The sequence below is a fragment of the Streptomyces sp. NPDC059740 genome (assembly GCF_042733155.1).
Taxonomy (GTDB): Bacteria; Actinomycetota; Actinomycetes; order Streptomycetales; family Streptomycetaceae; genus Streptomyces.
Genome location: NZ_JBHWGP010000001.1, coordinates 597569 through 709587, shown reverse-complemented (window position 1 = coordinate 709587; position 112019 = coordinate 597569). Strand labels below are relative to the sequence as shown.

Sequence of the window (112019 nt, the reverse complement as noted above, 5' to 3'; positions counted from 1 at the left end):
GACTTAGTCACTCGTCTCGCCCCTGTCCACGACTGGACTGCACCCACGCCGCTGTGCTGTCTCCTGGCGCGGTCGAAGAGGCCGAGGACACGACGGGCCCTCGGGCAGAAGGGGCCGGGGCGGCAACGAAGTCTTCCCAACGCAGATGCGCCTGCCGTCTCCGGAGTCAGGTCACGCGCCAGTGGCATCAGAAGACGTCCGACGCAGTGGACTTGCCCCCGCAAACGTGTCATGCGGCGGCACGAGTTACCGGCCCACGGGGCACCGTCAAACGACGATGTCGCAGTTGCTGGCGGCGTTTTGATGGGGCGTGCCCCATCCGTGCCCTGCAGACCGGGCAACACCGGTCCCCAGGGGTGCGACGAGACACCAAAGTACACTCCAGGAGAAGAGCGTTTCCGCAGGTCAAGCGGCCTAGAACGCCCCAGCCCTCGTTGATTCCCAAGCTCAGAGCGCGAGTTCGATTCTCGTCACCCGCTCCATAGCGAAGGCCCAGGTCGGCGACCTGGGCCTTGTTTGTTGTCTGGGCCTCTTCGGGTGCTGCGTGCCCTCCGCGTGCCCCAAGTGGCCCCCAGAGGGCCACTGAAGGCCGCCCATCAGCAACAAGAGGCGCCCCCGGCGACGGAACATCCCACATGGCGAGATCGACCTCCAGTGACCTGCATCACCTGACCGTGCGGCCTGCGCCGATCGCGTCTGCAACCCGCCGGCGCATGCGTGTCACCGGACGACGGGGCTGCGACGTTCGACGAGCACCACGTCGCGCCAGCGGTCATGCTGACGGCCGATGCGTTCGCGGGTACCGATGACGCGGAAGCCGACCCTTGCGTGCAGGGTGAGGCTGGCGGTGTTCTCGGGGAAGATGCCGGACTGGACCGTCCAGATACCGGCGGCGTCGGTCGAGGCGAGCAGCGCCCGAAGGAGGGCGGTGGCGACTCCGCGCCCGCGGGCGTCGGGGTGGACGTAGACCGAGTGCTCGACGACGCCGGTATAGGCGCAGCGGTCGGAGACGGCAGAGACGGCGGTCCAGCCCAGCACGCGGCCTGCGGGGTCGTGCGCGACCAAGCGGTGCTCGGGCAGCTTCGCCGCGTCGAATTGCGCCCAGGTGGGGGCGGTGGTCTCGAAGGTGGCGTCGCCCTCGTCGATGCCGAACCGGTAGATGGCCAGCACCTCCTCGGCGTGCTGTGGCCGCATCGCCGTGACGGAGAAGGGCGCCCGTCCGGTCACCTCTGGATCCCGAGTTCCACGAGCAGGGCGCGCACCCGCTGTTCGATCCGGTCGCGAATGGGCCGGACGGCGTCGAGGCCGCGACCGGCGGGGTCGGGGAGGGCCCAGTCCAGGTAGCGCTTGCCCGGGAAGACGGGGCAGGCGTCGCCGCAGCCCATGGTGATGACGAGGTCCGAGGAGCGAACGGCGTCGGCGGTCAGCATCTTGGGTGCCTCCGCGGAGATGTCGATGCCGGCCTCAGCCATCGCCGCCACGACGGTCGGGTTCACGCTCCCGGCGGGGTCGGAGCCCGCAGAACGGACCTCGACCTGGGCGCCGGCGAGATGGGTGAGGAAGGCAGCCGCCATCTGGGAGCGGCCGGCGTTGTGCACACAGACGAACAGCACCGAGGGCCCGGCGGGCGAAGTCTCAGGCACGAGCGCGTCCTTCCTGTACGGCGGTGGGGCCGTCCTCCGTTGCGGGCTGGGGAAAGTGGCGGCGGACGGCGAGGCCCACGTAGACGAGCCCGATGAGGACGGGCACCTCGATGAGGGGGCCGACGACGCCGGCGAGGGCCTGGCCGCTGGTGGCTCCGAAGGTGGCGATGGCGACCGCGATGGCCAGCTCGAAGTTGTTGCCGGCGGCGGTGAAGGCCAGCGTGGTGGTGCGCGGGTAGTCCAGTCCGAGGGCGCGGCCGAGTGCCATGGAGCCGGCCCACATCAGGGCGAAGTACACCAGCAGCGGCAGGGCGATGCGGACGACGTCCAGCGGCTGGGAGGTGATGGCCCGGCCCTGGAGCGCGAAGAGCACGACGATGGTGAACAGCAGTCCGTACAGGGCGAACGGTCCCACCCGGGGCAGGATACGTTCCTCGTACCAGGTGCGCCCCTTGGCCCGCTCTCCGAGTCGGCGGGTGAGGAAGCCCGCGACCAGGGGGATGCCGAGGAAGATCAGGACGCTGCGGGCGATCGCCCACACCGACACGTTCAGAGCCGTCTGCGGCAGACCCAGCCAGCCGGGCAGGACCGAGAGGTAGAACCAGCCCAGCACGGAGAACGCGAACACCTGGAAGACGCTGTTGAGAGCGACGAGGACCGCGGCGGCCTCCCGGCTGCCGCAGGCGAGGTCGTTCCAGATGACGACCATGGCGATACAGCGGGCGAGGCCGACGATGACCAGTCCGGTGCGGTACTCGGGCAGATCCGGCAGGAGCAGCCAGGCCAGCGCGAACATCACGGCGGGCCCCACGATCCAGTTCAGGACCAGCGAGGGGATCAGGAGGCGGCGGTCCCGGGTGACCGCGTCGAGGCGGTCGTAGCGGACCTTGGCGAGCACCGGGTACATCATCACCAGCAGGCCCAGCGCGATCGGCAGCGAGACGCCGGTGACGGTGACCTTCGCGAGCGCGTCGCCGAGGCCGGGCACCAATCGGCCCAGGCCCAGGCCGACGGCCATCGCAGCGAGGATCCACACCGCGAGGAACCTGTCGACGAAGGAGAGCCGCGCGGCCACCGGCTGCTCGACGGCGGCCGGCGCGGTCACGAGGCGGCCCCGGAGCGCTCGGACAGCGCCTCATCAGCAGGACGGGTGAGGATGCTCGCCAACCGATCGGTCATCTGCGGCAACGACCAGTAGTACACCCACGTCCCACGCCGCTCGCAGTCGATCAGCCCCGCCTGCCGGAGCAGCTTCAGGTGGTGGGAGATCGTCGGCTGGGAGAGGTCGAAGGCAGGGGTGAGGTCGCACACGCACACCTCGCCGCCGGCACGCGAGGCGATCATCGACAGCAACCGCAGGCGCACCGGATCCCCGAGCGCCTTGAACACCGCTGCCAGCTCCACCGCCTGCTCCTGATCCAGAGGTGCGCTCAACAGCCCCGGACAGCAGCCGCCGACCTCTTGGCCGAGGACCTCAAGCTTCTGATTCGACATGCTTCTATGTTGACGTCCTTCGATCCAAGGTGCAAGCTCGGAATTGAAGAACATCGATACAGCCTCTTAGGGAGCGCGTCATGGCACGTGTACAGCTCGCGCTGAACGTGGCCGACCTGGAAGGGTCCGTGGCCTTCTACTCCAAGCTGTTCGGCGTGGAGCCGGCCAAGCGCCGGCCCGGATACGCCAACTTCGCCGTCACCGAGCCGCCACTCAAGCTCGTGCTCATCGAAGGCGAGGAGGGCCAGGAGACGCGCCTGGACCACCTCGGCGTGGAGGTGGAAGCGACCGGTCAGGTCACGGCGGCCACCGAACGTCTCAAGGAAGCGGGCCTGGCCACCTTCGAGGAGAACGACACCTCCTGCTGCTACGCGCTGCAGGACAAGGTCTGGGTCCACGGCCCCGGCAAGGAACCGTGGGAGGTCTACGTCGTCAAGGCGGATGCCGACCAGCTCGGCAAGGGAACGGCCCCCGAGGCGACCGGGAAGGCTTCTGCGCCACTGCGGAGCCGGGGGCAAGCGCCTGCTGTTGAGCTTCGGCGCGGAGGCGGCTCGCAGCGACCGCGAAGACCGGGGGAGGAGCGGCTCCGCGCCCCGCCCCTACGCCGGTCATGCTTGGCGTCGCACCGGCTTCACCTGTTGCACCTCCCGCCGCCGGCGGCGCACGCTCGCGTCGATGGCCTCCGCCACCACCCGCTGCCGCTCGTCGTTCGAGTGCTGGTAGATCAGCGCAGCTCGCTCCGAGGACTGCCCGGCCCGCACCATCGTGTCCTTCAGCGTCGCTCCCGACTGGGTCGACAGCGTGTGGCCGGTGTGGCGGGTGTCGTAGAACCGGAAGTCGTCCGGCAGGCCGACAGCCTCACGGGCACGCCGCCAGCGGCGGCTGAAGGTGGAGCGACGGAAGGGGGCGCCCTTCTCCCCGACGAACAGCAGGCCGTCGAGCCCCTTCTTCGCGAACCAGTCGAGGTGACACTTGACCTCCATGTGCAGGAAGTCGGGGAGCTGGATGGTCCGCGTCCCGGCGAGTGACTTGGTTTCGCCCTCGACGCGCTGGCCGGCGGTCAGTTCGGGGGCGGCCCCGCGCACGCGTATCGCCAGGGGTTCGAGGGTGACGTCAGACCGCCGCAGAGCCGCCTGCTCGTCCGGACGCATCGGTCCGTAGGCACCCAGGTAGACCATCAGGCGTCACCGCGGTCCGACGGCTTCCACCAGTGCGTCGATCTGCTCGACCGTGGCGATGGGCCGCTCGCGTGCCCGCTCGGTGCCGGCACCCCGGATACGGCAGGGGTTCCGGCGGATCAGTTCGTCGCGCAGCGGAGGGCTCGCGTCCGCCCACCGTATTACGCCATCTCAAGGACTGGCGGAAAGCGGAGGCGCTCCTTCACATTGCGCCGTACTGCAGTGTCGCCAGCATCATGGCGTTCGGTGCACTCTTGAGCGTTTCCGCTGGCACCGCCACAGCCGTCACACCTGCCCCACCGAAAGACGGAAGCCTGAGCTTCACTGCGAAGGTCGCCAAGGTCGGCCCCAAGTCCGGCGCCAAGCTCAGCGCCTACACCATTCTCTGCGAACTCAATGCCGAGTGGAACTGGGACGCAGAAGTCGTCGCCACGGTCACCGGTACGACCAGTTCTACTGCTCAGCCGCCGGCCCCGACGGCCCGTCGATCACCGGGGAATCACGGGCACGCCTCATGGCCGAAGACGGCACGTCCATCGTCGACGGCGAGCGCACGGTCATCCAGCCGCTGGACCCGGCTCCCACCATCTCAGAGGTGTCGGCCAAGGTGGAACGCCCCTCGGAGCATGCACGTACAGCACGACATCTGGGTCGACCTGCTCACCCCTGAGTGGATCTGGCTGTCAGCCCCTGACGGCTGCAACGGCGCCGGCAGTCAGCTGCAACATCGAATACGAATCCTTCACGATCTCAGTAAGAGCCTTGGTTCGGGAGTCTTACGCGGGTGCGCTTATCTCGCACCGACTTCCGGCCTTCGGTCACCGGTAGGGGAAAAATGGCCTGGTCAGGTCGACACGACAGCTATCTGAAGCAAGCCGTGTTAGCGGTCGCCGAAGAAGTGCAGCGCAAGAGATCCAGAGAGCGCGCCAAAGCGGCCGAAATCAGCAAGAAACTCGTACGTGAGAGTCGCGAGATCGCTCACGAAACTGAGTTCGCAGAACTGGAGCGCCTCGCAGTACTCGGACAGGTCCCCCAATCGGAATACAAGGCTCGCATGGCAGCACTGCATGCGAAGGATGACGAGTAAGGCGGGGACTACGAATTCGTCATCCAGAAGCCCTTCCCCGTAACCCAGCCTGGTGGTTCGCCGATGGCGTGCCGGCGTCCCCAGTACGGGGTGCGGGGCGGCAGGGCACGGCCGGTGAGGCCCACAGCAGTCGTCCGCAGGGACCAGCGAGGACCTGCACGTTCATGCCGTGTTTCTTGTGCTTGCCCGAATGGAAGGGGCGGTCCGCGGCGACACGGTTGATCGACAGCAGTGTGCTGTCCAGCAGCACGAAAGCCTTCCCGACGCGGTGCGGGCTGATTCGGCCAGGGTCGGCGCCAGGGAGGCGAGGACATCGACGACCTCCGCGGTTTTGCGCATACTCCAGTATGCTCTCTCTGTGCCCTCAACGACTCGCATCACCGTCACGCTGCCCAGCGACCAGGTGGCGGAGCTCCGCAAGCTCACGGACAACGTCTCCGGCTACGTGGCGGAAGCCGTAGCGCGCCAGATCCGGCACCAGCTTCTGGGCGACGACCTTCGCCGGCATGAAGAAGAACACGGAGGCTTCAGCGACGAGGAGCTCGCCGAGGCCCACTCGAAGATCTTCGGCGCCACCGGCTCTTCCAAGGACGCGGACGCCGCGTGAGCGAGCGCATCGAAACCGTTGTCCTGGACTCAGAAGGGCTCTCCGCCTGGATCGCGCAGGACCGCAAGCTCCTCGCGATGCTGCAGGTCTTCCACGACATGGGAGCCGACCTGGTGATCGGGGCGAACACCATCGTCGAAGTCACCCACTCCCGCACCAACATGTCTCGCCTGAACTGGGCCCTGTCCCGGATCAAGGTGGAGCCCGTCACTGAGCAGGCGGCGAAAGCGGCGGCGCTGCTCAAAGGCGCCGGACTGCACGGGCACAAGTACGCCATCGACGCCACCGTCGCCGAGATCGCCCTGCGCCAGCCGAAACCGGTCGCGCTCCTGACGTCCGACACCGACGACATGACCAAGCTCTGCGGCAACCAGGTCCGCATCATCCCTCTCTGACCCGCCTGCCCACCCTGGGCACGACCCTCGGCGGGGTCCGTCGCGCTGCCGGTTCTCGTGCCCCGTCCGTGCCCAGCAGAGCGGACGACAGCGGTCGGATGCGGCCCCCGGAGCCCACAGCTGCACACCCCACCCAGCGGGAAATCACAGGTCAGGCGGTCTCTACCAACCCAGGCAGCGCTGATTCCCAAGCTCAGAGCGCGAGTTCGATTCTCGTCACCCGCTCTTGTGAACCCCCAGGTCGATGATCTTGGGGTTGTTTGCTGTCCGGGCCCCTCCAGGCGTCGCGTACGCGCGCCCCAAGTCCTGCCCGGGCGGGCCCACACGACAGCCCTGACAGCACCGCGCAGCGCGCCCGCGGGGGGCTCTCCGCCCGGCAACCCTGCACTGACGGTCACCGCCGATACCAGCCGACCCGATTGACCAATGGGCCCCGTCCAGCCACTTCGTACCCTCTAGACGCGGAGAGGGAGCTCCGCCAGGCGCCGCCGTCCGCCAGAGTCCCCAGTCGGGGCGAGCCGCCCCCATGCCCGTTCCAGCAGGGTTCCCGACTCCTCGGCGCAGAGGTGCACTTCGCCTCCTCGCCGCCTTGAGGAGGGATACCCACGGGACTTGTCGCCTTAAGACACGTGTGCCGATCCCCTGGACTAGGGTTGCGCCCACAGATGAGCATCGAGCAATGGGGGGCCTGGCTCATGGAAACCGGGAAGGCTTTCGTCTACCGTCGCGCGGCCGCCATGCACCGGAGGGGGCGCCGGCGTGGCATCTGAATACTCGCGACTACTGCGACAGGACTTCTCTGACATCCAGGCTGCGGCCAAAGCCTGGCGTGATCTGTCAAGGAGCGCAGATCACCTCACCGATCGCCACCGCCGCGAGGTGACCGGTCCGCTCCACCACTCCTGGAAAGGGGACGACGCCGACGCAGCACTCTTCTACCTGGAAGATGTCGCGTCGCGACTGGGAGTAGTCGAGACAGAGGCGATGGCTGTCGCGTCCGTGCTCGACAGGACCAGGTCTTCGATGGAGGCAGCCCAGAAGGAACTGCGCGATACGGTGCGCACCGCGGAAGCGGACGGTTACAAGGTCGATGACGACGGATGGGTCAGCGACCCCACGACGGAAGGCCTCCCGCACAACGACCCCGACACACAGGGCGTCATAGCCGACCGTAGCGGGCCGCTGGGCGAGTACCGGGCACGGATCGATGAGGCTTTAGCCAAGGCGCACAGGGCAAGCAACGACGGCGCGAAAGCGCTCACGGACCTGAACGGCGACATTCTCACCGACCCCACCAAGCACGATGCGGCCACCGAATCCAGCCAGGACGCCAAGGCCGCGATGAAGGCGGTGGGCCTGCAACCTCCCCGAATCCCCGATGACCCGAAGGACGCCGCCGACTGGTGGGAATCCCTCAGCAGTAACGAGCGGGAGACCTACGCCGCACTATATCCGAAACAGATCGGTTCGACCGACGGCCTTCCCTCGGATGTCCGTGACGACGCCAACCGCACCGCAATCGCCCAAGAGCTGAATGCTCTCCAAGAGGGCAACTACGCCGAAAACTTCCCCGGCGAGAGCGAAGAAACCATCAACCAGAGGTTGAGTAATCTCGAGTTGCTCAACGAGCGGCTCGAGGCCTCGGACAGCGCACCCAAGGGGAAGGAGCTGTACGTCCTCGGTTACGACTCGAAGGACGACGGCCGGGCCATCATCGCCATGGGCAATCCGGACACCGCCGCGCACACAGGAATCATGGTCCCGGGCACCAACACAGAAATGGGAGGAGTGCCAGGGCAGCTTGAGCGGATCGACCAACTCCAGAACGCTGCGGAGAAGCGGTCCGACGGCGAGAGCGTTTCCATGATCACGTGGCTCGGTTACGACACCCCGGAAGCAAGCGCGACCGACTTCAACAGCGTCGCCGGGACCGGTCGGGCCGAGGACGCCGCCCCGGACCTGCGGAGCTTCGTCCAGGGCACGAAAGCCTCACACGACGATTCCCCGAGCCACACCACCGTGATGGGGCACAGTTATGGGTCCACCGTAGTAGGCGCAGCGGCGGCCGGCGGCTCCGGTCTCGGAGCCGACGACATCGTGGTGGCCGGCAGTCCCGGCATGACCGTCGCCAACGCTCGGCAGTTGCACATCGACCCGGAGCACGTGTGGGTCGGCGGAGCCTCGGACGACCCCATCAGCAACCACGCATCCGGCTACACCCTCGGCCCCGACCCCATGAACGTCAATTTCGGCGGCAACAACTTCGAAGTGGACACTCACGGGCACAGCGGATACTGGGACAAAGGTAGTGAATCCCTCGACAACCAGGGGCGCATCATCGCTGGAAGGCAGCCTACCGAGTCGCCGAAAGAAGGGAATTATGTACCACCGGACGGCCTCGTGCCGGGTTAAATCAGGCCTCCTTGCCGCGCTCGCCACCTCAACCGCTCTGCTTTTAATCGGAGGGTGTATGTCCCAGAGTGAAGACGACCCAAACACCCCGTTGCCGCGCGTGGCCAAGGACTCCGCACTGAACTGGGCCAGGGACTATACCGTGTACATGGCCCGACTCACTGACGTCGACCTCGACGCCTCTACAGAGAAGGTGAACTGGGAAGCGTGCGTGGGCGAGAACAACGAGGTGGCGAAGGACGGCCGCTACAGCCTCTTTTACTATATCTACTCCCCAGCCCCCACCACTGAGCACACACATGTCGTTCGTACGCTCCGTCACACCTTGTCCAGGCACGGATACAGGATCACGGGCTATCGGGAATTCAAAGACTCCTACACCACCGCGGTTTTCGACGCCCGCAACGAGAAGAGTTCCTACCTGGTCTCGGCAGAAACAGTCGGTTCTGGCAAGAACAAGCCACAACGCCTCTCTTTCTCCGTCCGCACCCCCTGCATGCTTCCCCCGGGGGTAGAGCAACAGCGTTTCTGACCTCCCACCCACACACACAGAGGAAACAGACGTGTCACGAGGCACCCAGGTCGACCCCGCCGAACTACGCGCCTCCGCTCGCGCGTGTGACGGCATAGCCGACGACCTGAAAGGCCCCTGCGACAAGGCAGTCAAGGGGGCGGACACCGCAGGTGACTCCCTCAACGGCTGGTCCGTAGGGCCGGCCCTGAGGGAGCTCTCCGCCAGCTGGAAGCCGGCTTTGGAAGGCCTGCACGCCCGTCTCGAAGCAGGTGGCGACAACCTCAGGTCCTCAGCGGACGGCCACGAGTGGAACGACCAGCGCACCTCCCAGGACTTCGAGAAGACCGGAACGGGCACTGCCACGCAATCCGCGTTCATCAAGATGCCGGGCAGCCTGGCGAACAGTGGACCGCCCCTGAGCTCGGGCGCTCCGTACGTCAGCTCCAACTTGCCGACGTACGGCGCTGTCCCGGACCAGCGGCCATCCCCTGGTGGGACGGTCTTCGGCTGACGCGCAGGAGGTTCACAGAGGCTCGAGCCGGCGTCCGGGCCTGTCCAGCCCTTTCGCCGGCTCGGGTGCCTTTCCCCAGAGGCTGGCGAAGGGGCCTCCACCCGGCGTCCCCATGGCTCTTGTCCGGAGGGACGCGTCTTCGCCGGTGCAGGCTGTGTGCACCTCCCGGTCAGCCTGCCCCGCCTCTGGCCGGCGCGCTCGATGTGACCAGGCGGGGCGGGGCGAGCGGCTGCGTAAGGGTGAGCACGGCCAGGTCCGGCCAACGGGGCCGGGGCCGTGCCCTCGCGTGTCCGCGGGCCCGCCGGCTCCACAGCCGGTTCTCGGCGCGCAGGAGGCAGTGCCGCATGTGCTGCTCCAGGCTCGGCACTCGTCACATGTGCTCCCGCGCCGACGGCGGTGGTCCACCGCACCCTGTCCGTGCCACTGGCAGCCGGGCCATCGAACTGCGCGTGGTATTCGGTGTGTTCGTCACTCGTCGGTGCCGTTCATGTTCGCGCCGCCCAGACCCAGCGCCGGGCCCCGCACCCCTCGGTCAGCCCAGTGCGGCGGCGATGGCCTCTGCCGGGGGTGTGGTGGGGCGTCCGAGCAGGTGCCGCAGGTCGCCGGAGTCGGTGAAGAGTTCGTCGTGGCTCATGGCACGGTCGGCGTCGGCGAGGACGCGCGCGAGTTCGGCGGGGACGCCGGCTTCGGCCAGGACCCGGGTGAACCCGTCGGCGGTGAGGTCGTTGTACGTGATGCGCTTCCCGGTGGCGGCCGAGATCGCGGCGGCCAGTTCGGCCAGGGTGAAGGCCTGGTCTCCTCCGAGCTCGTACACCTTGCCGGCGTGGCCGTCGGTGGTCAGCACGACCGCGGCCGCCTCGGCGTAGTCGGCGCGGGCGGCAGCGCTGATCCTTCCCTGGCCGGCCGCCCCGAGGACGGCTCCACCGCGCAGTATCTGCGGGAGTTGGGCGGTGTAGTTCTCCAGGTACCAGCCGTTGCGCAGCATCACGCTGGGGACGCGCTCGCGCAGGTACTCCTCGGTGGCGTGGTGGCTGACGGCGAGGACCGTGCTGGAGGTGTCCGCGCGCAGGATGCTCGTGTACGCGACCAGCGAGGCGCCCGCCGTCACTGCGGCGTCGACGGCGTGGCGGTGGTTGGCCAGGCGCTCGTCCACGCTCGTGGTGGAGATCAGCAGGAGCCGGTCCGCACCCTCGAAGGCTGCGGGGAGGCTGTCCGGCTCTGCGAAGTCGGCCCGGCGCACGACGACACCTCGGTCGGCGAAGTCCTTGATCCTGGTGACGTCACGGCTGGTCGCGACGATGTCGGAGGCCGGCACTCCGCGGGCCAGCAGCGCTTCGACGGTGAGCCTGCCCAGCTGTCCGGAGGCAGCGGTGACAACGGTCGACATGGGTTCGCCTCTTTCTGCCGCGGACCTTCCGCGGGTGAAACCCATGGTGACCTGGTCGCTCTCTTTTGGTAAGTACGCACTCCGAGGTAAGGTGGCCACCCCGGCGAAAGCATCGAGGTGAGGTCTGTGGCGAGCGTCGACGATGTGATCGAACCCATACCGGCCTGGGACCCGTACGCGCGGGGATGCCCTTCGCGTGACCTGCTCGACCAGATCGGCAGCAAGTGGGCGGTGCTCGTGCTGGGCGAGCTCGGCAGGCACGGCGCGTCCCGGTTCACCCGGCTGCGGCAGCGGCTCGCGGGGGTGAGCGAGAAGATGCTCACTCAGACGCTGCGCACGCTCGAACGCGACGGGCTGGTCCGGCGGACGGTGTATCCGGAGATGCCGGTCCGCGTGGAGTACGAGTTGACGTCACTGGGTCAGACGCTGCGCGACCCCCTGAAGGCGCTCACGGAGTGGTCGGTGCAGCACATCGAGGAAGTCCTCACCGCCCGCGAGGAGTACGACGACCGCGCCGGAAAGCGCTAGGTCACGCGAGCCGGGGCCAGGCCGAGCCAGGGCAAGCCGGCACCCCACCGTCCCGTTGGCGCCGTCCCACCGTCCCGTTGGCGCCGTCCCCACCGGCACCGGTCCGTCGTCACCGGCGCGGCCGAAGGCTCAGCGGCACATCTCCGCGACGGCAGTGGCGGCGAGCAGGACGCCCACCAGGCCAGGCCCCCCGACGGCCAGGGTCCGCTGCGAGGCCAGGGCGATGCGGGCGCTCGCCGGTTCGCCGGGGAGGTAGACCACCGGGACCCGGTCACCGACGGGCAGGCTGCCGGCGCGGAAGAACCTGATCAGGAACTCGTGTCCCCTGCGCTGCTCGTCGACGAAACGCACCACGGGGTGGTGCGTCTGGGACGTCAGCACGTGGCTGACCACTCCCGTGGTGCGGACCCCTGCCCGTCGGAGGTGCCGTTGGCGTATCGCCTGGCGGACGGCGTATCCGAACAGCAGCAGGGACAGCAGTACGAGCGGCAGCTGCACGGGCGGTTCTTCCTCTCCTTCGGCGTCCAGGGGCGGTCAGTCACACCTTCGACGTCCAGGGACGGTCAGTCGCACGGTCACGCCGCTCCTGCGCGGTTCCGTACACCGTGTTGAGCGCCCGGCTCTGTCCGAAAACGATCTGTGAACGGGCCGGGTTGGCCGCCGGTAGCGCCGTGCCGTGGCGCGGGGTCAGCGGACCAGGTGTCCGTCGATCCGCTGTCTCAAGGCGGGCAACGCGACGGCTGCGCAGGGTGACCACCGGCCACGGGTGCGGCCGGCGGCCGGACACGGGGCAGGGCGTCCGCAGGAAGGTGGGCTCCGCGAGCGTCTCGACGGGCTGCCCCTCCGCGGGCGCCGGCCGTGTCGCCGCGCTCGGCGCCGAACACCTCTGCCGCGTCCGCAAGCGGGACGGCATGTCCCTGTCCCCCAGCGGGCCCCGGGCCGCGGGGCCCGGGGTTCGCACTTGCCCGGGAGGAGGCCTGCTTCCTCCGAGGCCCCGTCACGGCGCTGCGACCCGCGTGTCACAGGCGCGTCTTGATGCGCTTCCTGCTGCAACGAGGCAACCCGCAGGTGCTGTCCTACGGAACGACAACGCCCGCTTCCAGCCGGAGCGCGCGAGACGACACCGCTTTCCAGGAGTACCGATGCGCGTCAAGAAGGTCCCCGCCCTCGCCCTCATCGTCGCCGCTGCCGGCCTCTCGCTGACTGCCTGCAACAGCAACGGCGGAGCGAACGCCTCCGCGGACACCGGCTCGTCCACCGCGGCGAGCAGCTCCGCCGGCGGCCAGGGCGCGGCCTCGGGCTCCTCCGCCGAGGGCAAGGACGCAGCCTCGGGCTCCACCTCGTCCGACTCCGGCACGGGCGGCGAGGTCACCGCCAAGACCCAGTCCGCGACCTCGGCCGCCGGCTGCAAGACCGACGACCTCGGCTTCAGCGCCACCTCCGCGGGGGTCAAGAACGAGATCGTCGTCAACATGAAGAACAACGGTTCGCGCACGTGCAGCATGCACGGCTTCCCGGGCGTCCAGCTCATCGGCCCCGACGGTCTGGGCGACACCGGCCCGGACGCCGCCCGCACCGATGCCTCGGGGTCCACCGTCACCATCGCGCCGAGCGAGGAGACCCGCTTCCTGCTGCACTACAGCCCGGAGTCCACCGGCTCCACCAAGACCTACACCAGGCTCTCCGTCACCCCGCCCAACGAGAGGGTCTCGGAGATCGTGAACCTGGGGAAGCTCTCCATCACCCTCCCCACCCCCAGCGGCCAGTCCCCCGACGTCTTCGTCGACCCCGTGGGCTACCACACCGGCTCCGGCAAGTGAGCCCGGCGGCGACGCCCTCGCACTGACCGATGCCGCGTCCGCCGACATCGCAGGCGTCTCGCCCCCTCGGTGCCTCCTCCACACCCCTGTCGACCTCGCAGCCGTCCCGAACGCAGGAGCCTGCGTTCCGCGTACCCGGCGCCCCGCCCCCAGCGGGACAGCGCTGAGCAAGGGACGGCTCCGCCGCGGGAGCGGACGACCCTGATGTCGCGCCCCGCCACGGCACGCGCCGTGGCGGGGCATCGCTGTGCCCGCTTCCGGGAGCCGGGCAGGGGGCGAACAGGCTGCGGATGCCGCCGCACCGCTGCTGCCCGGCGGCTCGACTCCCCACCGAGTGGTGACCTGTGATGGCGCCATGCCATGGCACCACACCATGGCACCATTTGGCGCCACCGTCTGGCGCCACTGATGGCACCAGAGAGGCCAGGGCGTATGTCGGCGCCATCCTGGCGCCAGCGATCTCGCCCCCATACGCCCAGTTCAGCGGGCCTTTCCTTGAGCGCCCGCACATTCGCCTACCGCTGCGGCTTGCGCATGGCGCCATAGTGGTGCCACTATTGCGCCATGGACCTCACGCCGTATGTCGACAACCTCCGCCACGACCTCGCGGTGGCCGCCGAAGCCGGTGGCGAGGACGCCCGCGAGCTGGCGGAGCGGCTCACCGCTCCGCTGGAGTCGGCGACCCGCCTGGCCATGCTCAACGTGCTCTCCGCCGCGATGGACGAGATCACCCGTGAACTCGCCCCGGGCTCGGTGGACGTACGGCTGCGCGGGCTCGACCCCGACTTCGTGGTGACGCGGCCGGCGGGCGAGGAGGCGTACGAGGGCGGGGGCGGACCGGCCGAGCCGCTCAGGGCACCGGCCCCGGCGCCCGCCGACAGCGAGGAGGGCGGCACCGCCCGCGTCAACCTGCGGCTGCCCGCCCACCTCAAGGCGCGTGCCGAGGAGGCCGCGAGCCGTGAGGGCCTGTCGGTCAACGCGTGGCTGGTGCGGGCCGTCTCGGCCGCGGTCGACGGCGGCGGCACCACTGCTCGCGCCGTGGACAAGCCCCGCACCGCCCGCACCGTCGGACAGAGCTTCACGGGCTGGGTGCGCTGACCGCACCCCGTCCGACCCACTTCACCCACACCACGTCTCACCAGCAGGGACGCCCGGAAGACCCAGGAGGACGGGACAGCCATGCCTTCTTTCGACGCTCCTTTCGACACCCCCGAACCTTTCGACACCCCCGAACCGATCTCGGCCACCACCCACGTGGACGCCGGCTCCATCCGGTTCATCGCCACCGACCGCCTCGACACCCGCGTCGAGGTCCGGCCCCGCGATCCGAAGAAGGACCAGGACGTGCGGGCGGCCGAGCAGACCGAAGTGGACTACGCCGGCGGCCTGCTGACGGTCCGGACGCCGAAGGGACGCCGCCTCTTCGGTCCCTCCGGCGCCGTCGACGTGGCGGTCGAACTGCCCACCGGGTCGCAGGTGGAGGTGACCGGCGCGTGGGTCCAGGTCTCCGGCGAGGGCCGGCTCGGCCAGGTCCGCGTGAAGACGTCGGTCGGCGACGTCCGCCTCGACACCACCGGCCCGCTGACGCTGACCGCCTCGCACGGCTCGATCAGCGTGGACCGGGTCGAGGGCGCGGCCGAGATCACCAGCAACTCCGGCAACGTGCGTGTCGGCCTCATCGACGGCCCCGCCGTCCTGAAGAACACCAACGGCGCCACGACGGTCGGTGCCGTCACCGGCGAGTTGCGGATGAGCGGCACCAACGGCCCCCTGGACATCGCGCGCGCCGAGGCCTCGGTCACCGGCACCTCGACCAACGGCTCCCTGCGCGTCGGCGAGGTCGCCCGGGGCGAGGTCCGGCTGGAGACCTCCAACGGACTGATCGAGGTCGGTGTGCGCGACTCCACCGCCGCCTGGCTCGACGTCAGCTCCCGCCGCGGGCAGGTGCGCAACATGCTCGCCGCCTCCGAGGCGCCGGAGGAGACCGAGGAGACCGTCGCGGTCCGCGCGCGGACCAACTGGGGCAACATCGACATCCTCCGCGCCAAGTCCTGAGCGTTCCGCACCACCGCACCACCGCACCACCGCCTCTTCCGGCTCCCCCATCACCTCACCCTTCGAACGGGAGGGCTCCATGGATTCTTCTGTCATGCCCACGACACGCCACGACGACGGCCGGCAGCCGCCCGCCGCCGTCTCCACCCTCGGGCTGCGCAAGTCCTACGGCGACAAGACCGTCCTGGACGGCATCGACCTGCGCATCCCGGCCGGTTCCGTCTTCGCGCTGCTCGGGCCGAACGGCGCCGGCAAGACCACCACCGTGCAGATCCTCTCCACGCTCGTCTCCGCCGACGGCGGCCGGGCGCAGGTCGCGGGCCACGACGTCGCCACGGCACCGGACGGGGTGCGCGCCGCGATCGGTGTCACCGGCCAGTTCGCCGCACTGGACGACCTGCTCACCGCCGAGGAGAACCTGCTCCTCATGGCCGACCTGCTGCACCTCGGCAAGCGCGAGGGGCGTCGGCGGGCCGCGGAGCTGCTGGAGCGGTTCGGCATCGCGGACGTCGCCCGGAAGCGGGCTGCCACCTTCTCGGGTGGCATGCGGCGCCGGCTCGACATCGCCATGACGCTGGTCGGCGACCCGCAGGTGATCTTCCTCGACGAGCCGACGACCGGACTCGACCCGCGCAGCCGCCGGACCATGTGGTCGACCGTGCGCACCCTGGTCGCCGGCGGCGTCACCGTCTTCCTCACCACCCAGTACCTGGAGGAGGCCGACCAGCTGGCCGACCGGATCGCCGTGCTCGACGGCGGCCGGATCGTCGCGGAGGGCTCCGCGGACGAGCTCAAGGCGCAGATCCCCGGCAGCCACGTACGGCTCGGCTTCACCGACCCCGCCGAGTACGCGCACGCGGCCACCGCCCTCCCCGGCGCGACCCGGGACGAGGAGAACCTCGCCCTGCGGGTCGCGGGCGACGGCGGCCTCGACGCGTTGCGCGCCCTGCTCGACCGGCTCGACGAAGCCGGCATCCGCGCCGCCGACCTCTCCGTGCACACCCCCGACCTCGACGACGTGTTCCTCGCCCTGACCGGCGACGGCAGCACCGGCACCGCACTCCCCGCGAAGGAGACCCTGCGATGAGCACCCTCACCTACGCCCTGCACGACTCGACGACGATGCTGCGGCGGAACCTGAAGCACGCGATCCGCTACCCGTCCGTGGGGCTCGGCAGCGCCATGACGCCGATCCTGATGCTGCTGCTCTTCGTGTACGCCTTCGGCGACTCGATCGGCGCCGGCATGGGCGGCGGCCGGGACGCGTACCTGAACTACCTGACGCCCGGCATCATCGTCATGGGCGTGGCCGCCGGTTCGATGTCGACCTCGATCGCGATCTGCACCGACATGACCGAGGGCATCATCAACCGCTTCCGCACCATGAACATCACCCGCTCCTCGTTCATGACGGGACACGTCGTCGGCAGCGTCATCCAGACGATGGTGAGCGCCGTGCTGGTTGTCGGCGTCGCGCTCGCCGTCGGCTTCCGGTCCGGGGCGACCCCGCTGGAGTGGCTGGCCGCGGCCGGCCTCCTCACGGCCATCGCCTTCGCGGTGACCTGGCTGTCCGCAGCGCTCGGCCTGGTCTCCAAGACCGTCGAGTCGGCGAGCAACAAGCCGCTGCTCGTCCAGTTCCTGCCGTTCCTCGGCTCGGCCTTCGTGCCGGCCCAGTCGATGTCGCCGGGCCTGCGCTGGTTCGCCGAGTACCAGCCGTTCACCCCCATGACCGAGACCCTGCGCGGCCTGCTCTCCGGCTCGGAGATCGGCGACAACGGCTGGATCTCGCTCGCCTGGTGCGCCGGGATCGCCCTGGTCGGTTACGGCTGGTCGCGCTCGCTCTTCAACAGCAACACCAAGCGCTGAGCAGCGGGGGCGGCGGGGCGGGGCGTTCACTCACCGGTATCGCCGGCGGTGGGCGCCCCGCCCTTTTCGCGCACCGCATTTCCGGCGGGCTTATCATCAGATGATGACATCACCTGATGACATGATTGGACGGGTTCATGCAGCCTCCCGGCACCTCCTCCGGACCCCGGACCGAGCGGGCCCTGGTCCCCGTCCTGGTCTCCCTCGGGATGCTGGTCGCCATAGTCAGCAGCCTCGGGGCGCCACTGGTACCGACGATCGCCGCCGCGGACCACGTCTCGGTCACCAGCGCGCAGTGGTCGCTCACCGTCACGATGCTGATGGGCGCCGTCGCCACCCCGGCGATGGGACGCCTGGGCGACGGGCCGCACCGGCGGAAGGTGATCTTCACCGGTCTGGTGCTGGTGCTGGCCGGAAGCCTGCTGGCCGCGCTGCCGCTCGGCTTCGGACCGCTCATCGCGGGCCGGGCGCTCCAGGGGTTCGGCATGGGGCTCGTCCCCCTCGCCATCGCCACCGCCCGTGACTCGCTGCCCCCGGAGCGCGCCAAATCCGCCGTGGCGACGCTCTCGCTGACCACCGTCGCCGGTGTCGGGCTCGGCTACCCGATCACCGGTGTGTTCGCCGAGTACCTCGGCATGTACGCGGGGTTCTGGTTCGCGGCGATCGCCACCGCGGTGGCGCTGGTCGGCGCCGTCCTCGTCCTTCCCCCGGCGCCGGACCGTCCGGCGCACCCGATGGACCTGCCGGGTGCCGCACTGCTCACCCTCGGCATGGCCGGGCTGCTGTTCGCCATCACCCAGGGCGAGGAGTGGGGCTGGGGCTCGGCCCGGCTGCTCGTGCTGGCGCTGGTCGCGGTGGTGCTGCTGGTGGGGTGGGGCTGCCACGAACTGCGCACCGCGCACCCGCTGGTGGACCTGCGCCTGGTCCGCGACCGGACGGTCCTGGCGGCCGACCTCACCACCATGATCGGCGGGATCGGGACCTACCTGCTGATCTCGCTGGTCACCCGCTACGTGCAGACCCCCGCGTCCGCCGGCTACGGGTTCGGGGCCACGGTCGTCGTCACCGGCCTGATCCTGGTGCCCTTCTCGGTGGGCAGCCTGGTCGCCGGGCGGCTGGTGCAGCTCCTGACCCGGAGCAGTTCACCCGCCCGCCTGCTGCCGGTGGGCTGCCTGATCAGTCTCGCGGCGATGGCGCTCTTCGTGTTCGCCCGCGACGGCCTGTGGGAGGTGTTCCTCGTCATGGGGGTGGCCGGACTCGGCATCGGCTTCAACTTCGCGGTGACCCCCGCGCTCATCATCCGGGGCGTGCCCGCGCACGAGACGGGCAGCGCCATGAGTTTCAATCAGGTGGTGAAGTACATCGGATACTCGGCGGGCAGCGCGCTCAGCGCCGTCATCCTGGAGGCTGCCACCGCCCCCGGCCGGGCGCTCCCCCCGGACGGTGGTTACCGCACCGCGGGCCTGCTGGGGTGTGCTGTGTGGCTGGTCACGGCGGCGGTGAGCTTCGTCCTGCTCCGGCGGGCCGGGGTCGTCAGGACGGTGGCCGCGGGCCGCACCGTCCCGGTGCCGGCCGCGGGGGCGGTGGACGGCGCACCGGCGGCGGTCGCGCCGGCCGGCGAGGAGCCGGAGCACTTCGGGGCCGCACGGTGAGCGGCGCTCCCCCCGCCCGGCGCCGAGACTCGGCCCGCAGCCGCGAACTGCTGTTGCAGGCGGCGACGGAGCTGTTCGCCGAGCGCAGCTTCGAGGGCACGACGACCCGTGAGATCGGGGAGCGGGCGGGTGTCGACCCGGCGCTGATCGCCCGCTATTTCGGCAGCAAGACCCTGCTGTACATCGCGGCCCTCCGCGCCGAGCAGGGCGGCACGCCACCGGCCGACCTGACGCATCCGGACCGGCTGCGCGAGGTCGTCGAACGCACCGACCGGCGCGGCCCGACCCCCCTGGTCCGCGTCGCCGTCCAGGCGCTCAGCGACCGGGCGGCGCAGGAGGCGACGCGCGCGGCCCTGCACGAGCGGCTGGTCGAGCCGCTGCGCGAACACCTTGAGCAGGAGGGTGCCGACCGGCCGGGCCTACGCGCCGAGATCACGGTCGCGGCGGTGATCGGCATCCTGCTCGGACGCCACTCGGGGGCCTTCGACGAGCTGAGCGAGGTCTCCCCCGCCGAGCTCGTCGCCCTGCTGGGGGAAGCGCTCGACGGGCAGGGCTGAACGCGCGGCCGCCTCCGGGCCGGGCACGCGGGGCACCGGAGGGACCACGCCCCGGGTGACGGGCTCGCCTGCGCCGACACCTCTCCCCCGTCTGGTATGACATGTCCTACTTGAGCGGCTTTGGCCTCGCCGGGAAGTGCTGCCTGCCCGGTCACGGGTGACGGGGACACCGCCGCGCACACCCCCGCGCCAGAACGGCGCACGACGTGACAGCCGAGGGAGACCATGGGTCGGGCACGCAGGCGCAGGACAGTGGTGTCGGTGGCTCTCGCCGGGATGTTCGCCCTCACCTCGGCGGTGTTGTCGCCCGGCGGCACCACGACGAGGGCCGAGGCCGCGTCCGCGCCGCGGACCGGCGCGGCGACGGCGCCCGGCGCGCACACCCCACGACCGCCCCGGCTCCCGGAGGACTTCCGGGGGCGGGGCCGGTGGATCGTCCGGGACCTGGGCATCACGGTCCCGTTCACCTGGGAGGGGAAGGACGGCGACAGCCAGATGGTGGCCGGCGGCCCGCAGTACCCCATCTGGTTCACCAACCTGATCCACCACGGGACGCTGTACACGCTCACCTACAAGTGGCCCGGCCTGAAAGAGCACCCCTGCTCCGCGATCCCCGGCTTCACCCTGGACTCGTTGAACCAGGCCTTCCGCGGCGCGCGGTTCGTCGGGCCGGAGGTCCTGCAGGGGCGCCCGCACCGGCGCGTGAACCACTGGCGGGTCGGTGTCGTGGCGCCGAAGCTGCCGCCGGGCAAGCACCTGCGGTTCCCGCTCGCCCTCGGGGACGTCTACGTCGACCAGCGCGACCGGAGCACGTTCTGGCAGGTGCTCCAGTTCGGGGTGCAGAACCTCTACGACCCCGAGTTGGACGAGTGGCTGGTGATGGACACCTTCGCGCACAGGCCCGGCAGGGTCACGCTCCCCCGACGGTGCGCGGCCCGGGCCTGAGGGACGGCCCGCCGCGCCGGCCTGCTGCCGGCCGGCTGACCCGGTGGCCCGCGGGTGACGGGCCGGCCCGTCACCCGCGGGCGACCGTGCCGGCCCGGTACGCGCCGGTCGGACCGGACCCCGCACGCGGCGCTCGGACCGGACACCGTACGCGGCGCTCGGCTCAGCGGCCGTGCGCGCCGGTCGGCTCAGCGGCCGTGCGCGCCGGTCGGCTCAGGACCCGTACGTGCTGGTCGGCATGGACTGGCCGAAGTACTGGTACGGCTCCTGTGACAGGCCCGCGGTGGCCGCCGAGAAGCTGACCGCCTTCCCGGCGGACACACCGCCGGAGGAGCCGTGCAGGCTCCACAGCGCGCCGTTGCTGGTGTTCTCGGTGGGTGCGGCGGCGGCCAGGTCGTCGTAGCCGTCACGGTCGGTGTCGGTCAGGCGGACGGTGGCCCCGAAGCGGTCGTAGGTCTCGTTCGCGCCCGGCACGCCCTCGGTGCCCTGGTGCACGACCTGCGCGCCGGTGCCGGTGAGCCCGGCGGCCGAGCCGTGCAGGACGACGACCTCGCCGGCGTTCTGCACCGTTCCGATGGCCTCGAAGTCGTCGCCGACCACCACGTCGGCGTATCCGTCCCGGTTCACGTCGCCCACCGCGACGGCGTCGCCGAAGGAGTCCTCCTGCTCGGTGACGCCGGGCACGCCGGGGCTGTCCTGGGTCAGGGTGGTGCGTGAGGACGCCGCCAGTCCCTGGGCGCCGCCCCGGTAGGCGGTGATCGAGTTGTCGTCGGGGGAGCCGGTGACCAGGTCGTCCCGGCCGTCGCCGTCGAAGTCGCCGGCGGCGGCCACGTGGGCCTCGTCGGGCAGGACGGTGTAGGCGCCGGCAGCGCCCGGGTAGACGAGGGCGGCGCCGTCGAAGCTGTTGTCCTCGTCGTAGCGACCGCCGACCACGAGGTCGTCGGTGCCGTCGCCGTCGAAGTCCCCGGCCGCCAGGGAGCGGTAGTAGTCCGGGCCGTCGGCGGCGACGGCGGTGTCCAGCCTGCGCTTGCCCGTGGCGCCCGCCGACGAGACCCCCTCGAAGATCCACACGTCGTTGCTGTCGGTGCCGACGGCGAGTTCGGGCTGCCCGTCGCCGTTGAAGTCGCCGACGGCGAGCCGGTCGCCGAAGCGGTCGTGCGCGGAGGGTGCCGGGTCGGGGAGCGTGGTGCCGCTGCCGAGCCCGGACTTCGTGCCCCACAGGACGGCGACGGTGCCGCCGTCCACGTCACCGTCGACGTCCTCCGCCGGGGTGCCGGCCACCACGTCGGTGTAGCCGTCGTCGTTCAGGTCGGCGGTGGCCAGTACCGAGCCGAACAGGTCGCCCTTCTCCGCGGCACCCGGCACGCCGGCGGAGTTCTGCGTGACGATCTGGACCCGCTTGGCCGATATCCCGTCGGCGGAACCGGTGTTCACCACGATCGCCCCGGCGTGGGCAAGGCCCGCCACGGTGGCCTCCGAGGCGGTGACCAGGTCGCCGTACCCGTCGCCGTTGACGTCGCTGCGCCCGTGCGGGGAGGCCGAGGGAGCGGCATGGGCCGGTACCGCGGCGAACAGCCCGGCGGCGAGGGCCGCCGCGAGGACGGGAGCGGTGCGCGAGCGCTGATGCATGGTGACTTCATTCCCCTGTGTGTGAGCCCGGTTCCGCGCGCCGGGCAAGGCCCGGACGGCCCTTGCGCGCGCGGAGCCGACCCCGGGCCGCCGGGCACCGCACGGCGGGTGCAGGCCCGGGCGTACCTCGCGGTCGGCTAAGGGGTCCTTGCCATATGCCCGCCCGGGCCGCGTGGTCTGGCACCGCACCTCGCGGCGTTGCCGAAAAGCCCTGGTAGCTCCGCTACGAGGACTCTCCGGCGCCTTGCGATGCACGGCACCAGACCACGCGACCTCATCGGACGCTCATATGGCAAGGACCCCTCAGAGGAGACGCCTGGTGGGGCCGGAGAGTTGTACGGGGCGGCAGGGGAATCCGTGGGCGGCTCCTCACCGCCGTCGACGCTGCCTGGCCGTGGCGCCCGCCCGAGGTCTCCCGCCGTGCTGTCCGCCGCCGGCCTACCCCGCCCACCGCCCCGACAGGTAGGCCACCGCGAGCAGGACCGTCAGCGGGACGCTGAGGGTGAGGTAGAGGGCGCCGAGCTTGGGGGTGCGGGTGCTGCGGACGGCGAGGTGGACCCAGAGCGGCCACCACAGCAGGGTGGCGCGGGGCACGGACATGAACCAGTACGAGGTGCCCAGGGCCCACAGCGTCAGGGCGATGTAGAGCGCCTCCGGCCAGCTGCGGCGCCGGATCAGGAACACCAGCAGGACCAGGCCGACGACCATGGCCGCCAGCTCCGCCTGGAACATGACGGCGTATCCGGTGGTCTGGTGGTGGCCGAAGGCGCTGTGCCAGGTGTTGCGCCAGGCCTCCCACGGCGGGTGGAAGGTGCGGTACCAGCCGCGCTCCTCGGCGTGTTTCCAGGCCATCCAGTCACCGGTGTGGGCGTGCAGGTAGGCGCTGTGGAGGACGGCGGGCAGGGCGGGCAGCGCGAGCCAGGGAGCCCGGCGCCACTGGGAGCGGGTACGGGCGGTGAGGACGAAGTGCAGGGCGAGCGCGGCAGCGAGGAAGAGGCCGCTGACGCGCACGCAGGTGGCCAGGGCCGTCAGGGCGGTGGCCAACGGCCAGTGGCGGTTGTGGGCGGCGAGCCAGGCGGGGAGGGCCAGGGCGAGGAAGAGTGCTTCGGTGTAGCCGAGGGCCAGGAAGATCGCGCAGGGGGACAGCAGGAGGAAGAGGACCGCCCGGCGTCCCACGTCCGCCCTGCGGCTGCCGTCGAGGGAGGCGTCGCGGGATGCGTCGGCAACGGGCAGGTGGAGACGGGCGATACGGGCCAGGGCCACCACGGCCACGGCTCCGGCGGCGAAGGAGACGGTCAGCCCGGCCACCGTCCAGTCCGGCAGGACGGTGTGGACGGCCCGCAGGGCGAGCGGGAATCCGGGGAAGAAGGCCTCCCGGTTGTCCCAGCCCGGCGTCCAGGGACCGTTGCCGCCGGGGAAGTAGCCGTCCCGGGCGATGTTGAGGTAGTGGTTCCAGTCCCAGTGCTGGAACGGGGCGAGGAAGGGACCGGGGTCGCGGGCGCCCGGGTCGGAGGGGAAGAGCCAGGGCGTGCAGTAGGCCGTGGTGGCGACGGCCACCCGGGTGAGCAGGTACCACCACAGCACCTCGCGGTCGGCCGCGCCGAGGAACCGGGCCAGGAAGCGGACCACGGCACGCCCCGGCGCCCGGGCCGCGCCGCCCTCCCCCGCCCCCCGGGCCGGACCGTCCACCACCGCCGGAGCGGACGCGACGACTCCGGCCCCCGCCACGCCCCGGCCCCCTGCCACGACCGCCCCGTCCGGCCCGTCCGGCCCGTGCACCCTGTCCGGACCGTGCGGTCCGTGCCTCCCGTGCGGTCCGTGGGTGCCGAAGGTCGCCTCCGGCAGGTCCGCGTCCGACGATCCCGGCCGGGGGCGGCGTCCTCCGCCGGACCACGTGACGGCGGCGGCGGGCACGGGCCGGCGTATGCCGGGTGGGGGCATCGGTACTCCTCCGGGTGGGCGCGGGCGGGGCGGGGTCGCCCGGGGGCGGCCCACCGAGCGCTCGGGGGCGGGGCGGGGGCGGGGGTTGGCGTCGGCTTCAGGGAGCGGAGGTGGTGGGGCCCCCGTGGGTCGTGGCCGTCCCGGACGGGTCGCGGGTCGCCCCCGCCCCGGGCAGCTGCGTGGAGGTGGCGGACGACGTGGCGGAGGTGGTGGCGGAGGGCGGCAGGCTGGTGGTCGCCGTCCCGGGGCCACCGGACGGAGCACCGTGGGACGGGGTACCGGACGACGGTGTACCGCTCGGCGGGCTGGTGGGCGGCGGGCTCGTCGGAGCGGGGCCGCTCGGAGCCGGGCTGGTCGCCGGGACGGTCGAGGTGGCGGGGGCCGGGGGCAGCAGATGGACCGCGGTCGCCAGGCCGCAACCGGCCACCAGGCAGGCCGCCGCGCCGGTCAGGGCGAGACGGTGGCGCCGCGCCCGCCGGCCGCGCTCGGTGATGTACGAGGCGGGAGCGGGGACGGCACGGGCCCGGCCGGTCTCGGCGGCCTGCCGGAAGAGGGACCGCAGCGGGTCCTGGGACTCAGGCACCGTGGGCCTCCTCCATGTGCGGGTCCTGCAGGCGGTGTGCGAGGGCGGTTCTGCCGCGGCTCAGGTGCGTCTTGACCGTGCTCGTCGTCAGCGCCGTCTCCTGGGCTATCTGCTCGACGGTGAGGTCGCACAGGTAGTGCAGCGCCAGCGTCCGCCGCTGCTGGGGGGCGATCCCCCGCAACGCCGCCACCAGCGCCACCTGTTCCGGACCCGGGCCCTCGACGTGCGGTGGCTCGCCCCGGCGCCGCCAGGCGTCCGCCGACCGCCGGCCGAACCGCCACCGGCTGACCGCCAGGCGCCACGCCACGGTGCGTATCCACGCCTCGGGCCGCCCCTCACGGTCCAGCTGCCGCCGCCGGCTCCAACCGCGGACGAACGCCTCCTGCACCACGTCCTGCGCCTCGTGGAGGTCACCGAGCATCACGTACAACTGCCCCGTGAGCCGGGTGACCGTCCGGGCGTAGAACTCTTCGAACTCCTCGACGGTCAACTGCCGCTCCCGGATCTCTCGCTTCGTCCGGCATACGCCTGGCGCAGGGCGGTTGGTTGACACGGACCGGGAGACGGGGCGGTGACGTGCGTCACAGGAGGCCCGTGGCCCTCGTCCGGGAGCGGTCGTACCCGGTCGGCGGCCCCGAGGCGGCGCGGCCGAACCGTGACCGGTCCCTCATGTTCCTCTCATCGGTTTCACAGGGTTCCCCTAACCAACCGCCCTAGGTTCCGGCCATGTTCTTCACCTACCTCCGGCGTGAGCTGCGCCGTCGAAGAAAGGCGTCACTCGTCGTGGCAGTCGGCCTCGGGCTCGGCATCGCGCTGGTGATCGTCGTCGCCTCGGTCTCCACCGGGATGCAGAAGGCCCAGGGCTCGGTGCTGCAGTCCCTCTACGGGCTCGGCACCGACATGACCGTCACCAAGGCCGCCACCGCGCCGGACTCGGGCTCCGGGAACGACCGGCGGCGGTTCAACTTCAAGGCGCGCGATGAGGGGGACGACAGCCGGCAGTCCAGCGACCGGGTGATGGTGCAGGGCTTCCAGACCCTCTCCGAGGCCACCGTCGCCAAGGTCGCGGACCAGAAGGGCGTCGCCCAGGCGGTGGGCGGCCTCCGGCTCCAGGTGTTGAAGATCGACGGCCAGTTCCAGCGCGGCCAGTGGCAGCAGCGCAGCGGCGGGCAGCAGGGCGGGGGCTACGGCGGCCGGACGGGCGGGCAGGGCGGCGCCCCGCAGGGTGAGGTCACCGGCGGCGGCGCCCAGTTCGACGTGAACAACTACTCGCTCTACGGCGTGGACACCGAGCACCTCGGTCTCGGCCCGATGACCACCTCGAAGATCACCTCGGGCAAGGGCTTCACCACGAAGGACGCCGACGCCAAGAAGGTGGTGGTGGACAGCTCCTACGCCAAGCAGCAGAAGCTGAAGGTGGGCTCCTCCCTCACCGTCTCGGGCACGAAGTTCGCGGTGGTGGGCATCGCCACCGCCGACAGCGGGGACGCCTCGGCCGACGTCTACATGCCGCTGGCCCCCGCCCAGAAGCTGGCGGACAGCGCCAGGAAGGTCACCACCGTCTACGTCCGGGCGACCGACTCGCAGTCGATCGACGCGGTCAAGAGCGCCGTCCAGAAGCATGTCTCCGGGACCACCGTCACCACCTCCGCCGACCTGGCGGACACCGTCTCCGGCTCGCTGTCCACGGCGGCGAGCCTGGCCACCAACGTCGGCAAGTGGCTGTCGATCGCCGTGCTGGTCGCCGCCTTCCTGGTGGCCGGTCTGCTGACCTCCTCGGCCGTCAGCCGCCGGGTCCGCGAGTTCGGCACGCTCAAGGCGCTGGGCTGGCGCAGCAGCCGGGTCACCGGACAGGTCGTCGGTGAGGCCGTCGTCAACGGCCTGCTCGGCGGGGTCCTGGGCATTGTCCTCGGCATCGCGGCGGCGTACGTGGTGACGGCGATCGGCCCCACCCTGTCGGCCTCGCTCGGTGGCACGGCCCAGGCGGGTGGCGGCCCGGGCGGCCCCGGCGGCGGCATGGGACGCGGCGGGGCAGGCGGTGGGTTCGGCGGCGCCGGCCGGGCCGCGCAGCACACGCTCGACGTGGTGCTCAGCGCCCCGGTCAGCGTCTCGGTGGTCCTCCTCGCCGTCGGTCTCGCCGTCGCGGGCGGGCTGGTGGCCGGCGGCTTCGGCGCCTGGCGCGCCTCCCGGCTGCGTCCCGCGGACGCCCTCGCCCGCGTCGCGTAGGGGCGGGCGGCCCCGCCCTCGGGTGCGGGCCGCCCGCTCCGCGCCCCTCCCCTCCCTCCCCACCTCTGCAACACACCAGGAGGAAGCCGATGTACCGGCTCACCGGCGTCACCAAGCGCTACCCGCGCGGCAAGCAGGCCGTGCTCGCCCTCAACGAAGTGGACCTCACCATCGAGGCCGGCTCCCAGCTCGTCATCCAGGGCCCCACCGGCGGCGGCAAGTCCACGCTGCTGCAACTCCTCGGCGGCCTGGACCGGGCCACGTCCGGCGTCGTGGAGCTGGACGGCACCGACCTGACGAGCCTGCCGGAGGCGCGTCTGACGCGGCTGCGGGCCGAACGCATCGGGTTCGTGTTCCAGAGCTTCAACCTCATCCCGACGCTGACCGCCCAGGAGAACGTCGAGTCGGCGCTGGTCCCGCTGGCCACGAAGGGATCGGTCCGTCGTGAACGGGCCGTCGCAGCGCTGGAGTCGGTCGGGCTGGGCGACCGCCGGAGCCACCTGCCCGGTGAGCTCTCCGGGGGCCAGCAGCAACGGGTGGCCATCGCCCGGGCCCTGGTCAAGGAGCCCAGCGTCCTGCTCGCCGACGAGCCCACCGGCAACCTCGACGAGGCGATGCGCGACGAGGTCATGGAGGTCCTGGAGCAGCGGTGGAAGGAGCTGGGGCTGACGCTCGTCATGGTCACCCACGACTCGGCGCTGGCCGACCGCGCCGAACGGCTCGCCACCATCCGCAAGGGCAAGGTGACCCTCTCGGCGGGGAAGGGCGCCCGGCCGGCGAAGGCGACCCGCCCGTCGCGCCCCGGGAGTCCCACCCCGACCGACGCCCCCGCCCCTTCCACCGAACCCCCGGCGGCCCAGAAGTCCCCGGCAGCCGGCGAGGGGAGCGGGGCTGGGGCTGCGGCTGCGGCTGCGGGGAAGGACGTGCCGGGGGCCTGAGCGGGGACGGACCTTCCGTGGCCGGGGCGCTGGGCGGGAGCTTCTGGGTAGAGCTCCCCGGGAGGCTCCGGCGGCGTCCCGGGCGCGCACGGTGGGGAGCACGGCGTGCGCGCCGGGTGAGGCGACCCGGTCGGGCGGCCGGGATGCGGGCCGGTCGGCCGGCTCAACTGTCGGTACTCAAAGCCTCTCTGGCGGCCTGGCGGAAGGCGGCGCGCGGCGCCTGAAGCCCGGCGAGGGCCGCGTCGAACCGGTCCGCGCAGCGTCCCAGCTCTAGCTGCCGACCGGCCCGAAGGGCGTCCCGCCAGTCGGTGCCGACCTCATCCAGGTTGCTCACCGCGTCAAGCAGCGGTTCCAGCACCTGTGTGACCTCTCGGGGACCGGCAACGGAGACTGCGCCTACGGCAGCGGTCAGCTCCGTCCACAATTCGTGGGCGCGGGAGTACCGCTCCTCGCGCAGCTCGGCGGCGCCGGGATCGGTTCGCATGAGGTCCGCGGTCGTCCACCACTGCGCGCTGAGGCGTTCCAGACAGTCCAGAAACTTGGTGTAGGCCTCCCGGCGGGCATCATCGCGCCAGCGCGCCCGGTCGGCCCTCGCCTGCGCGCGCTGTTGCAAGCGCTGGCCGATCAGCGCCAGCAGACTGCCGCCCAGACCGCTCACGCCACCCACCAGGGCGCCCACCACCGCCGCCGTCCCCCCGTCCATGACATGCCATCCAACCCGCACGGACGCGCCTGCCACAAGGCTTCTTCGCCCGTCCCCGCGGACCCCTCTCCGCCGCGGCCCGGACGCCGAAGTCTCCACCGAACGCGCCTGCACCCCGCCATCGCCCTGCTGCACACCCCGTGGCCTGGGCCCTTGTCCTCGCGCGGTGGACGCAGGACCGTGGAAGGTACGGCACGGTGGCACGCTGACCGAGGAGGCCGTGATGCGTACGCTCACCCTGGGTTTCGACGGCACGCCGGAGAGCGAGGCGGCAGGCGAGTGGGCCGCCCGGGAGGCGGTGCGGAGCGAAGCGCGGCTCCGGGTGGTCTACGCCTGGGAGTGGCAGCCCTACTCGCTCACGCTGATGGACGCCGGCACCGAACGCCGCTGGGTGGAGAGCCTGCCCCGGACCGAGGCCGCCACCCTCGCCTCGCACCATCCCGACCTTGACGTGGTGGGGGAACGGGTCAGCGGCCCACCGGTCAGCGTGCTGCTGCCGGTGGCGGACGACTCCGAGACGCTGGTCCTCGGCTCACGCGCACTGGGCGGCCTGCACGGCTTCGTCATCGGCTCGGTGGCCCAGTCCGTGGTGGCCCACGCGACCCTGCCCGTGGTGCTGGTCCGCGCACCCGAGGCCGGGTCGGACGCCGACCCCAACGGCGCCGAGGAGACCGGTGAGGTCCTCGTCGGCGTCGACCTGGAACACCCGGACGACGACCTGCTCGCCCCGGCCTTCACCGCGGCCGAACGGCGCGGCGTGCGGCTGCACGTGCTCCACTGCGGCCGGCTGCCGCGGGGCGCACGTGGGGCCCCGACCGGCAGCGCCGAGCGCAGCGGTGCCGGGACGGAGCCCACCGCGGAGGAACACGCCGAGGAGGACGCCCGGCTGACGGCGGCGCTGGAACCGTGGCGCCGCGACCACCCCGAGGTCGAGGTGGTCGCCGAGACCTGCGCGGGCAGGCCCGCCGAACGGCTCGTGCACGCCTCGGAGAACGCTTCCTTGCTGGTCGTCGGCCGGCGCTCGCACCGCCACACCCCGTGGGGCCCGCGCATCGGTCACGTCACGCACGCGGCGATGCACCACGCGCGCTCGCCCGTCCTGGTCGTTCCGCGGGCCTGAGACCAGCCCGGCTGTCGCGCTCACAGGTCGATCCGCCATACTGCCCGCCGTGGAGCAGCGCACCGGTCCCAACACCCCGCCCCTGCACGCCGCCGGCCTCGACCCGGCCGCCATCCCCGGCCTCACCGTGCCGGCGCCCGCCGCGGCGCCGGAGGACGGTGACGGTGCCGAGAAGGCGCGGGCGGAGGAAGCCCGCGACGCCGGCGAGGCAGGCACCGAACCGGCCACCGAGGCCCCGGCGGAGGACGGTGACGGCTCCTCCGGGAAGACCGCTGCGGCCGTCCCCGCGCCTGCGGACGAGGGGGCCGCCGAGGAGGCCGCCGACGACGAGGCCGGAGCCACGGGTGCCGCCGACGACTCCGCGAGCGGGGAGACGCCCGGCGGGGAGGCGTCCAAGGTCTCCGCGCGGGGCGAGGGTCCCGTCTTCGAGGTGTCGGACCGGCGCGCCTCGATCCTGGTCAACGCCGAGGGCGTGACCTTCCGGCTGGACGAGGAGGTCGCCGAGTTCGACTGGGCCGAGATCGGCGCCGTCGAGATCAGCACCCCGCGCTTCGGCCGCCGCTTCACCGTCACCCTCTACACCGGCCCCCGCCGCTGGTACGAGGGCGAGGTCGAGGCCCCCGGCCGCAGCCGGCTCAAGCAGTGGGCCGCCGACCTCGACGCCGCCCTTGACGCCTGGTTCGACGACGGCAGCACGGACGAGAAACACCAGGACGGCGAGAAGGCCCAGGACGGGCGGGACCTCGCCTCCGAGGACACGGACGCCGAGCAGCCGACCGAGGACGAGGCCGCCCGGCCCGCCGACAAGGCCGAGGACACCGGGACCACCGAGGCCAACACCACCGGGGCCGGGACCACAAGCGCCACCGAAAGCGCCAATCCCTCCAGCGCCACCGAGGACGCCGAGCCCACCAAGAACGCCAAGGACACCAAGAACGCCAAGGACGCCAAGGACACCAAGGGCACCAAGGACGCCGACTGATCGTTTCCGGGTGAGGCGGGGGGTGCGCTGCAAGCCGGTGGCCCGACCTGCCTCACTTCGGACGGCGCCTGACAGCGCCGGGGCGTCCCCGTCCCGCCCCGCTCCGGTCCCGCTCCGTCCCCGTTCCTCCGCCTCGCTCAGACCTCTCTCGTGCCGCTGGTCCGAGCCGTGCTCCGACCGGGGGTCCACCGGACGGCCCTCTCCGGTGGACCCGCAGTGACCATTGGGTTCAAGTGGGTACGGGCGGCCCCTCCCGGCGGGCCGCTGTCGACGAGGTGACGTACCGGAGGGACCCGAGCATGAGTAAGAAGTACGCGAACGTGACCGCTGCGGCGGCGCTCGCACTGTTCGCCGTCACGGTTACCGGGTGCGGCCAGAGCGGCGGGAACGCGCACTCCCAGGCGTCGACCTCGGCAGCCGGTGTGGAGGCTGCCACGTCCTCGCCCAGCCCAGCGGTGGCCTCCGAGATCAAGGCGGAGCGGGTCGACGGTCTCGGCCGGATCCTCGTCGACGGCAAGGGCCGGACCCTCTACCTCTTCGACGCCGACAAGTCCTCGAAGTCCACCTGCACCGGCGAGTGCGCCCGCGACTGGCCGCCGGCGGTGACCGGTTCGGGTTCCTCCGGCAGCCCCTCCGCGAGCTCCACCGAGAGCCCGTCGGGCAGCGCGAGCGCCAGCCCGTCCGGCAGCCAGAGCGCCAGCCCGTCGGGCAGCAGCAGCTCCCCCGCCGGCTCCTCCGCCAGCCCCTCGATCCTGCCGTCGGCCGGCACGGGTGTGCAGGCCGGTCTGCTCGGCACCACCAAGCGCAGCGACGGCACCACCCAGATCACCTACAAGGACCACCCCCTCTACTACTTCGAGGGGGACAAGAAGGCCGGGGACGTCAAGGGCCAGGGCCGTGAGGCCTTCGGCGGCAAGTGGTGGGTGGTCGACCCCAACGGTGACAAGGTGACGACGATCCCGCCGGGGGCCGGCAGCGCCTCGCCGAGCGGCAGCGCCTCCGGGAGCGGCAGCCCCAGCGCGTCGGGCAGCAGCTCCGCGAGCCCCACCAGCAGCCCCAGCTGACCCACCCATCGGGCCACCCGGAGCGGCTCCGCACACCATGCCCGGTGCGCCCACGCCCGGTGCACCGCACCGGTACGCAACGCCCCGTGCCCCCGTCCTCCTGCACGACGCCCCGCGCGACGCGAGCCCCTGGAGCCGCCGCGCGGGGCGTCGGCCGTCCGGGACCAGTGGGGCGGGTGGGGGCAGTCGGGCTGGCCGGGGCAGTCGGGGTGGTCCGGTCGGCCGGGGTGGCGGGGCCGGACTCGGCGGTCCGCGTAGTGGTCGAGGCCGGCCGCCCCGTGCCGCCTGGTCGAGACCGGCGTGGCCGAAACCGGCGGGACGGAGATGACCGGAGCTCGTCGCCGGGCTGGTGGGCGGTGGCGGTGGCCGGCCTGGTCAGTGGGCGGCGGGGCCGGCTGCGGGCGGGTGGGGCCGACCGGTGGGATCCGGACGAACCTCGCCGGGTGGCGTCCGGGCCCGCGGCGGACTGCCTACCGTTTGAGGGGAAAGGGGCGGCCGTCCGTCGACTCGGTCCGGGGCCGCTCACGGGGGACAACAGAACAAGGGGTGGACTCATGTCCGCATCTCACGGCATGCCGTCGCGCGCCGCCGCGAACGGCACCAGCGGCGCGTTCGGCCGCATGTTTCCGCAGTTGGCGCCGCGGCGCGCCACCGGGCTGGAGCGCGCACTGGAGTTCGGCGCGCCCGGTGGGCTCATGGACGGGGGCCAGACCGGCGAGGACCAGCTCGCCCCGGACTTCCCGGCCGGCTTCACCTTCCTCGGCCAGTTCATCGACCACGACCTGACCCTGGACGTGCTCTCCCAGCTCGGTGGACGGGACGAACCGTCCGCGACCACCGACTTCCGCACGCCCCGCCTGGACCTGGACAACCTCTACGGCGCCGGGCCGGTGGTCAGCCCGCACCTCTACGACGGCTCCCGCGAGGGCAGGCTGGCCCACACCCCGGACGGCGTGGACCTGGCGCGCACCCTCTCGGGGCTCGCCCTGATCGGTGACCCGCGCAACGACGAGAACCTGCTCCTCAGCCAGTTCCACCTGGTCATGGCCAAGTTCCACAACGCGGTCGTCGACCGGTTGGCGGGCGGCGAGATCACCGACGCGTTCAGCAGGCCCTTCCCGGAAGCGCCCGGGGACGAACCGAGGACCCAGCAGCACGGGGTGCCGCTGGAGCAGCTCCTCGACGTGGCCAACCACTTCGACTCCCTGTTCGCCTCCGCCCGCCAGCTGGTGCGCTGGCACTACCAGTGGATCGTGCTGCACGAGTTCCTGCCGATGGTCGGGGATGCCAAGGTGGTGGCGGACGTCGTGGAGAACGGGCCCCGGTACTTCCGGCCGGAGGGCGCGCCCTTCATCCCCGTCGAGTTCGCCGCCGCGGCCTTCCGCTTCGGGCACTCCACGGTCCGCTCCGGCTACCAGGTCAACCGGGACTTCTTCGGCAAGATCTTCCCCGACGACCCGGACGCCTCCCCCTCGCCCCGTACCGACCTGCGCGGCGGCCGCCCGGTCCTGCCGGAGCACACCGTCGACTGGCGGCTGTTCTTCGAGGTGTCCCGGGAGGTCGAGCCGCAGCCGGCGCGGCACCTCGCCGCCTCCCTGAACACCCGGTTGCTGGACCTGCCGGTGAGCGCGGTGCCCGGTGCGGTGAGCGGCGCCCTCGCCCGGCCGGTCGCCTCGCTCGCCGTCCGCAACCTGCTGCGCAGCGAGACGCTGGGGCTGCCCGCGGGGCAGGACGTGGCGCGGGCGATCGGCGAGATCCCGCTCACCGACGAGGAGTTGGGGACCACCGGACCGGTCTACCTCTGGTACTACGTGCTCAAGGAGGCCGAGGTCGTGGCGCGCGGCCACCACCTGGGGCCGGTGGGCACCCGCATCGTCACCGAGGTGCTGGTGGCGCTGCTGGACGCCGACCCCGCCTCCTTCCGTTCGGTCTTCCCCCGGTGGCGGCCGACGCTGGGGGAGAAGCCCGGCCGGTTCGAGGTGGCGGACCTGCTGTACGTGGCGGGCGCCGTCGGCTGACCCTCCCGTTCCCCCGGCCGTGCCTCCCCCTGCCCGGAGGCACGGCCGGGCCCCCTCGCCCGTCCCGGGGCTCTGCCCGCACCCGGCAAGGGAGCGCGGGCAGTCTCCGCCCAGCGTGCGCCCGTGGTGGCCCCCGGGGGCGCGCCACCGCGCGCCCTGGCGCTGCGCCCGACACCGCCCCTCACACTCGTTTCCGGCACGCGCACGGCCCCGCGTCGGCGCCGGTGCCGCCGGCCGGGGACGGACAGCCGGGGACGGCTCGCGCCGCGCCCGTCACGGTCCCGCGTGCGGTGTCGCAGCCGTGTAAGGGTCTGTCGCAGGCGGGTAACAGGGCGCCGGTATGACGTTCAGACCGGCGAGGATCGAGCAGATGAGAGACATGTCCAAACCAGCAGCAGTACCCACGTCCTCCGCTTCCCACACCTCGGCACCGGGCTCCGGCGCAGGTCGCTCGCGTATCGGGCCGCGTCGCGTGGCGCTGGCCGCTGCCGGCGTCCTCGCCCTGGCCCTGGCCACTACCGCCTGCGCGGGCGGCCAGTCCACCGGCGCCCAGGGTGACTCCTCCACCACCGCGGCCTCCGCACCGAGCGGGACGCCGGGCGGCGGCAGCGGCCGGCCCCCCGGCGGTTCCTCCTCGGCCGGGTCGAGCACCGGCTCGTCCTCGGTGGGGGCCAGCACGACCTCGTCGAGCAAGGCCACCGGGCACGAGAACGCCGCGCTGGGCACGCGGTGTTCCGCCGACGACCTGTCGGTGACGCTGGGCTCCTCCGACGTCGGGGCGGGCCAGGTCCACTACACCCTCACCTTCCACAACAAGGGCGCCAAGAGCTGCACGCTGCAGGGGTTCCCGGGCGTCTCGCTCATCAAGCGCGACGGCACCACCATCGGCAAGCCCGCGTCGCGGGAGGGCTCCTCCCACGGTGCGGTGACCCTCGCCGGCGGCGGCACGGCCGACGTCACCCTGCACACCCTCAACCAGGGCGTGAAGGGCGACTCGTGCTGGGCCAAGCCCGCCTACCTCAAGGTCTACCCGCCGGGCTCGAAGGAGTCCGTCACCCTCGGGACCTCCCAGCCCGAGGTGTGCGGCGACAGCTTCACCACGACCGCACTCGCCCGCTGACGCCTCCCTCCCGGGACGGCGAGCCCGGGCCGGCGCCCACGACCACCGTCCGCACCCCCACGCCGGACGGCGGCGCAGTGGACCGGCGCGAGCCCCCCGTCCCGGTTCCCGCCCGGCAGCAGGCCCACCGGTGCCCGCCGGTGGGCTGAGCCGTGATCCGCGGCCGGCCACCGCACGCCCCGGCCGGGCGCCACCGCACGGTCCCGGCCCACGGCCGGCGCACCGTCAGTCCACAGCCCCCGCGTCGCCCGGCCCCCGGTCCGGCGACCCGGCCGCGCCGCGCGTCAGCGCCTCGGCGACCACCGCCGCGGCGGGGGACACCCAGCGCCGCCGGTGACGTGCCAGCAGGACCGGGGCGGGTTCGGCAGGCGGTCCGGCCACCTCCGCCAACAGCCCCGCGCGCAGGTCCCGCTCGACGGTGGCGCGCGGCAGGACGGTCAGCCCCAGCCCGGCCACCACGCAGGCGCGGGTCGCCTCGATGCCGCCGAAGCGGGTGAGCCGCGGGGGCGGCACCGGCAGCGAGAGCAGGGCGCGCACCAGCCGGTCGCTGTACACACAGCCGGCCTCGTGGACGAAGAACTCCTCCCGCGCCAGTTCCTCCCACCCCACCGGCCGGCCCGCGAGCGGATGGCCGGCCGCCGCCAGGTAGACCACCGGCTCCTCCCCGATGCGCCGCGCCACCAGGTCTCCCTCACTCACCTCCGGCTCCATCAGCAGCGCCAGGTCCACCCGGCCGGCCCGCACCGCCTCGACGGCGGCCCGGGTGCCCAGTTGGAGGAGGTGCACGTCGATGCCGGGGTGACTGCGCCGCAGGGCGGCCAGGACCCCGGGCAGCCGGGTGGCGCACAGCGACTCGCCGGCGCCCACCGTCACCTCCCCGGACACCGCCGCACCGGCGGGCTCGCCGCTCGCCGCAGCCGTGGCCCGCAGCCGGGCCTCCGCGTCCAGCAGCGCTGCGGCCTCGGTCAGCAGCCGGCGTCCGGCCGAGGTCAGCACGGCACCGGAGGGCAGCCGGTCGAAGAGGCGGGAGCCGAGGTCCTTCTCCAGGGAGCGGATGTGCACCGTGACGGTGGACTGCGCCAGGTGCAGTTCGTCCGCCGCGGCGGTGAAGGACCGGGTGGCGGCGAGGGTGACGAAGGTACGCAGGATGCGGGTGTCCACCGCGCCACCCTACGGAGCAGGTGAGACACCTGCAATCGAGGTTCTCGATCGCGTGGAGCGAAACTCATCGTTGGACGCGATGGGGGCGCGGTGGAACGGTGGTCCCATGACCTTCCAGCCCGGCCGGCCGGCCGCCACCGAAGCAGCCTCGTCCACGCCCGACGTCCTGCGGTACGCCGCCTTCACCGACACCCCCGGCGGCGGCAACCCCGCCGGGGTCGTCCTGGACGCCTCCGGCCTCGACGAGGTGCGGATGCTCGCCCTCGCCGCCGAGGTCGGCTACTCCGAGACCGCGTTCGTCACCGCCTCCGACCCGGCCGCCCGCCGCTACCGGCTGCGCTTCTTCAGCCCCCGCGCCGAGGTCGACTTCTGCGGCCACGCCACCGTCGCCACAGCCGGTGCGCTCGCCGCCCGCACCGGACCCGGCCCGCTGGTCTTCGACACCCCGGCGGGCGAGATCCGGGTGACCACCACCACCGGCGACGGCCCGCCGGCGGTCACGCTCACCAGCGTCCCCACCCGCTCGCGACCCGCCACCGCCGACGAGCTGACCGCGACCCTCACCGCACTGCGCTGGGACACCGCCGACCTCGACCCGGAGCTGCCGCCGCACGTCGCCTTCGGCGGCAACGACCACCTGGTCCTCGCCGCCGGCTCCCGGCAGCGCCTCGCCGACCTCGACTACGACGTCCCGCGGCTGACGGCGGTGATGCGCGAGTACGGCTGGACCACCCTGCAACTGCTGTGGCGGGAGGAGGTGACGGAGACGGCCGGCGACCCCGCGGGCACCACCACGCTCCGCTTCCACTCCCGCAACCCCTTCCCCGTCGGCGGTGTGTACGAGGACCCGGCGACCGGCGCCGCGGCGGCGGCACTCGGCGGCTACCTGCGGGCGCTGGGCGCGGTCGACGGGCCGACCCGGGTCCGCATCCGGCAGGGCGAGGACATGGGGCGCCCCGGCGAGCTGACCCTGGACCTCGCGCCCGACGAGAACAGGTCCCGGGTCACCGGCCGGGTGGTCCCCCTGGCCGCCGGCACCACCACGGCACCGAAGGAGCACCAGGCCCGATGACGCAGCGCCCCACGCCCACCGCACCGCTCCCGGGGTCCGTCCCCGACCGCGCCGCCCACTACCACCTGCCGGTCTTCCAGGGCATCGACTCGCTGCGTCGGGACGACCGCGCGGTCACCCCGCCAGGTCCGCGGCAGGTCCTGGTCCGGATGCGCGCCTGGTCCCTCAACCACCGTGATCTGCTGGTCGCCTCCGACACCTACGGCCGCGCCCTCGTCCCCGACCTGACGCCGCTGTCCGACGGTGCCGGCGAGGTGGTGCTCACCGGCCCGGAGGTGACCCGCTGGACCCCCGGCGACCGGGTGGTGAGCGTCTTCATGCCGCACTGGCAGGCCGGCCCCGCCAACGCCACCCGGACCGCCGGGGCCCTGGGCGGGCCCGCGCAGGGGGTGCTGGCCCGGTACGTGCTCTTCGAGGAGGACGCCGTCGTCCGCGCGCCCTCCCACCTCAGCCACGCCGAGGCCGCCACCCTGCCGTGCGCGGGGGTGACCGCCTGGCACGCCCTGGTAGCGGCCGGCGGCCTCAGCGCGGGCCGGTCGGTGCTGACGCTCGGCAGCGGTGGGGTCTCCGTCTTCGCCCTGCAGTTCGCGGCGGTGAGCGGGGCACGCGTCCTGGCGACCTCCGGCAGCGACACCAAACTGGAGCGGCTGCGGGCCCTGGGCGCGGCCGAAGGGGTCAACCACGCCCGGACGCCGGACTGGGGGCCCCTCGTCGCCCGGCTGAGCGGCGGGGGCGTCGACCACGTCGTGGAGATCGGCGGCGGTGGCACCCTGCCGCAGTCGCTCGCCGCGGTGCGGGCCGGCGGCCGGATCAGCCTCGTCGGCTTCCTCGCGGGCGGCGGTGGCGCCGACCTCGGTCAGGCCATCCGCAAGGGCGTCACCCTCCAGGGCATGTTCGTCGGCAGCCGCCAGATGTTCCAGGAGATGAACCGCGCCCTGGAACTGCACCGCCTGCACCCGGTCGTGGACTCGGTCTTCCCCTTCGAGGAGGCCCCGGCGGCCTACCGCCATCTCGCCTCCGGCAACCACTTCGGGAAGGTCGTCATCGTCGACGAGTGAGGAGTCCGTCCTCGACGGGGGTGGGCCCCCGCGCCCCGCTCCCCGGCGGGCCCGGGCCCGCGGTGCACGGCTAGAGTTCCACCGGACGTCCCCAGCGCCCTCGCCGCCCGGCCCGCGGTGCGCGTTGCCGGACCGCCCCGCCGAAGCCCCACCACCCCGAGGACCGCCGTGAACTCCGTCCCCGCCGCGACCGGGCCGGACCGCCCCGGGCCGTCCGAGGGCCCCGACCGCCTGCCGCTGACCGTCGTCGGCATCGGCGCCGACGGCTGGGCGGGCCTGACCGCACACTCCCGCCAGGCGCTGTGCGCGGCCGAGGCCGTCGTCGGCGGCGCACGACAGCTCGCGCTGCTGCCGCCTCAGGTGACGGCCGAGCGGATCACCTGGCCCACCCCGCTGCGGGCCGCCGTCCCCGGCCTGGTCGCGGAACTGGCGGGACGCCGGGTGGCGGTGCTGGCCAGCGGCGACCCCTCGTTCCACGGCATCGCCAGGACCCTTACCGAGGTACTCGGCCCCGGCCGCCTGCACGTGCTCCCGCACCCCTCCTCGCTCTCCTACGCCTGCGCCCGGCTGGGGTGGCCGCTGGAGGCCGTGGAGGTGGTCAACCTGGTGGGGCGGCCCGTCGAACGGCTGGCCGCCGCCCTGTACGAGGGGCGCCGCGTGCTGGTGCTCGCCGCGGGGCCCGCGACCCCGGGCGAGGTGGCCGCGGTGCTGTGCGGGCGGGGGTTCGGCGCCACCCGGGTACGGGTGCTGGAGCAGCTGGGCGGCGCCGCGGAGCACGTCCACGAGGAGACCACCGCCGCACGCCTGGCCGCAGGCGCCGGCGGGCCCTTCGACCCCCTCAACGTCGTCGCGCTGGAGTGCCGCCGCGACACCGGGGAGCGGGGTGCCCCCGACCGGCCGGACTCCGCCGACGCACGGCCGCTGCCCCGCCTCGGACTCACTGCGGGGCTGCCCGACACCGCCTACGAGCACGACGGCCAGCTCACCAAGCGCCACGTCCGCGCCGCCACCCTCGCCGCCCTGGCGCCCGCCCCCGGTGAACTGCTGTGGGACGTCGGCGGCGGCTCCGGGTCGATCGGCGTGGAGTGGATGCGCGCCCACCCCGCCTGCCGGGCCGTGGCCGTGGAACGGGACGCCGCGCGGGCCGGGCGGATCGTCCGCAACGCCCGCCACCTGGGCGTCCCCGACCTCCGCGTGGTCACCGGCGCCGCGCCCGGGGCGTTGGCCGGGCTGCCTACGCCCGACGCGGTGTTCGTCGGCGGCGGCCTGACCGCGCCCGGCCTGCTGGAGGCGTGCTGGGCCGCGCTGCCCGCCGGCGGCCGGCTCGTCGCCAACACCGTCACGCTGGAGTCCGAGGCGCTGCTCGCCCAGTGGTACCGGCGCCACGGCGGCGAGCTGGTGCGGCTCGCGGTCGCCTCGGCCGTCCCGGTCGGCGGCTTCACCGGCTGGCGGCAGGCCATGCCGGTGACGCAGTGGACGGTGGTCAAACCGCACCCCGGGCCCGCCGGCCCGCCTCCCGTCGCCCCGTCCCCCTCCGCCCCGACCTCCCAGGAGCCGCAGTGACCGTGTACTTCATCGGGGCCGGTCCCGGTGCCGCCGACCTGATCACGGTGCGCGGCGCCCGCCTGCTGGCGTCCTGCGAGGTCTGCCTGTACGCCGGCAGCCTCGTCCCCGCCGAGCTGCTGGCGCAGTGCCCGCCGGGCGCCCACCTCGTCGACACCGCCGCCCTGGATCTGGACCGGATCACCGCGGAACTGGTCGCCGCCCACGAGGCGGGCAAGGACGTGGCGCGCCTGCACTCCGGCGACCCCTCGGTCTTCAGCGCCGTGGCCGAGCAGATGCGCCGGCTGGACGCGGCGGGCGTGCCCCACGAGATGGTGCCGGGGGTGCCCGCCTTCGCCGCGGCCGCCGCCGCGCTGGGGCGGGAGCTGACGGTCCCCACCGTCGGGCAGACCGTCATCCTCACCCGCGTCGCCCGGCAGGCCACCCCCATGCCGCAGGGCGAGGACCTGGCCACCCTGGGCCGCAGCGGCGCCCTGCTGGTGCTGCACCTGGCGACCCGCTACGTCGAGGAGGTGGTGGCCGAGCTGCTGCCGCACTACGGCGCGGACTGCCCCGCCGCGGTGGTCGCCCTCGCCTCCCGCCCCGACGAGCTGGTGCTGCGCGGCACCCTCGCCGACATCGCCGGGCAGGTGACGGCGGCCGGTGTGCTGCGCACCGCCGTCATCCTCGTCGGCCGGACGCTGGCCGCCGAGCAGTTCCGCGACAGCCACCTGTACTCCTGCGAACGGCAGCGGTAGGGCCCGCGAGGGGGCCTCACGCCCCGCGTGGCCCGGCCCTGCCGACCACCGTGCCGGCCCGGTCCACGCAGACCACGTCGACGGCGACCGGCGCTCCGCGCAGCACCCGCAGCGCCTCGTCGCGGGCGGCGGCGGCCACCAGGTCGCCCAGCGGCACGTCCCGGGCGGTGCAGAGCTGGAGCGCGGCGAGCCCCGTGTTGGCCCCGGCGACCCGGTCCGCCAGCTCCGTGCTCGCGCCGCCGCGCCGGGCCAGGTCGGCCAGGAAGCCCTTGTCCACCTGGGAGCGGCCGGAGTGCAGGTCGAGGTGGCCGGCGGCGAGCTTGGAGAGCTTGGCGAAGCCGCCGCACACCGTCAGGCGCGGCACCGGGTGGCGGCGCAGGTACTTCAGGACCGCACCGGCGAAGTCGCCCATGTCCAGCAGCGCGTCCTCAGGCAGTCCGTGCAGGGCGACGGCGACCCGCTCGGAGGTGGAGCCGGTGCAGGCGGCCACATGGGTGCGGCCCGCAGCCCGCGCCACATCGACGCCGCGGCGGATGGAGTCGATCCACGCCGAGCAGGAGTAGGGCACGACCACGCCGGTGGTGCCGAGGACCGACAGGCCGCCGAGGATGCCCAGGCGTCCGTTCCAGGTGGAGCGGGCGATCTCCTCACCGTGGTCGACGCTGACGCAGACCCGCACGTCGGGGGTGGTGCGGCCGTGCCGGGCCGCGACCGCGGCCAGGTGTTCGCGGAGCAGGCGGCGCGGCACCGGGTTGATCGCCGGCTCCCCCACCTCCAGCGGCAGTCCGGGCCGGGTGACGGTGCCCACGCCGGGGCCGGCGGCGAACACCACGCCGCTGCCCGGCGGCAGCGGCCGGACGGTGACCCGCACCAGCGCCCCGTGAGTGACGTCCGGGTCGTCGCCGGCGTCCTTGACGACGCCCGCCATCGCCCAGGGCGCCCCGGGGCCGGCGGGCCCCGGGCCCTCGCGGGGCGGCTCCCAGGGCAGGCCGTCGCCGCCCGCCCCGCTCGCCTGGGCGGCCAGCGCGAACGCCGGGGTGTGCCCCTTGGGCAGGGTGACGGTGACCGGGTCGGGGAAGTCCCCGGTCAGCAGCGCGGTGTACGCGGCGGTGGCGGCGGCCGTGGCGCAGGCCCCGGTGGTCCAGCCCGACCGCAGCCCGGTGTGCGCCAGTTGGGCCGCGCGCCCGCCGGCGGCCGGTGGCGTGGCGCCGCTGCGGCCGCCGGTGCCCCGGGGTGCCGCGGCGGGCCCGCCGCCGTCCCCGGCTCCGGCTCCGGCTCCGCCCGCCGGTCCGCGGGTCTCGCCCGGTGTCGTACCGTCTGTCATCCGTTGTCCGTCCCCTCGGCCCGGAGGCCCCGTATGTCCCGTCCCGCACCGCACGTCCTGCTGCTCGGCGGGACCACCGAGGCCCGGGAGCTGGCGGCGGCGGTGCACGCGGCGGACGGGAGTGCCGGTGCCTGGCGGGTGACGTCCTCGCTGGCGGGGCGGGTGGCCCGGCCCCGGCTGCCGGCCGGCGAGGTCCGCGTCGGCGGGTTCGGCGGGGCGAGCGGCCTGGCGCTCTGGCTGCGCGAGCACGCGGTGGACGCGGTCATCGACGCGACCCATCCCTTCGCCGAGACGATCAGTGGCAACGCGGCGCGGGCCGCCGCGGCCTCCCATGTTCCCCTGCTGGTGCTGCGCCGGCCCGGCTGGGTGCCGGTGCCCGGCGACCGTTGGCATCCGGTCGACTCCCTCGCCGAGGCCGCCGCGCAGCTGCCCGCACTGGGCCGCCGCGTCTTCCTCACCACGGGACGGACGGGCCTCGCCACCTTCGCGGACCTCACCGACACCTGGTTCCTGGTCCGCTCCGTCGATCCCCCCGAACCGCCGCACCCGCCCCGCATGACGGTCCTCCTGGAGCGCGGGCCGTTCACCGTCGACGGGGAGCGCGAGCTGCTGCGCCGGCACCGCGTCGACGTCCTCGTCACCAAGGACAGCGGGGCGCGCGCCACCGCCGCCAAGCTGACGGCGGCGCGCGAGGAGGGCGTGCCGGTGGTCGTGGTGCGCCGGCCACCGGTGCCCGCCGGTGTGCCGCAGGTCGCCGACGTGGCCGGCGCGCTGGCCTGGCTGGCCGGACGCGCCACGGCCGCGGACACCGGAGGGCCGACGGCGGACACCGGAGGGCCGACGGCGGACGGCTGACCGGCCGCGGAACGCGGACGGCCGCCGGCTCGCCGTCCCGCCTGCTCCCGTCAGCCCTCCGGGTACCGCCGCGGCGTCCACACGCAGTGCTCACCGGTGCCACGGCGCACCGCCTGGGTCTGCGTGGAGCCGATCAGCAGGAGGGTGCGCATGTCGACCTCGGCGGGGTCGAGTTCGGCCAGCGGGACGACGCGCACCCGCTCGCCGGGGCCGCCGACGTCGCGGGCCAGCACCACCGGGGTGTCGGGCGCCCGGTGCTCCAGGAGCAGTTCGCGGGCCTTGCCGACCTGCCAGGTGCGACTGCGCGACCCGGGGTTGTACAGCGCCAGGACCAGGTCGGCACGGGCGGCGGCGTGCAGCCGCTCGGCGATGACCTCCCACGGCTTGAGGCGGTCGGAGAGGGAGACCACGGCGTAGTCGTGGCCGAGCGGCGCACCGACGCGGGAGGCGGCGGCGTGGGCTGCCGTCATGCCGGGGACGACCCGGACGGCCACGTCGGTGTAGGCGTCCTGGCAGGCGACCTCCAGCACGGCGGTGGCCATCGCGAAGACGCCCGGGTCGCCGGAGGAGACCACCGCGACGCGCCGCCCCCGGCGGGCCAGGTCCAGGGCGAACTCGGCGCGTTCCGACTCGACCCGGTTGTCGGAGGCGTGCCGCTGCTGCCCCGGCCGGACCGGGACCCGGTAGAGGTAGGTGGTGTAGCCCACCAGGTCGTCGGCGGCGGCCAGTTCACCGCGGGCCTCGGGGGTGAGCCAGCGCGGCCCGGCGGGGCCCAGGCCCACGACCACGACCTCCCCGCTGCCGGCGGCGGGCCCGGCCGGGGCCGCGTCCGCCCCGGGCAGCCGGACGCGGCTGGGCAGGACCGCGACGGAGAAGTAGGGGACCTGCTCGGCGTCGGCCTCGGCGAGCATCCCGGTGCGCTCCCCCGCCATCGTGGCGCGCTCGACATAGCGCGCCTCGTCCAGCCGTCCGGCGCTCGCCATGGCGCGGCGCACGGTGGGGAAGGTGCGGCCGAGCTTCATCACGACGGCCGAGTCGGTGGCGGCGAGGCGCGCGGCGAGCTCCTCCTCGGGGAGGGTGCCGGGCAGGACGGTGAGGATCTCCTCGCCCTCCACCAGCGGCTCACCCAGCCGGGCCGCCGCCGCGCTAACCGAGGTGACGCCGGGCACGACCTCGGTGGGGTAGCGGTCGGCGAGCCGCTTGTGCATGTGCATGTAGGAGCCGTAGAAGAGCGGGTCGCCCTCGGCCAGGACGGCGACCGTGCGTCCGGCGTCCAGGTGGGCGGCGAGCCGGGCGGCGGCCTCGGCGTAGAACTCCTCCATGGCGCCGCGGTAGCCGCCGGGGTGGTCGGTGCCCTCGGTGGTGACCGGGTAGACCAGCGCCTCCTCGACGTGGTCGGGCCGGATGTGCCGCTCGGCGATGGCGCGGGCGATGGACCGGCCGTGACGGGCGCTGTGGTACGCCACGACGTCGGCCTCGGCGATGACCTCGACGGCCCGCACCGTCATCAGCGCGGGGTCGCCGGGGCCGAGGCCCACGCCGTAGAGGCGGCCGGGGCCGGTGGTCTGCGGGGGCTGCTGGGTGGTCACTCTTCCTCGCTCGCGATGGCGTTGAGCGCGGCCACGGCCAGGGCGCTGCCGCCCCGCCGGCCCCGCACGATCAGGTGGTCCAGGCCGCTGGGGTGGGCGGCCAGCGCCTCCTTGGACTCCACGGCGCCGACGAAGCCGACCGGCACACCGATGACGGCCGCCGGGCGGGGCGCGCCCTCCTCGACCATCTCCAGGAGCCGGAACAGCGCGGTGGGCGCGTTGCCGACGGCGACGACCGCGCCCGCCATCCGGTCCCGCCACAGCTCCATGGCGGCGGCGGTCCGGGTGGTGCCCATCCGCGCGGCCAGCTCGGGGACGGCCGGGTCGGACAGGGTGCAGACCACCTCGTTGTCGGCGGGCAGCCGGCGGCGGGTCACGCCGGAGGCGACCATCGCGACGTCGCAGAGGATGGGCGCGCCGCCGCGCAGCGCGGCGCGGGCGCGGGTGACGACCCCGGGCGTCCAGCCGAGGTCGGCGACGAGGTCGACCATGCCGCAGGCGTGGATCATCCGCACCGCGACCTGGCTGACGTCGGCGGGCAGCGCGCCGAGGTCGGCCTCGGCGCGGATGGTGGCAAAGGACTGGCGGTAGATGGCCGCGCCGTCCTTCTCGTAGTCGAACACTGCTGTCCTCGGGGGCGATGTCGCGGATCGGGGGCGGTGGGCCCGGAGCGGCCCGCGGGCCGGCGGTGGCCGGCGTGCGGGGCGGTACCCGGGTGTTCTCGGGGCGGGGGTGCCTCAGGCGGCTTGCACGGGGTGTCCTGGGGCGGGGGTGCGGCGCGGGGCCGGCAGGCGGTGGCGGGTCACGGTCGGCCGCCCGGGGCCGGTCGGCTGCCGTCCGGTCCGTGCACGGCGACGCGGTAGGACCCGGGTCCGCCGGCCGGGCCCGGCGCGTGCGCCAGCACGTCCACCCACGCGCCGCGGGGGTGGCCGCACCGCCGCTCGCAGCCCGACCAGTGGACGGGCAGCGGCCCACCCGCCGCGGCGGCGCGGGCCGCGGCCACCTCGCGGCCCGGCCCGGCGGCCGGCGGTGGGGCGGCGACCACGGCGGCGGCGTCGGCCCGTACGTCGGCCAGCGACTTGGCGCAGCCGGGCCGCCCGGTGCAGGCGGTGACCCCGGCCCAGGGCGAGTCGGCCGAGGCGACGAGGCCGGCCCCGACGGCTTCCGCCAGAGCCTGCGGTGCGCCCGCCGCGGTGAAGCCGGGCAGCACCAGCCCGCGCCACGGCGTCACCCGCACCTGCCCGGCACCCCCGCGGGCCGCGAGCTCGGCCACGGCCCGCCAGGTCCCGGTGGCGACCCGGCCCAGCGGCACCAGCAGCGACAGCGCGGTGAGCCCGTCGGGACCGGCGACGGGTCCCAGGGCGGGCGACCGGGGCAGCGGGGGGCGGGCGGGCCGCGGCGGCTCGGGGGCGGCGTCGCGCACGGTGATGCCGGCGGCGGTGAGCAGCGCCCGCACCCGGTCGGTGTCCAGCGCGCGGTCGGCGGGCAGTTCGCCCACCCGCCAGGCCCGGGCCCCCCGGGGGACGGCGGCGAGGAAACCGGCGGCCACCGCGGTGGCCGCGCGGGGCGCGTCGGCGTGGGCGAGGCGCAGTTCCGCGGCGCCCGGCACCCGCAGCCCGGCCTCGCCGCCGCCCAGGTCGACGAGGGTCACGTCGGCGTCCAGCGCGGCGACGTCACCGCGGCCGTCGTCGCAGGCGAACAGGAAGCGGCCGGAGAGCCGGGCGAACTCCGGGGCGCCGCACAGCAGGGCGTCCAGTTCCGCCACCCACGGCCGCAGGTCGCCGTGGCCGAGGCCGTCGAGTCCGGCCAGCGGCGAGGCAAGGACGTTGCGGACCCGCTCGTGCACGGCCGAGGGCAGCAGTCCCGCGCCGCCCAGCGCGGCGGCGAGCGCGGCGCCGGCGTCGGCGGGCAGGCCGCGGAGCTGGAGGTTGCCGCGGGAGGTGAGGTCGAGGTGGCCGTCGCCCAGTCCGTCGGCGAGGTCGGCGACCAGCGCGGCCTCCGGGGCCGTCAGGAGGCCGCCGGGCAGGCGCAGCCGGGCCAGGTGCCCGTCGTCCGCCGCGTGCAGCCGCAGTGCGCCGGGGCAGGCGTCACCGGGGTCCGGCGCGGACCTGCCGCCTGCCGGGGCCGCGACGGCTCGGGGAGCCGGTGCGTCCGGTTCGGGGGCTATCGCGGGGTTCGCGTCGGGCCGGGACATGGCCGCCACCCTACCGACGAGGGGGCGCCGGGGGTCCGGGCGGCCGGACCGCGGGGCCGCCCGGCCGGTCCCGCGGCCCCGACCGTCGCCACCGCACCGGGCACCGCGGGCGTGCCCCCCGGCGCCCCACGTGCGCCCACCGGTGGCCGGGCGACAGCCCGTAGACTCGCCGGGCGGTCCGAGCGGACCGCACACCCGCCAGCGACGGCGCCGGGAACGCGGCCAGTCCGCGTCCCCGAGGGAGGAAGCCGGTGAGATTCCGGCGCGGTCCCGCCACTGTGAGTCCCGGGAGACCGGGGCGAGTCAGGAACTCCCGCCGTCACTCCACCAGCCCGGGGCGCGGACCCCGAGGAAGGCTCGACGCCGCATGCAGCTTCCGTCCGGGGAGAACTCCCCGCAGTCCCGCATCCTGCTCCTGTCGACGTCCGACACCGACCTGCTGAGCGCCCGCGCGGCCGAGGGCCCGGTCTCCTACCGGCTGGCCAACCCGGCCCGCCTCGACCTGGACCGGCTGCCCGACCTGCTGGCCGGTACCGACCTCGTGGTGGTCCGGCTGCTCGGCGGCGTCCGCGCCTGGGAGGAGGGGCTGGCGGCGCTGCTGGCCCAGGAGCGGCCCGTGGTGGTGCTCACCGGCGAGCAGGCACCCGACGCCCAGCTGATGGAGAACTCCACCGTCCCGGTGGGCATCGCGGCGGAGGCGCACGCCTACCTCGCGCACGGCGGCCCGGCCAACCTCGAACAGCTCGCCCGCTTCCTGTCCGACACGGTGCTCCTGACCGGCCACGGCTTCGAGCCGCCGGCCGCCGCCCCGAGCTGGGGCCCGCTGGCGTACACGCCGACGGCGCAGGCCCCGGGCCAGGACGCACCGGTGGTGGCCGTCCTCTACTACCGGGCCCACCACATGAGCGGCAACACCGGCTTCGTCACCGCGCTGTGCGAGCGGATCGAGGCGGCGGGCGGCCGGCCGCTGCCCCTCTACGTCGCCTCGCTGCGCGCCCCCGAGCCCGAACTCCTCGCGGAGCTGCGGGGTGTCGACGCCATCGTCACCACCGTGCTGGCCGCCGGCGGGACCCGGCCCGCCGAGGCCTCCGCGGGCGGCGACGAGGAGGCCTGGGACGCCGGGGCGCTGGCCGCGCTCGACGTACCGATCCTCCAGGCGCTCTGCCTGACCAGCTCGCGCGCCGAGTGGGAGCGCAACGACGAGGGGCTCTCGCCGCTGGACGCCGCCTCGCAGGTCGCGGTGCCGGAGTTCGACGGCCGCCTCATCACCGTCCCCTTCTCCTTCAAGGAGATCGACGCCGACGGGCTGCCCTCCTACGTCGCCGACCCCGAGCGCGCCGCCCGCGTCGCCGGGATCGTGGTGCGCCACGCCCGGCTGCGCCACACCCCCAACGCCGACAAGCGCCTGGCGCTGGTCCTCTCGGCCTACCCCACCAAGCACTCCCGCATCGGCAACGCCGTCGGCCTCGACACCCCCGCCAGCGCCGTGGCGCTGCTGCGGCGGCTGCGCGAGGAGGGCTACGACTACGGTGACGAGCCGGTTCCGGGCCTGGCCTCCGGTGACGGCGACGAGCTGATACGTGCGCTCATCGAGGCCGGCGGCCACGACCAGGAGTGGCTGACGGAGGAGCAGCTCGCCCGCAACCCGGTCCGCATCCCCGCCGCCGACTACCGCCGCTGGTACGCCACGCTCCCCGGCGAGCTGCGCGAGTCGGTGGAGGAGCACTGGGGCCCGCCGCCCGGCGAGATGTTCGTCGACACCTCCCGCAACCCCGAGGGCGACATCGTGCTGGCCGCCCTGCGCCGCGGCAACCTGCTCATCCTCATCCAGCCGCCGCGCGGCTTCGGCGAGAACCCGATCGCGATCTACCACGACCCGGACCTGCCGCCCTCGCACCACTACCTCGCCGCCTACCGGTGGATCGCCGCCTCCCGCGAGGACGGCGGCTTCGGCGCCGACGCCATGGTCCACCTGGGCAAACACGGCAACCTGGAGTGGCTGCCGGGGAAGAACGCCGGCCTCTCCGCCGCCTGCGCCCCCGACGCCGCCCTGGGCGACCTGCCGCTGGTCTACCCCTTCCTGGTCAACGACCCGGGCGAGGGCACCCAGGCCAAGCGCCGCGTCCACGCCACCCTCGTCGACCACCTGGTCCCGCCGATGGCGCGCGCCGACTCCTACGGCGACATCGCCCGCCTGGAGCAGCTGCTGGACGAGCACGCCTCCATCGCCGCGATGGACCCGGCCAAGCTCCCCGCGATCCGCGCGCAGATCTGGACGCTGATCCAGGCCGCCAAGCTCCACCACGACCTCGGCCTGGAGGAGCGCCCCGACGACGACGGCTTCGACGACTTCCTGCTGCACGTCGACGGCTGGCTCTGCGAGGTCAAGGACGCGCAGATCCGCGACGGGCTGCACGTGCTGGGCAACGCACCCGCCGGCGAGGCCCGCGTCAACCTGGTCCTGGCGGTGCTGCGGGCCCGGCAGATCTGGGGCGGCACCGCCTCGCTGCCCGGCCTGCGCGAGGCGCTCGGCCTGGACGAGGCCGCCGCCACCCGCACCACCGCCGACGCCGCCGAGGAGCAGGCCCGCGCCCTGGTGCAGGCCATGGAGGACGCCGACTGGGACGTGGCCGCCGTCGAGCGCGTCACCGCCGGACTGCCCGCCGAGCGCCGCGAGGCCGTGGCGACCGTCCTCTCCTTCGCCGCCCGGGAGGTCGCGCCCCGGCTGGCCGGCACCACCGACGAGCTCGACCACGCGGTGCACGCCCTGGCCGGCGGCTTCGTGCCGGCCGGGCCCTCCGGGTCGCCGCTGCGCGGCCTGGTCAACGTCCTGCCGACGGGCCGCAACTTCTACTCCGTCGACCCCAAGGCGGTGCCCTCGCGGCTGGCCTGGGAGACGGGCCAGGCGCTGGCCGAGTCGCTGCTGACCCGCTACCGCGACGACAACGGCGACTGGCCGCACTCGGTGGGCCTCTCGCTGTGGGGCACCAGCGCCATGCGCACCGCCGGCGACGACATCGCCGAGGCGCTGGCGCTGCTGGGCGTCCGCCCGGTCTGGGACGACGCCTCCCGCCGCGTCACCGGCCTGGAACCGGTGCCGGTCGCCGAACTCGGCCGTCCCCGCGTCGACGTGACGCTGCGCATCAGCGGCTTCTTCCGCGACGCCTTCCCGCACGTGGTGGGCCTGCTGGACGACGCGGTGCGGCTGGTGGCCGCGCTGGAGGAGAGCGCCGAGGACAACTACGTGCGGGCCCACGCCCAGGCCGACCTCGCCGTCCACGGCGACGAACGCCGGGCCACCACCCGCATCTTCGGCTCCCGCCCCGGGACCTACGGCGCCGGGCTGCTCCAGCTCATCGACTCCCGCGACTGGCGCACCGACGCCGACCTCGCCGAGGTCTACACGGTGTGGGGCGGCTACGCCTACGGCCGGGGCCTGGCAGGGCGCCCGGCGCGCGAGGAGATGGAGAGCGCCTACCGGCGCATCGCGGTGGCGGCGAAGAACACCGACACCCGCGAGCACGACATCGCCGACTCCGACGACTACTTCCAGTACCACGGCGGCATGGTCGCCACCGTCCGCGCGCTGCGCGGCACCGCGCCCGAGGCGTACATCGGCGACTCCACCCGCCCCGAGACGGTCCGCACCCGCACCCTGGTGGAGGAGACCTCCCGCGTCTTCCGCGCCCGGGTGGTCAACCCGCGCTGGATCGAGGCGATGCGCCGGCACGGCTACAAGGGCGCCTTCGAGCTCGCGGCCACCGTCGACTACCTCTTCGGCTACGACGCCACCACCGGCGTGGTCGCGGACTGGATGTACGACAAGCTCGCCCAGACCTACGTCCTCGACCCCGAGAACCGTGCCTTCCTCCAGGAGGCCAACCCCTGGGCGCTGCACGGCATCGCCGAGCGGCTGCTGGAGGCCGAGTCGCGCGGGATGTGGGAGAAGCCCGACCCGCAGACGCTGGCGGAGCTGCGCCGGGCGTTCCTGGAGACCGAGGGCGAACTGGAGGGTGACGACGAGTAGGGCGGTCCGGCGGCCGTAGCGGCCGGTACGTCGTGTCGGGGTCCGCGCCCACCGGGTGGGAGCGGACCCCGACGTGACGCCGCACCCGAAAAATGCGGACGCTCGGCTTCCGCCCGGTTCCGGAGAGTGACGCCCCGACGAGGGCCCGCACCGGCCGCACAGGCGTCAACTGGCGTTTTGCATAGTCGACCTGATGGGAGCACAGTTAGCCGCAACTGCGCCGGGTAACGACCGAGAAAATCACCCGATCGTGGCTTCCTGTCGTGCTCGCCGCCGCGTCGCCTCGCGGCCCGATGTGAAATGACTGTGAAGGGACCGCCTGTGATCTCCGTCGGCTCCAACTTTGTGGGGTAGGCGTCGCGTTGCTCCGCACGCCCGAAGAGATAGTCTTCGGCACTGATCACGGCGTGTCCGCACGCCGCACGGACCGCCTGCCGTACCCCGTTCCTGAGGACTCCCGATGTCAGCACTGATATCCGCCCGCGCTCAGGCGGAGCGCCCGCCACTGGCGCCCGTGGTAAGTGCGACGGCCGTCGCCGTCGTGATCACCGCGGCCCTGTGCTGCTGGGCCGTGCTCACGGCTCCCGCCAGCATCCGCACCCCCATGGCCTGGTGCGGGGGCGCCGCAGCCCTGGCCCTCACCGTCGCCGTCGCCACCGCCGCCCGCGAACGCGCCGTCGCCCACTTCCACCGGGCCCGCGCCCGGGCACTGACCTCCGAGGCCGACGAGCTCGCCCGGCGCACCCTCCCCGAGCTCATCGCCATCCTGCGCGACGGCACCTCCCCCGAGCGGGCCCTGGACCGCCTCCCGCAGAGCACGGTGCCGGCCTTCCGCGAGGTCACCCACACCCTCGCCGTGGAGGTCGGCCGCGGCGAGCGGATGCGCGCGGCGGCCCTCACCGCCTGCGGCAACGCCGCCTCCCGGGTCCAGGCGCTGACCACCAGCATCCTCGCCGACCTGCGCGAGATGGAGAACCGCGCCGACGAGGAGAGCCTCGGCGGCCTGCTCCACATCGACCACCTCACCTCGCAGACCGGGCGGCTGGCCGACTCCATCGCGGTCATCACCGGTTCCCGCACCGGCCGGCGCTGGAACAAGCCCATCGTCATGGAGTCGATCCTGCGCGGCGCGATGGGTCGGATCAGCTCCTACCGCCGCATCCGGCTGCACAACACCAGCAACCGCGCGGTCGCCGGCCACGCCGCCGAGGGCGTCATGCACGCGCTGGCCGAGATCATGGACAACGCGGCCGTCTTCTCCCCGCCCAACTCCGAGGTCCACGTCTACGTCGAGGAGACGCAGTCGGGGCTCATCGTGACGGTCGAGGACAGCGGTCTGGTCATGGGTGAGCGGCAGCTGCGCCAGGCCGAGGACTCCGTCTCGGCGAAGAAGCTGGACTACACCACGATGCCCGGCACCCGGCTGGGCCTCACCGTGGTCGGCTGCCTCGCCCGCAAGCACCGGCTGCGGGTCTCCTTCCGGCCCTCCGCCCGCGGCGGCACCGGTGTGGTCGTCATCATCCCGCGTCAGCTCGTCACCGACCCGCCGCAGGACAAGCTGTTCTACCAGCAGACGCAGCAGCAGGAAGCCGCCCTCCCGCTGGACGCCCGGTCCACCCCCGCCACGACGGTGCCCGACACGGTGGACGCCTTCGGCTGGGACACCACCCCCGCGCCGGCCCGGCGGCCCTCGCTGCCGCAGGCGCCCCACCCCGCACCCTCCTCGGACCGGCCCGCGGCGACCCCGCCGGCCGGCCGGCCCGCAGCCGGCGGCACCACCCCTGCGCCGCCCAACGCCTCCGAGACCACGGGCACGCAGCCGGTGCGCTACGGCGCCAGCGGCCTGCCGATGCGCCGCCGCGGGCAGACGCTCCGCTCCGCGGCGGGCCGTCAGTCCACGACGCCGCCCACGGGGTCGGCGCCGCGCCGCCCGATCCGCTCCAACAAGGAGAACGCAGACCGTTTCCGCGCGTTCCGCAAGGCCGTACAGGGGGACACGGACGGCCGCGGCTTCGCCCTGGGGGACGCCGCCCGCGCCGAGGGGGAACAGCCCCGAGGACTTGACGACGGGTCCGGCTCCGCCGCTTCCACACTCAGCACACCCCCTGTACGTCCGGAGGACGACGCACGATGAACACCACCGACAACAGCCTGGACTGGATGCTGGAGAAGCTCCTGGACAAGACGCCCGGCGCCCGGCACGCTCTCGTCCTCTCGCGCGACGGGCTCAAGCTGTGCCACTCACCGCAGCTGACGGTCGACCAGGCCGACCAGCTGGCCGCGATCGCCTCGGGCATCCAGTCCCTCTCCCACGGCGCCTCCGTGGAGTTCGGTGACGGCAGCGGCGGTGTGCGCCAGGCGATGGCCGAGTTCCACGGCGGCATCCTCTTCATCGTGGAGGCGGGCCACGGCGCCCACCTGGCGCTGGTCGCCGAGGAGGACTCCGACCCCGGGCTCATCGGCTTCCACATGAACGAGCTGGTCGAGCAGATCGGTGACTACCTGCGGGCCGAGCCCCGGGCGTCGGCCCCGCTGCCGGGGCAATCGGCATGAGGCGGCTCGGGCCCGACGACGACCCGGACCGCATCTACATCGTCACCGGCGGGCGGAGCCGCTCCACCGCGGCGCACGTCTTCGACCTGGTGACGCTGATCGTCAGCGAGTGCGAGCCGGCTCCGGGGATGCAGTCCGAGCACGTCCGCATTCTGCGGCTGTGCAAGAGCCCCACGGCGGTGGTGGAGGTCTCCGCCGCCCTGGGGCTGCCGATCGGCGTGGTCCGCATCCTCCTGGCCGACCTGCTGGACACCGGCCGGATCACCGCCCGCCACCCGCACTCCACCACCGCGGTCCTTCCCGACACCGACCTGTTGAAGGATGTGCTCGATGCACTCCACCGCCTCTGAGAGCCTGACCGAACCGAGCGCGCCCGACGGTGAGGCGCTCGACCCCCAGGGCGCCCGGGCCCCTCTGCCCCAGACCGCGACCGAGGGCCTGAAGATCGTCATCGTGGGCGGCTTCGGCGTGGGCAAGACCACGATGGTCCGCTCGGTCAGCGAGATACGTCCGCTGAACACCGAGGAGACGATGACGCAGGCCGGCGTCGGCATCGACGAACCGGTCGGCGTGGAGGGCAAGTCCACCACCACCGTCGCCTTCGACTTCGGACGCATCAGCGTCAACGAGTCGACGATCCTCTACCTCTTCGGCGCCCCCGGGCAGGAGCGCTTCTGGTTCCTGTGGGACCGCCTCTTCTCGGGCACCCTGGGCGCCGTCGTCCTCGTCGACACCCGGCGGCTGGACGACTCCTGGTACGCCATCGACCGCCTTGAGGCCCACGGCATGCCGTTCATCGTGGCGCGCAACGACTTCGGGGGTGAGACCCACACCCTGGACGAGGTACGGGAGGCGCTGGACCTCGCCCCCGAGGTGCCGCTGATCGACTGCGACGCCAGGGACCGCGAGTCGAGCAAGCAGGTTCTCATCGCCCTCGCCAACCACCTCTTCGCGCTGGCCGAGCAGGAGACCGTGTCGTGACCCAGCAGCCTCACTCCGCAGCCCCCGGGTGCCCCGTCCACCCCGGAGCGGTGCCCCTCTACGGCGAGGGCCTCGGCGGCGACACCGCTGCGCTGTACCGGCGGCTGCGCCGGGAGCACGGCACGGTGGCGCCGATCCTGCTGGAGGGTGACATCCCGGCCTGGCTGGTCATGGGCTACCGGGAGGTCCACCAGGTCACCGACAACCCCGAGCTGTTCGCCCGGGACTCCCGCCGCTGGCCCGCCTGGGACCGCATCCCGGCGGACTGGTCGCTGATGCCCTTCGTCGGCTACCAGCCCTCGGTGATGTTCGCCGAGGGCGAGGAGCACCGCCGCCGCTCCGGCGCGATCAGCGACGCACTGCAGATCGGGGACCCCTTCGAACTGCGGCAGCTCTGCGAGCGGGTCGCGGACTCCCTGATCGACGCGTTCTCCGGCGCCGGCGAGGCGGACCTGATGGCGCAGTACGCCCTCAACCTGCCGCTGATGGTCATCGCGGAGCTGTTCGGCTTCCCGACGGACGAGGTCCCCGGCCTCGTGGGCGACATCTCCGACTCGCTCGACGAGAACAAGGACGCCATCGCCGCGCACCAGCGGGTCGCCGACCGCATGGCGCGTCTGGTGGCCGCCCGTCACCAGCGGCCGGGTGCCGACGTCCCCTCGGTCCTGCTCAACCACCCGGCGGGGCTGACGGACGAGGAGATCGTCATCGACCTGCTGGTGGTGATGGCCGCCGCCCAGCAGCCGACCGCCAACTGGATCGGCAACAGCCTCCGCCTGATGCTGACCGACGACCGGTTCGCCCTCACCCTGACCGGCGGGCGCCGCAGTGTGGGCCAGGCGCTGACCGAGGTCCTCTGGCACGACACCCCGACGCAGAACTTCATCGGCCGGTGGGCGGCGCGCGACACCCAGCTCGGCGGGCAGCACATCAGCCGCGGCGACCTGCTGATCATGGGGCTCGCCGCCGCCAACACCGACCCGGACGTCCGCCCCGACCTCTCCGGCCACAGCTCGGAGGACAACCAGGCGCACCTGTCCTTCAGCCACGGCGAACACGCCTGCCCCTACCCGGCACCGGAGATCGCCCGGGTGATGACGAAGACGGCCGTCGAGGTCATGCTCGACCGCCTGCCCGACGTGCACCTCGCCGTCGACGAGAAGGAACTGGTCTGGCACCCGTCCCTGTGGATGCGCGGCCTGACCTCCCTGCCCGTGGCCTTCACCCCCACCCACGGCACCTGGGACGCGGAGTACTGAGGGGTACGGAGTACTGAGCGGGTGCGGGCGGGTCCGGTCCTTCGGGGGCGGGCCCGCTTGCGTCAGGTCTCCACGTCGAGCCGGGCCGTGCGGCCGGGCCACCGCAGGAAGCGAGCCGTACACGGGCTCCGGAGCGGGGCGGCCCCACGGAATCGACACGGTAGGCGGAGTACCGCTTCTCAGTGGCGGACATCACCGCCCGGCGAGCTGCTGGAGTAGCCATCGGCAACCGGCCACAAGCTGTCGCACGTCGGCGTAGGCCGAACCGGCTGACGGTGCCGCAGGGCGCTGACGGAGCCGGAGGAGCCGATCGAGGTGGATCTCCATCCGGTGCCGGTCGAACGAGCCGACGGGCATCACCGCGGCAGTGGTGCGTCCTTCTTCCAGCAACGCCGCAAGGTGGGCCACCAGTTGGCACCGCACCTCGGCCACGGCCTGATGGTTCAGACGGCCGGCTCCCATGGCGGCAGCCCGTCGGAACGTCTCTTCCATCGTCTCCCGGTCGTCAGGCCCGTACCTGGCTGTATCTGCCCGCCTCACGACCGCCTCGCAGCCTGATCACCACAGGTGGCCGACGGATCCCCACCGTCGGGTGTCAGGACCGCGGGCCCGATGAGAAGCATCAGCTCCGTTGCCGGTCCGGGACCAGCGCGCTTCCCGACGTCCAGGCGGACGACGTCGGTCTCGGGGGTGGTGGCGGAGGCGAAAGGCGTGAACACAGGTGCTCCAGTCTTCGGACGTGAAGGCATCCTGAACCGCGCGCCGGGTCACAAGTACCCCTGCGAGGGGCACTCAAGGAAGGGCGTGGCACCACTCGGCGAAACTGCTGAGCGTCTCGGCGTCCCCGCGCTTCAGACGTCGGAGCCTCGCTGCGTCCTCCCGGACCCAACGGTGCTCGCGAACGTGTTGCGGTGCGATGCGGCGAGCGGTGCGCAGCGACTCGAAGGCTTCGTTCGGCCGTCCTGTCCAGAGCTGCGCGCGTCCCAGTTCGATGTAGTAGCCGGATCGGCGTTCAGCAGGCAGCGCCCTCGGGGGAGCCCACTCCCGGACCCCGCATACGACACGGCCCAGGTGTTCTCCGCCCAGGCTCACGGCAACCGACATCTCGTGGATGCGGACACTGTCCGGCCCGAAAGCAGTCCCCCGGTAGATCTGCTCCGGAACGCGGTCTGCGAGTGACCGGGCGGCGCCCAGGTGGTCATCTGCGGCCACCGCGTCCCCTGCCCGGCCGGCGATCACTGCCGCCCTCATGTGGAGGGCCCCACGGGCAGCCAGCGCTTCCGGGGCAGCCCCACCGGGTGCGTCCTCCACAGCCTGTGCAAGCATGCGCAGCCCGGCCGAGTGGGCACCGGAAGAGAAGAACACCTCCGTGCGTACGTACGCGACCGTAGCCGCCACCAGGGGGTCGTCCGCCTGCCCCGCCGCCCACCGCATCACGTCGATGAGCCGCGCGGACACGTCCACGGCTCCGTGTTTGTAAGCCACCGCATCGGCAGCGCGGCAGGCGTCGACCAGCAGGCATGCCACCCGCAGTCGCGCCGGGGAGGACGCCACCGCGCGGCACAGTTCGGCCAGTACGGCCGGGGCAGTCCTGGCGATACGGACGTACTGAGCGCCCAGCCGCCAAGCCACCAGGTCCTCGACGGCTGCCTGCAGATCACTCAACGCGCGTACGGGACCGTCGTCCGGCATCTCGTACGACGCCAGCACCTCTGACAGCGCCGGCATCGCCTCGTGAACCCGGTGACCGCACTGTTCGTCTTGCGGAAGCAACCGGGAGACGTCCACGTCCAGGGCCTGCGCAAGAGCACCCAGCGCCCGGTCGGACACGCCCCGCGCACCCTGCTCGATCTTCCGGACGGTGCCGAGGGCGACGCCGGCGCGGCGCGCCAGGTCTGCCTGTGTCAGCCGGGCCAGGCGCCGCTCGTACGCGACGTGGGGGCCCGACCCGCTGTGCACGATGCTGGCCATGCCGACTCCCGTCCCGTGCGTCCGACCTCGAAACGTAGTCCCGTTGCGCACGTTGCGGATGCGGATACCGCCCCCTTCACCGCTGCGCGCCGCCCCGGCGGTGTTCCTGGTCGGACAGCAGCTCGACGAGTTCGGTCAGGGAGCTCACCTGCCAGTCGGCGGCCCTGGCCTCGGGGCTGTCGGCCCACAACAGGCCGTAGGGTCCCCGGCGGACGTGAGCTGTAGCGAGGCCCGCCCGGGCCGCCGGGCCGATGTCGTTCTGCGGGTGGTCGCCGACGTAGACCACCTCTTCCGGTGCGGCGACTGCCAGGTCCACGAGGCGGGCGAAGAAGTCAGGGTGGGGCTTGGCCACTCCCCAGTCCCCTGAGGTGGCGACGGCGTCCGCCGGCAGTGCCATGGCGCGGAGCAGCTCGCCGGCCCGTGCGGTCTGGTTTCCCGCGACGATCACACGCAGCCCGGCCGCCCGCAGCGAGGTGAACGCTTCGCGGACGTCCGGGTACAGGTCGCTCTCGTCCAGCTGCTCCACCCAGCCCTCGGCGGCTCGCTGACGGTGGGCCGCGGCCACGTCCAGCCCCGGACGGGCGAGCCGGAGGGCGTCGGCGTTGTCCCTTCCCTGGGCGACCACTGCCCCCACCAGGCCGGACAGTGTGTGCCGCGGGACCTCCAGCCAGTCCGCCCAGGAAGCCCATCCGCGGTCGTCACGGATCAGGGTCTCCCCGATGTCGAACGCCACCACACGCATCACAGGAGCAGCCTACGAGACCGGGGGCGCGGACCGCCCTCGTCAGGTGCCGTACAGCGGTGATCACTGCGCCGGGGCGGCCGGCACCTTCCCGCTCCGAGGTCGCCGCCCAGGGCTGATCACCGCCCATACGGTCAGGTCTCAGGCCACAGCCCGCTCCGACGCCGTGAACCGGACCCGGAGTGTGTCCAGGCCGCGGGTGAAGACGCCCTGCTCGGTGGGGGCGGCGTCGGCGGCGAGGGTCATGTCCGGGAAGGTGTCCAGCAGGAGGCCGACGCCGGTCTCGACCTCGGCCTTGGCCAGGAGGGCGCCGACGCAGAAGTGCCGGCCCAGGGCGAACGCCAGGTGGTCGGCGGCGGCGGAGAAGGCCGTGGTGGTCTCCAGGTCGTCGCGGAAGATGTTGAAGCTGTCGGGGTCGCTGTAGCGGCGGTCGTCGCGGCCCGCGGCTCCGATGAGGCAGGTGACGGTGGCGCCCGCCGGTATGGTGCCGCCCGCGATCTCCACGTCCTCGGCGGGCTGCCGCATGATCATCTGCACCGGGGGCGTGAAGCGCAGCGTCTCGGCGAAGGCCCGGGCGATCAGTGACCGGTCCTCACGGACGGCCTTGAGCTGGTCGGGGTGGCGCAGCAGGTTGTGGAGGATGCCCGCGATGGCCTTGTCGGTGGTCTCCCCGCCGGCCGCCAGCAGCAGGCTGCAGAAGGCCTTGATGTCCTCGTCGCTCATGGACGTGCCGTCGATCTCGGCGGCGCAGAGCGTGGAGAGCAGGTCGGCGCCGAGGTTCTGGCGGCGGTTGCGGATGATCGGCAGCATGTAGTCGGCGAACTCCTGCCGGGTCCGCACCCCGCGCTCGGCGACGCCGGGGTCCTGGCTGAGGTTGCCGAGGAAGTCGATGATCGCCGTGTACCAGGTGTGGAACCGGTCGTGGTCGGCGCGGTCCAGCCCGAGCATGTCGACGATGACGTTCACCGGGAAGCGGGTGGCGAACTGCGCGACGAGGTCGGCCTCGCCGTCCTGGCGAAACGCTTCGATGAGCTCCCGCGCGTTGCGTTCGATGACCGGCTGGAAGGTCTCCTGGAGCATGCTGCCGCGGAAGGCGGGTGCCACCAGGGCGCGGCGCACGGCGTGCTCCCGGCCGCTCATCTGGAGAATGGTCTTCCCGTGGACCGGTTCGAGCTGCCAGTCGTAGTTGTCCGTGGTGAAGACCGGGGCCTTGAAGGCCCGGGCCACGTCCTCGTAGCGCGACAGCACCCAGCTCTGGGTGGCCTCGTGGAAGAAGAGGGGGAAGTCGTCCCGCATGACCCGGTAGGCGCTGTAAGGGTCGGCGGTGAATTCCGGCGACAGGATGTCGGGTATCGCAGGGTTCGCAGTCACAACGCTCCTCGTTGTCCGTCTGTGGAGATGTCCCCCGCCCCAAGGTTGTTGTGGTCTGCAGCCACTGGCAAGTGCCACAACCTCGTCGACGGACCACTGACGACCCGTCTGTACCGGTTTCTGCGTGCTTTTTTTCACGTCGCGTCGTCCGTTGTTCGCTCTTCCGTGACGCCGTCCGCTCCTCGCGGCGGACGTCCCACCCCTCCGGGGACGGAGCCGGGGTGTGGAGCCGAGGTGTGGGGTCGAGGCGGTGGCGGGGGCGGTCACGTCGGGGGCCCGGCGACCTGTCGACCCTCGCGACGAGACCGTCTGACGGGGAGTGGGCCGGCGGTGCGAAGGCTCAGAGGTCGAACTCCGCGGGGGATATGTGCAGCGCGAAGCAGACCTCACGGACGACGGCCCGCTCCTTCTGGTCGAAGTGGCCGTCGGCGCCGCCGATGACGACACCGATCTGGACCACCGCACGGGCCTCACCCGGCTTCCTGACCTTGCCGACCACCTGTAGCAGGGACACCTTGGCGAGGTCGTAGTCGGCCGCGAGACGGTCCAGGTTCTCCTCGAAGAGCTGGTGGAGGTCCTTCGCGGGGAAGTTCCGCAGGACCTCGTTGGCCGCTATGAGCTGCGAGACACGGTGCCGCTCGGTGGGGTCGACGGTGCCGTCGGCCGCAGCCACCAGCGCGCAGACCGCCATGCTCGCGTCCCGGAAGGCCCCGCTCCGCAGGTCGTTCTTGGCTGCGGACAACTGCGTCTGCATGGTCTGTGCGGACTCCTTGAAACGATCCCACAGGGCCATCTGGGCCTCCTTGTTCGTCCTGCCGAGCTCGGCGTGATCACACGGCGGGACGAAATCTACCGGTGAGGTGAAGATGGTGTGACGGCCCGTCGGGTCGGGAGCGGAGAAGGCGTGTGAAGCGGTAGCGGCGCGTCTGCTGTGGGGGTGTGACGAGTCGTCGGTCCTGCCGCTCCACCGGCTCACGGTGCCCCCTCGGGGTGCCTCGTCTGTGGTCCCTGTGCAAAGTCGCGCGGGCGGGAGGCTCGTCGTCGCCGTTCCCGCGCGAGGCAGGGGATGCTGTCCGCAGGACACGAACGCCCCACGGGGTACGGCCGCCGTCCCGTGCAGGGTGGCGGCCGTACTTCGTGGGGCGTCGTCGGGGTGTCGTGGTCCCGGGTCGGGGCCGGCGCCGGACGTGTCGGCGCGTCAGGACGGGGAGGCAGCGGGCCTGATGAGGTCGCGGGCGCCTCTCAGCAGAACCTGTCGAAGTCGCCGCGCCGGGCCCCCTGGACGAAGGCGGCTATCTCCGAGCGGGTCATACGCAGCACGGCGGCGCCGGTGTCCTTGGAGTCGGTGATGCCGACCGAGCCGTCCTCGAACTCCGCCAGGGCCACGCAGTCCTTGCTGTAGTCGAGGTCGGAGAAGGTCGACTTGAACCAGGTCCGCTCGGGGGCGTTGTCGTTGCGGTAACCGGGGATCTGCTGTGCCATGTTTCCTCCTGTGCGCCTGGCCGCTGGCCGGTTCGGCAGAGCCACCGTAGGGACCGGAGACACCTGCGGAACAGCCGGGTTGCGTTTTTCACCTCGGTTGCGCTATAAGGCCGGGCGGCCGTCGCGCTGCACCGCCACAGGTCCCTGCCGCCGGCGTCGGGCCGCTTTCCGCCGCCCTCGGACGCTCCCCCGTGTGCGTTGTCCACCGTTTCGCCCCACCCGCCACGGGCACACGGCCCCGTCGACAGAGCCGTCATGCCGTACCTCTGCGGACCGGTCCGGTTCCCGGCCGCTCCTGGCCCACCGCCGCCGCCCGCCGGACCGCACCACCGCCCGCACCACCGCCCGCGTCCTCGTCCGCACAGCCGTGCCGTGGCCCGAGCCCCGTGGTCGGCCCGCCGGGCAGCCGGGTCAGTTCCGGGCCAGGCATCCGGAGCAGAAGGGAGAGGACCCGTGTCCGACGCAGCCGCCCCCGAGAGCCGTCACGACCCCCACCGTCCCGAACAGGCCCGGCACGACGAAGCCCCCGCACACCCGGCGGCCCCTGCGGACCCCGGGGCCCGCCGACGCGGCGAAGGGCCACCGCGGGCGGCGGGCGGGCGGCCGGTGGCCGTCGTCACGGGGGCCGAGTCGGGCATCGGCCGGGCCACCGCGGTCCGGCTGGCGCGGGACGGGATGGACGTCGGCATCACCTGGTACGCGGACGAGGACGCCGCGGCGCGGACCGCGGCCGAGGTGCGCGCGCACGGCGGGCGGGCGGCGGTGGAGCACCTGGACCTGACCCGTCTGCCGGACGCCGCGGATGCCGTGGACCGGCTCGCCGACGCCCTCGGCAGGATCGACGTCCTGGTCAACAACGCCGGCACGGGGACCGCCATCTCCTTCCTCGACACCGACTTCGCCACTCTCCGCGAGGTCGTGGACGTGGACCTCCTCGGCCCGTACCTGTGCTCCCAGCGGGCGGCGCGCCGCATGGTCGGGCAGGGCGGGGGCGGGCGCATCGTGAACGTCACCAGCGTCCACGCCCACCAGCCGCGGGTGGGGGCGGCCCCCTACTGCGCGGCCAAGGGCGGGCTCGGACTGCTGACCCAGACGATGGCCCTGGAACTCGCCGAGCACGGCATCACCGTCAACGCGGTCGCACCCGGGGAGATCGCCACCCCGATGACGGGCCAGGAGGACACCGACGTGCACACCGTCGAACGCCCCGGGGTGCCGCTCGGACGGCCGGGCGACGCCCGCGAGGTCGCCGCCGTCGTCGCCTTCCTCGCCGGGCCCGAGGCCGGCTATGTCACCGGGGCGTCCTGGCCGGTCGACGGCGGGATGCTGCGCATGGGGCCGATGGCCGGTTCGCACCTGACGGACCACTCCTGGCGGCGGCCGTGAGGGGTCGGGGTGTCCCGGTGGCGTGCCTCGGCGACTACCGGGCCGCATCCTCCGGCCTGCCTTCCCACCGCGGCGCGGGCCCACCGGTGCCGGCGGCGGTCCGGAGGTGGTGGTCCCGGGGGGCAGCCCGCAGCAGCCCACGCCTCTCAACGTGACCGGTTCACCACGCCCCGCCGCACCCCGGCCACGCCGAAGTCGTCCACGTGCTGGTGTGCGGCGCGGGCCTCTTCGATGAAGACCTCCACCGCGCGCCAGAAGGGGCGGAAGGCCGCGTCGAACTCCGCGGCTCCCCCCACAGAGCCCTCACGGCGGTCGCCGCGGGGCCGGGGACCACGAGGCTCCTGCCCGCCCTCGGCGAGAGCAGCACGCGCGGCCCGGTAGAAGGGACCGGTGGACCGCTCCAGGGCCAGGGCTGCGGCCGAGGCGGTCTCGGGGCCCTCCAGGTCGACGACGCGGGCGGCCCGGCGCAGCCGCCCGTACTCGGTGACCTCGCGCTCGGTGAGCTCCCGCAGCTCCGTCAGGGTCTGCGCACTGCGCGGCCTGTTGAGCACGGCCGAGATCTCCCAGCACAGCTCGCCCATACGGTGCGCCTGTTCGATGAGGTCGAGGTAGGCGGCGCGTCTGCTCTCCCGCAGCCGTTCGACGCGTTGGGCGCGCGCCGCCGTCTCGGCCTGGGTGCGGGCCGCCCGGGTACTGCCCCGGCTCGTCACCCAGCTCGCCAGCACCGCGGTCCCCCCGGTCACGGCGGCGATGGCGAGTGTCGCGTACATGTCTTCGGCCACGGCGGGCAGCGTACGCGGTCGCCGACGCGGGGTCGGGGGGCCGGGTGCCGGGGCCGGTGCCGCCGGAAGAAGCCCTCGGTCCCAGCTGCCCACGGGCCTCCGGAGGGCCCCGCGCCGGGCTCGGCGCCGCTGTGGACCCGTCGGTGCCCCGGCCTGGTCGCCACCGTCGGTGACGTTCCCGCGCAGGGTGTCGCCGCGCGGTGGGGCCCGGTCGTTCCGCCGCGCGGTGGGGCCCGGTCGTTCCGCCGCGCGTCCCGGCCCTCGGGGTGCCAAGCTGGAGGCGAGGGTCCGGGCGTCCAGGTGCGGGCGCACCGGCCGGGGCCCGTCGCATCGGGGGCGACCGCCATCACCCTGGACGAGGGAGACGCCGCCATGATCACCACCACTCCCGTCAAGGGCTCCCCCGCCTGGCTCGACCTCGGGGTGCGCGACGGCCGGGCCGCGGCCGACTTCTACCGCGCGGTCTTCGACTGGCGCGTGAGGCCCTTCGGCCCCGAGGAGGGGGCGGAGTCCATGGGCGAGGGCTTCGGCCTGCTGGAACGGGACGGCAGCCTGGTCGGAGCCCTGGGACCGCTCACCGAGGAGGGCGCCCGGTCGGCGTGGATGCTCTACTTCCGGGTCGACGACGTGGCGGCGGCGACAGCCGAGGTCGAGCGGCTCGGCGGCACCGTCCGCCTCGGCCCCCGCAGGGTCGAGGGCGCCGGCCGGCTGAGCCAGTGCACCGACCCGCAGGGCGCCGACTTCGCCCTCTGGCAGCCGGTGGAGCAGACCGGCTTCCAGGTCGCGGACGTCTTCGGGGCGCTGTGCTGGACCGAGCTCTACACGACCGACTCGGCCGCCGCCAAGGAGTTCTACGGCGCGCTGTTCGGCTGGCGGACCGACGACATCCCGCTGCCCGGCGGCACCGGCACCTACTCACTGGTCACGCCCGAGGGGGAGGGCGAGGAGCGGATGCAGGGCGGCATCATGCAGATGGCCTCGGAGTTCCTCACCCAGAACCGGGGCCGCGCCTACTGGCATCCCGTCTTCGCCGTCGCCGACTGCGACGCCACCGTCGCCCGCGTCACCGAGGGCGGCGGCAGCATCCAGATGGGGCCGGAGACCGCCGAGGGCGTGGGGCGCATGGCCGTCTGCGTCGACCCCTTCGGTGCCGACTTCGTGGCGCTGACCCCGGAGAACACCTGAGGTCTCCGACAGGCACGCCGCCGGACCACCGGCCACCGGCCGCCCCACCCGCCGGGCCCCCGGCCACCCGACACCGCCGGGGCCGCCCGCTTTCGACCTCCTTCCAGGTCACAGGGCCCAGCGCAACCGTCCCTCCGCCCGGGCCGCCAACTCCTCCTCGGGGGTGCGGCCGTTGAGCCGCGCGCGGGAGTCGTTCGCCGTCCAGCTGTAGACGCCGCGGGTCATCACGGAGGTCGCGTCCTTCTCCAGCGCGCTGTAGACCTCCACCCGCGCGCGCTCGACCTCCTCCTCACCCGGGTCCGCCCGGTGCGCGGTCTCCACCAGCTGTGCCGCCAACCGGAGTTCGCCCTCGGCCAGCAGGTCCCGGGCCCGGGCGGCGAGCACCCTCGCGCCCCCGGCGAGCGCCGCGAGTTCACGGGCGGCGGCGTCCTTGGGGGCGGGCCTGAGGGCTGCCGGGTCCTGGTCGTACCAGCCTCCGTAGAGCCGCCACACGTTGCGCACCACGAACTCCGGCTCGTCGTAGGAGGGACGCAGGTAGGGGCGTTCCAGCAGCTCGGCGGGGGCTTTGACGGTGTGCACGATCTCGTCGAGCGAGGCGCCGGCGTTCATCATCTCCAGCGTCCGGTCGTGGAGGGTGAGCAGTGCCTGCGCGGTGTCCAGCAGCGCGCGCCGGACGCGGTCGGCGCCGGCGATGGGCATGCCGTGGCCGGGCAGCAGCACCTCGGCGTCCAGTCCCGCCATCCACCGCAGCCCCTGGGCCCACTCCAGCGGGTGGCGCTGGACCTTCTGCGGGTTGCCGGCGTTGGGGAAGGCCCAGATGAACATGTCGCCGCAGGCCAGGACGCGTTGCCGGGGAAGCCAGGCCACGGTGGCGTCGTCGGTCTCGCCCTTGACGTGGCGCAGCCGCAGCTCGGTCCCGCCGTGCCGCAGCGTCATGGCGTCGCGGTAGGTGACGTCCGGGTAGCGGTAGTCGGCGGGCCAGGTCAGGCCGGGGAGCTGGAACTGCCGCCGGTTGATGACGGCGTTGTAGCCGCGGGTGAGGCGGTAGCGGTCGAACCGCGGGCCCACGCCCTCCTGGGCGATCACGGTCAGCCGCCGCTCGGTCTCGAAGGGGCCGGTGCCCATGGTGTGGTCGATGTGGCCGTGCGAGTAGACGGCGGTGGTGACCGGTTCGGTGAAGCGGTCACCGAGGGCGGTGGCGAGCAACTGGGCGGTGCGGGCGCTGCCGGTGTCGAACAGCAGCAGCTCGCCACCGTCCCGGACGACGTGGACGTTGCCGAAGGAGGGCCACATGAAGACGCCGTCGGCCACCTCGTGGGGGGGCCCGAGGCCATGAGGTCGCCGGCCTGGTAGGCCCTGTTCTCCCGAAGCTGCCGCGAAGTGACAAGTAACTTAGCGTGTCGTTAGGGCCTTTACTTCTGTGCAGGTTCAGGAACCTCACCGCCGGTGAGGGCGGCGAAGTCGGCGTGGGCCTGTTCGATGGCTTCCGGGTACGCCGCCCGTTTCTCGTGCTCGGCGAGCGCCCGGTAGATGCTGGCAACGGAGGGGTTCTGTCCCTTGCGCTTGCCGGTGGGGATGATCAGGTCGGGCTGGATCTGCTCGACGGACTCGCCGCCCGCGCGGCGGCGGAGCACGGTGTGGAGCATGTCGTCGGTGATGACTGGCGGTCGGCCGCCGTACTTGCCCTTGCGGGCCGCGGTGTCGAGCCCTTCCAGGGTCGACTCGCGGATGTTCTCCCGCTCGGTCTCCGCCATCGCTGCGAAGAACGCGAACAGCAGCTTGCCCGGGCCGGTGGGGTCGTAGATGCCGGGCAGGGGACCGGCGAGCATCTCCAGGACCAGGCCGTGGGCGGTGAGGTGGTCGGCGAGCGCGGTGAGCTCGGCGGCGTCGCGGCCGAGGCGCTTCATCTCGTAGACGGTGAAGATGACCCGGCAGTGCGGGGCGTGCGCCTTGACCTCCCGCGCCGTCCGCAGCGCCTCCTCGAACTTCGGGCGGACGCGGACGCGGGTGCTGATCTTCTCGCTGAAGATCTTGTCACGGGGGATGCCGTGCTTGCTGAGCGCGTCGAGCTGGGAGTCGAGTTCCTGCCCGAGCGTCGAGCACCGTGCGTACCCGATGCGGATGTCCGCGCTCGGCAGGTCCGGGTCGATCGGCGCCGGCGGCGGGGTGCCCGGACGCCACGGCCGGCCCGGTCCGCGGTCGGCGGGGGTCGGCACCCGCAACGCCTTCTTCAGCCGGGGCACCATCGTGAAGCGGCGGGTGTGGTAGGCGGAGGCGACCGCGCCGCCGCGCGAGCGGCACGGCGAGCCGGGCCGCGCGTCACACTTCGGACAGGCGTGCTGTTCGACGTCGTCCGCGTCCGACCGGTCGGACACGGACGGCTGCTGAGGGGCCGTCATGGCCCCGGATTTTCGCACAATGCAAGTCTCAGAAGGGGGTCCGTCCCGCTTTTAAGTGAGAACGTGTTCTGAGATCGAATCCGGGTCCGGTTAGGGTCCGGCGGCCCGTGATTGATCTTGCTCGTGCAAAGGACCGTTTGTGAGAGCGTCGAGAGCCCCTCTACGCGCTTCGCTCGTGGCACTTCCCGTACCGCGACTGTGTGCACCCGTATTCGTCGGGGGTGCGCACGTCGATGACGGTCAGCTCGTGCAGGCGTGCAGCGGCCTGACGGTGAGGGCGGTGGTGGGGGCCAGAGGGATTTTCCTTCGCTCGGTTGGGGTTACCCCTTCGATAGGATACCCAAGGGGGTATCTCGAAGGAGTGTGGGTTGTGGAACTGGCGATGGCGGCTGAGGAACTGAAGACGGTGGTCAACCGGCTGCGCCGGGCGCAGGGTCAGATCGCCGGTGTGATCAAGATGATTGAGGAGGGGCGGGACTGCGAGGACGTCGTCACCCAGCTCGCCGCGGCGTCCAGGGCTCTGGACAAGGCCGGTTTCGCGATCATCGCCACGGGGCTGCAGCACTGCCTGACCGATGCGGACATGGCTGCTTCCGGTGACCGGGAGCAGATGCGTACTCGGCTGGAGAAGCTGTTCCTTTCTCTGGCCTGAGCTGTGGTGCCGCGACGCCGGATCACCCGCCCGGTTCGGAGCGGTTGGCCCCATGGCCTGGCATGTGAAAGGGGAGGGATCCGGAGCCGGATCCCTCCCCTTTGTGGTGTGGTTCAGCGGTTGCGCAGTGCGGCCAGTGTGTTGTCGAGGTCGGCGGCGCGGGGGCGGTTGTGGGGGAGCTTGGCGAGCATGGCGGCCATGCCGCAGGTGTTGGTCAGGGCGGAGAAGACCAGACCGCCCGCGATGCCGGCGGAGATGAGCTGGAAGGCGGGGTGGACGACGAGCCCGAGCAGCAGGCCGAGCAGCACGATCACTCCTGCGGTGAGTCTCACCTGCCGTTCCATTCCCCAGGTGGCACGGGAGGCGCCCTGGGGGCGGTGGAGCTCGTGGCCGTCGGCCGCCCAGGCGCCGGTGCCTCCCGACAGGGTGGCGGCGGTGATGCCGTTCTCCGCGAGGATCTTGCAGGCGTTCTCGGAGCGGGCGCCCGAGGCGCAGACGACCAGGACGTCGCCGCGGTCGGTGGCGTGCCGGATGTCGGGCAGCGCGCGCTGGATCTGGTCGAGGGGGATGTTGAGCGCGCCGGGGAGATGGCCGCCGGCGTATTCACCGGGGGTGCGCACGTCGATGATGGTCAGTTCGTGCAGGCGGGTGCGCGCCGCGTCGGTGGCGAGGGCCGTGGGGGTGGTCATGGCAGATGTCATCCTTGCGTGTCGGAGTGTGGTGGAGCTTGATCTGGCGGGAGCCGGACTGAAAGCGGTCCTGAGATGCGCGTCGGCTGGGGAAGCGCTCCCGGCCCCTGTTCCTGAGCTGTTGACGGCCCTCGTGTTCAGATGATCACGTCGACGAGCATGAAGGCCGCCACCGCCAGCAGGACACTGGCGAAGATCTTCTGAAGGGTGGTGCCGGAGATCTTCGTCGCGAGGCGTTTGCCGTCCCAGGCGCCGAGGATCGCGGCTCCGGTGAAGGGGCCGATGATCTCCCAGTGGAGCCCGCCACCGGTGCCGGTGCGAGCGGCGAGCGCGGCGAGTGAGTTCACCGTGATGACGAGCAGGCTGGTGCCCACCGCCCGCCGCATGGCCAGTCCCAGGACGCTCACCAGGGCGGGCACGGCGAGGAATCCCCCACCCACCCCCAGAAAGCCCGTCACGGTGCCCAGGCCGGCGCCGGCGCCGGCCGCCTTGCCGGGACGGATCCGGTCCGGCGGCTCGGACGTGGACGGACGCAGCATGCGCAGGGCCGCCAGCGCGGCGACGACCGCGAACGCCGACGTCAGTACCGCTTCGGGCAGGCTCCCGGCGACAGCCCCCGCGAGGAAGGCGGGGACGATGCCCGCCGCGGCGAACAGCGCCCCTGTCTTCCATGCCACGTTCCCGTCGCGGGTGTGGGCGTACAGGGCGGTGGCGGAGGTGGCGGTGACGATGATCAGGCTGGCGGTGGTGGCGGCGGCCGGAGTGAAGCCGAGCAGGTAGATCAGTGCCGGTACGGCAAGGACGCTGCCGCCGCCGCCGAGGGCTCCGAGGGCGAGACCGATGACGGCCCCGGCGATGAGGGCGAGAACGAGTACGGTCACGCTATCCGGCCGCTGTTCCCGCGTTCATCGACGACCGGGTGCCCGGCGGCGGCCCACGCGTTCATGCCGCCTTCCACGTCCACCGCCTGCGCTCCGCGCTCGGCGAGGAGCTTGGCCGCCTGCTGGGAGCGGTGCCCGCTGCGGCAGATCACCACCAGCGGACGCCCCTCAGCTTCAGCGGGCAGGGTGGCGCCGGCGACCAGTTTCGTCAGCGGTACGTGGACGGCGCCCGGGGCGTGGCCCGCGGTCCATTCGGGCTTCTCACGCACGTCCAGCAGGACCGCATCAGGCCGGTCGCCGCTGGTACGGCTGCGTGCCTCGTCGACCGTGACACGGGGCCCGTTTCGGCGAAAGAGGAACATCACACGCTTCCTTCCTTGCGGGTGGGCGGACTCAGGCGGAGGCCAGGGGCAGCCCGGCTTCCGTCGCGGCGTCGAAGTCGTCGTCGACGGCGACCACGTCGCGGCCGGCGGCATCGAGCAGGGAGGCGGCGATCGCCGCGCGCATCCCGCCGGCGCAGTGCACCCACACCGTCCCGTCCGGCACCTCGCCGATACGGCCGTGCAGCTCGTGGATCGGGATGTGGACCGAGCCCTCGATGTGGCCGCCCGCACGCTCTGAGTCCCGTCGCACGTCCAGAACGACGACGTCGTCGCCGCGCTTACGGATGTCAGCGAGGTCGGCGAAACGGGCGCGGGGGAAGGAGGCGAGCTGCTCCCCCTCCCGGATCCAGCCGGCCGGGTCGCCGGTGGCTGCGGCGGCCGGGCGGTCGATGCCCACCCGCGCAAGCTCCCGCTGCGCGGCGGCGATCTGCTCCGGGGTATCGGCGAGCAGGGTGACGGGCTTGCCCCAGGGGATCAGCCAGGCCAGGTAGGTGGCGAGCTTTCCCTCGCCCTCGAAGTTGAACGACCCGGCCACGTGCCCCTCGGCGAAGGCCATGCGGCTGCGCAGGTCCACCACCCACTCACCCGCGGCCAGCCGGGAGGCGATCTCCTCGGCGTCCGCGAGCCTCGGCGGGGTGAGATCGACCGGCGCCGGGCCCGCGGCGTTGGCCGGGCCCATGTGCGCGTAGTAGGCGGGCACGTCGTCCAGCCCGGCGAGCATCTGGGCGACGAAGGTGTCCACATCCAGGGTCAGCGCGTCGTTGATCTCGCGTTCCTTGCCGATCGTGGTCGCGTCCCCCTCGGCCTGGGCGGAGGAGCAGAAGCTGCCGAACCCGTGGGTGGGCAGGACCGGCACCTCGTCGTCCAGCTCGTCGGCCAGGCGGTGGGCGGAGGCGTACTGGGCTCGGGCCAGCTGCTCGGTCAGTCGTGGCTCGACCAGGTCGGGGCGGCCGACGGTGCCGATGAGCAGCGACCCTCCGGTGAACGCCGCCACACCGCGTCCGTCCTCGGTGAGGGCGTAGGAGGTGTGGTGCGGGGTGTGCCCGGGAGTGGCGATTGCCCGCAGCACCAAGCCCTCGTCCACCGTCACGGTGTCGCCGTCGGCGACAGGGGTGCGGTCGAAGGACACCTGTGCCCCGGCCGGAACCAGGTACTGGGCGCCGGTGACGCGGGCCAGTTCCAGGCCGCCGGTGACGTAGTCGTTGTGTACGTGGGTCTCTGCCACGAAGGCGATACGCACCCCGCGGCGGGCCGCCGCGGCGATGACCTGGTCGATGTCGCGCGGCGGGTCGACGACCACTGCGGCATGGGGCCCGCCGGCCAGGTAGCTCCGGTTGCCCAGACCCTCGAACTCCAGGGTGTCAACGAAGAACACGGCTCACGACTCCTCTCGGACAATTTACCCCGGGGGGTATCTGACGCTCACCATAACAGCTATACCTGGGGGGGTATTCCATGCATGGAAACCACCCCGCTCAAGGCGCCGCCTCGCGCCCTGCGGGTACCCGGCGGGGTATAGAGGAATCAATCGTTCCGCACTATCCGGGAGTGTCCGTGTCCTACGACCGCACCGTCCGCCTGGCCGCCACCGACTTCGACACCGCCGTCACTGCCGTACGCAAGGCCCTGGCCGACCAGGGATTCGGCATCCTCACTGAAATCGACGTGGCGGCCACCCTCAAGGCGAAGCTCGGCCACGACATGGAGGACTACCTGATCCTGGGCGCCTGCAACCCGCCGCTCGCGCACCGGGCCCTGGAGGCCGACCGCTCCATCGGCCTACTGCTTCCCTGCAACGTCGTCGTACGCCGCGACGGTGACCAGATGCTCGTCCAGGCCCTCGACCCGGGCACCATGGTCACCCTCACCGGCCTCGACACCCTCAAGCCCGTCGCCGACGAAGCCACCGCCCGACTCGACGCCGCACTCAGCGCCCTGGCCGCCACCTGACCTCTCCCCCCGTTCGGCATCCGGCCGACCCCGGCACGCCCCTGGTACATCTGCCGGCTTCCAGCCGGTCGGCCGGAAGCCGGCCGGCCCGCGGGTTTTCAGGGTGCCGATCCGGCCGCACTGGCCGCCGCCGGCCGTGCGGTTTCCGCCTCGGGCGCGGTGCGGGGGCCGGGCACCGAGGCCGCCGCGGCACATCGGCGAGCACCCCGCCCTGTGCCTGGCGCCCTGCGCCGTCCGGCCCGGACAGCAGCGCCGGGGCGCGGGCTCCGCGGCCGTCCGCGCTGCCCTGGCGGCGGCCCGTGAGCGGGGCGAACGCCATGTCGTCGTCCTCGGGCACCCGGGCTACTACCCGCGGTTCGGCTTCGGCCGGGCCCTTGACCACGGCATCGGGCTGAGCATCGAGGTCCCCGACGAGGCGCTGATGGCCCTCAGCCTCGACCCGGACCACCCGCTGCCCGGCGGCACCGTCCGCTACGCCGCACCGTTCGGCATCTGACGGGCCCCCAAGGGGGCCCGGCCCCCGCGGGGGCACCGCGCACGGGGCGCCCGGCGAGCGCGTCACCGCCCCCGCCCACAGCGCCCCTGCCCCTGCCCGGCCTCCGGCGGCCCGGGGGCCCCGGAGGTTCCGGCTGTCCCGGCGGCCCCGTGTGTCCCGCTACTGGATCGCGATCGTCTTCCCGCTGCCCGGACGCGGGTCGTCGGACGAGCCGTTCGCCGAGCCGCCGGCGCCCGCCGTGCCGCGCTGCGCCGGGTTGCCGAGGTTCTGGCGGACGGAGTCCAGGATGGTCAGGCCCTGACCGACCAGGCCCGCGGCGATCTCGCCCAGACCGTCGGCGCCGTTGAGGACGTTGACGTTGGCGCCCTGGAGCCCCGCGGACGCCTCCTTGACGATCTGCGGGAGCTGGTCGATGACCATGCGGTCCAGCGCCACCCGGTCGTAGGACGCGGCAGCGGCAGCCTGGATGCGCATCCGCTCCGCCTCGGCCGTCGCGAGCACCTTGATGCGCTCGGCCTCCGCCTCTGCCGGCTTGACGACCTCGGCGACCAGCTGCTCCTCGCGCAGCGCCGCAGCCCGCTGCGCCAGCTCGGTCTGCGCAGCCAGCACCTCCTGCTGGGCGTGGGCCTGGGCCAGCGGGCCCGCCTGCGCCGCCTCCGCCTGCGCCCGGTCCACCTCGGCGTTGTACCGGGCCTGGACGACGGCGGTCTGCCGGGCGTACTCCGCCTGCTGGCGGGCCGCCTCCTGCTGGGCCTCGGAGGCCGCCTGGGTGGCCTGGGCCTGGGCGATCTGGGCCTGCCGCTGGATGGCGGCCTTGTGCGGGGCCGACATCGCCTCGATGTAGCCGGTGTCCCCGTCGTCGATCGACTGGATCTGGAAGGAGTCGACGATCAGGCCGATCTTCGCCATCTCCGCCTTGGAGGTGTCCAGCACCTCCGTCGCCAGCTTCTGCCGCTCGGTGACGATCTCCTCGACCGTCATGGAGCCGATGATGGCGCGCAGGTGACCGGCGAAGATGCGCCCGGTGAGCACCGCCATCTGGTCCTGCTCGGACAGGAAGCGCTGACCGGCGTTGACGATGGACTCCGTGTCGTTGCCGACCTTGAAGGCGATGACGGCCCGTGCCGTCAGCGCGATGCCCTGCTTGGTCACGCAGGTCTCCACCACCTCCGCCTCGCACATGGCGAGCGTCAGGAAGCGGACCTTGCGGAAGACCGGCAGGACGAACTTGCCGTGGCCGGTGACCACCCGGAACGGCGCGCCCCCCTGCCCGCGCCGACCGCCCGAGATCAACATGGCCTGGTCCGGCGACGGAACGCGATAACCGAACATGGTTCTTGGTCTCCTCACCTCGTGCCGTGGTCAGCCGGCGTCATCAGCCAACTGGTCCAGCACGTCCAGAGGGTCGGCCCACGCGATGACGTCGACCTGGCGGGCACCTCGTGCAGAGGTGACCAGTACCGTCGCCCCGGCCGGCAGTCGCTCGTCGCACCAGGCGAGGTACGTCTCCGTCCCACCCCTGACCCGTACCAGGACCTCGCCGGGACCCGAGGCCGCACGCGTGCCGATGACCAGCACCCCCGTGTGACCGATCACGGCCTCATCCGACGTCATGGACGCCGCCCCCTCGTTCATTTCCTCGTGTGACGACAGTAGCGCCCGGCCGTCGCGGGGAGGAGGGAGCGTGCCACAGGAATCCGACCACCCACCCGCCGGACGACGCGGGGAGGGACAGCGGGAGGGACACCGGGAGAGACACCGGGAGAGACAGCGGGAGGGACACCGCGACGGGTGCCGGTAGGCGCGAAGGGGAGAAGGGCACTCAGGACGGACGTCGGAACGCGATAGCCGAGCGCATACTTGACTGACCGTTCTGGAAAGCTCTACGTTCCCTCCATGGCCAGAACCAAGGAGTTCGATCCTGACGCGGCGCTCCAGTCGGCCCTTGAGCTGTTCTGGCGACGGGGCTACGAGGCGACGTCCGTCACGGATCTCGTCCAGCACCTGGGCATCGGCCGGGCCAGCCTCTACGCGACCTTCGGCAGCAAGCACGAGCTGTACCTGAAGGCCCTGGACCGGTACGCCGAGACGCGCGACCCCCAGCTCCTGGACGAGCTGTACCGGCCGGGCCCCGCTCTTCCCGGGGTGCGGACGGTGGTCCGGCGGTTCGCCGCGGAGGCCGTCGCTCCGGAGACCCGGGGGGACGGTTGCCTGGTCACCAACACCGCCGCGGAGCTGGCCTCCCGCGACCCCGACGCGGCCCGCCGGGTCGAGGTCAGCTGGGAGCGCCTGGAGACCCTGCTGCACTCCGCCCTCGTACGGGCTCAGGCCCAGGGTGAGCTGCCCGAGCACCGCGACCCGCGCATGCTGGCGCGCATGCTGCTCGTCCTGCTCCAGGGCGTCCGGGTCGTCGGCAGGACCTCGGGCGATCCGAGCCGGGTGCGGGACGCGACCGAACAGGCACTGGCCCTGCTGGCCTGAGTCTCCCGCGCCGGCCCCGCGCTCCCCCCGCACGCCCGCCTGGACCTGGCCCCGGCGCATCTGTCCTGGCTGCCGGTCACGCCGTCACCAGCCCCTCTCACATGCCGGCGCGTCCACGCGTCGGCAGGCCCACTCACCCGCCCACCCCTTCGTCCTCACGTCCGGATTCTGAACCGTACGGTCAAGAATCCGGGAGACCCGCCCACCAAGACCTGCCCACCAGAGTTCTCACGGGAGTTCACCACCATGCACCGCTTCACCGGCAAGTCCGCCCTCGTCACCGGCGCGGGTTCCGGGCTCGGTCGCGCGATCGCGCTCGCCCTCGCCGCCGAGGGGGCGTCGGTCGTCGTCGCCGGCCGCACCGCCGCACCCCTCGACGAGACCGTCGGCCTCATCGCGGCAGCCGGTGGTACGGCTGCTGCCGTCACCGTCGACGTCACCGACTCCGACCGTCTGCGCGACCTCGTGAGCGAGTCCGTCACCCGCTTCGGCGGGCTGGACATCGCCGTCAACAACGCCGGGATACTGCGCGGCAGGGCGCCTGCCGGGGAGGTGAGCGAGGAGGACTGGGACGCGGTGCTGCGCACCAACGTCACAGGAGTCTGGCTGGCGATGAAGCACGAGATCGCCCACATGAAGGAGAACGGCGGCGGCGCCATCGTCAACATCTCCTCCAGTCTCGGCGCCCACCTGCGGATACCGAACCTCGCCGCCTACATCACCTCCAAGGCGGCCGTCTCCGCGCTGACCCGTGCTGCCGCTCTCGACCACATCCACCAGGGCGTCCGCATCAACGTGGTCAGCCCGGGTTCCGCAGTCGCTCCCATGTCGCTGCAGCCCGGCGAGACCGAGGCGGAGCGCGCGGAGCGGGTCCGGACGGAGAACCCGCTGGGCCGGCTCGCGGAGGCCGAGGAGGTGGCAGCCGCCGTCCTCTACCTCGCCTCGCCCGCTGCCGGCTCGGTCGTCGGCACGGACCTGGTCATCGACAGCGGTGCCTCTGCCTGACGGCCGTACGGGCAGCAGGACGACAGCAGGACGACCGCCCACGGCCGGACGGACAGCGGAACGCCCCCCCCGGCCGGGCGGACAGCGGGACGACTCCCCCGGCCGAACGGGTGAGGGCCGGGGCGGGCGTGCCCGCCCCGGCCTGGTCGACCCGGTACGTCCCTGGCGTCCCACGGGTGGCGGGCGGGTGCCGGACGCCGGTGCTCGGGCGCCCGGCTGCTGGTCCCCGCGGTGATCTTTTGCGGCCCTTCAGGGCACCCTCTAGCTTGGGGTGACGGCTTCCTCCGCCCTCGGCGCCGCCCCACCGGGTGACGCCTCGTGACCAAATCGACAGCCGCCTGCCGTCGTGTCTCGCCGCCCCCGGGGCACGAGAACCGGGCCGGTCCCCTCAGGCCCGGCGCTGGTTCCTCGTCCCGGAAGCCACTGGAGGACCTTTCATGTCATCCATGCCGCCCGACGCCCGCGCCGGGGACACCGCACAACAGGAGGCGGTGCGCCCCCCCGCCGCGGACCATCCGGTGCCGCACCGGTGGCTGGTGCTCACGGTCATCGGGCTCGCCCAGCTCATGGTGGTGCTCGACGCCACGATCGTGAACATCGCGTTGCCGTCGGCGCAGCGGGCGCTCGACTTCAACAACGACGGCCGGCAGTGGATCATCACCGCCTACTCCCTGGCCTTCGGCAGCCTCCTGCTGCTGGGCGGCCGGCTGGCGGACTTCTTCGGGCGGCGGCTGACGTTCGTCATCGGCCTCATCGGTTTCGCCGCGGCCTCCGCTCTGGGCGGCGCCGCCCAGAGCTTCACCATGCTGGTGGTGGCCAGGGCCCTGCAGGGCATGTTCGGCGCGCTGCTCGCGCCGTCCGCGCTCTCCCTGCTGACCACGACCTTCACCGACCCGCGCGAACGCTCCAAGGCCTTCGGCATCTTCGGTGCCATCGCCGGTTCCGGCGGCGCCATCGGCCTGCTGCTCGGCGGCATCCTCACCGAGCACCTGAGCTGGCGGTGGACGCTCTACGTCAACGTGCTCATCGCCGTAGTCGCGGTCATCGGCGCCATGATCTTCCTCCACCGCCAGCCCCGGACGCAACGGCCCCGGCTGGACCTGCTCGGCACGCTGCTGGCGGCGGCCGGCGTGTTCTGCCTCGTCTTCGGCTTCTCCCGGGCGGAGACGAAGTCCTGGGGTGACGTCAGCTCCTGGGCCTTCCTGGTCGCCTGCCCGGTCCTGCTCGCCCTCTTCGTCCTGCGGGAGCACAAGGCACGCCACCCGCTGCTGCCGCTGCGCATCCTCGGCGACCGCAACCGGGGCGCCTCCTTCATCAGCGTCTTCCTCGCCGGCTCCGGCATGTTCGGCGTCTTCCTGTTCCTGACGTACTACCTGCAGACGACGCTGAAGTACTCACCGGTCCAGACGGGCCTGGCGTTCCTGCCGATGGTCGTGATGCTGACGATCGTCGCCCAGCTCGCGATCAACCTCCTCATCCCCCGCATCGGCCCGAAGCCGGTGGTGCCCGTCGGCATGATCCTCGCCGGGGGCGGCATGGCGTGGCTGACCCGGCTGGGGCTGCACAGCACCTACCCCGCACACGTGCTGCCGCCGCTGCTGGTGCTGGGCGCCGGCCTGGGCCTGGTCTTCCCGCCGGCCATCTCGCTGGCCACCCTCGGCATCCGGGCCAAGGACCAGGGCGTGGCCTCGGCGACCGTCAACACCATGCAGCAGGTGGGCGGTTCCATCGGCACGGCACTGCTCAACACCCAGGCGGCGTCCGCAGCCGCCCGCTACGCGTCCAGCCATGCCCGGTCCCGGACGCTGGGGGCCCGCGCCGCGCTGCACAGCTACGGCGTGGCCTTCTGGTGGGCGGCCGGAGTCTTCGCGCTGGGCCTGGTCATCACGGTCTTCCTGTACCGGGCGGGACGGCCGCAACAGCTGGTGCCGGGCGGTGCCGTCCCCGAGAACAACGGCGCGAACGACACCGACGGCCACCCCGGGCAGGCCCCCGGCGACGACCGGTCCGCGGCCGGCGACCACCCCACCCACCGCCGTGACCTGGGCGCCGGCCACCCGGCCCCGGAGGGCGTCGGCCCGGCGGCAGGGGTGGGCAGTGGTGCCTCCGCGGTCGGGGCGGGGAGCGGCGCGGCAGGTGGTGCGGCGGTCGGTGCTGCGGCGGTCGGCCGGTTCGGTGCGACGGGCATCCGTGGCCGGGTCCTCGCGGACGGCGGCGCCCCCGTGGCGCGTGCCGTGGTCACCCTCATCGACGCGGGCGGCGGGCAGTTGGGACGCACCTCGGCCGAGCCGGACGGCACCTACCTCCTCCAACCCCCCGACCGCGGCACCTACGTGCTGGTCGGCTCCGCGCCCGGGCACCGGCCGCAGGTCGCGACCGTCACCGTCGACCACGAGCCCGTCGAACAGGACCTCGTCCTGACGGCTGCCGGCGGGCTCACCGGGACCGTCCACTCCGGCGGCGTCCCCGTCCCCGAAGCCCTGGTCGTCGCCACCGACGAGCGCGGCGAGGTCACCCAGTCGACGACCACCGAGGTCAACGGCGCGTACCAGCTCGCGGCACTGGCCCCCGGGTACTACACCCTCACCGTCTCCGCGCCCGGCCACCAGCCCTCGGCCGAGGCGGTCTCGGTCTCCGAAGCGGCCCCGACCCACCACGACGTGGCGCTGGCCCCGGCCGCGACGGTCCGCGGCACCATCCGTGACCGCCGCGGCCGTCCGCTGCCCGACGCCCAGGTCACCCTGTTGGACCGGTCCGGCACCGTGGTGGGCCGGCACCTCACCGGCGAGGACGGCGCCTATGCCTTCGGGGACCTGGCGGCCGGCGACTACACCGTCGTGGCCAGCGGCTACCCGCCGGTGACCAACCCGCTCTCCGTGGTCGGCCAGGGCGGCGACGGCTACGACTTCACGCTGAGCCATGAGGAACAACCGCCCGGGGCCTGACCCGAGGAACGCCCGGGGCCTGCCCCCGACAACCGCCACCGTCACCGCCGACTCACCGTCACGCGTCCTCGCCCACCAGGGCGGGGCGCAGGACGGCCTCCGAGGCGGGGCCCGGAGGCGCACGGTGCTCTGCGGAGCAGACTCCGAGCGTGGTTCCACGTGAAACATCCGGGCCGGAGTGAGAGGGACCGACCGTCCGCTCCTGGTTCCCCTCCCGGCGGCGCCCGTACTTCCGACCCAGGACAGGGCGGGGCACCGGGCCGGGCAGGGGGCCGAAAAGCTCTCCCGCCCGGCGCGCACCCGTCCTACCGTGAGCCCATGTCCTCAGACGCCGTCCCCTCCGGCACCACCCGCCCCGACGCCGCACCGGCCGAGACCACCGGGCCCCCCGCTCCGGCCGCACTCGACGAGGCCGTGCTCCTCACGCCCTCTCCCGCGCGGACCCCGGAACCCCGGACCGAGGAGCCGAGCCGACACCCGTCACCCCAGCCGATACGTGTCCTGCTGCGCCCGGCCGCCCTCTCCGACGCCGCTGCGCTCGCCGCCGCCTACCTGCGCAACCGGGAGCACCTGGCCCCCTGGGAGCCGCCCCGGGAGGAGTCGTTCTACACCGCCACGCATCAGGAGCAGCGACTCGCCATCCTGCTGGAAGGCCGCGCCGCAGGTCAGGCCATGCCCTGGTTGCTGGTGACGGACGGCCCCGACACCCCCCACGACCGCCCCGCCGCTCCGGCCGCCGCCCCGACGAGCGCCCCGGGTGCCGCCACCAGCACCGCTCCGGCGGCCGATGCGGGCACCGCTCCGCCGGCCGAGGGGTCCGGCCCTAGGACCGGTGAACGCGTCGTGGGCGCCGTGACCTTGCAGGGCATCGTCCGCGGTCCCGCGCACTCCGCCACACTCGGTTACTGGGTCGACGCCGCCCTCACCCGCCGTGGCCTGGCGAGAGCGGCGGTGACGCAGGTGTGCCGGCTGGCCGACACCGCGCTGGACCTGCACCGCCTCCAGGCCGGCGCCGTCACGCACAACACCGCCTCGCAACGGGTGCTGGAGCGCAGCGGTTTCGAGCGGTACGGCCTCTCCCGCCAGCACCTGTGGGCCGACGGCGCCTGGCGGGACACCGTCCTCTACGAACGCATCCTCAACGACCGTCCGCTCAACTGAGCTCCCGCCAGCCCCCTTGCGAGAGCCCCTTCCGGCCGGTCAGCGTCGCTCACTCACCGTGCCGCACCCCTACGGTGCTGCTCGCTCCCAGTACCGCCCGCCCCGGCGTCGCCCACGCTCAGCGGCCCCCGCTGGTCAGACGGATGTCCCAGCGTTCCCGCAGCAGGGCGTGGCCGGCCTCCGTGACGTCGAGGCCACGGCCCGAGCGGTGCCGGACCACCCATCCGGCCTGGAGGAACCGCTGTCCGACGGCGGCACCGACCGCCCCGGCCAGGTGCGGGCGGCGCTCGGTCCAGTCCAGGCACGCCCGGGTCGTCGTCCGGCGGGCCGAGACCGCGGCGTCGACATCGACCCCGAGGGACCAGAGTCCCGCAGCACCCTCGGCGGTCAGGGCGAGTGCGTCGCGGTCGGTGAGCCACCCGGCCCCGACCCATGCGTCGGCCAACGCCATGCCGAGGCGTCCCGCCAGGTGGTCGTAGCAGAACCGGGCGGTGGCCAGGTGCTCGGCCTCCCGGCAGCGGCGGTACCCGGCCACCGGCGTGGGGGCGGTCAGCGAGCCCAGGGCCTCCAGCGCCGCGGCGACCTCGGCGTCCGCGAGCCGGTAGTAGCGGTGCCGGCCCCGCGCGGTGCACGTGACCAGGCCGGCTTCGACGAGGACGGTCAGGTGTTCGCTGGCGCTGGACGCGGCCACTCCGGCAGCCCGCGCCAGTTCGCCCGCCGGGCGGCTGGTGCCGTCCATGAGCAGGTTCAGGAACACCGAACGCGCCGGCGTGGCCAGTGCCTTGCCGACGGCCGTGAAGTCCCGGTCCCGGTGCACGGGCTCGACACCCTCGGCCGAGTGGTCACGGACCCCAGGCCCGGGCACGACGCCGACGGCCGGATGGCCATGGCTCCCGGGCACGGGCTCGTTGCCGTCGGCTGAGGAGTCACGGTCCCTGTACATGAGCCCGACGGTACGACGGGGAGAGTTCGGCCGCCGCCGAAACGTCCCGACAGTACCGTCCGTCCATGACGACGCACTCGTACCTGACGCGCCTGCGCTGGAGCGGCTCGACCGCCGACGGCGTCCGCGGCTACTCCCGCGACCACACGGCCGTCGCGCCACCCGCTGCGGCCGAGATCTCCCTCAGCGCCGACCCGGCCTTCCGCGGGACCCCGGAGCTGCTCAACCCCGAGCAGCTCGTGGTGACGGCCGCGAGCTCCTGCCAGTTGCTCTCCTTCCTCGCCGTGGCGGCCCGTGCCGGAGTGACCGTGCTGGCCTACGAGGACGAGGCCACCTCCCACCTGGACCTGACCGCGGGACCAGCCCGGCTCGGCACGATCCGCCTGGCCGCCACGGTGCGGGTCGCCCCCGGTACGGACCACGACCTGGTACGCGAGCTCGCCCACCAGGCCCACCAGGAGTGCTACGTCGCCAACAGCCTCGCCGTCCCGGTCGAGGTGACCACCACGGTGGTCACGGCGTGAGCGGGCGGATGCAGGACCTGGAGGTCGAACTCGCCGACCGCCCCGGAGCCCTGGCCGACCTGGGGGAGGCGCTCGGCCGCGCCGCGGTCAGCCTGGAGGGCGGCGGCGTCTTCACCCACGACGGACGCGCGGTCGCGCACTACCTCGTCGGCGACGGGGCCCGCGCCCTGGCCGCCGTGCGGGCCGCTGGGATCGCGCCGGCCCGCACCCACGAGGTCGTCCTGACCCGCCTGGACCAGGAGGCCCCCGGTCAGCTCGGCACCCTCGCACGCCGCCTCGGGGAGGCCGACGTCAACATCCTGGTGCAGTACAGCGACCACGCGGGCAGCCTCGTCCTGATCCCCGAGCCGGACCACACCGACCGGTGCCGGGTCGTGGTGTACGCCTGGGAGGCGGCGCTGCCGCCGCGAGGCGTACGCGCGGACGTGCTCGCGGACGCCTCGGCTGCTCACCGCACCGCGGCAACGGGGTCCGGCCCGAGGACGGACAGCAGGCGCAACGCCTCCTCGGACGACGTACCGGGGACGGCGGTGTAGAGGACGAGGTGCTGGTCCTGCTCGGTGAGGGCGAGGGCGTCACAGTTGACGGCGACCGGACCGACCAGCGGGTGGTGGAACACCTTGTGCAGGGTGGGCTCGGTGCCCACGTCGTGGGCGGCCCACAGCCGGCGGAACTCCGCACGGCCCGAGCGGAGCTCACCGACCAACTCAGCGACCTCCGGGTCGTCGGGGTAGCGGGCGGCGACGGCGCGCAACCGCCGGACCGCGTTGCGGGCGAACGCCTCCCCGTCGGAGAGTCCGTAGAGGTGACTCTCCCGTCGGTGCGGTCCGAGGAAGGCCCGGCGGGCCAGGTTGCGGTCCCGCCGCGGGAGAAGGGAGAAGTCCTCCATCAGCGCGGCGGCCAGCGCGTTCCAGACGAGCACCTCGAACATCGCGGACACCACGGTCGCCGCGGTCATGGGCAACCGGTCCAGCAGGGCGAGGATGCTCGGGCGCACCTCCCGCGACGGGCCGGACCGCAGGCTCTGCGGGGCTCCGGCGAGGTGGTGGAGGTGGTCCTGCTCGGCGTCCGAGAGGCACAGCGCGCGAGTGAGGCCACCGAGGACCTCGCGGGAGGGGCGGGGACCGCGGGCCTGCTCCAGCCGTGTGCAGTACTCGACGGAGAGGAAGGCCGGCTGCGCCACCTCCTCAGCGGTACGGCCGGCTTGACGTCGCCTTCAACAACGGCGCGACGTTCTCCCCGCCCGGTCCGCTGGGCCAGGTGCGGGTGGCCGATTTCGACCGGGTCTACGCCGTGAACCTCAGGGGATCGTGGCTGGCCATGGCCGCCGAGGTGGCAGCCATCCGGGCGACCGCGCGGACAGGGGCCATCGTCAACAACTCCTCCGTCGGCAGCCTGCTGGGCAACCCGGGGCTGCCGGCCTACGGAGCGATGAAGCGCGCGGTCAACAGCCTCACCGAGTCGGCCGCCGTCACCTACGGCCCGGAGGGCATCCGCGTCCACGCGATCGCCCCCGGCGGCACCCTCACGGAGATGATGCGCGCCTGGGAGGAGGCCACGCCGGGCGTCCTCGCACGCGCCGATGCGCTCACCGCGCTGCGCCGCATGGCCGCTCCGGAGGAGATCGCCCAGGCAGCCGTCTGGCTCCTGAGCGACCGTGCCTCCTACGTGACAGGCGCGGTGCTCCCCGTCGACGGCGGCGCGCCGGCCTGAGCGGGACGCCGCCGCGCGAGCCGGGGCCGGGACGCCACCGCGCAAGCCGGGCGTGCACCGCTCCGGCCCCCGGAACCGCCCGCGCGTGCCGGCCGCCGGCCGCCTTCGGTGCGGTCCGGGCGCCCCGGCCGCTGTCCACTGCCACGGCGTGCCGTCGGTAATGACAACGGTCACCGGTGCAGCCTTTGGATTCGTCGGCGATCTGCGGTTGCATTACGGCGTACGCCCGTTTCTCCAGCACGGTGCGCGACCGGAGGAACACGTCGGGACGGCCGTGCACCGGTCGGGAAGGGAGCGAGCGATGGGCGGGCAGCCGCACGAGCGAGGGCGCCCCGAGCGCCGCCCGGACGCCGCCCCCCGCGGCGCCACGCCGGTGCGCGCCCCCGACCGTCCGGCAGGCGCGAACCACTCCGCCCCGGAGGCCCCCGGCCCTGCCGCCGGCCGCGTCCACAGCCACAGCCACGGGCACGGGCACCACGGCCACTCGCACGGTGTCGCGGCCGACGCCGACCGCCGGTGGCTGCGGGCCGCGCTCGCGCTGATCACCACGTTCATGGTGGGCGAGGTCGTCGTCGGCTTCGCCGCGGGATCGCTCGCCCTGATGTCGGACGCCGCGCACATGCTGACCGACGCCGCCTCCATCGCCCTCGCCCTCCTGGCGATGCGGCTGGCCGCCCGCCCGGCGCGCGGCGGCTTCACCTACGGCCTCAAGCGCGCGGAGATCCTCTCGGCCCAGGCGAACGGCATCACCCTGCTGGTGCTCTCGGTCTGGCTGGGCTACGAGGCGGTGCTCCGGCTGATCTCGCCGCCCGAGGTGACCGGCACCCTGGTGGTGGTCACCGCCCTCGTCGGGATCGTGGTGAACCTCGCCGCAACCTGGTGTCTGGCCCGCGCCAACCGCTCCAGCCTCAACGTCGAGGGCGCCTACCAGCACATCCTCACCGACCTCTTCGGCTTCGTGGCCACCGCGGTCGCCGGCGGGGTGGTGCTGGTGACCGGCTTCGCCCGCGCCGACGCCCTGGCCACCCTCCTGGTGGTGGCGCTGATGCTGCGGGCCGGCACCGGACTGGTCCGTGACTCCGGCCGGATCTTCATGGAGGCGGCACCCAGCGGCATCGACCCGGACGCGCTCGGCGACCGGCTGGCCACCTCCGACGAGGTCCGCGAGGTCCACGACCTGCACCTGTGGGAGATCACCTCGGGCGAGCCCGCGCTGTCGGCCCACGTCCTGGTGGCCCCCGGCGGCGACTGCCACAAGGTGCGCCGCCGCCTCCAGGAGCTGCTGCGCGACGAGTACGCCATCACCCACGCCACCCTCCAGGTCGACCACCTCGGCGAGCGCACCGGGGACGACGGACTGCTGCGCATCGGCTCCGCCCCCGCCGGGGCCACCGCCCTCCCACCCGAGGACCACTGCGAGGACAGCCACGGCCCGGTGCACCGCCGCGGCCCGCACCCGCACTGATCCCCGCGCCGCCTGACCACCGGCGGCCTGCCACTCCGTCAGCCCGCTCCTCCCCCAGCCCGCTCGTCCCCTCCGGCCGCTCGTCCTCCGGCCGCTCTCCCGGCAGCCCATGCCCGCCCGCCCGCGTCTGCCTCACCCGCCCGGGCCACCCCGCTCGCGCCGCACGCCGAGCCGGGCTTGGGTGGAATCCGGCTGTCGGCGTGAGGGAGGACGGAAGGGCAGTGAGCGTACCCACCCGGTTCGGCGCCGCCGCCCCGCCCCTGGACGCCGCCCCCGGCGGAGGTCAGGGCCGCCGTCGTCCCCGACGTCCCCGGTTGCCGGGCCCGGCGGCGGTGCGCCGCGCCCGTGCCCTGTGCGGCGGGTTCCTGCTGCTGGCCGCGACGCTCCTCCTGCCGTTCGCCGTGACCACCGTGTGGGCCCGCACCGAACTGACCCACACCGACCGCTACGTCACCGCGGTGTCCCCCCTCGCCCACGACCGCGACGTGCGGGACGAGATCGTCACCGGCACCACCGACGGCCTGATGGCCCACGTCCACCTCGACGGGCTGCTGCGGGTCGTGCCGCCCGCCCAGCGCCCCGCGGTGCGGGCCCGGTTCACCGCCGGCATCCGCGAGTTCGTCGACCGGCAGGTCAGGGCGGCCGTGACCAGCAACCGCTTCCCCGCCATCTGGCGCCAGGGGCACCGCTCGGCCCACGCCTCACTGATCCGCTCGCTCTCCGACACCTCCGGCCGGCCCGCCGCGCCGGTCACCTTCGACCTCGGCCCGGTCCTGCGCCAGGTCCGCACCCAGATCGCCCACGACGGCCTGGGCGCCGGGCTGACCCGGCAGATCCCGGAGATCAACGCCGTGGTGACGGTGCTGCCGGCGCGTGATGTGGCCCGGGCGCGCACCGCCTACCAGGAACTGTGCACGGCGGGCAGCACGCTGCCGCTGGCGACGGCCGGCTGCCTCCTGCTCGGGCTGCTGGTCTCCCCGCGCCGCAACCGGGCCCTGTCCCTCACCGCGCTGGGCGGGGCGAGCGCCACGGCCCTGCTCGTCGCGGCCCTCGCCTACGTCCGCGTCCGCCTCCTGGCCGCCCTGCCGGACCCGGCCGCCCGGCCGGCCGCCGCCGCGTTCTGGGACGCCCTCACCGGCTCGCTGCGCACCACGCTGTGGCTGACCGTCGTCCTGGGCGTGGGCACGGCACTGGCACTGCGGCTGACCAGCCGGGACGGTGGACGCTTCCTGCGCCAGTGGTGGCGCCTGCCCGGCGAACCGCCCCGCCACCCACGACGCTGACCGGCGCAGGCACGCCCCCGGGCGCCGGGCGGCACCCGCGAACGCCCAACACCCGGCCTCGGAGCAGGGACACGGGGAACGCCAGCGCGGGCCAGGAGCACGCGAGTGCGCGGGCCCGGAGCACGCGAGCGCGGGCGCGAGGCCCACAGCCCCAGCGCCCGCGCCCGCACCCGCACCCGCACCCGCACCCGCACCCTGGCGGACGGGTACTCAGAACACCACGACGGTCTTCCCGCGGGCCCGCCCCGAGCGGCTGGTCTCCAGCGCCTCCGGGGCCTCCTCCAGCGGGACCTCGTCGCTGACCAGGACGGTCAGCCGGCCCGCGTCGAGCTGGTCGGCGAGGATCTCCAGCAGCTCGGGCGAGGGACGGTTGACGAAGTTGAAGCCGCGCAGCTCCCGGTCGGTGAGCAGGTCGACGTCGGCCGAGCCGATCGTGGAGACCGCGGTTCCGCCCTCCCGCACCACGCGCAGCAGGTCGGTGAACTCCGCCGGGTCGCTGACCAGGTCGATGAGGACGTCCACCCCGTCCGGGTGCGCCTGGAGGAGCTGCTCGACGAGTGAGCCCTCGGTGTGGTCGATGGTGGCGGCGGCGCCCATGTTCCGCATCAGGTCGGCGTTGACCGTCCGGGCGCTGACAATGACCTCGGCACCGCGGGCCGCCGCGAGCTGGGTGACGAAGGTGCCCACGCCGCCGGTGCCGCCCACCACCAGCAGCCGCTTGCCGCCGCCCGAGCGGGTCTCCTCCACCAGGTTGTAGGCCGTGGTGCCGGCCGTCGGGACCGCGGCCGAGGTGGCGTAGGTGATGCTGCGCGGCGCGTGCGCCACCTCGGTCTCCAGGGCCAGTGCGTACTCGGCGTAGGAGCCGCCGCCCTTGCCGGGCAGGGAGAAGCGGCCGTAGACCGCGTCGCCCGGCGTGAACGACCGCACGCCCTCACCGACCTCGGCGACCTCGCCGGACCCGTCGACCCCGAGGATCAGCGGAAAGGAGTACTCGGCGACGTCCTTGAACAGGCCGTCCGCGATCTTCCAGTCGACCGGGTTCAGCCCGGCGGAGGCCATCCGCACCAGCACCTCCCCCGGCCCCGGTTCGGGTTGGGGCAGGTCCATGAGCTGAGGCTTCTCGCCGAAAGCGGTGACTGCAACGGCTCTCATCGCGGCGTTTCCCTTTCACCTGTCCGACCCCGGGGCAGAGCAAGGATCGTACGCAGCCGCACCCCCCGGCCACCGCAGGCCGCGGGTGGGGCGGGGCAAGGCAACTCTTACGGCCCGCCACCGAACCGGTTGTCCCTCGGGCCCCGCCGTCACCGGCCCCGCGCACCCCCGCCGGTTTGCCGAGCCAGGACGCGGTTACCCGTAGTCACCATGAGCAGCGGCACCGGAACCTCCCGGAACGCGCCCGGCGACGACCGGCGCGAGACGACCCTGCGCGTGGGGCGGCGCACCCTCGACCTGCCCCGGCCCGACAAGGTCCTCTTCCCCGGGGACGGCATCACCAAGGAGGACCTGGCCCGCCACTACCAGGCGGTCGCCTCCCGCGCACTGCCGCACCTGCGCGGCCGTCCGCTGATGATGGAGCGTCATCCGGACGGCATCGACGGCCGACCGCTGATGCAGAAGAACGCCCCCGACTACTTCCCCGACTGGATCACCCGCTCGACGCAGGCCAAGGAGGGCGGGGAGGTCGTCCACGTGGTCTGCGACGACGCCGCCACCCTGGTCTACCTGGCGGTCCAGGCCTCCATCACCCAGCACCGCTGGCTCTCCCGCGCCGACCACCCCGACCACCCCGACGTCCTGATCGTCGACCTCGACCCGGCGCCGGACGGGGACTTCGCCGAGGTCCGCTGGGCCGCCCGGCAGGTCTGCACCCTCTGCGACGACCTGGGACTGCCCGTCCGCCTCATGACGACCGGGTCCCGCGGCCTGCACGTCCTCCTCCCGCTGGACGCCAAGGCCGACTACGACACCGTGCGCGAGTTCGCCAAGGCCCTGGCCGACACCCTCGCCGCCCGCCACCCCGACCGCCTCACCACCGAGCCCCGCAAGGACGCCCGCAAGGGCCGTCTCTACCTCGACGTCCAGCGCAACGCCTACGCGCAGACCGCCGTGGCCCCCTACTCGGTCCGCGCCCGGCCCGGCGCGCCCGTCGCCACTCCCGTCTCCCGCGACGCCCTGGACGATCCCGACCTGCGCCCCGACGGCTGGACGATCCGCACCTTCGACTCCTACCTGGAGGCTGAGGACCCCTGGTCCGGCGACACCTGGCGGGGCCACTCGGCAAGCGCGGCGCACCGGCGGCTGCGGAAGGTGGCGGGGGAGGAATAGGACCTGTCCGGCGGCTCACGGGGCCCGGAACGCTCGCCGGTAGGCGCCCGGGTTCGTGCCGGTCGACGAACGGAATCGGCGGCGCAGGTTGACCGGCGAGGAGAGGCCGACACGGGCTGCAATCGCCTCGACCGGCAGTTCCGTCTCCTCCAGCAGGGTGCGTGCCGCTGCCACGCGACGGGAGCCCTTGCCGCGGCTGGCATCGCACACAAGAAGATCCGGCCCTACCGACCCCGGACAAACGGCAAGGTCGAACGCTTCAACCGAACCCTCCTGACCGAGTGGGTTTACCTGAAGCCTTAGGGGTCCTTGCACCTCCAACGCCGAGCGGACCGACGCCCTGGCAGACTTCCTCCACACCTACAACCACCACCGCTGCCACACCGCACTCGGCGGCCACCCGCCCATCACCCGCGTCAACAACCCTGCGGGTCAATACACCTAGGACTGTCAATACACCTAGGACTCCTGCCGGCAGGACGTGCCGGTGAGCATGTTGCCGGTGGCGGCCGTGATGACCGCGTCGAGTCGGTCCCGGACCTTCGCGAGTTCGGTGACGCGCCGGTCGACGTGCTCGCGCTCCGCCGTCAGGCGTTCGAGCAGCGGGGGCGTGGCGCGGCCCTCGACGACGCACGGCAGGAGTTCGACGATCGTCCCGCTGGACAGTCCTGCGGCGTACAACTGCTGGATCAGCCGGACCCGGTCCACCGCGCTCTCCGCGTAGTGGCGCTGGCCGCTCGGGCTGCGCTCGGCGTCGAGAAGGCCCTGTTCCTCGTAGTAGCGCAGGGCACGGACGCTGACGCCGGTACGGGCGGCGAGTTCTCCGATGCGCACGACGCCTCCCTGGTGTGCTCCGTCACAGCGACTTGCCTCTGACGTCAACGTCAGGTTTTAGCGTACCGACGTCAGCCCGACCGCGAGGCCGATCTCAAGCACCACTGGCCCTACTGGGCCCTACTGGCCCCACAGGACCTCCAGGGCTCGCCCGGAAGGGACGCGGAGTGCGCCCTCCCCGGCAGTCGGTCAGCGGCAGTCGGTCCGCACCACTCACAGACATCAACCCGGCCCGGAAGAGAGACAGTCGTGATCACGTACAGGAAGACAGGACTCACCGGCCCCACGCCCACTCCGACCGTGTCGGTCAAACCCGTCGCTCTGCCCGCACCGGAGCGCGGTGCTGACCTGCACGTGCGCGTCTCCGCACCGGTGAGCGGCAACCGGCTGCCCGTCGTGCTGTTCGCGCACGGCTTCGGGTCGCACCTGGACGGCTACGCGCCGCTGGTCGACCACTGGGCCTCCCACGGCTTCGTGGTGGTCCAGGCCACCCACCTCGATTCCCGGCGTCTCGGCGTCGCCTCGGGCGACGACCCTCGCAAGCCCCACATGTGGCGCCACCGCGTGCACGACATGCGGCGGATGCTCGACGAACTGGGCTCGCTGGAGGCGTCCGTCCCCGGCCTGGCCGGCCGGGTGGACCGCAGCCGCGTCGTGGCGGCAGGGCACTCGTTCGGCGGCCAGACGGCCGGCATCCTCGTGGGACTGCGCGTGACGGACCCCGTGACCGGGACGGCTGAGGACCTGACGGATCACCGGGTCATGGCCAGCATCCAACTGGCCACGGCCGGCCGCGGAGGCGAGGAACTGACTCCCTTCGCGCTCCAGAACGCGCCCTGGCTGCGCGACCAGGACTTCTCGCAGGTCACCGCGCCGGGGCTCGTCGTCGCCGGAGACGAGGACGAACTCCCGCTCTCCACCCGGGGGCCGTCCTGGACGACCGACCCCTACACCCTCAGCCGCGGCGAGAAGAGCCTGCTGACGGTCCACGGCGGTCAGCACTCCCTCGGGGGCATCTCCGGCTACGAAGCGGCCGAGACCACCGACGAGGACCCCGACCGCGTCGCTCTCGTCCAGCAGGTCACCCTCGCCTACCTCCGCCACGTCACCGGCGTCGACCACGCCGACTGGGAGAGGGCACAGGCGGTCCTCGGCGGTGGCTCGCATCCACTGGGGCGACTCGAATCCGCGTCACGAGGAGGAAGGGGGTGAAGGTTCTGCCTCCGCATCGGCAACACCCCTGACCGCTACGCCTGACGGAAGAAGGCCGCCATCCGTTCGGCTGCGTCAGGGGCAAGACCCGCCCTCTCCATCTCCGCCGTCTCTGCTCCGACCTCCGCCGCGCGGTCGAACATCTCGGTCTCGTAGGCCGCGACCGCCGCGGAGAGGTCGGCGCCGTGCCGGGCGATCGCCCGGGCCAGCAGGACCCCGTCCAGCATCGCCTGGTTGGCGCCCTCGCCCAGCGGCGGCATCAGGTGGGCGGCGTCCCCGAGCAGGGTGACGTCCGGGCGCGACCGCCAGCGGGTGCCGACCGGCAGGGCCTCGATGTTCCGCCCCACCAGTGACCCGGGATCGCAGGCGTCGATCAGACCGGTCAGTTCCGGCGCCCAACCGGCGTAGAGGGTGCGGAGACGTGCCACCGTCTCGGTCCAGCCCGCGTCCCCGAACCGCTGCCGGTCGATCCAGCCGGCGTCAGTCCGCAGGCTCACCGAGACGCGGATCGTGCCGTCACCGGACCGCTGCGCTCCCAGGTTGAGGTTGTCACCGAGGGCCATCAGGCTGCCCGGCCCGACGAACGCAGCGACCCGGGGCCGGCGCCGGTCGGCGTCGGTGATCGTCAGCTGGAGGTAGGCGGAGAGGTGGACCGGCCGTGCCTGCGTGACGAGGGCGCGGAGACGCGAGCGCGCTCCGTCCGCGCCGACCAGGAGGTCGCAGTCCGCCCGGGAGCCGTCGGCGAAGGTCAGCCGGTGGCCGCCGGCGGGCAGTGCCTCGACGCCGGTGACCCGGTTCCCCCAGCTCACGGCGGTCTCCGGCACCCTCGACAGCAGCAGCTTCCGGAGCGCCCCGCGGTCGATCTCCGGCCGGCTGCCGGTGCCCGGCTCGGGGGCGTGGTGTGCCAGCGTCCTGCCGGCCGGGTCGAGTATGCGCAGGTTCTCGCCCTCGGGCCGGGCTTCGGCCCGGAAGCCCTCGGTCAGCCCCAGCTCGTCCAGGGCGCGCTGCCCCGACTCGGGATGGAGGTCGAGGGTGCCGCCCTGGGCGCGGGCGTCGAGGCCGCCGTCGCGTTCGTACACCGTGGCCGCGATCCCGTGACGGTGCAGCATCCCCGCCAGCACCAGACCGCCGATCCCACCGCCGACGACGGCGATCCGCGGCCCGCCCCTCCCCTCGCTCCGCCGATCGTTCCTGCCCTCGCTCTTCTCGTCCTGCCTGGTCATCCCGGCCTCCACCCGTCGAGTTTCCGTACACTGTACGGAAAGATACCGTACGGCGTACGGAAGCGATACGGCGTACGGTGAGGCCGTGGAGCTGATCTGGGAGCGCCCCGAACCGCGCGGCCGGACGGTCGCGCCCACCGACCGGGGGCGGATCGTGGCGGCAGCGGTCGCACTGGCCGACGCCGAGGGGCTGGCCGGGCTGTCGATGCGCAAGGTCGCCGCCGAACTGCACGTCAGCCCGATGCGGCTGTACGGCTACGTCGCCACCAAGGACGAACTGCTCGACCTGATGGCCGACTCCGTCTACGGCGAGATCGCGGCTGCCCTCGGCGACCACCCCGAGTGGGAGCAGGCGCTCCGCACGATCGCCGTCACCACCCGGGACCGCGCCCTGCGGCACGAGTGGTTCGTCGAACTCATCGGCGGCCGGCCCCACCTGGGCCCGAACGCCCTGACGGTCATGGAGGCCACCGCCTCCGCCCTCGCCCGCGCCCTGGGACCGGACGACGACGCCCGCCTCATGCCGGCCCTCGGCGTCTTCAACGCCTACCTGGTCGGCGCCGTCCGCAACGAGGTCACCGAACGGCGCGTCAGCCGCGAGACCGGTACCGACGAGAGGCAGTGGCAGGCGTCCGTCGGGGCGTACCTCGGCCGGCAACTCGCGACCGGACGCTACCCGACCACCGAACGCCTCCTCCGCGGCGAACCCGAGGACGACCCCGCCGGCACCTTCGCCGCGGAGATCGACATCATCATCCGCGGCGTGACCCGCAGCGCCTGAGGCAGGCGGCCCGGCCGACGCCGCGGAACGCCGGCCCGCGACCCCCGCCCCTCACCCCCGCCGCCCGGCCCGCGCCCCGCGGGCCACCATCGCCGCCAGCCGGTGGACGGTCCGCGGCGGCGCCCCGCCCAGCGCCACCAGCACCGCCCCGGTCGCGGTCCGCCCCTCCACCCGCAGCGACGGCAGGACGACACCCGCGGCGAACAGCGCCCGCCGCAGCGAGCGCACCGCGTCCTCCGCCTCCTGCTCCGAGTCGTCACCGCGCACGCACCGCAGCGGCGGCGGACCCAGCGCGTCGACCAGGCGCAGCACCGTCTCGTAGGGCAGCGGCTGCACCTCCACGCAGGCCCGGCCCCCGACGGGCTCACCCCCGCGCACCGGGACGTGCAGCCCCCGCGCCGCCAACGCCGCCTGCAACTCCCCGGCCAGCCGCGCACCGATCCCCCGCGCGACCTCGCGGGACTCCTCCGGGCTGACGGACATCGCGCCACCTCGCTCTCCGTGGCGGCCCGGCCCCTGTCCGGCCGCACCGCCCTCATCACTCACAGTGACTGCATGCTCTCCTGCTGTCATACGACGTGGCAACGGCCGGCATGTGACAGTGCGGATCTGTCACACACGAAGGGGTGAGGATCGACGGCTCCCACGCCCCCGAAGCGCCAGGATGCTTCTCGACAGCGCCGGAGACGGAAACGAGGACAGGGACGGGGACGGGGACGGACCATGGCACGACGCAACGCACCACCCGGCAAGGCCGCTACCACCGCCGCGGTCTTCGGTGAACTCCTGCGCCACTTACGCGAGTCGGCGGGCCTCACCCAGGCCGCCCTGGCGCGCAGAATCCCCTGCGACCGCAGCTACGTCACCCACGTCGAGGCCGGAACCCGCGTCCCGCAGAACACCTTCGCCCGCCGCTGCGACGAAATCCTGCACACCGGCGGCACGTTGACCCACCTGTGGCGCGGCATCGACTGGTATCCGGCGGTGGAGCATCCGGACTGGTTCCAGCGGCGGGCGGATATGGAAGAAGACGCGGTGGCGGTATTCGTCTATCAGATCGATGTCGTACAAGGGCTGTTGCAAACCGAGGAGTACGCCCGAGCACTGTTCTCCCTCGCCATCGAGAGCGAGGAAAAAGTGGAGGACATGGTGCGGGCGAGGATGAGCCGTCAACGTCGCTTTCTGGCGGATGACGGCCCGCTCCTGGTGCAGGTTATCGACGAGAGTTGCCTGCGCAGGGTTACGGGAGGAGCGAGGGTCATGCGAGACCAGTGCGCGCATCTGCTGGAGCTTGCACGCAGGCCGAACATCCGCATTCAGGTAGCCCCAGCCGACGCGCACCACCTGGTGCGTCCCTTCCTATCCATGTCCCTCATCTCGCTGCCCGACGGCTCTCGGGTGCTGTACTCCGAGTCCCTCGACCGCGGCCACTTCATCGAAGATCCGGAAGTCATCGCCCAACACGCCCGGACCTATGATGTGTTGCGGGCCGACGCCCCGTCCGCCGGGGAATCCGCCGAGATCATCCGCCGCATCATGGAGGAGTACGGACGGCATGACACAGCACACCGCACCCGCGCACTGGGTCAAGAGCAGCTACAGCCAGGCCAACGGCGGCGACTGCGTGGAGGTCGCCCGCGATATCCCCGACACCGCCTGCGTCCGCGACAGCAAGGCACCTGAGGGACCCTTCCTGACCTTCCCGGCCGGAGGCTTCACTGCCTTCCTCGCCGCCGTCACCACCGACGCCCTCAGCGCCTGACCAGTCGCCGTCCACACACGTCCCGCCCGGCCCCTCCGGCCGGGCCCCGTCCGTCCGCCCCTCCCCCGCCTGCCGCACCCCGGGCGACCCTCGCGGCGGGCGGCGTTTCAATGGCCGCATGATCCGGTTCGAGCACGTCACCAAGCGCTACGAGGACGGGACCACCGCGGTGGACGACCTCTCCTTCGAGGTGGCCGAGGGCGAGCTGGTGACGTTGGTCGGGCCGTCGGGGTGCGGCAAGACGACCACGATGAAGATGGTCAACCGGCTGATCGAGCCCACCTCCGGACGCGTCCTGCTGGCCGGGGAGGACGTCATGACGGTGGACCCCGTGCGGTTGCGGCGGCGCGTGGGGTACGTCATCCAGCAGACCGGGCTCTTCCCGCACCGCACGGTGCTCGACAACACCGCGACCGTCCCCTTCCTGACGGGCTGGGGGCGGGCGAAGGCCCGGGCGCGGGCGGCGGAGCTGCTGGAGCTGGTCGGGCTGGACCCGGCGCACTTCGGTCCGCGCTACCCCGACCAGCTTTCCGGCGGGCAGCGGCAGCGCGTGGGGGTGGCCCGGGCGCTGGCCGCCGATCCGCCGGTGCTGCTGATGGACGAGCCGTTCGGCGCGGTCGACCCGGTGGTCCGCGACCGGCTGCAACGCGAGTTCCGCAAGCTCCAGGCCGAGCTGGGCAAGACCGTGCTGCTCGTCACCCACGACATCGAGGAGGCGGTGAAGCTCGGCGACCGCATCGCGGTGTACGGCGAGGGCCGCCTGGAGCAGTACGCCACACCGGCGGGGGTGCTGGGGGCCCCCGCCACCCCGTACGTGGCGGAGTTCGTCGGCAGCGACCGGGCACTCAAACAGCTCTCGGTGACCACCATCAACCCCGAGGACCTGGAGCGCCCGCCCTTCGCCCACCTGGACGAGGACGCGGGCCGGGCCGCCGGGCGGCTGCGGGCCGAGGGGGCGCGCTGGGCCGTCGTCCTGGACGGTGACGACCAGCTGCACGGCTGGGTGGGGACCCGGGAGATGGCGGGCGCCGGCGGCGTCGGCACGGTCGCCGACCACGCGCGCCGGATGGAGGCGTGGGTGCCCGTGGACGCCACCCTCAAGCAGGCCTTCAGCGAGATGCTGGGGCACGACGCGGGGTGGATCGCCGTGGTCGACGGCAACCGCTTCCTCGGCGTGCTCACGCCCACCACCCTCCACGAGGCGCTGCGGCGCACCATCACCGGGCCCCTCCGGGACTCCCCGCGGGACCGCGCGGAGGTCGACTCCGTCCCCACCGACTGAAAGCCGCCCCCGCCCGGCCCCGGTCCGCGACGGTCCGGCCACCTACCGGCCGCTTCCACCACGCGCTCCCCGCGAACACCTCCTAGGGTGAGGAACCAGAGGAAGACCAACCAGACGAACCTGGTGACGAACGGAGCTCACACCGGATACCGGCCGCCGGCGGTCTCCCACCGGCCGGACGGACGAGCCACGAGGGGTAGCCACGCGTACCGTCCGGAGGAAGCCGTCGAGGCGCGGTCCGGGCCCCATCGGGGACCGGGGGACCGTCGCCGGCCAGTTGCTGGCCGTGCAGATCGTCCTGGTCCTCTTCCTGGTCGGCGCGAGCCTCGCGGTCCTCATCCTCCAGGCGCGCGCCAACAACGACCGGGAGGCCCAGCACCGCAGCCTCGCCGTCGCCTCCGCCGTCGCCGACTCCCCGTCCACCGCGAGCGCCCTGCGGTCGGCCCATCCCTCAGCCCTCCTCCAGCCCCGCATGGAACGGCTGCGCCGCGACGCCCAGGTCGACTTCGTCGTCGTCACCGACATCCACGGCACCCGGTTCAGCCACCCCGACCCGCGCCAGATCGGCCGCAAGTTCATCGGCAACCTCGAACCCGCCCGGCACGGCCGCAACCTCTCCGAGACGATCAACGGCATGGACCCGCTCGGCCCCGTCCAGCAGTCGATCGTCCCGGTGCGCAGCGGCGGCAAGGTCGTCGGCATGGTCGCGGCGGGGGTGACGGCCGCCCACGTCGAGGTCGCCACCAACTCGCGGCTGCCGTTCCTCATCGGCGGTGCGGGCGTCGCGCTGGGGCTGGCGGCGCTGGGCACCGGGTGGGTCAGCAAGCGCCTGCGCCGCCAGACGCACGGGCTGGGCCCGGCCGAGATGACCCGGATGTACGAGCACCACGACGCGGTGCTCCATGCCGTCCGGGAGGGCGTGGTCATCGTCGACGAGAACAACCGCCTCGTCCTGGCCAACGACGAGGCGCGCCGCCTGCTGCGCCTCCCCGACCGCGCCGAGGGCCGCCGCGTCTGCCGGCTCGGCCTGAGCGAGGACGTGGTGGCGCTGCTCACCTCGCGCGAGACGGTCACCGACCAGGTGGTGACCGCCCACGGCCGGCCGCTGGCCGTCAGCAGCCGGCCCACCGTCTACGGCGAGGAGTCCACCGGCGGGGTGACCACGCTGCGCGACTACACCGAGCTGCGGGCCCTGGCCGGCAAGGCCGAGGTGGCCCGCGGGCGCCTGGACCTGATCTACCAGGCCGGTATGCGGATCGGCACCACGCTGGACGTGCGGCGGACCGCGGAGGAGCTGTGCGAGGTGGCGGTTCCGGACTTCACCGACTTCGTCACCGTCTCGCTGGCGGAGCCGGTGCTGCGCGGTGAGGAACCCGACCCGCGCGAGGCCACCTCGATGGTCCGGGTGGCGCTGCGGGCCGTCCGCGAGGACCACCCGCTGCACCCCGTCGGCCACATCCTCCCCGGCTTCGGCTCGGCGGGACCCGTCCACGGCAAGGCACTCGAACGGGACCGGGCCACCCTCGTCGACCTGCGCACCGACCCGCACTGGCAGCAGGGGGTGCCCGAGGAGGCGCGGCGGGTCCTGGAGTACGGCATCCACTCCGTCATCGCGGCCCCGCTGCGGGCCCGGGGCGTGCTGCTGGGCATCGCGCACTTCTGGCGCTCCGAGACCGCCGAACGCTTCGACGACGAGGACGTGGCCGTCGCGGAGGAGCTGGCGGCACGGGCCGCCGTCTGCATCGACAACGCCCGCCGCTTCGCCCGGGAGCACGCGACCGCCGTCACCCTCCAGCACCGGCTGCTGCCCCGGGCGCTGCCCGACCAGAGCGCGGTGGACATCGCCTCGCACTACCGCGCCGCCCAGTCCACGGTGGGCGGCGACTGGTTCGACGTCATTCCGCTGTCCGGGGCCCGGGTGGCGCTGGTGGTCGGTGACGTGGTGGGCCACGGGCTGCACGCCGCCGCAACCATGGGGCGGCTGCGCACCGCCATCCACAACTTCTCCGCCCTGGACATCGCCCCCGACGAACTCCTCAGCCACCTCGACGAACTGATCATCACCATCGAGGAGGCGGAGAGCGAGGACGACGACTCCAGCGGCGGGCCGGTGGCGGGCGCCACCTGCGTGTACGCGGTCTACGACCCGGTCGACGGCCGGTGCACCCTGGCCCGCGCCGGACACGTGCCGCCGGCCGTGGTCATGCCCGACGGCACCGTCGTCTTCCCCGACCTGCCGTCCGGCCTGCCACTGGGCGTCGGGGACCTGCCGTTCCAGATGACCGAGGTGCGGCTGCCGGAGGGATCGCAGCTGGTGCTCTACACCGACGGCCTGATCGTGCACCGCGACCGGGACGTGGACGAGGGCGTCGACCAGCTGCGGGAGGCGCTGTCCCGGCCCGAGGCCCGGGAGTCGCCGGAGCGCGCCAAGCAGACGGTCCTGGCGGCGCTGCTGCCCGACGAGCAGCGGGACGACATCGCGCTGCTGGTGGCCCGCGCCCGGCGGCTGCCACCCGACCACGTGGCGTTCTGGGACCTGCCACCCGACCCCGCGGCCGTGAGCGGGGTGCGCAGCGCCATCGCCGAGAAGCTCACCGCCTGGGGCCTGGAGCACCTGGCGTTCACCACCGAGCTGATCGTCAGCGAGCTGGCCACCAACGCGGTGCGCCACTCCGGCGGCCCGGCCCGGGTCCGGCTCATGCGGGAGCGGACCCTCATCCTGGAGGTGGCGGACGACAGCAGCACCTCCCCGCACCTGAGGTACGCGGCCAGTGAGGACGAGGGCGGTCGTGGCCTGTTCCTGGTGGCGCAGATGGCCGAACGCTGGGGCACCCGCTACACCGGCACCGGGAAGATCATCTGGGCCGAGCAGTCCCTGGAGCCCAGCACCCCCGACTTCGGTCTGGGATCGGACCTGATGGCGGACCTGTAGACGCCGGCCGGCGCACCGCTGTGCGGCGGTGCGCCGGCCGGGCCGGAAGTCCCCGGCCCTTTCGCCGGCATCCTCGGAGTCCGCACGGGCCGTCCGTTTTCACCCGGTCCGGTCGGCTCGCCGCAGGCGCAGCGCGGAGACCAGGAAGAACACCCCGCCCAGGAAGGCGTAGCCGGCCAGGGAGGACAGGGAGGCGTTCTTCTGCCCGGCCTGGGCGAGGAAGGAGGCCCCGGCGAGGGTGGAGACGGCGCCGCTGACGATCATCGGCCACTGGCCCCCCATGCGGCGCCGCAGGACGCCGACGGCGAGTTGGACCAGGCCCGCGGTGATCGCCCACGCACCCCAGACCCGCAGGACGGCCGGGAGGCCGGAGGCGGTGGCGGCGAGCAGGGCCGAGGCGGTGAGGGTGCTGAGCACGACGTTCGCGTAGAGACCGCGCACCGGCCCCCGGTTCGCCCGGGCGGACTTGAGGTCGACGACTGCGCACACCACGTCGAACGCGGGATAGACCACCAGCAGCGTCGTGCTGAGGGCACCCAGGGTGTGGGCGGAGGTGAACAGCAGGGCTGCCCATACCGCGGCGAAGGCGAAACGCAGTAAGTACAGGGGGCGCAGAGCCGCGGCAGCGCTCACGGCAGGGGCGGGAGTGGCGACGGAGGTGTCCATGGAGGTTCCTTTTCGTTGCAGCGGCCGCGAGCGGGGGCCGGCGCCGTGCCGGAGCGGATGGTGGTGCGGCAGGTGGAGGTGCAGCAGGTGAGGGCGCATCAGTTGCGGATGCGGGTGCGGATGGAGTGCGGGTGCGGAGGTGGTGCACCGCAGTGCCGTGGCCCTCTGACGCAGCCCCGTCGACAGAGGGAGAACGTTCGGTCTCGTGCTTATTGAAGGATGCGCGCACCCCCCTGTCAAGACCGAACGTTCTCCCTCACCCTGCTGGTACGGTGGGCGCCATGAGCGCGAGCACTGAAGGCGGGAGCACGTCCGAGGCTCGGGCGCGACTGCTCGACACGGCGACCCGGATCTTCTACACCGAGGGAATCCACTCCGTCGGCGTGGACCGGATCATCGCGGAGGCCCAGGTCACCCGGGCCACCCTGTACCGGCACTTCAAGGGGAAAGAGGAGCTGATCCTCGCCTACCTCCAGCAGGCCGACCGCGGCATCCGGGGACAGGTGGCGGCCGTCCGGGCGCAGGAGCTGCCGCCGGCCGACGCCGTCCGGGCGGTCAGCCGGACCATCGCCGAGGGCATCCGCTCCCCCGGGTTCCGCGGGTGCGCGTTCCTGAACGCGGCGGCCGAGTACCCCGATCCGGCGCACCCGGTCCACCAGGCCGTGCTGACCCACCGCCAGTGGTTCCTGGAGACCACCACGCAGTTGCTGGCGCAGGCCGGTTGCACGCCCGCCGACGCGGCGGGCCGGCACTTCGTCATGCTCCGGGACGGCGCCATGGCGGCCGGCTGCCTCTCGGACTCCGCACCGATCACCGAGACCTTCCTGCAGGGCGTCGAGGGCATCCTGCGCTCGCACACTCCGGACCCCGAAGCCACTGCTCGGGCATGACCACGCGGGGCGGCCCGGCCACCCTCGGCCCCGCGGCGCGGCATCCGTCCGGGCCGCCGGCCCCGCCACGCCCGTCCTCGCTCAAGCCCCCGTGCACCGCGCGCATTTCGCCTCTCCGTCACCGGCGGAGGTGGTAGACAGGCCCTCTGTCTAACCCGGGGGGCGGTATGGGCGCGAGATCCGGCAGGTCGGTGCGGTGGCGCAGAGGGGTCGGGGCGGCCTGGCTGGCGGGCGCGGTGGTGCTGGTGGGGCTGGTGGTCTGGCTGGGCGGCGTGTTCGGCAGCGGGGAGCGCGTCAACGGCATGTGGGTCGGTGCAGAGTTGGCCACCGACGGCTCCGCCCGGATATCCGAGGTGATCGACTACGACTTCGGCGTTCCGGTGGACGACCGCCACGGCATCTTCCGTGACATACCGGGGTTGCCACCGGAAGCGGAGGTCGCCGCCACTCTCGACGGCCGTCCCGTGCCCTCCGAGACGGAGGACCTGGGGTCGGTGACCCGCATCCGTCTCGGCGACGCCGACCGTTCCGTGAGCGGCACCCACCGCTACCGACTGCGGTACACCCTTCCGGCCGTCGCCCCCCACCACCGGCTGGCCTGGGACGCGGTGGGGACGGGCTGGCAGGTCGAGTTGCGGCACGTCACCGTCCACGTGGTCGCGCCGCACGCCCTGGCCACGCCGGACTGCGTACAGGGGCAGGCCGGGTCGCAGGCGCACTGCCAGGTCCAGGCGCCGGCCCCGGGCCGTCTCACCGTGGCCGTGCCGGAGCTGTCGGCAGGTGAGGGGGTCACGCTGCATGCCGGGGCCGGACGGGCGCTGGGCACCCGGCCGCGCCTCACCGCTCCGCCGGCCCCGGCGGCGGGCGCTTCCGGGGTGAGCCCGCTGCGGCCCGCGCCGGCGGCGGCCCTGGCGGCGCTGGTCGCGGCGGCACTGACCGTCGGGGTGCTGCGGATCGCCGGCCGGGACCGGGTCGAGGAGGGCGGGGCCCGGGGCAAGGGCCGCGTCGACCCGGCGCGGCTGGCGACCGGGCTCACCCCGTCCGCCACCCCACCCGAGGGGCTGTCCCCCTTCGAGGGCGGCCTGCTGCTGGCCGAGCGGGTACGGCCCGAGCACAAGGTCGCGTGGCTGCTCACCGCCGCCCACGAGAAGAAGATCGTCATCTCCGGCGGGCACCGGCGCCCGACCGTCCGGCGCGGCCCGCAGATGGTGAACCGGGTGCCCGGCCGTGCCCTGTACGAGATGTTCGACTCCCGGAAGAGCTTCACGCTCGGCCAGTACGACGCGTCCTTCGCCACCGGCTGGTCCACCCTCGGCAAGGAACTGGCCGCCTGGATGGAGACCACCGACCTGTGGGACGGCGCGAGCCTGCGGCGCGCCCGGCTGGTGCGGCGCCTGGGCCTGCTGCTCGCCCTCCTCGGGCTGGCGGTGGCGGTGGCCGGGGGCGCGGTCTGTGACGAACCGGGGGCGCCCTGGCTGCTGCTGGCGGGCGTGGGCGGCGCCGTGGCGGGGGCCGGGACGGCGATGGCCGTGCGGGCCTGGGAGCTGCGGGTGCGCACCGCACGGGGAACGCGGCTGTGGGCGCAGACGGAGTCCTACCGGCGGTTCCTCGCGGCCGGCGCGGACACCGGCGTGACCGACGGGGCGGCTCCCGGCACCGGGGACGCGGACCGGCACGGGCCGGACGAGCCCGACGCGTCCGACGCGTCCGACGCGTCCGGCGGGAGCCGGGCGGTGGCGCTGCGCACGGCGTGGGCAGTGGCGCTGGGCGAGGCCGAGCGGTTCGCCGAGGCGACCGCCGATGCCGCGCGCACCCCCGGCCAGGCGCACCGGCAGTCGGATCCGGGGGCGGCCTTCGCCCTCGCGTTCATGCTCTCCGCGGCGAACACCACCCACCAGCCCACCTCCTCCACCTCCTCGGGTGCCGGCTCCTCCGGTTACTCCGGCGGCAGCTCCGGCAGCGGGGTGGGGAGCGGCAGCGGCGGCGGAGGCGGCGGCTCCTGGTAGCCCGGCAGCAGCGCCCTCACCCCGGCAGCAGCCCCTTGTCCCGCAGGTAGCGCCGCGCCACGTCCTGCGGCAACCGGCGCCAGGAGTCGACCTGTTCGTCCAGGTGGGCCAGGTCGGCGGTGGTGAGCACCCGGTTGAGGCGGTCCAGGGCCCGGGCCGCCCTGCCGCCGCCCGCCCGGGCCCGGTTGACGACCGGGACGACCAGGTCGGCGTTCTGGAGGTGCCGGTCGTCGGCGAGGACCACCAGGTGGAAGTCGTCGAGGGTGGCGTCGGTGGTGGTGGTCAGCACCAGCTGGTCCCGGCCGGTCTGCACGGCCTGCTTGGCCGGGGTGGTGCCGACGCCCTTGGGGTCGACGGAGACGAGGTCGATGCCGTACGTGCGCCGCAGCCCGGGGGCGCAGAACGGCCGCTGGACGCACTCGTCCCCCGCGGCCAGCCGCACCGGCAGCTTCGCCCGCCCCAGGTCGCCGAGGGTCCGCAGGTGGTGGCGGGCCGCGTAGGAGCGGGAGACGGCGAAGGCGTTGCGGTCCACGGCCCGGCCCGGCGACAGCACGGCCAGTCCGCGCGGCCCGGCCAGCTTCCGCAGCGCCCGCAGGGTGGCCGCCCCGTCCGGTGAGGCCACCGGCTTCGCCCCCGAGCCGTTCCGTTTGGTGTTCAGCCAGTCCGCGAGGGTCGCCGCGTACTCGGGTACAACGTCGATCTGCCCTTTCTCCAGGGCGGGTTCGTAGAGTTCGCGGTTGCCGACGGTGACCAGGGTGGTGCGGAAACCGGCGTGGTCGAGCAGCGCCGCGTACATCTGCGCCAGCAGCTCGCTCTCGGTGAAGCCGGCCGAGCCGACCGTCAGGTCCCGGCCCTCCCCGGGCGAGGCGGTGACCTGCCCGCGGGTCTCCAGCGAGGGGCCCCCGCCGCACCCCGCCTGGGCGGCACACGTCACCACCAGGGCCAGCGGCACGGCGAAGGCCCGCGCCCGGCCGCCCGGCCGACGCGTCCCGGGACGGCGCAGGCCCCTGCCGCGCACCCGCGTCCCGCGTCCCCGCCCGCTCACCGCGCCCGCCCCCGCACCCAGGCCGGACCGCTGCGCTGCACCACCTCGAAGGCAGCCTCGACCAGCAGCGCGAAGACGGCGACGACCACGGCGCCCGCCACCACCTGCGGGGTGCTGGCCAGGTTGAAGCCGGCGGTGATGACGCGGCCCAGCCCGCCGCCGCCGACCAGTGCCGCCAGCGTGGCCGTCGCCACCAGCTGCACGGCGGCGATCCGCACCCCCGTCCACACCAGCGGGAAGGCCAGCGGCAGCTCCACCCGCCACACCAGCTGCCAGCCCGTCATCCCCATCCCCCGGGCGCCCTCCACCACGTCCCGGTCCACCCCGCGCATCCCGACGTAGGCGTTGGTCAGCAGGGGCGGCACCGCGAAGAGCACCAGCGCCAGCACGGTGGCCCAGTCCCCGTACCGGCCCAGCGGCGTCAGGAGCAGCAGGACCAGGACGGCGAAGGTGGGCACGGCCCGGCCCACGTTGGCGAGGTTCACGGCGAGCACGCCGCCCCGCCCCAGGTGGCCCAGGACGATCGCCACCGGCAGCGCCACCAGGCAGGACAGCAGCAGGCACACCGCGGTGAGCTGGAGGTGCTCCACCAGCCGGTGCAGCAGGCCGGCCTCCCCCGTCCAGTGCGAGGCGGTGGTCAGCCAGGACCACACCGCGGCCAGGGTGTTCATCCGCGCCCCCGCACGGCGGCCGGCGCCACGGCGGCGGGTGCCGCGGCGGCCGTCGCCAGCCGCACCGCCCGGGCCCGTACCCGCGGCCGGCGCCAGGGCGTCAGCAGCCGCTCGACGCCCAGCAGCACCAGGTCGCAGCCGACGGCGAGCAGGACGCAGAGCACGGAGGCGGTGAGCACCTGCGCCCGGAAGAAGGAGTTCATGCCCGCGTAGATCAGGTTGCCCAGCCCGCCGAAGCCCACGATGGCGCCGACGGTGGCCAGCGCTACGGTCGAGACGGTGGCGATGCGCAGCCCCGCCACGACCGCGGGCACGGCCAGCGGCAGCTCCACCGTCAGCAGTTGCCGCAGCGGCCCGTACCCCATGCCGCGCGCCGCCTCCCGCGTCTCCTCGGGCACCGCCTCCAGACCGGCCAGCACGTTGCGGACCAGCAGCGTCAGGGAGTACAGCGCCAGGCCCACGACGACGAGCGTGGCGGAGAGCCCGTACAGCGGCAGCAGCAGCGAGAACATCGCCAGCGAGGGGATCGTGTAGAGGACGGTGGTGATACCCAGCACCGGGCCCAGTGCCCACCGCCGGTGCCGCGCCAGCAGGGCCAGCGGCACCGCCACCACCGCGCCCAGCGCCACCGAGACGACGGTGAGCTGGAGGTGCTGGAGGAAGGCGTCGAGGAGGATCTGCCGGCGCGAGGACAGGTACGCACCGCAGATCCAGTCGTTGCGCGCCAGGCAGTCGTGCGGGGCACCGCTCATGTCAGCAGTGCACCTCGCCGCGCCCCGCCGTGTCCCGTGGGGTTCCGCTGTTCGGGCTGGATCGCGCCCGGGGGCCGGGGGCCGGCTCCCGGGGCCGGGGCAGCAGAGCCGGCGGCCGGCCCAGCCCCCGCTTCCGCCCACCGGCCTTTTGCACCCGGACCGGTCCGACAGCAGGTACTCGCCGGTGGCGAGGGCGGTCCGCAGGGGGCTGGGCACCGACGCATCCGGCAGATGGTGGCCGGGGAGGGCGGATGCCGGCGACGCTTTTCCCGCACCGCCTCAAGGCTCCGGAGGGCTGTCGTGGACGAAGCACCCCCGGTGCCCGAGGGCGCCCGCCTCCGCAGCGGTCCGCGGGCGGGGGCCGCAGGGGCAGGCCCCCGACCGCCCGCCTCACCCCGTCCGGCGTACCGACAGCGCGAGTGTGTCGTCCGGGTGCAGGATCACCGTGTGCATGTCGGCGGCGATGGCGCCGGGCACGTCCGCTATGGGCCGGGAGAAGTGCGCGCGCCCGGCCTCCACCAGGCGCTTCTCGCCCTCCTTGGGGTCGCGGCGGCTCTCGGTGAGGCCGTCGGTGTACAGCAGCAGCAGGTCGTCCTTGCCCAGGGTGCGGCGCAGCACCCGCTCGCTCCCGGCCAGCGGGAAGCCGACGCCGCGACCGCGGACCTCCAGGTACTCCGACTCGCCGGTGGAGCGCAGCAGCAGCGCCGGCGGGTGGCTGCCGTTGGCCAGCTCCAGGTCGCCGGTGGCCGGGTCGAGCCGGATCAGCATCACGGTCGCCATCAGCTCGGGGTCGAAGGGCAGCAGGATCTCGTCGGCCCGCGCCACGATGGACTCCAGCCGGTGCCCCTCCAGCGCCAGGGTGCGCACCGCGTGCGTCACGTTGAGGGCGCTGCGGGTACTGGTCACCCCGTGGCCGAGGGCGTCGACGACGGTGATGTGCAGCCGGCCGTCGGGCAGCGTGAACCAGTCGTAGAGGTCGCCGCCGGTGGGCGCGTCGGTGCCGGCCGGTGCGTAGTGCACGGCCGTCTCCAGCCCCGCCACCTCGATGGGCGGCGGGCGCAACGCGTCCTCCAGCTCGCGCAGCGTCTTGCCGTGCGCGGTCCGCAGCGCCTCGTCGCGCTCCTCCAGCTGCACGTACATGGCCAGGACACCGCTGTTGGTCTCCGCCAGCTCGTGCTTGAGCAGCCGGTGCTCGGACTCGACGCGGTCGGTGTGGGAGACGAGCGCGAGCATCTCCTCCTCCATGTCCGCCACCTCGTCCTCGGCGGCCGGCCCCGCCGGGCGGCGGCCCGCGGGCACCAGCGGCCCCGCCGGGGGGCCGGCGAGCGGGACGCGCCAGACGACGCCGTCGCCCTGGGAGGCGTCCCCTATCAACGGCAGGTCCTTCGCGGACAGCTCGCGGGGCGGGTCCGGGCGCAGCCGGACGGTCAGCACACCCCAGGGCCGCTCCCGGCGCGCCTCCTGCGTCGCACCCTCGGCGGCGACCGCGGCCGCGGCGTCCACGGCCGGGCCGCGGGCCGGGTCGCGCTCGTGGGAGCTGGAGAGGGTGACGGCGTGCCCGGCCGCCATGGTGAGGCGTGCCACCTTCACCACCGACAGCACCAGCCGGGCCCGGGTCTCCGCGTCGAGCCCGTAGCCGCGGGCGAGGGCCCGCACCCGGCGCCGCAGCGGGGCGAGGGCGGTGAAACCGGCGGTGTGCGCGGTGGTGGCGGCAGGATCACCGGCCGCGCCGGGGCTCCTGGAGGGTTCGTTCACAGCGGTCATGAGGGGTTCTCCGGACCGCGCAGGGCGAGCGCGGTCGCGTCGTCGCGGCCCAGTCCGTGGCCGTGGGCGAGGGCCGCCGCGAAGAGTACCGGCGGCAGCCGCAGCAGGAAGGGGGAGAGCGCCTGGGTGTCGCGCGACCAGCGGTCCTCGATGCCGTCGGAGTGCAGGACCGCGGTCTCGCCCGGGGCGAGGGTGAAGGTGCGCACCACGGGCCGGGGCATGTTCCACCCGACCACGCCGGGCTGGTTGATCAGGCGCTGGCGTATGCCGTCCGGCGAGAGCAGCAGCGCGCGGGTGTTGCCCGTCGCGCAGTAGGAGCCCCGGCCGTCGGCCCGCACCCGCAGCACGCCGATCGCCGCGCCCCGGGTGCGGCGGACCGCGCGGTTCATGGCGGCGAACAGCTCGGGCAGCGGGCGCTCCGGGCCGGCGTGGAAGGCGCGGACCGCGGCCCGGGCGGCGTCCGCGGCGTCCGAGCCGTGCCCCAGACCGTCGACGACGAGCGCGGTGCGGACCGGGCCGGAGGCCGCCGGGCCGGAGGCGCCCGGGCCCGGCCCGGTGCTGCCGTCCGGGGCCCGCCGCGACCCGCCGTCCTGGTCGTCCGCCGGTTCGTCGAAGACCGCGAAGGCGTCCCCGCACGCCTCCTCGCCCTGGGCCGGCAGGCAGACCCCGCCCACGCTCTGGCCGGCCGGCACGGGCCCCTCCGGCGCCGTGAGCCGGGCGGCGATCAGCGTGCCGCCCGCCCGGGTGCGCAGGGTGAAGTCGGAGGCCAGCCGCTTGACCGCGCCCAGGCCCGCGCCGAGCGTCCCGGTGGTGGTGAAGCCGTCGCGCAGCGCCTCCTCCAGGTCGGCGATGCCCGGCCCGCGGTCGACTGCGAGGATCTCCACACCGCCGCCGAGCGGCAGCGGCTGGATGTAGACGGTGCCGTCGCTGGCGTGCTTGGCGAGGTTGCTGGCCAGCTCGGAGGCGAGCACCGCCGCACGGTCCGGCAGCGCACCGGTCAGCCCGCACTCGACGGCCACCTCGCGCGCGGTCGAGGCGGCGAGGTGGACGGCGCTGTAGTGGTCCACCCGCACCCGGGCGGTGGGCCGCACCGGGGCGGATGGACGCGGGGCGTCAGAGGTCACGGACTGGTCCATCGGGTCACCGAGACCGTCGTTCCCTCGGGGGAGGAGTCCACGTCGAAATCATCCATCAACCGCTGCGCTCCGCCCAAACCGTGGCCGAGCCCGGCGCCCGTGGTGTAGCCGTCGCGCATCGCCTCGTCCAGGTCGGCGATGCCGGGGCCGTCGTCGCGCACGGTCAGCCGCAGGCCCTGCCGGCCGGGTCGGCGCAGCCGCTCGATGACCAGCACCCCGCCGCCGCCGTGGATGTAGGCGTTGCGGGCCAGTTCGCTGGCGGCGGTCACCACCCGCGTCTGGTCCACCAGGCCGAACCCGGTCTCCACGCTCGCCGAGCGGACGGCGTGCCGGACGACCAGCAGGTCCTCCTCGGTGCGGACCGGGTAGCTCTCCCCACCGGAGGGACGCCCCTCCCGGGCGGGGGCAGCGGCCTCGCCGTCCCGGCTGCCGTCGGCGTGCCTCGCCACCGGCCACCCGCCCGACGCGCCGTCCGGGTGGGCCGAGCGTCGCGCCGCGCCGTCTCCCCGGGCGCCGGAGGGCCGGCTTCCGGTGTCCCCGGCCGTCAGGCGTCCGCCGCGGCCGGTGCTGCCGGAGCTGGGGAAGTGGTCACTGGAGAGTGTCATCCGACGCCCCCTCGGCCGGTTGGGCGGCCCGCTGCCAGCCCAGAGCCGACAGCCCCTGCTCGGCGTTGAGAGCGGTCTCCACGCCGGTCATGTGGATGCCCAGCTCCACCAGGGTGATGGCGACCGGCGGGCGCATACCCGCCACGATGACGCGCGCGCCCAGCAGCCGGGCCACGGTCGTCAGCTCCATCAACGTCCGCGCCACGAAGGAGTCGATGAGCTCCAGCCGGGAGATGTCGATCAGCACCCCCCGCGCACGGTCGGTGGTGATGCGCTCGGTCAGCTCCTCGGTGAAGGCGAGGGCGGTGCGGTCGTCCAGCTCGTTGAGGAGGCCGGTCACCAGCACGTCGCCCAGCCGCAGGATGGGGACGCCCCCCGAAGCGGGCCCGCTCACCGGCCCACCTGGCTCATCTGCGCGCCCGTGGTGCCCTGGCGCGAACCGTCGATGAGTCCCATGGCGGTGGAGAGCGCGTCGGAGAGCGTGGCACGCGTGAGGATGGCGGACAGGTCGATGCCGAGCTGGGCGATGGTCTGCGCGATCTGTGGACGGATGCCGCTGATCACACAGTCGGCGCCCATCAGCCGCACCGCGTTGACGGTGTGCATCAGGTGCTGGGCCACGGCGGTGTCCACCGTCGGCACGCCCGTGATGTCGATGATGGTGACGACCGCCTCGCTCTCCTGGATGGCCTGGAGCAGGTTCTCCATGACCACCTGGGTGCGGGCGGTGTCCAGCGTCCCGATGAGCGGCACCCCGAGGACCTTGTCCCACAGCCGCACCACCGGCGTGGAGACCTCCAGGAGCTGCCTGCTCTGCCGGCGGATGATCTCCTCGCGGCCCTCGACGTAGGTCTCGAAGGAGAGCGCGCCCGCCGCGTCCAGGAGCCGGTTGACGGTCAGTGCTATGGCCAGCAGGTCCTCACCCGGCTCGGAGTGCTTGCGCAGGCAGTCCACGAGGGCTTCCTTGAGCGCGAGCACGGCCAGCGAGGTGGAGGTCGGTGAGGCGCCCGCCCGGGCCCGGCGCATCGACAGCTCCACGACCGCCCGGTTGAGCTCGGGGAAATCCGCCACCAGACGGGACACCGGGGTGGAGCTCTCCACGGCGGCCTGGAGCGCGGCGAGCAGATCGTCGGCCTCCTGCCGCAGCTCGCCCTCGGCCACCCCCTCGTCGACCGACGCCTGTTCCCACTGCAGCTGCACCCAGCGGTCGGCGATCTCCTCGTCGTAGGTGCGCAGCGCCTGCACCAGGCGCTCCCGTACCGCGGCCTCGCTGGAACTCACCAGAATCCCTCCACACAGGCCGTCCGCCCCAGTGGGACGACGGCTCCCTTGACCGGTCCACGACCGATGCCGAGTTGAAATACTCGCCGTTGCGGCCGACAGTTGTCGAGCGACAAACTTAGCTCGCAAGCGCCACCTGCGTACCCCGCGTGGGGTGATCTAGGCGGACCTGGCCGTCCGGCTGCGAGAAACCTCACGCCCAAGGGGCAACAGACCTTCGGAGGCCCGCTGGAAACCCGAAAGCCCGTCCGCGAGCGCTGCGCGCTGCTCGTCCGACATGTCGGCGAGCGCCGCCACCAGCGCCTCCTCGCGCCGTTCTCTCAACTCTGCCAGATAGGCGCGACCCCCCGCGGTGAGGCGGAGCGCGATCTCACGGCGGCTGAGCGGACTGTGCTCCCGTCTCACAAAACCGACGGCCTCAAGCCGATCGCACAACCTGCTCACGGAGGACGGCCCGGCACCCAGAACGTCGCCCAGACTGCGCAGATTGATACCTTCCTCACGCTCCACGACGTACATCACGCGTAGTTGCGAAGTGGACACCGGTGCGGAGGAGGTGGCGTCACGGCCCCGCTCCCACAGGACCTCCAGCAGCTCGATGACCTCCGACGCCGCCCGCGCCGCGGCTTGTGACGGCCGAGGGGTGGAGGGGGAGGTGTTCATGTCCACAACTGTGGCATCCGACGTGCCCCTTGTCAGCCGTACCACCGGGCACTCCACCGCCCCGACACGCTTTCCCCCCGCCTCCCCCGGCCCCCCGGCCGCCCGACCCGGTCCCCGCTCCCGCCAGCCCGGAGCGAGGGCCGACCCCGACCCCGACCCCGGCCCCCACCGCCGGGCCACACCAGAAGAGAGCACCCCAGACGTGGACAGACCCGCGGCCGTCTCCCGCGCCCTGCGCGCCGCAGCCCCGCACGCCCTCCCCGGTGTCCTGACGGCCGAACTCACCCGGCTCTACGGTGCCCTCGGCGTCCAGCTGCTGGTGGCCGACTACAGCCTGACCCTGCTCCAGCCGGTCGCCGTGCTGCCGCACACCGAACACCCCCGCTCCGCCCTCACCGGCGCAGCGGGCCGGGCCTTCAGTGGACAGCAGCCGCACGGCGAGCCGGGCCCCGGGCCGGACACCACCCGTCTCCACCTGCCGGTGACCGTCCGCGGCGACCGCATCGGCGTCCTCGCCGTCGACCTGCCGGCCGCCGACCTCCCGCAGCCGAAGGGCGAGGAGGAACCCCTGCCCCCGGCACCCGCGGGGACCCGCGAGACCTTCGCCACACCCACGGACCGGACCTGCCCCACACCCGCGGACGAGACCCGCACCACACCCGCGGACGAGACTCGCGCCACACCCACGGACGAGACCTGCGCCACACCCGGGGACCCCACGGTGGCCCCCACCGCCCGGGTCGCCGAACTCGCCCAGATCGCCGAGATCCTCGCCCACCAGATCGTCGTCGCCGACCGGGACACCGACCTCTTCCTCCAGGCCCGCCGCGCCGCCCGGCTGACCCTGGCCGCCGAGATCCAGTGGCAGCTGCTGCCGGCCCGCTCCTGCGCCCGCCCCGAGTACACCCTCGGCGCCCAGCTGCAACCGGCCTACGCCGTCCACGGCGACAACTTCGACTGGTCCACCTCCGCCGACCACCTCACGCTGGTCGCCACCAACGGCATGGGCTCGGGCATCGACGCGGCCCTGCTGACCTCGCTCGGCGTCCACGCCCTGCGCAACGCCCGCCGCGCCGGCCTCGACCTCGTCGGGCAGGCCACCCTCGCCGACCAGGCGCTCTACGGCCAGCACCGCGGCGAGTGCCACCTGGCGGCCCTGCTGATCCGCTTCGACCTGGCCACCGGGCACGCCGAGGTGGTGGACGCCGGCTCCCCCCGCCTGTGGCTGCTGCGCGAGGGCACCGTCGACCTCGTCCCCTTCCAGGCCCAACTGCCGCTGGGCATGTTCGAGGACACCGTCTACACCACCGAGCGCTTCCAGGCCCTGCCCGGCGACCGGCTGCTCTTCGTCAGCGACGGGGTCTACGACGTGCCCTCCAAGACGGGCGAGCGCTACGGCGAACGCGCCCTGGCCCGGGCCCTGCACACCACCCGGCTGCTGCCCGCCGCCCAGGTCCCCCGGGCCGTCCTGGAGGAGGTGGGCGGCCACCGGGGTCACGAGGACGCCGAGGACGACGCCCTCGTCATCTGCCTGGACTGGTACGGACGCCCCCCGACCGCGTCCACCGGTGCCACCAGTGAACCCGCCGCGGATGGACGGCCCGGCCCAGCCGGCGCCCCAGCAACAGGTAGCCCAGGAACGCGCCCAGGGAGTTGAGGATCACGTCGTCCACGTCGAAGGCCCGCCCCTCCACCAGCGTCCCCTGCGCCAGCTCCACGGCGAGCATCACCACCGCGGTGACGAGCGTGACCCGGACCAGGCCCCGGGCCTTCGGCAGCAGCACCGGCAGCAGCACCCCGAACGGCATGCCCAACACGATGTTGCCGCCCAGCTGTTTGACGGTGTCGCGGAAGGCGGGTTGGTCGAGGTAGGCACGGATCGACGAGCCCGGATGCAGGTTGGTGTGCGCCAACGACCGGGAGGCCATGGACGGCACCAGCGTCAGCTTGGCCAGCACCACGGCGAACCCCACCATCGCGGCGAAGGCACAGAGCATCAGCAGCACCCGGAAGGCCAGGGAGGACGGCCGGGCAGGGCGACGAGCGGCGGCCGGCGGGGCGGTCCCGTCCTGCGCGCCGATCACCTCCGCCCGACGAGCCCGCGACCCCTTCCGCCATCCCGCACCGGCACCAGCACCGGCCGAACCCCGTCCCCACCGCCACCAGGTGCGGCGGTCCTTCCCGGCCACGCCCGGCTTCCCGCCGCCGGTCCCTCGCGCGGGACGAGCGGTCGGGGTCCGCCGCGCTCCACCCTTCGTCGGACTGCCCCGCCCGCCGGACCCGCCCAGCGCCTCGGGCAGCCGTTCCCGCCACCCGCCCGAGCCGCCGCCCGACTTCGCCGTCCCGCGCCCGGCACCCGGCCTCCTGCCGCGCGCGGTCAACCGTGCTCCGTCTGCCATCGCCGCCACCTCTGCATCCGCCCTGCCCCAGCGACCGCCGACCGACCGGCGTCCCGCCGACACCGCCGACTCCGGTGCGTCGTGCGGTGGTTGACGCCCGGATACCCCCGGGTCGGCCCGCCATGCCGGGACCCCCGAGACCCCGCCCGGGCCCGGGAAACGGGCCGGTAAACGGAAACGCGCAGCAAGATAACCTCGGGTCGCCCGTGACATTCGGCGGGCCCCGCACAGGGATTGACGCACCGGATGGCGGGCGCATTTCTCCCGGTATTTCCGCCTCCCGCCTGCCGCCCTGGCCGAAACGGCGCGGACCGCTACTCTTACGGGACCGCCCTGGTCAGGGACATATCTGCGGTTACGGACAAACGTCGCACTCAGCACACCATAAGAAAGGTTCGCCGATGGGCATTCGAAGTCTGCTCCGCAACGCATTCGGTCGCTCGAAGGCCAACCGTGACGAACCGGCCAAGCCGTCGGCCGCTACGGAGGATTCGGCCGGAGAGAGCACCGATTCCACCGTCGACGCCTCCTCCGGCACGGCGATCATTCCGGA

Annotated in this window: 101 protein-coding genes, 11 pseudogenes and 1 riboswitch (1 of these 113 cut by a window edge); of the genes and pseudogenes, 61 read left to right on the top strand and 51 right to left on the bottom strand. The window is 73.4% G+C overall.

Annotated features, from left to right (window positions below; all coding sequences use genetic code 11):
• Positions 1-720 precede the first annotated feature (720 nt).
• From ACFV3R_RS02805 to ACFV3R_RS02790, 4 genes are read right to left on the bottom strand one after another with little or no spacing between them, the layout of a single operon-like run.
• Entirely contained in the window at positions 721-1194 is a 474-nt protein-coding gene (locus tag ACFV3R_RS02805) for a GNAT family N-acetyltransferase (RefSeq protein WP_385574284.1), read from the bottom strand.
• Between the two features lie 29 nt (positions 1195-1223).
• Positions 1224-1643, bottom strand: a complete 420-nt coding sequence (locus tag ACFV3R_RS02800) for an arsenate reductase ArsC (protein ID WP_385574138.1) — start codon at positions 1641-1643, stop codon at positions 1224-1226.
• Positions 1636-2748 carry an ACR3 family arsenite efflux transporter gene (gene arsB / locus ACFV3R_RS02795; protein WP_385574135.1) on the bottom strand — a complete coding sequence of 371 codons (1113 nt, stop codon included), beginning with the start codon at positions 2746-2748 and terminating at the stop codon, positions 1636-1638. Before arsB ends, ACFV3R_RS02800 begins: the two co-directional genes overlap by 8 nt.
• The gene (locus ACFV3R_RS02790) at positions 2745-3137 is read right to left on the bottom strand and encodes an ArsR/SmtB family transcription factor (protein WP_385574132.1); all 393 of its coding nucleotides are present in this window, start codon (positions 3135-3137) and stop codon (positions 2745-2747) included. Before ACFV3R_RS02790 ends, arsB begins: the two co-directional genes overlap by 4 nt.
• An 80-nt stretch (positions 3138-3217) precedes the next feature.
• On the opposite strand from ACFV3R_RS02790, the pseudogene ACFV3R_RS02785 reads away from it, so the two are divergent.
• Positions 3218-3610, top strand: a pseudogene (locus ACFV3R_RS02785) (ArsI/CadI family heavy metal resistance metalloenzyme); the annotation flags it as partial.
• Positions 3611-3745: 135 nt separating this feature from the next.
• Here the strand turns inward: ACFV3R_RS02785 and ACFV3R_RS02780 are convergent.
• Positions 3746-4444, bottom strand: a pseudogene (locus ACFV3R_RS02780) (tyrosine-type recombinase/integrase); the annotation flags it as partial.
• 706 nt (positions 4445-5150) lie between these two features.
• Between ACFV3R_RS02780 and ACFV3R_RS02775 the strand changes: the two are divergent.
• Entirely contained in the window at positions 5151-5402 is a 252-nt protein-coding gene (locus tag ACFV3R_RS02775; protein ID WP_385574126.1) for a hypothetical protein, read from the top strand.
• A 103-nt stretch (positions 5403-5505) separates the two neighbouring features.
• Here the strand turns inward: ACFV3R_RS02775 and ACFV3R_RS02770 are convergent.
• Positions 5506-5765, bottom strand: a pseudogene (locus ACFV3R_RS02770) (IS5/IS1182 family transposase); the annotation flags it as partial.
• Between ACFV3R_RS02770 and ACFV3R_RS02765 the strand changes: the two are divergent.
• From ACFV3R_RS02765 to ACFV3R_RS02745, 5 genes are all read left to right on the top strand, one after another.
• A complete protein-coding gene (locus tag ACFV3R_RS02765; protein ID WP_385574122.1) occupies positions 5761-6009 on the top strand; it encodes a hypothetical protein in 249 nt (82 codons plus the stop codon). The pseudogene ACFV3R_RS02770 and the gene ACFV3R_RS02765 overlap by 5 nt on opposite strands.
• The gene (locus tag ACFV3R_RS02760) at positions 6006-6404 is read left to right on the top strand and encodes a DNA-binding protein (RefSeq protein WP_385574117.1); all 399 of its coding nucleotides are present in this window, start codon (positions 6006-6008) and stop codon (positions 6402-6404) included. The genes ACFV3R_RS02765 and ACFV3R_RS02760 overlap by 4 nt, the downstream gene beginning before the upstream one ends.
• A 759-nt stretch (positions 6405-7163) precedes the next feature.
• Entirely contained in the window at positions 7164-8816 is a 1653-nt protein-coding gene (locus tag ACFV3R_RS02755; protein ID WP_385574112.1) for an alpha/beta hydrolase, read from the top strand.
• A 58-nt stretch (positions 8817-8874) separates the two neighbouring features.
• Positions 8875-9348 (top strand): hypothetical protein, encoded by a 474-nt coding sequence (locus ACFV3R_RS02750; RefSeq protein WP_385574109.1) that lies wholly within the window; start codon positions 8875-8877, stop codon positions 9346-9348.
• Between the two features lie 31 nt (positions 9349-9379).
• The gene (locus tag ACFV3R_RS02745) at positions 9380-9841 is read left to right on the top strand and encodes a WXG100 family type VII secretion target (protein WP_385574104.1); all 462 of its coding nucleotides are present in this window, start codon (positions 9380-9382) and stop codon (positions 9839-9841) included.
• Between the two features lie 532 nt (positions 9842-10373).
• On the opposite strand, the gene ACFV3R_RS02740 is transcribed toward ACFV3R_RS02745, so the two are convergent.
• Complete coding sequence (locus ACFV3R_RS02740) at positions 10374-11228, bottom strand: NmrA family NAD(P)-binding protein (protein ID WP_385574098.1); 855 nt, start codon at positions 11226-11228, stop codon at positions 10374-10376.
• A 144-nt stretch (positions 11229-11372) separates the two neighbouring features.
• Between ACFV3R_RS02740 and ACFV3R_RS02735 the strand changes: the two genes are divergently transcribed.
• Positions 11373-11756 (top strand): winged helix-turn-helix transcriptional regulator, encoded by a 384-nt coding sequence (locus ACFV3R_RS02735; RefSeq protein WP_385574095.1) that lies wholly within the window; start codon positions 11373-11375, stop codon positions 11754-11756.
• A gap of 129 nt (positions 11757-11885) precedes the next feature.
• Here the strand turns inward: ACFV3R_RS02735 and ACFV3R_RS02730 are convergent, their stop codons facing one another.
• Positions 11886-12254, bottom strand: a complete 369-nt coding sequence (locus ACFV3R_RS02730) for a DUF3592 domain-containing protein (RefSeq protein ID WP_385574091.1) — start codon at positions 12252-12254, stop codon at positions 11886-11888.
• Positions 12255-12898: 644 nt separating this feature from the next.
• Between ACFV3R_RS02730 and ACFV3R_RS02725 the strand changes: the two genes are divergently transcribed.
• From ACFV3R_RS02725 to ACFV3R_RS02690, 8 genes are all read left to right on the top strand, one after another.
• Positions 12899-13576 (top strand): DUF4232 domain-containing protein, encoded by a 678-nt coding sequence (locus tag ACFV3R_RS02725; protein ID WP_385574087.1) that lies wholly within the window; start codon positions 12899-12901, stop codon positions 13574-13576.
• Positions 13577-14140: 564 nt separating this feature from the next.
• Positions 14141-14674: a toxin-antitoxin system HicB family antitoxin gene (locus ACFV3R_RS02720; protein WP_385574084.1), complete on the top strand. Its 534-nt coding sequence runs from the start codon at positions 14141-14143 to the stop codon at positions 14672-14674.
• Between the two features lie 81 nt (positions 14675-14755).
• Positions 14756-15631, top strand: a complete 876-nt coding sequence (locus ACFV3R_RS02715; protein WP_385574080.1) for a DUF4097 domain-containing protein — start codon at positions 14756-14758, stop codon at positions 15629-15631.
• A 94-nt stretch (positions 15632-15725) separates the two neighbouring features.
• A complete protein-coding gene (locus ACFV3R_RS02710; protein WP_385574074.1) occupies positions 15726-16718 on the top strand; it encodes an ATP-binding cassette domain-containing protein in 993 nt (330 codons plus the stop codon).
• Positions 16715-17497, top strand: a complete 783-nt coding sequence (locus ACFV3R_RS02705) for an ABC transporter permease (protein WP_385574071.1) — start codon at positions 16715-16717, stop codon at positions 17495-17497. Before ACFV3R_RS02710 ends, ACFV3R_RS02705 begins: the two co-directional genes overlap by 4 nt.
• 137 nt (positions 17498-17634) lie before the next feature.
• The gene (locus ACFV3R_RS02700; protein ID WP_385574068.1) at positions 17635-19149 is read left to right on the top strand and encodes an MFS transporter; all 1515 of its coding nucleotides are present in this window, start codon (positions 17635-17637) and stop codon (positions 19147-19149) included.
• On the top strand, positions 19146-19706 hold the full coding sequence (locus ACFV3R_RS02695) for a TetR family transcriptional regulator (RefSeq protein ID WP_385574065.1): 561 nt from the start codon (positions 19146-19148) through the stop codon (positions 19704-19706). Before ACFV3R_RS02700 ends, ACFV3R_RS02695 begins: the two co-directional genes overlap by 4 nt.
• Positions 19707-19967: 261 nt before the next feature.
• Complete coding sequence (locus ACFV3R_RS02690; protein WP_385574063.1) at positions 19968-20651, top strand: hypothetical protein; 684 nt, start codon at positions 19968-19970, stop codon at positions 20649-20651.
• Positions 20652-20864: 213 nt separating this feature from the next.
• Here the strand turns inward: ACFV3R_RS02690 and ACFV3R_RS02685 are convergent, their stop codons facing one another.
• The 4 genes from ACFV3R_RS02685 to ACFV3R_RS02670 all read right to left on the bottom strand — a co-directional run bounded on the left by ACFV3R_RS02685 (position 20865) and on the right by ACFV3R_RS02670 (position 25294).
• Positions 20865-22280, bottom strand: coding sequence for an FG-GAP and VCBS repeat-containing protein (locus tag ACFV3R_RS02685; protein WP_385574060.1), 1416 nt, complete (start codon positions 22278-22280; stop codon positions 20865-20867).
• 438 nt (positions 22281-22718) lie between these two features.
• Positions 22719-23972: a mannosyltransferase family protein gene (locus ACFV3R_RS02680; protein WP_385574057.1), complete on the bottom strand. Its 1254-nt coding sequence runs from the start codon at positions 23970-23972 to the stop codon at positions 22719-22721.
• Positions 23973-24318: 346 nt separating this feature from the next.
• Positions 24319-24804 carry a hypothetical protein gene (locus ACFV3R_RS02675; RefSeq protein ID WP_385574054.1) on the bottom strand — a complete coding sequence of 162 codons (486 nt, stop codon included), beginning with the start codon at positions 24802-24804 and terminating at the stop codon, positions 24319-24321.
• Positions 24797-25294: a SigE family RNA polymerase sigma factor gene (locus ACFV3R_RS02670; protein WP_385574051.1), complete on the bottom strand. Its 498-nt coding sequence runs from the start codon at positions 25292-25294 to the stop codon at positions 24797-24799. The genes ACFV3R_RS02675 and ACFV3R_RS02670 overlap by 8 nt, the downstream gene beginning before the upstream one ends.
• Positions 25295-25530: 236 nt before the next feature.
• Here ACFV3R_RS02670 and ACFV3R_RS02665 point away from each other — a divergent pair, with 236 nt between their 5' ends.
• Together ACFV3R_RS02665 and ACFV3R_RS02660 are read left to right on the top strand one after the other, a co-directional pair.
• Entirely contained in the window at positions 25531-27030 is a 1500-nt protein-coding gene (locus ACFV3R_RS02665) for an ABC transporter permease (protein ID WP_385574048.1), read from the top strand.
• Between the two features lie 89 nt (positions 27031-27119).
• Positions 27120-27800, top strand: a pseudogene (locus tag ACFV3R_RS02660) (ABC transporter ATP-binding protein); the annotation flags it as partial.
• A gap of 331 nt (positions 27801-28131) precedes the next feature.
• Here ACFV3R_RS02660 and ACFV3R_RS02655 read toward each other — a convergent pair.
• Entirely contained in the window at positions 28132-28671 is a 540-nt protein-coding gene (locus ACFV3R_RS02655) for a hypothetical protein (RefSeq protein WP_385574044.1), read from the bottom strand.
• A gap of 223 nt (positions 28672-28894) precedes the next feature.
• On the opposite strand from ACFV3R_RS02655, the gene ACFV3R_RS02650 reads away from it, so the two are divergent.
• The 5 genes from ACFV3R_RS02650 (at position 28895) to ACFV3R_RS02630 (ending at position 34975) form a co-directional block, all read left to right on the top strand.
• Positions 28895-29791, top strand: coding sequence for a universal stress protein (locus tag ACFV3R_RS02650; RefSeq protein ID WP_385574042.1), 897 nt, complete (start codon positions 28895-28897; stop codon positions 29789-29791).
• Between the two features lie 49 nt (positions 29792-29840).
• Positions 29841-30773, top strand: coding sequence for a hypothetical protein (locus tag ACFV3R_RS02645; RefSeq protein WP_385574039.1), 933 nt, complete (start codon positions 29841-29843; stop codon positions 30771-30773).
• 299 nt (positions 30774-31072) lie between these two features.
• Positions 31073-31837 carry a hypothetical protein gene (locus ACFV3R_RS02640; RefSeq protein WP_385574036.1) on the top strand — a complete coding sequence of 255 codons (765 nt, stop codon included), beginning with the start codon at positions 31073-31075 and terminating at the stop codon, positions 31835-31837.
• 554 nt (positions 31838-32391) lie between these two features.
• On the top strand, positions 32392-33855 hold the full coding sequence (locus ACFV3R_RS02635; RefSeq protein WP_385574033.1) for a heme peroxidase family protein: 1464 nt from the start codon (positions 32392-32394) through the stop codon (positions 33853-33855).
• 472 nt (positions 33856-34327) lie between these two features.
• Complete coding sequence (locus tag ACFV3R_RS02630; protein WP_385574030.1) at positions 34328-34975, top strand: DUF4232 domain-containing protein; 648 nt, start codon at positions 34328-34330, stop codon at positions 34973-34975.
• A 225-nt stretch (positions 34976-35200) separates the two neighbouring features.
• Here the strand turns inward: ACFV3R_RS02630 and ACFV3R_RS02625 are convergent, their stop codons facing one another.
• Positions 35201-36136, bottom strand: coding sequence for a LysR family transcriptional regulator (locus ACFV3R_RS02625; protein WP_385574027.1), 936 nt, complete (start codon positions 36134-36136; stop codon positions 35201-35203).
• Positions 36137-36242: 106 nt separating this feature from the next.
• Between ACFV3R_RS02625 and ACFV3R_RS02620 the strand changes: the two genes are divergently transcribed.
• From ACFV3R_RS02620 to cobM, 4 genes are all read left to right on the top strand, one after another.
• Positions 36243-37208 (top strand): PhzF family phenazine biosynthesis isomerase, encoded by a 966-nt coding sequence (locus ACFV3R_RS02620; protein ID WP_385574024.1) that lies wholly within the window; start codon positions 36243-36245, stop codon positions 37206-37208.
• Positions 37205-38266 carry an NAD(P)-dependent alcohol dehydrogenase gene (locus tag ACFV3R_RS02615; protein ID WP_385574021.1) on the top strand — a complete coding sequence of 354 codons (1062 nt, stop codon included), beginning with the start codon at positions 37205-37207 and terminating at the stop codon, positions 38264-38266. The genes ACFV3R_RS02620 and ACFV3R_RS02615 overlap by 4 nt, the downstream gene beginning before the upstream one ends.
• A 237-nt stretch (positions 38267-38503) precedes the next feature.
• Positions 38504-39829 carry a precorrin-6y C5,15-methyltransferase (decarboxylating) subunit CbiE gene (gene cbiE, locus ACFV3R_RS02610; RefSeq protein ID WP_385574279.1) on the top strand — a complete coding sequence of 442 codons (1326 nt, stop codon included), beginning with the start codon at positions 38504-38506 and terminating at the stop codon, positions 39827-39829.
• On the top strand, positions 39826-40566 hold the full coding sequence (gene cobM / locus ACFV3R_RS02605; protein WP_385574017.1) for a precorrin-4 C(11)-methyltransferase: 741 nt from the start codon (positions 39826-39828) through the stop codon (positions 40564-40566). The genes cbiE and cobM overlap by 4 nt, the downstream gene beginning before the upstream one ends.
• A gap of 16 nt (positions 40567-40582) precedes the next feature.
• On the opposite strand, the gene ACFV3R_RS02600 is transcribed toward cobM, so the two are convergent.
• Positions 40583-41890 (bottom strand): cobalt-precorrin-5B (C(1))-methyltransferase, encoded by a 1308-nt coding sequence (locus tag ACFV3R_RS02600; protein WP_385574014.1) that lies wholly within the window; start codon positions 41888-41890, stop codon positions 40583-40585.
• A 33-nt stretch (positions 41891-41923) separates the two neighbouring features.
• Here ACFV3R_RS02600 and ACFV3R_RS02595 point away from each other — a divergent pair, with 33 nt between their 5' ends.
• Complete coding sequence (locus ACFV3R_RS02595) at positions 41924-42745, top strand: cobalt-precorrin-6A reductase (RefSeq protein WP_385574011.1); 822 nt, start codon at positions 41924-41926, stop codon at positions 42743-42745.
• Between the two features lie 50 nt (positions 42746-42795).
• Here ACFV3R_RS02595 and ACFV3R_RS02590 read toward each other — a convergent pair whose 3' ends face one another.
• From ACFV3R_RS02590 to ACFV3R_RS02580, 3 genes are all read right to left on the bottom strand, one after another.
• Positions 42796-44334, bottom strand: a complete 1539-nt coding sequence (locus ACFV3R_RS02590; protein WP_385574008.1) for a precorrin-2 C(20)-methyltransferase — start codon at positions 44332-44334, stop codon at positions 42796-42798.
• Positions 44331-44957, bottom strand: a complete 627-nt coding sequence (locus ACFV3R_RS02585) for a precorrin-8X methylmutase (RefSeq protein ID WP_385574005.1) — start codon at positions 44955-44957, stop codon at positions 44331-44333. Before ACFV3R_RS02585 ends, ACFV3R_RS02590 begins: the two co-directional genes overlap by 4 nt.
• 179 nt (positions 44958-45136) lie before the next feature.
• Complete coding sequence (locus ACFV3R_RS02580; protein WP_385574002.1) at positions 45137-46528, bottom strand: cobalamin biosynthesis protein CobG; 1392 nt, start codon at positions 46526-46528, stop codon at positions 45137-45139.
• Between the two features lie 241 nt (positions 46529-46769).
• Positions 46770-46841: riboswitch (cobalamin riboswitch) on the top strand.
• Between the two features lie 54 nt (positions 46842-46895).
• On the opposite strand from ACFV3R_RS02580, the gene cobN reads away from it, so the two are divergent.
• The 6 genes from cobN to ACFV3R_RS02550 all read left to right on the top strand — a co-directional run bounded on the left by cobN (position 46896) and on the right by ACFV3R_RS02550 (position 55348).
• A complete protein-coding gene (gene cobN, locus ACFV3R_RS02575; protein WP_385573999.1) occupies positions 46896-50555 on the top strand; it encodes a cobaltochelatase subunit CobN in 3660 nt (1219 codons plus the stop codon).
• Between the two features lie 460 nt (positions 50556-51015).
• Positions 51016-52689, top strand: coding sequence for an ATP-binding protein (locus ACFV3R_RS02570; protein WP_385573997.1), 1674 nt, complete (start codon positions 51016-51018; stop codon positions 52687-52689).
• Positions 52686-53108, top strand: coding sequence for a roadblock/LC7 domain-containing protein (locus ACFV3R_RS02565; RefSeq protein ID WP_385573994.1), 423 nt, complete (start codon positions 52686-52688; stop codon positions 53106-53108). Before ACFV3R_RS02570 ends, ACFV3R_RS02565 begins: the two co-directional genes overlap by 4 nt.
• A complete protein-coding gene (locus tag ACFV3R_RS02560) occupies positions 53105-53458 on the top strand; it encodes a DUF742 domain-containing protein (protein ID WP_385573991.1) in 354 nt (117 codons plus the stop codon). The genes ACFV3R_RS02565 and ACFV3R_RS02560 overlap by 4 nt, the downstream gene beginning before the upstream one ends.
• Positions 53439-54089, top strand: a complete 651-nt coding sequence (locus tag ACFV3R_RS02555) for an ATP/GTP-binding protein (protein WP_385573988.1) — start codon at positions 53439-53441, stop codon at positions 54087-54089. Before ACFV3R_RS02560 ends, ACFV3R_RS02555 begins: the two co-directional genes overlap by 20 nt.
• A complete protein-coding gene (locus tag ACFV3R_RS02550) occupies positions 54086-55348 on the top strand; it encodes a cytochrome P450 (RefSeq protein ID WP_385573985.1) in 1263 nt (420 codons plus the stop codon). Before ACFV3R_RS02555 ends, ACFV3R_RS02550 begins: the two co-directional genes overlap by 4 nt.
• 192 nt (positions 55349-55540) lie before the next feature.
• Here ACFV3R_RS02550 and ACFV3R_RS02545 read toward each other — a convergent pair whose 3' ends face one another.
• The 6 genes from ACFV3R_RS02545 to ACFV3R_RS02520 form a co-directional block, all read right to left on the bottom strand.
• Positions 55541-55840, bottom strand: a complete 300-nt coding sequence (locus ACFV3R_RS02545; RefSeq protein ID WP_385573982.1) for a DUF6415 family natural product biosynthesis protein — start codon at positions 55838-55840, stop codon at positions 55541-55543.
• A 300-nt stretch (positions 55841-56140) separates the two neighbouring features.
• Positions 56141-57319, bottom strand: a complete 1179-nt coding sequence (locus tag ACFV3R_RS02540; protein ID WP_385573979.1) for a helix-turn-helix domain-containing protein — start codon at positions 57317-57319, stop codon at positions 56141-56143.
• 76 nt (positions 57320-57395) lie between these two features.
• Positions 57396-58061 carry an HAD family hydrolase gene (locus tag ACFV3R_RS02535; RefSeq protein ID WP_385574275.1) on the bottom strand — a complete coding sequence of 222 codons (666 nt, stop codon included), beginning with the start codon at positions 58059-58061 and terminating at the stop codon, positions 57396-57398.
• A gap of 141 nt (positions 58062-58202) precedes the next feature.
• The gene (locus tag ACFV3R_RS02530) at positions 58203-59357 is read right to left on the bottom strand and encodes a cytochrome P450 (RefSeq protein ID WP_385574271.1); all 1155 of its coding nucleotides are present in this window, start codon (positions 59355-59357) and stop codon (positions 58203-58205) included.
• A gap of 415 nt (positions 59358-59772) precedes the next feature.
• Positions 59773-60225, bottom strand: coding sequence for a tellurite resistance TerB family protein (locus ACFV3R_RS02525; RefSeq protein ID WP_385573976.1), 453 nt, complete (start codon positions 60223-60225; stop codon positions 59773-59775).
• 449 nt (positions 60226-60674) lie between these two features.
• Positions 60675-60914, bottom strand: coding sequence for a DUF397 domain-containing protein (locus tag ACFV3R_RS02520; protein ID WP_385573973.1), 240 nt, complete (start codon positions 60912-60914; stop codon positions 60675-60677).
• A 606-nt stretch (positions 60915-61520) separates the two neighbouring features.
• Between ACFV3R_RS02520 and ACFV3R_RS02515 the strand changes: the two genes are divergently transcribed.
• Complete coding sequence (locus ACFV3R_RS02515; RefSeq protein ID WP_385574268.1) at positions 61521-62300, top strand: SDR family oxidoreductase; 780 nt, start codon at positions 61521-61523, stop codon at positions 62298-62300.
• A gap of 146 nt (positions 62301-62446) precedes the next feature.
• Here ACFV3R_RS02515 and ACFV3R_RS02510 read toward each other — a convergent pair whose 3' ends face one another.
• Positions 62447-63070 (bottom strand): hypothetical protein, encoded by a 624-nt coding sequence (locus ACFV3R_RS02510; protein WP_385574264.1) that lies wholly within the window; start codon positions 63068-63070, stop codon positions 62447-62449.
• A gap of 384 nt (positions 63071-63454) precedes the next feature.
• Here ACFV3R_RS02510 and ACFV3R_RS02505 point away from each other — a divergent pair, with 384 nt between their 5' ends.
• On the top strand, positions 63455-64267 hold the full coding sequence (locus ACFV3R_RS02505; protein WP_385573970.1) for a VOC family protein: 813 nt from the start codon (positions 63455-63457) through the stop codon (positions 64265-64267).
• A 108-nt stretch (positions 64268-64375) separates the two neighbouring features.
• Here the strand turns inward: ACFV3R_RS02505 and ACFV3R_RS02500 are convergent, their stop codons facing one another.
• On the bottom strand, positions 64376-65578 hold the full coding sequence (locus tag ACFV3R_RS02500) for an alkyl sulfatase dimerization domain-containing protein (RefSeq protein ID WP_385573967.1): 1203 nt from the start codon (positions 65576-65578) through the stop codon (positions 64376-64378).
• A gap of 101 nt (positions 65579-65679) precedes the next feature.
• Complete coding sequence (locus ACFV3R_RS02495; protein WP_385573964.1) at positions 65680-66666, bottom strand: recombinase family protein; 987 nt, start codon at positions 66664-66666, stop codon at positions 65680-65682.
• Between the two features lie 370 nt (positions 66667-67036).
• Here ACFV3R_RS02495 and ACFV3R_RS02490 point away from each other — a divergent pair, with 370 nt between their 5' ends.
• Positions 67037-67318 carry a metal-sensitive transcriptional regulator gene (locus ACFV3R_RS02490; RefSeq protein WP_010358257.1) on the top strand — a complete coding sequence of 94 codons (282 nt, stop codon included), beginning with the start codon at positions 67037-67039 and terminating at the stop codon, positions 67316-67318.
• 113 nt (positions 67319-67431) lie between these two features.
• On the opposite strand, the gene ACFV3R_RS02485 is transcribed toward ACFV3R_RS02490, so the two are convergent.
• From ACFV3R_RS02485 to ACFV3R_RS02470, 4 genes are all read right to left on the bottom strand, one after another.
• Entirely contained in the window at positions 67432-68007 is a 576-nt protein-coding gene (locus ACFV3R_RS02485) for a rhodanese-like domain-containing protein (protein ID WP_385573960.1), read from the bottom strand.
• A 137-nt stretch (positions 68008-68144) separates the two neighbouring features.
• Entirely contained in the window at positions 68145-68888 is a 744-nt protein-coding gene (locus tag ACFV3R_RS02480) for a sulfite exporter TauE/SafE family protein (RefSeq protein WP_385573957.1), read from the bottom strand.
• Positions 68885-69250, bottom strand: a complete 366-nt coding sequence (locus tag ACFV3R_RS02475; protein ID WP_385573954.1) for a rhodanese-like domain-containing protein — start codon at positions 69248-69250, stop codon at positions 68885-68887. Before ACFV3R_RS02475 ends, ACFV3R_RS02480 begins: the two co-directional genes overlap by 4 nt.
• Before the next feature lie 31 nt (positions 69251-69281).
• Entirely contained in the window at positions 69282-70646 is a 1365-nt protein-coding gene (locus ACFV3R_RS02470) for a rhodanese-like domain-containing protein (RefSeq protein WP_385573951.1), read from the bottom strand.
• A gap of 179 nt (positions 70647-70825) precedes the next feature.
• Here ACFV3R_RS02470 and ACFV3R_RS02465 point away from each other — a divergent pair, with 179 nt between their 5' ends.
• Both ACFV3R_RS02465 and ACFV3R_RS02460 read left to right on the top strand, forming a co-directional pair.
• Positions 70826-71221, top strand: a complete 396-nt coding sequence (locus ACFV3R_RS02465) for a DUF302 domain-containing protein (RefSeq protein WP_385574260.1) — start codon at positions 70826-70828, stop codon at positions 71219-71221.
• A gap of 190 nt (positions 71222-71411) precedes the next feature.
• Positions 71412-71717 (top strand): annotated as a pseudogene (locus ACFV3R_RS02460) (GNAT family N-acetyltransferase); the annotation flags it as partial.
• Between the two features lie 159 nt (positions 71718-71876).
• Here ACFV3R_RS02460 and ACFV3R_RS02455 read toward each other — a convergent pair.
• Positions 71877-73049 (bottom strand): SPFH domain-containing protein, encoded by a 1173-nt coding sequence (locus ACFV3R_RS02455; RefSeq protein WP_385573948.1) that lies wholly within the window; start codon positions 73047-73049, stop codon positions 71877-71879.
• Between the two features lie 30 nt (positions 73050-73079).
• Complete coding sequence (locus ACFV3R_RS02450) at positions 73080-73331, bottom strand: NfeD family protein (RefSeq protein ID WP_385573945.1); 252 nt, start codon at positions 73329-73331, stop codon at positions 73080-73082.
• A 282-nt stretch (positions 73332-73613) separates the two neighbouring features.
• Here ACFV3R_RS02450 and ACFV3R_RS02445 point away from each other — a divergent pair, with 282 nt between their 5' ends.
• The 5 genes and pseudogenes from ACFV3R_RS02445 (at position 73614) to ACFV3R_RS02425 (ending at position 79309) form a co-directional block, all read left to right on the top strand.
• Positions 73614-74198: a TetR/AcrR family transcriptional regulator gene (locus tag ACFV3R_RS02445; protein WP_385573941.1), complete on the top strand. Its 585-nt coding sequence runs from the start codon at positions 73614-73616 to the stop codon at positions 74196-74198.
• A gap of 246 nt (positions 74199-74444) precedes the next feature.
• The gene (locus ACFV3R_RS02440; protein WP_385573938.1) at positions 74445-75203 is read left to right on the top strand and encodes an SDR family NAD(P)-dependent oxidoreductase; all 759 of its coding nucleotides are present in this window, start codon (positions 74445-74447) and stop codon (positions 75201-75203) included.
• Between the two features lie 437 nt (positions 75204-75640).
• Positions 75641-77119, top strand: a pseudogene (locus ACFV3R_RS02435) (MFS transporter); the annotation flags it as partial.
• A gap of 9 nt (positions 77120-77128) precedes the next feature.
• The gene (locus tag ACFV3R_RS02430; protein ID WP_385574257.1) at positions 77129-78148 is read left to right on the top strand and encodes a collagen binding domain-containing protein; all 1020 of its coding nucleotides are present in this window, start codon (positions 77129-77131) and stop codon (positions 78146-78148) included.
• 318 nt (positions 78149-78466) lie between these two features.
• A complete protein-coding gene (locus ACFV3R_RS02425; RefSeq protein ID WP_385573935.1) occupies positions 78467-79309 on the top strand; it encodes a GNAT family N-acetyltransferase in 843 nt (280 codons plus the stop codon).
• Positions 79310-79427: 118 nt separating this feature from the next.
• Here ACFV3R_RS02425 and ACFV3R_RS02420 read toward each other — a convergent pair whose 3' ends face one another.
• Positions 79428-80252 carry an ArsR/SmtB family transcription factor gene (locus ACFV3R_RS02420; protein ID WP_385573931.1) on the bottom strand — a complete coding sequence of 275 codons (825 nt, stop codon included), beginning with the start codon at positions 80250-80252 and terminating at the stop codon, positions 79428-79430.
• Between the two features lie 65 nt (positions 80253-80317).
• Here ACFV3R_RS02420 and ACFV3R_RS02415 point away from each other — a divergent pair, with 65 nt between their 5' ends.
• Together ACFV3R_RS02415 and ACFV3R_RS02410 are read left to right on the top strand one after the other, a co-directional pair.
• A complete protein-coding gene (locus tag ACFV3R_RS02415; protein WP_385573928.1) occupies positions 80318-80776 on the top strand; it encodes an OsmC family protein in 459 nt (152 codons plus the stop codon).
• Positions 80773-81312: a hypothetical protein gene (locus tag ACFV3R_RS02410; protein WP_385573925.1), complete on the top strand. Its 540-nt coding sequence runs from the start codon at positions 80773-80775 to the stop codon at positions 81310-81312. Before ACFV3R_RS02415 ends, ACFV3R_RS02410 begins: the two co-directional genes overlap by 4 nt.
• Here the strand turns inward: ACFV3R_RS02410 and ACFV3R_RS02405 are convergent.
• Positions 81225-81992, bottom strand: a pseudogene (locus ACFV3R_RS02405) (helix-turn-helix transcriptional regulator); the annotation flags it as partial. The gene ACFV3R_RS02410 and the pseudogene ACFV3R_RS02405 overlap by 88 nt on opposite strands.
• Between ACFV3R_RS02405 and ACFV3R_RS02400 the strand changes: the two are divergent.
• The 3 genes and pseudogenes from ACFV3R_RS02400 to ACFV3R_RS02390 form a co-directional block, all read left to right on the top strand.
• Positions 81971-82489 (top strand): annotated as a pseudogene (locus ACFV3R_RS02400) (SDR family NAD(P)-dependent oxidoreductase); the annotation flags it as partial. The pseudogenes ACFV3R_RS02405 and ACFV3R_RS02400 sit on opposite strands and share 22 nt — an antisense overlap.
• Positions 82490-82790: 301 nt before the next feature.
• Positions 82791-83954, top strand: coding sequence for a cation diffusion facilitator family transporter (locus ACFV3R_RS02395; protein ID WP_385573922.1), 1164 nt, complete (start codon positions 82791-82793; stop codon positions 83952-83954).
• Between the two features lie 221 nt (positions 83955-84175).
• Positions 84176-85237 (top strand): hypothetical protein, encoded by a 1062-nt coding sequence (locus ACFV3R_RS02390; RefSeq protein WP_385573920.1) that lies wholly within the window; start codon positions 84176-84178, stop codon positions 85235-85237.
• A gap of 210 nt (positions 85238-85447) precedes the next feature.
• Here ACFV3R_RS02390 and ACFV3R_RS02385 read toward each other — a convergent pair whose 3' ends face one another.
• Complete coding sequence (locus ACFV3R_RS02385; protein WP_385573916.1) at positions 85448-86389, bottom strand: NADP-dependent oxidoreductase; 942 nt, start codon at positions 86387-86389, stop codon at positions 85448-85450.
• A gap of 210 nt (positions 86390-86599) precedes the next feature.
• Here ACFV3R_RS02385 and ligD point away from each other — a divergent pair, with 210 nt between their 5' ends.
• Entirely contained in the window at positions 86600-87562 is a 963-nt protein-coding gene (gene ligD, locus ACFV3R_RS02380) for a non-homologous end-joining DNA ligase (RefSeq protein ID WP_385573912.1), read from the top strand.
• A 15-nt stretch (positions 87563-87577) separates the two neighbouring features.
• On the opposite strand, the pseudogene ACFV3R_RS02375 reads toward ligD, so the two are convergent.
• A pseudogene (locus ACFV3R_RS02375) lies at positions 87578-87745 on the bottom strand (helix-turn-helix domain-containing protein); the annotation flags it as partial.
• Between ACFV3R_RS02375 and ACFV3R_RS02370 the strand changes: the two are divergent.
• A pseudogene (locus tag ACFV3R_RS02370) lies at positions 87746-88007 on the top strand (integrase core domain-containing protein); the annotation flags it as partial.
• Between the two features lie 14 nt (positions 88008-88021).
• On the opposite strand, the gene ACFV3R_RS02365 reads toward ACFV3R_RS02370, so the two are convergent.
• The gene (locus tag ACFV3R_RS02365) at positions 88022-88396 is read right to left on the bottom strand and encodes a MerR family transcriptional regulator (RefSeq protein ID WP_385573909.1); all 375 of its coding nucleotides are present in this window, start codon (positions 88394-88396) and stop codon (positions 88022-88024) included.
• Between the two features lie 300 nt (positions 88397-88696).
• Between ACFV3R_RS02365 and ACFV3R_RS02360 the strand changes: the two genes are divergently transcribed.
• A complete protein-coding gene (locus tag ACFV3R_RS02360) occupies positions 88697-89608 on the top strand; it encodes an alpha/beta hydrolase family protein (RefSeq protein ID WP_385573906.1) in 912 nt (303 codons plus the stop codon).
• Between the two features lie 35 nt (positions 89609-89643).
• Here the strand turns inward: ACFV3R_RS02360 and ACFV3R_RS02355 are convergent, their stop codons facing one another.
• Positions 89644-90831, bottom strand: a complete 1188-nt coding sequence (locus ACFV3R_RS02355) for an FAD-dependent oxidoreductase (RefSeq protein ID WP_385573903.1) — start codon at positions 90829-90831, stop codon at positions 89644-89646.
• Between the two features lie 85 nt (positions 90832-90916).
• On the opposite strand from ACFV3R_RS02355, the gene ACFV3R_RS02350 reads away from it, so the two are divergent.
• Positions 90917-91612 (top strand): TetR/AcrR family transcriptional regulator, encoded by a 696-nt coding sequence (locus ACFV3R_RS02350; protein WP_385573901.1) that lies wholly within the window; start codon positions 90917-90919, stop codon positions 91610-91612.
• A 51-nt stretch (positions 91613-91663) separates the two neighbouring features.
• On the opposite strand, the gene ACFV3R_RS02345 is transcribed toward ACFV3R_RS02350, so the two are convergent.
• Positions 91664-92095 carry a hypothetical protein gene (locus ACFV3R_RS02345; protein ID WP_385573898.1) on the bottom strand — a complete coding sequence of 144 codons (432 nt, stop codon included), beginning with the start codon at positions 92093-92095 and terminating at the stop codon, positions 91664-91666.
• 240 nt (positions 92096-92335) lie between these two features.
• On the opposite strand from ACFV3R_RS02345, the gene ACFV3R_RS02340 reads away from it, so the two are divergent.
• From ACFV3R_RS02340 to ACFV3R_RS02325, 4 genes are all read left to right on the top strand, one after another.
• A complete protein-coding gene (locus ACFV3R_RS02340; RefSeq protein WP_385573895.1) occupies positions 92336-93295 on the top strand; it encodes a Scr1 family TA system antitoxin-like transcriptional regulator in 960 nt (319 codons plus the stop codon).
• A complete protein-coding gene (locus tag ACFV3R_RS02335; protein WP_385573892.1) occupies positions 93237-93374 on the top strand; it encodes a DUF397 domain-containing protein in 138 nt (45 codons plus the stop codon). The genes ACFV3R_RS02340 and ACFV3R_RS02335 overlap by 59 nt, the downstream gene beginning before the upstream one ends.
• A gap of 118 nt (positions 93375-93492) precedes the next feature.
• Positions 93493-94656 (top strand): ABC transporter ATP-binding protein, encoded by a 1164-nt coding sequence (locus tag ACFV3R_RS02330; protein ID WP_385573890.1) that lies wholly within the window; start codon positions 93493-93495, stop codon positions 94654-94656.
• Between the two features lie 277 nt (positions 94657-94933).
• Positions 94934-97588: a SpoIIE family protein phosphatase gene (locus tag ACFV3R_RS02325; protein WP_385573887.1), complete on the top strand. Its 2655-nt coding sequence runs from the start codon at positions 94934-94936 to the stop codon at positions 97586-97588.
• A 99-nt stretch (positions 97589-97687) separates the two neighbouring features.
• On the opposite strand, the gene ACFV3R_RS02320 is transcribed toward ACFV3R_RS02325, so the two are convergent.
• A complete protein-coding gene (locus ACFV3R_RS02320; protein WP_385573884.1) occupies positions 97688-98254 on the bottom strand; it encodes a hypothetical protein in 567 nt (188 codons plus the stop codon).
• 281 nt (positions 98255-98535) lie between these two features.
• Here ACFV3R_RS02320 and ACFV3R_RS02315 point away from each other — a divergent pair, with 281 nt between their 5' ends.
• Both ACFV3R_RS02315 and ACFV3R_RS02310 read left to right on the top strand, forming a co-directional pair.
• A complete protein-coding gene (locus ACFV3R_RS02315) occupies positions 98536-99144 on the top strand; it encodes a TetR/AcrR family transcriptional regulator (protein ID WP_385573880.1) in 609 nt (202 codons plus the stop codon).
• A gap of 167 nt (positions 99145-99311) precedes the next feature.
• Positions 99312-101150, top strand: coding sequence for a DUF2207 domain-containing protein (locus ACFV3R_RS02310; RefSeq protein WP_385573877.1), 1839 nt, complete (start codon positions 99312-99314; stop codon positions 101148-101150).
• Positions 101151-101166: 16 nt separating this feature from the next.
• On the opposite strand, the gene ACFV3R_RS02305 is transcribed toward ACFV3R_RS02310, so the two are convergent.
• From ACFV3R_RS02305 to ACFV3R_RS02265, 9 genes are all read right to left on the bottom strand, one after another.
• Positions 101167-102168, bottom strand: a complete 1002-nt coding sequence (locus ACFV3R_RS02305; RefSeq protein WP_385573874.1) for an ABC transporter substrate-binding protein — start codon at positions 102166-102168, stop codon at positions 101167-101169.
• Between the two features lie 23 nt (positions 102169-102191).
• Entirely contained in the window at positions 102192-102866 is a 675-nt protein-coding gene (locus ACFV3R_RS02300) for an ABC transporter permease (protein WP_385573871.1), read from the bottom strand.
• Positions 102863-103618: an ABC transporter permease gene (locus tag ACFV3R_RS02295; protein ID WP_385573868.1), complete on the bottom strand. Its 756-nt coding sequence runs from the start codon at positions 103616-103618 to the stop codon at positions 102863-102865. The genes ACFV3R_RS02300 and ACFV3R_RS02295 overlap by 4 nt, the downstream gene beginning before the upstream one ends.
• A gap of 390 nt (positions 103619-104008) precedes the next feature.
• Positions 104009-105382 (bottom strand): PP2C family protein-serine/threonine phosphatase, encoded by a 1374-nt coding sequence (locus ACFV3R_RS02290; RefSeq protein ID WP_385573865.1) that lies wholly within the window; start codon positions 105380-105382, stop codon positions 104009-104011.
• A complete protein-coding gene (locus tag ACFV3R_RS02285) occupies positions 105379-106506 on the bottom strand; it encodes a SpoIIE family protein phosphatase (RefSeq protein WP_385573863.1) in 1128 nt (375 codons plus the stop codon). The genes ACFV3R_RS02290 and ACFV3R_RS02285 overlap by 4 nt, the downstream gene beginning before the upstream one ends.
• Entirely contained in the window at positions 106503-107123 is a 621-nt protein-coding gene (locus ACFV3R_RS02280) for an ATP-binding protein (RefSeq protein WP_385573860.1), read from the bottom strand. The genes ACFV3R_RS02285 and ACFV3R_RS02280 overlap by 4 nt, the downstream gene beginning before the upstream one ends.
• Positions 107107-107517, bottom strand: a complete 411-nt coding sequence (locus ACFV3R_RS02275) for an STAS domain-containing protein (RefSeq protein ID WP_385573857.1) — start codon at positions 107515-107517, stop codon at positions 107107-107109. The genes ACFV3R_RS02280 and ACFV3R_RS02275 overlap by 17 nt, the downstream gene beginning before the upstream one ends.
• The gene (locus ACFV3R_RS02270; RefSeq protein ID WP_385573855.1) at positions 107514-108404 is read right to left on the bottom strand and encodes an STAS domain-containing protein; all 891 of its coding nucleotides are present in this window, start codon (positions 108402-108404) and stop codon (positions 107514-107516) included. Before ACFV3R_RS02270 ends, ACFV3R_RS02275 begins: the two co-directional genes overlap by 4 nt.
• Before the next feature lie 159 nt (positions 108405-108563).
• Positions 108564-109067, bottom strand: coding sequence for a MarR family winged helix-turn-helix transcriptional regulator (locus ACFV3R_RS02265; protein WP_385573851.1), 504 nt, complete (start codon positions 109065-109067; stop codon positions 108564-108566).
• Between the two features lie 202 nt (positions 109068-109269).
• On the opposite strand from ACFV3R_RS02265, the gene ACFV3R_RS02260 reads away from it, so the two are divergent.
• Positions 109270-110724 (top strand): PP2C family protein-serine/threonine phosphatase, encoded by a 1455-nt coding sequence (locus ACFV3R_RS02260; protein WP_385573848.1) that lies wholly within the window; start codon positions 109270-109272, stop codon positions 110722-110724.
• Positions 110725-110746: 22 nt separating this feature from the next.
• Here the strand turns inward: ACFV3R_RS02260 and ACFV3R_RS02255 are convergent.
• Positions 110747-110995, bottom strand: a pseudogene (locus ACFV3R_RS02255) (VanZ family protein); the annotation flags it as partial.
• 872 nt (positions 110996-111867) lie between these two features.
• Here ACFV3R_RS02255 and ACFV3R_RS02250 point away from each other — a divergent pair.
• Positions 111868-112019, top strand: partial view of a VWA domain-containing protein gene (locus ACFV3R_RS02250; protein WP_385573845.1) — the 5' end (the start) only. The gene runs 1399 nt beyond the window's last position; the window shows 152 of its 1551 coding nt (coding positions 1-152); it begins with the start codon at positions 111868-111870; the stop codon falls past the right edge of the window.

Excerpts from the sequence above, each read along its gene's own strand:
- ACFV3R_RS02295 (WP_385573868.1), bottom strand. The coding sequence starts at position 103,618 with ATGAGCGGTGCCCCGCACGACTGCCTGGCGCGCAACGACTGGATCTGC.
- ACFV3R_RS02320 (WP_385573884.1), bottom strand. The coding sequence starts at position 98,254 with ATGGACACCTCCGTCGCCACTCCCGCCCCTGCCGTGAGCGCTGCCGCG.
- ACFV3R_RS02485 (WP_385573960.1), bottom strand. The coding sequence starts at position 68,007 with ATGACCACCCCCACGGCCCTCGCCACCGACGCGGCGCGCACCCGCCTG.
- ACFV3R_RS02520 (WP_385573973.1), bottom strand. The coding sequence starts at position 60,914 with ATGGCACAGCAGATCCCCGGTTACCGCAACGACAACGCCCCCGAGCGG.
- ACFV3R_RS02775 (WP_385574126.1), top strand. The coding sequence starts at position 5,151 with ATGGCCTGGTCAGGTCGACACGACAGCTATCTGAAGCAAGCCGTGTTA.
- ACFV3R_RS02580 (WP_385574002.1), bottom strand. The coding sequence starts at position 46,528 with ATGTCCCGGCCCGACGCGAACCCCGCGATAGCCCCCGAACCGGACGCA.
- ACFV3R_RS02655 (WP_385574044.1), bottom strand. The coding sequence starts at position 28,671 with ATGGACGGGGGGACGGCGGCGGTGGTGGGCGCCCTGGTGGGTGGCGTG.
- ACFV3R_RS02535 (WP_385574275.1), bottom strand. The coding sequence starts at position 58,061 with ATGCGTGTGGTGGCGTTCGACATCGGGGAGACCCTGATCCGTGACGAC.
- ACFV3R_RS02725 (WP_385574087.1), top strand. The coding sequence starts at position 12,899 with ATGCGCGTCAAGAAGGTCCCCGCCCTCGCCCTCATCGTCGCCGCTGCC.
- ACFV3R_RS02425 (WP_385573935.1), top strand. The coding sequence starts at position 78,467 with ATGTCCTCAGACGCCGTCCCCTCCGGCACCACCCGCCCCGACGCCGCA.
- ACFV3R_RS02565 (WP_385573994.1), top strand. The coding sequence starts at position 52,686 with ATGAACACCACCGACAACAGCCTGGACTGGATGCTGGAGAAGCTCCTG.
- ACFV3R_RS02715 (WP_385574080.1), top strand. The coding sequence starts at position 14,756 with ATGCCTTCTTTCGACGCTCCTTTCGACACCCCCGAACCTTTCGACACC.
- ACFV3R_RS02700 (WP_385574068.1), top strand. The coding sequence starts at position 17,635 with ATGCAGCCTCCCGGCACCTCCTCCGGACCCCGGACCGAGCGGGCCCTG.
- ACFV3R_RS02385 (WP_385573916.1), bottom strand. The coding sequence starts at position 86,389 with ATGAGAGCCGTTGCAGTCACCGCTTTCGGCGAGAAGCCTCAGCTCATG.
- ACFV3R_RS02475 (WP_385573954.1), bottom strand. The coding sequence starts at position 69,250 with ATGTTCCTCTTTCGCCGAAACGGGCCCCGTGTCACGGTCGACGAGGCA.
- ACFV3R_RS02685 (WP_385574060.1), bottom strand. The coding sequence starts at position 22,280 with ATGCATCAGCGCTCGCGCACCGCTCCCGTCCTCGCGGCGGCCCTCGCC.
- ACFV3R_RS02450 (WP_385573945.1), bottom strand. The coding sequence starts at position 73,331 with ATGACGTCGGATGAGGCCGTGATCGGTCACACGGGGGTGCTGGTCATC.
- ACFV3R_RS02560 (WP_385573991.1), top strand. The coding sequence starts at position 53,105 with ATGAGGCGGCTCGGGCCCGACGACGACCCGGACCGCATCTACATCGTC.
- ACFV3R_RS02415 (WP_385573928.1), top strand. The coding sequence starts at position 80,318 with ATGACGACGCACTCGTACCTGACGCGCCTGCGCTGGAGCGGCTCGACC.
- ACFV3R_RS02640 (WP_385574036.1), top strand. The coding sequence starts at position 31,073 with ATGAGTAAGAAGTACGCGAACGTGACCGCTGCGGCGGCGCTCGCACTG.
- ACFV3R_RS02395 (WP_385573922.1), top strand. The coding sequence starts at position 82,791 with ATGGGCGGGCAGCCGCACGAGCGAGGGCGCCCCGAGCGCCGCCCGGAC.
- ACFV3R_RS02750 (WP_385574109.1), top strand. The coding sequence starts at position 8,875 with ATGTCCCAGAGTGAAGACGACCCAAACACCCCGTTGCCGCGCGTGGCC.
- cobN (WP_385573999.1), top strand. The coding sequence starts at position 46,896 with ATGCAGCTTCCGTCCGGGGAGAACTCCCCGCAGTCCCGCATCCTGCTC.
- ACFV3R_RS02720 (WP_385574084.1), top strand. The coding sequence starts at position 14,141 with ATGGACCTCACGCCGTATGTCGACAACCTCCGCCACGACCTCGCGGTG.
- ACFV3R_RS02495 (WP_385573964.1), bottom strand. The coding sequence starts at position 66,666 with ATGACGGCCCCTCAGCAGCCGTCCGTGTCCGACCGGTCGGACGCGGAC.
- ligD (WP_385573912.1), top strand. The coding sequence starts at position 86,600 with ATGAGCAGCGGCACCGGAACCTCCCGGAACGCGCCCGGCGACGACCGG.
- ACFV3R_RS02510 (WP_385574264.1), bottom strand. The coding sequence starts at position 63,070 with ATGTACGCGACACTCGCCATCGCCGCCGTGACCGGGGGGACCGCGGTG.
- ACFV3R_RS02340 (WP_385573895.1), top strand. The coding sequence starts at position 92,336 with ATGGCACGACGCAACGCACCACCCGGCAAGGCCGCTACCACCGCCGCG.
- ACFV3R_RS02595 (WP_385574011.1), top strand. The coding sequence starts at position 41,924 with ATGTCCCGTCCCGCACCGCACGTCCTGCTGCTCGGCGGGACCACCGAG.
- ACFV3R_RS02540 (WP_385573979.1), bottom strand. The coding sequence starts at position 57,319 with ATGGCCAGCATCGTGCACAGCGGGTCGGGCCCCCACGTCGCGTACGAG.
- ACFV3R_RS02290 (WP_385573865.1), bottom strand. The coding sequence starts at position 105,382 with ATGACCGCTGTGAACGAACCCTCCAGGAGCCCCGGCGCGGCCGGTGAT.
- ACFV3R_RS02300 (WP_385573871.1), bottom strand. The coding sequence starts at position 102,866 with ATGAACACCCTGGCCGCGGTGTGGTCCTGGCTGACCACCGCCTCGCAC.
- ACFV3R_RS02545 (WP_385573982.1), bottom strand. The coding sequence starts at position 55,840 with ATGGAAGAGACGTTCCGACGGGCTGCCGCCATGGGAGCCGGCCGTCTG.
- ACFV3R_RS02445 (WP_385573941.1), top strand. The coding sequence starts at position 73,614 with ATGGCCAGAACCAAGGAGTTCGATCCTGACGCGGCGCTCCAGTCGGCC.
- ACFV3R_RS02635 (WP_385574033.1), top strand. The coding sequence starts at position 32,392 with ATGTCCGCATCTCACGGCATGCCGTCGCGCGCCGCCGCGAACGGCACC.
- ACFV3R_RS02600 (WP_385574014.1), bottom strand. The coding sequence starts at position 41,890 with ATGACAGACGGTACGACACCGGGCGAGACCCGCGGACCGGCGGGCGGA.
- ACFV3R_RS02280 (WP_385573860.1), bottom strand. The coding sequence starts at position 107,123 with ATGACACTCTCCAGTGACCACTTCCCCAGCTCCGGCAGCACCGGCCGC.
- ACFV3R_RS02330 (WP_385573890.1), top strand. The coding sequence starts at position 93,493 with ATGATCCGGTTCGAGCACGTCACCAAGCGCTACGAGGACGGGACCACC.
- ACFV3R_RS02805 (WP_385574284.1), bottom strand. The coding sequence starts at position 1,194 with ATGCGGCCACAGCACGCCGAGGAGGTGCTGGCCATCTACCGGTTCGGC.
- ACFV3R_RS02665 (WP_385574048.1), top strand. The coding sequence starts at position 25,531 with ATGTTCTTCACCTACCTCCGGCGTGAGCTGCGCCGTCGAAGAAAGGCG.
- ACFV3R_RS02740 (WP_385574098.1), bottom strand. The coding sequence starts at position 11,228 with ATGTCGACCGTTGTCACCGCTGCCTCCGGACAGCTGGGCAGGCTCACC.
- ACFV3R_RS02505 (WP_385573970.1), top strand. The coding sequence starts at position 63,455 with ATGATCACCACCACTCCCGTCAAGGGCTCCCCCGCCTGGCTCGACCTC.
- ACFV3R_RS02530 (WP_385574271.1), bottom strand. The coding sequence starts at position 59,357 with ATGCGGGACGACTTCCCCCTCTTCTTCCACGAGGCCACCCAGAGCTGG.
- ACFV3R_RS02420 (WP_385573931.1), bottom strand. The coding sequence starts at position 80,252 with ATGTACAGGGACCGTGACTCCTCAGCCGACGGCAACGAGCCCGTGCCC.
- ACFV3R_RS02310 (WP_385573877.1), top strand. The coding sequence starts at position 99,312 with ATGGGCGCGAGATCCGGCAGGTCGGTGCGGTGGCGCAGAGGGGTCGGG.
- ACFV3R_RS02455 (WP_385573948.1), bottom strand. The coding sequence starts at position 73,049 with ATGTTCGGTTATCGCGTTCCGTCGCCGGACCAGGCCATGTTGATCTCG.
- ACFV3R_RS02650 (WP_385574042.1), top strand. The coding sequence starts at position 28,895 with ATGCGTACGCTCACCCTGGGTTTCGACGGCACGCCGGAGAGCGAGGCG.
- ACFV3R_RS02265 (WP_385573851.1), bottom strand. The coding sequence starts at position 109,067 with ATGAACACCTCCCCCTCCACCCCTCGGCCGTCACAAGCCGCGGCGCGG.
- ACFV3R_RS02555 (WP_385573988.1), top strand. The coding sequence starts at position 53,439 with ATGCACTCCACCGCCTCTGAGAGCCTGACCGAACCGAGCGCGCCCGAC.
- ACFV3R_RS02790 (WP_385574132.1), bottom strand. The coding sequence starts at position 3,137 with ATGTCGAATCAGAAGCTTGAGGTCCTCGGCCAAGAGGTCGGCGGCTGC.
- ACFV3R_RS02355 (WP_385573903.1), bottom strand. The coding sequence starts at position 90,831 with ATGACCAGGCAGGACGAGAAGAGCGAGGGCAGGAACGATCGGCGGAGC.
- ACFV3R_RS02570 (WP_385573997.1), top strand. The coding sequence starts at position 51,016 with ATGTCAGCACTGATATCCGCCCGCGCTCAGGCGGAGCGCCCGCCACTG.
- ACFV3R_RS02615 (WP_385574021.1), top strand. The coding sequence starts at position 37,205 with ATGACGCAGCGCCCCACGCCCACCGCACCGCTCCCGGGGTCCGTCCCC.
- ACFV3R_RS02315 (WP_385573880.1), top strand. The coding sequence starts at position 98,536 with ATGAGCGCGAGCACTGAAGGCGGGAGCACGTCCGAGGCTCGGGCGCGA.
- ACFV3R_RS02525 (WP_385573976.1), bottom strand. The coding sequence starts at position 60,225 with ATGGCCCTGTGGGATCGTTTCAAGGAGTCCGCACAGACCATGCAGACG.
- ACFV3R_RS02705 (WP_385574071.1), top strand. The coding sequence starts at position 16,715 with ATGAGCACCCTCACCTACGCCCTGCACGACTCGACGACGATGCTGCGG.
- ACFV3R_RS02620 (WP_385574024.1), top strand. The coding sequence starts at position 36,243 with ATGACCTTCCAGCCCGGCCGGCCGGCCGCCACCGAAGCAGCCTCGTCC.
- ACFV3R_RS02345 (WP_385573898.1), bottom strand. The coding sequence starts at position 92,095 with ATGTCCGTCAGCCCGGAGGAGTCCCGCGAGGTCGCGCGGGGGATCGGT.
- ACFV3R_RS02440 (WP_385573938.1), top strand. The coding sequence starts at position 74,445 with ATGCACCGCTTCACCGGCAAGTCCGCCCTCGTCACCGGCGCGGGTTCC.
- ACFV3R_RS02710 (WP_385574074.1), top strand. The coding sequence starts at position 15,726 with ATGCCCACGACACGCCACGACGACGGCCGGCAGCCGCCCGCCGCCGTC.